The organism is Rudaea sp. 3F27F6 (assembly GCF_005503555.1).
In the GTDB taxonomy this organism is placed as follows: Bacteria; Pseudomonadota; Gammaproteobacteria; order Xanthomonadales; family Rhodanobacteraceae; genus Rudaea.
In genome coordinates this window covers 403,701-519,043 of record NZ_SCNG01000002.1, presented here as the reverse complement: position 1 = coordinate 519,043, position 115,343 = coordinate 403,701, and the positions used below count along the sequence as shown (strand labels likewise).

General features: G+C 63.6%; 83 protein-coding genes, 2 tRNA genes and 1 other RNA gene (1 of these 86 only partly in view). 58 read left to right on the top strand and 28 right to left on the bottom strand.

Features of this window, described 5'->3' with window-relative positions; translation table 11 throughout:
- Positions 1-469: 469 nt before the first annotated feature.
- The 3 genes from FFS30_RS10075 to tpiA all read right to left on the bottom strand — a co-directional run bounded on the left by FFS30_RS10075 (position 470) and on the right by tpiA (position 1,926).
- Positions 470-554: transfer RNA gene (locus FFS30_RS10075), tRNA-Leu, on the bottom strand.
- 93 nt (positions 555-647) lie between these two features.
- Positions 648-1,145: a preprotein translocase subunit SecG gene (gene secG / locus FFS30_RS10070; protein WP_137913007.1), complete on the bottom strand. Its 498-nt coding sequence runs from the start codon at positions 1,143-1,145 to the stop codon at positions 648-650.
- Positions 1,146-1,161: 16 nt separating this feature from the next.
- Positions 1,162-1,926, bottom strand: coding sequence for a triose-phosphate isomerase (gene tpiA / locus FFS30_RS10065; protein WP_137913006.1), 765 nt, complete (start codon positions 1,924-1,926; stop codon positions 1,162-1,164).
- A 305-nt stretch (positions 1,927-2,231) separates the two neighbouring features.
- Here tpiA and FFS30_RS10060 point away from each other — a divergent pair, with 305 nt between their 5' ends.
- The 25 genes from FFS30_RS10060 to FFS30_RS09935 all read left to right on the top strand — a co-directional run bounded on the left by FFS30_RS10060 (position 2,232) and on the right by FFS30_RS09935 (position 31,149).
- The gene (locus tag FFS30_RS10060) at positions 2,232-2,588 is read left to right on the top strand and encodes an NADH-quinone oxidoreductase subunit A (RefSeq protein WP_137913005.1); all 357 of its coding nucleotides are present in this window, start codon (positions 2,232-2,234) and stop codon (positions 2,586-2,588) included.
- 109 nt (positions 2,589-2,697) lie between these two features.
- Positions 2,698-3,324, top strand: coding sequence for an NADH-quinone oxidoreductase subunit B (locus FFS30_RS10055; RefSeq protein ID WP_137913004.1), 627 nt, complete (start codon positions 2,698-2,700; stop codon positions 3,322-3,324).
- A complete protein-coding gene (locus FFS30_RS10050; RefSeq protein ID WP_137913003.1) occupies positions 3,321-4,091 on the top strand; it encodes an NADH-quinone oxidoreductase subunit C in 771 nt (256 codons plus the stop codon). The genes FFS30_RS10055 and FFS30_RS10050 overlap by 4 nt, the downstream gene beginning before the upstream one ends.
- Positions 4,092-4,224: 133 nt before the next feature.
- Positions 4,225-5,478 carry an NADH-quinone oxidoreductase subunit D gene (locus FFS30_RS10045; RefSeq protein ID WP_137913002.1) on the top strand — a complete coding sequence of 418 codons (1,254 nt, stop codon included), beginning with the start codon at positions 4,225-4,227 and terminating at the stop codon, positions 5,476-5,478.
- A 13-nt stretch (positions 5,479-5,491) separates the two neighbouring features.
- Positions 5,492-6,019, top strand: a complete 528-nt coding sequence (gene nuoE, locus FFS30_RS10040) for an NADH-quinone oxidoreductase subunit NuoE (protein ID WP_137913001.1) — start codon at positions 5,492-5,494, stop codon at positions 6,017-6,019.
- A 136-nt stretch (positions 6,020-6,155) separates the two neighbouring features.
- The gene (gene nuoF / locus FFS30_RS10030; protein WP_137913000.1) at positions 6,156-7,466 is read left to right on the top strand and encodes an NADH-quinone oxidoreductase subunit NuoF; all 1,311 of its coding nucleotides are present in this window, start codon (positions 6,156-6,158) and stop codon (positions 7,464-7,466) included.
- Entirely contained in the window at positions 7,463-9,832 is a 2,370-nt protein-coding gene (gene nuoG, locus FFS30_RS10025; protein WP_137912999.1) for an NADH-quinone oxidoreductase subunit NuoG, read from the top strand. The genes nuoF and nuoG overlap by 4 nt, the downstream gene beginning before the upstream one ends.
- A 42-nt stretch (positions 9,833-9,874) precedes the next feature.
- Positions 9,875-10,906 (top strand): NADH-quinone oxidoreductase subunit NuoH, encoded by a 1,032-nt coding sequence (nuoH, locus tag FFS30_RS10020; RefSeq protein ID WP_137913547.1) that lies wholly within the window; start codon positions 9,875-9,877, stop codon positions 10,904-10,906.
- A gap of 5 nt (positions 10,907-10,911) precedes the next feature.
- Entirely contained in the window at positions 10,912-11,400 is a 489-nt protein-coding gene (gene nuoI, locus FFS30_RS10015; RefSeq protein WP_137912998.1) for an NADH-quinone oxidoreductase subunit NuoI, read from the top strand.
- Between the two features lie 23 nt (positions 11,401-11,423).
- On the top strand, positions 11,424-12,032 hold the full coding sequence (locus FFS30_RS10010; protein ID WP_137912997.1) for an NADH-quinone oxidoreductase subunit J: 609 nt from the start codon (positions 11,424-11,426) through the stop codon (positions 12,030-12,032).
- Between the two features lie 14 nt (positions 12,033-12,046).
- Positions 12,047-12,349: an NADH-quinone oxidoreductase subunit NuoK gene (gene nuoK / locus FFS30_RS10005; RefSeq protein ID WP_212742466.1), complete on the top strand. Its 303-nt coding sequence runs from the start codon at positions 12,047-12,049 to the stop codon at positions 12,347-12,349.
- Positions 12,350-12,354: 5 nt separating this feature from the next.
- Positions 12,355-14,385 carry an NADH-quinone oxidoreductase subunit L gene (nuoL, locus tag FFS30_RS10000; RefSeq protein WP_137912996.1) on the top strand — a complete coding sequence of 677 codons (2,031 nt, stop codon included), beginning with the start codon at positions 12,355-12,357 and terminating at the stop codon, positions 14,383-14,385.
- A 128-nt stretch (positions 14,386-14,513) separates the two neighbouring features.
- Complete coding sequence (locus FFS30_RS09995) at positions 14,514-16,022, top strand: NADH-quinone oxidoreductase subunit M (protein ID WP_171014592.1); 1,509 nt, start codon at positions 14,514-14,516, stop codon at positions 16,020-16,022.
- A gap of 5 nt (positions 16,023-16,027) precedes the next feature.
- Positions 16,028-17,473, top strand: a complete 1,446-nt coding sequence (gene nuoN / locus FFS30_RS09990) for an NADH-quinone oxidoreductase subunit NuoN (protein ID WP_137912994.1) — start codon at positions 16,028-16,030, stop codon at positions 17,471-17,473.
- A gap of 74 nt (positions 17,474-17,547) precedes the next feature.
- Positions 17,548-17,624: transfer RNA gene (locus FFS30_RS09985), tRNA-Met, on the top strand.
- Between the two features lie 231 nt (positions 17,625-17,855).
- Positions 17,856-18,362 (top strand): ribosome maturation factor RimP, encoded by a 507-nt coding sequence (rimP, locus tag FFS30_RS09980; protein ID WP_137912993.1) that lies wholly within the window; start codon positions 17,856-17,858, stop codon positions 18,360-18,362.
- 169 nt (positions 18,363-18,531) lie between these two features.
- Positions 18,532-20,025, top strand: a complete 1,494-nt coding sequence (gene nusA, locus FFS30_RS09975) for a transcription termination factor NusA (RefSeq protein WP_137912992.1) — start codon at positions 18,532-18,534, stop codon at positions 20,023-20,025.
- 149 nt (positions 20,026-20,174) lie between these two features.
- The gene (infB, locus tag FFS30_RS09970) at positions 20,175-22,826 is read left to right on the top strand and encodes a translation initiation factor IF-2 (protein WP_137912991.1); all 2,652 of its coding nucleotides are present in this window, start codon (positions 20,175-20,177) and stop codon (positions 22,824-22,826) included.
- A 185-nt stretch (positions 22,827-23,011) separates the two neighbouring features.
- Positions 23,012-24,100 (top strand): alpha/beta hydrolase, encoded by a 1,089-nt coding sequence (locus FFS30_RS09965; protein WP_249352359.1) that lies wholly within the window; start codon positions 23,012-23,014, stop codon positions 24,098-24,100.
- A gap of 1 nt (position 24,101) precedes the next feature.
- The gene (gene rbfA, locus FFS30_RS09960) at positions 24,102-24,446 is read left to right on the top strand and encodes a 30S ribosome-binding factor RbfA (protein WP_137912990.1); all 345 of its coding nucleotides are present in this window, start codon (positions 24,102-24,104) and stop codon (positions 24,444-24,446) included.
- Positions 24,443-25,354: a tRNA pseudouridine(55) synthase TruB gene (gene truB / locus FFS30_RS09955; RefSeq protein ID WP_137912989.1), complete on the top strand. Its 912-nt coding sequence runs from the start codon at positions 24,443-24,445 to the stop codon at positions 25,352-25,354. Before rbfA ends, truB begins: the two co-directional genes overlap by 4 nt.
- Positions 25,355-25,822: 468 nt before the next feature.
- On the top strand, positions 25,823-26,092 hold the full coding sequence (rpsO, locus tag FFS30_RS09950; protein ID WP_137912988.1) for a 30S ribosomal protein S15: 270 nt from the start codon (positions 25,823-25,825) through the stop codon (positions 26,090-26,092).
- 203 nt (positions 26,093-26,295) lie between these two features.
- The gene (gene pnp / locus FFS30_RS09945) at positions 26,296-28,398 is read left to right on the top strand and encodes a polyribonucleotide nucleotidyltransferase (RefSeq protein WP_137912987.1); all 2,103 of its coding nucleotides are present in this window, start codon (positions 26,296-26,298) and stop codon (positions 28,396-28,398) included.
- Positions 28,399-28,571: 173 nt separating this feature from the next.
- A complete protein-coding gene (gene phaE, locus FFS30_RS09940; RefSeq protein ID WP_137912986.1) occupies positions 28,572-30,026 on the top strand; it encodes a class III poly(R)-hydroxyalkanoic acid synthase subunit PhaE in 1,455 nt (484 codons plus the stop codon).
- Positions 30,027-30,078: 52 nt separating this feature from the next.
- Positions 30,079-31,149, top strand: coding sequence for a class III poly(R)-hydroxyalkanoic acid synthase subunit PhaC (locus tag FFS30_RS09935; protein ID WP_137912985.1), 1,071 nt, complete (start codon positions 30,079-30,081; stop codon positions 31,147-31,149).
- A gap of 184 nt (positions 31,150-31,333) precedes the next feature.
- Here FFS30_RS09935 and FFS30_RS09930 read toward each other — a convergent pair whose 3' ends face one another.
- The 5 genes from FFS30_RS09930 to FFS30_RS09910 all read right to left on the bottom strand — a co-directional run bounded on the left by FFS30_RS09930 (position 31,334) and on the right by FFS30_RS09910 (position 37,005).
- Positions 31,334-31,732: a hypothetical protein gene (locus tag FFS30_RS09930; protein ID WP_137912984.1), complete on the bottom strand. Its 399-nt coding sequence runs from the start codon at positions 31,730-31,732 to the stop codon at positions 31,334-31,336.
- 108 nt (positions 31,733-31,840) lie between these two features.
- Positions 31,841-32,023 (bottom strand): zf-HC2 domain-containing protein, encoded by a 183-nt coding sequence (locus tag FFS30_RS09925; RefSeq protein WP_137912983.1) that lies wholly within the window; start codon positions 32,021-32,023, stop codon positions 31,841-31,843.
- Positions 32,024-32,028: 5 nt separating this feature from the next.
- A complete protein-coding gene (locus FFS30_RS09920) occupies positions 32,029-32,529 on the bottom strand; it encodes a sigma-70 family RNA polymerase sigma factor (RefSeq protein WP_249352424.1) in 501 nt (166 codons plus the stop codon).
- Positions 32,484-33,305: a M15 family metallopeptidase gene (locus tag FFS30_RS09915; RefSeq protein ID WP_249352356.1), complete on the bottom strand. Its 822-nt coding sequence runs from the start codon at positions 33,303-33,305 to the stop codon at positions 32,484-32,486. The genes FFS30_RS09920 and FFS30_RS09915 overlap by 46 nt, the downstream gene beginning before the upstream one ends.
- A gap of 130 nt (positions 33,306-33,435) precedes the next feature.
- Positions 33,436-37,005, bottom strand: coding sequence for an Ig-like domain repeat protein (locus FFS30_RS09910; protein WP_137912981.1), 3,570 nt, complete (start codon positions 37,003-37,005; stop codon positions 33,436-33,438).
- A 267-nt stretch (positions 37,006-37,272) separates the two neighbouring features.
- Here FFS30_RS09910 and FFS30_RS09905 point away from each other — a divergent pair, with 267 nt between their 5' ends.
- Complete coding sequence (locus FFS30_RS09905) at positions 37,273-37,602, top strand: lipid-A-disaccharide synthase N-terminal domain-containing protein (protein WP_137912980.1); 330 nt, start codon at positions 37,273-37,275, stop codon at positions 37,600-37,602.
- A gap of 33 nt (positions 37,603-37,635) precedes the next feature.
- Here FFS30_RS09905 and metH read toward each other — a convergent pair whose 3' ends face one another.
- The 3 genes from metH to FFS30_RS09890 all read right to left on the bottom strand — a co-directional run bounded on the left by metH (position 37,636) and on the right by FFS30_RS09890 (position 42,600).
- Entirely contained in the window at positions 37,636-40,335 is a 2,700-nt protein-coding gene (gene metH / locus FFS30_RS09900; protein ID WP_137912979.1) for a methionine synthase, read from the bottom strand.
- A gap of 139 nt (positions 40,336-40,474) precedes the next feature.
- Positions 40,475-41,560 (bottom strand): homocysteine S-methyltransferase family protein, encoded by a 1,086-nt coding sequence (locus FFS30_RS09895; RefSeq protein ID WP_137912978.1) that lies wholly within the window; start codon positions 41,558-41,560, stop codon positions 40,475-40,477.
- 113 nt (positions 41,561-41,673) lie between these two features.
- Complete coding sequence (locus FFS30_RS09890; protein ID WP_137912977.1) at positions 41,674-42,600, bottom strand: metalloregulator ArsR/SmtB family transcription factor; 927 nt, start codon at positions 42,598-42,600, stop codon at positions 41,674-41,676.
- 266 nt (positions 42,601-42,866) lie between these two features.
- Here FFS30_RS09890 and FFS30_RS09885 point away from each other — a divergent pair, with 266 nt between their 5' ends.
- The 5 genes from FFS30_RS09885 to FFS30_RS09865 all read left to right on the top strand — a co-directional run bounded on the left by FFS30_RS09885 (position 42,867) and on the right by FFS30_RS09865 (position 54,449).
- Positions 42,867-43,538 carry a hypothetical protein gene (locus tag FFS30_RS09885; RefSeq protein WP_137912976.1) on the top strand — a complete coding sequence of 224 codons (672 nt, stop codon included), beginning with the start codon at positions 42,867-42,869 and terminating at the stop codon, positions 43,536-43,538.
- 190 nt (positions 43,539-43,728) lie between these two features.
- Positions 43,729-44,889 (top strand): acyl-CoA dehydrogenase family protein, encoded by a 1,161-nt coding sequence (locus FFS30_RS09880; protein WP_137912975.1) that lies wholly within the window; start codon positions 43,729-43,731, stop codon positions 44,887-44,889.
- A gap of 128 nt (positions 44,890-45,017) precedes the next feature.
- A complete protein-coding gene (locus tag FFS30_RS09875; protein WP_137912974.1) occupies positions 45,018-46,325 on the top strand; it encodes a choice-of-anchor Q domain-containing protein in 1,308 nt (435 codons plus the stop codon).
- Positions 46,326-46,462: 137 nt separating this feature from the next.
- On the top strand, positions 46,463-49,237 hold the full coding sequence (locus tag FFS30_RS09870; protein WP_137912973.1) for a pitrilysin family protein: 2,775 nt from the start codon (positions 46,463-46,465) through the stop codon (positions 49,235-49,237).
- Positions 49,238-49,493: 256 nt separating this feature from the next.
- Positions 49,494-54,449: an NAD-glutamate dehydrogenase domain-containing protein gene (locus FFS30_RS09865; RefSeq protein WP_137912972.1), complete on the top strand. Its 4,956-nt coding sequence runs from the start codon at positions 49,494-49,496 to the stop codon at positions 54,447-54,449.
- A 137-nt stretch (positions 54,450-54,586) separates the two neighbouring features.
- Here the strand turns inward: FFS30_RS09865 and FFS30_RS09860 are convergent, their stop codons facing one another.
- The 4 genes from FFS30_RS09860 to FFS30_RS09845 are packed head-to-tail and all read right to left on the bottom strand — an operon-like array spanning position 54,587 to position 58,857.
- Positions 54,587-55,498, bottom strand: a complete 912-nt coding sequence (locus tag FFS30_RS09860; protein WP_137912971.1) for an HlyD family efflux transporter periplasmic adaptor subunit — start codon at positions 55,496-55,498, stop codon at positions 54,587-54,589.
- Positions 55,495-56,226: an ABC transporter ATP-binding protein gene (locus tag FFS30_RS09855; RefSeq protein ID WP_137912970.1), complete on the bottom strand. Its 732-nt coding sequence runs from the start codon at positions 56,224-56,226 to the stop codon at positions 55,495-55,497. Before FFS30_RS09855 ends, FFS30_RS09860 begins: the two co-directional genes overlap by 4 nt.
- Position 56,227: 1 nt before the next feature.
- Positions 56,228-57,367: an ABC transporter permease gene (locus FFS30_RS09850; protein WP_137912969.1), complete on the bottom strand. Its 1,140-nt coding sequence runs from the start codon at positions 57,365-57,367 to the stop codon at positions 56,228-56,230.
- Positions 57,367-58,857 carry a TolC family protein gene (locus FFS30_RS09845; protein WP_171014548.1) on the bottom strand — a complete coding sequence of 497 codons (1,491 nt, stop codon included), beginning with the start codon at positions 58,855-58,857 and terminating at the stop codon, positions 57,367-57,369. Before FFS30_RS09845 ends, FFS30_RS09850 begins: the two co-directional genes overlap by 1 nt.
- A 276-nt stretch (positions 58,858-59,133) precedes the next feature.
- Between FFS30_RS09845 and FFS30_RS09840 the strand changes: the two genes are divergently transcribed.
- The gene (locus FFS30_RS09840) at positions 59,134-59,901 is read left to right on the top strand and encodes an NAD kinase (RefSeq protein ID WP_249352354.1); all 768 of its coding nucleotides are present in this window, start codon (positions 59,134-59,136) and stop codon (positions 59,899-59,901) included.
- Positions 59,902-59,921: 20 nt separating this feature from the next.
- Here the strand turns inward: FFS30_RS09840 and FFS30_RS09835 are convergent, their stop codons facing one another.
- Positions 59,922-60,911, bottom strand: a complete 990-nt coding sequence (locus tag FFS30_RS09835; protein ID WP_171014547.1) for a DUF535 family protein — start codon at positions 60,909-60,911, stop codon at positions 59,922-59,924.
- A 220-nt stretch (positions 60,912-61,131) separates the two neighbouring features.
- Here FFS30_RS09835 and FFS30_RS09830 point away from each other — a divergent pair, with 220 nt between their 5' ends.
- Together FFS30_RS09830 and FFS30_RS09825 are read left to right on the top strand one after the other, a co-directional pair.
- Entirely contained in the window at positions 61,132-62,046 is a 915-nt protein-coding gene (locus FFS30_RS09830; protein WP_137912965.1) for a 5'-nucleotidase, read from the top strand.
- A 369-nt stretch (positions 62,047-62,415) separates the two neighbouring features.
- The gene (locus tag FFS30_RS09825) at positions 62,416-64,563 is read left to right on the top strand and encodes a S53 family peptidase (protein WP_171014546.1); all 2,148 of its coding nucleotides are present in this window, start codon (positions 62,416-62,418) and stop codon (positions 64,561-64,563) included.
- A gap of 434 nt (positions 64,564-64,997) precedes the next feature.
- Here the strand turns inward: FFS30_RS09825 and ssrA are convergent.
- Positions 64,998-65,351: a transfer-messenger RNA gene (gene ssrA, locus FFS30_RS09820) on the bottom strand.
- Between the two features lie 72 nt (positions 65,352-65,423).
- Positions 65,424-65,906, bottom strand: a complete 483-nt coding sequence (smpB, locus tag FFS30_RS09815; protein ID WP_137912963.1) for an SsrA-binding protein SmpB — start codon at positions 65,904-65,906, stop codon at positions 65,424-65,426.
- Between the two features lie 100 nt (positions 65,907-66,006).
- Here smpB and FFS30_RS09810 point away from each other — a divergent pair, with 100 nt between their 5' ends.
- Both FFS30_RS09810 and FFS30_RS09805 read left to right on the top strand, forming a co-directional pair.
- Entirely contained in the window at positions 66,007-66,435 is a 429-nt protein-coding gene (locus FFS30_RS09810; RefSeq protein WP_137912962.1) for a type II toxin-antitoxin system RatA family toxin, read from the top strand.
- Positions 66,428-66,739, top strand: a complete 312-nt coding sequence (locus tag FFS30_RS09805) for an RnfH family protein (protein ID WP_137912961.1) — start codon at positions 66,428-66,430, stop codon at positions 66,737-66,739. The genes FFS30_RS09810 and FFS30_RS09805 overlap by 8 nt, the downstream gene beginning before the upstream one ends.
- Before the next feature lie 124 nt (positions 66,740-66,863).
- Here FFS30_RS09805 and bamE read toward each other — a convergent pair whose 3' ends face one another.
- Positions 66,864-67,319 (bottom strand): outer membrane protein assembly factor BamE, encoded by a 456-nt coding sequence (gene bamE / locus FFS30_RS09800; RefSeq protein WP_137912960.1) that lies wholly within the window; start codon positions 67,317-67,319, stop codon positions 66,864-66,866.
- A 94-nt stretch (positions 67,320-67,413) separates the two neighbouring features.
- Here bamE and fur point away from each other — a divergent pair, with 94 nt between their 5' ends.
- On the top strand, positions 67,414-67,821 hold the full coding sequence (fur, locus tag FFS30_RS09795) for a ferric iron uptake transcriptional regulator (RefSeq protein ID WP_137912959.1): 408 nt from the start codon (positions 67,414-67,416) through the stop codon (positions 67,819-67,821).
- A gap of 83 nt (positions 67,822-67,904) precedes the next feature.
- Here the strand turns inward: fur and recN are convergent, their stop codons facing one another.
- On the bottom strand, positions 67,905-69,596 hold the full coding sequence (recN, locus tag FFS30_RS09790; RefSeq protein WP_137912958.1) for a DNA repair protein RecN: 1,692 nt from the start codon (positions 69,594-69,596) through the stop codon (positions 67,905-67,907).
- A 220-nt stretch (positions 69,597-69,816) separates the two neighbouring features.
- On the opposite strand from recN, the gene hrcA reads away from it, so the two are divergent.
- The 7 genes from hrcA (at position 69,817) to dapB (ending at position 78,322) form a co-directional block, all read left to right on the top strand.
- On the top strand, positions 69,817-70,878 hold the full coding sequence (hrcA, locus tag FFS30_RS09785; RefSeq protein ID WP_137912957.1) for a heat-inducible transcriptional repressor HrcA: 1,062 nt from the start codon (positions 69,817-69,819) through the stop codon (positions 70,876-70,878).
- A 109-nt stretch (positions 70,879-70,987) separates the two neighbouring features.
- Positions 70,988-71,536 (top strand): nucleotide exchange factor GrpE, encoded by a 549-nt coding sequence (grpE, locus tag FFS30_RS09780; RefSeq protein ID WP_137912956.1) that lies wholly within the window; start codon positions 70,988-70,990, stop codon positions 71,534-71,536.
- An 84-nt stretch (positions 71,537-71,620) separates the two neighbouring features.
- A complete protein-coding gene (gene dnaK / locus FFS30_RS09775; RefSeq protein WP_137912955.1) occupies positions 71,621-73,537 on the top strand; it encodes a molecular chaperone DnaK in 1,917 nt (638 codons plus the stop codon).
- A gap of 70 nt (positions 73,538-73,607) precedes the next feature.
- On the top strand, positions 73,608-74,204 hold the full coding sequence (locus FFS30_RS09770) for a TMEM175 family protein (RefSeq protein ID WP_137912954.1): 597 nt from the start codon (positions 73,608-73,610) through the stop codon (positions 74,202-74,204).
- Between the two features lie 66 nt (positions 74,205-74,270).
- Entirely contained in the window at positions 74,271-75,395 is a 1,125-nt protein-coding gene (dnaJ, locus tag FFS30_RS09765; protein WP_137912953.1) for a molecular chaperone DnaJ, read from the top strand.
- A 58-nt stretch (positions 75,396-75,453) separates the two neighbouring features.
- Positions 75,454-77,460 (top strand): enterotoxin, encoded by a 2,007-nt coding sequence (locus FFS30_RS09760; protein WP_137912952.1) that lies wholly within the window; start codon positions 75,454-75,456, stop codon positions 77,458-77,460.
- 40 nt (positions 77,461-77,500) lie between these two features.
- Positions 77,501-78,322, top strand: a complete 822-nt coding sequence (gene dapB, locus FFS30_RS09755) for a 4-hydroxy-tetrahydrodipicolinate reductase (protein ID WP_137912951.1) — start codon at positions 77,501-77,503, stop codon at positions 78,320-78,322.
- A gap of 31 nt (positions 78,323-78,353) precedes the next feature.
- Here dapB and FFS30_RS09750 read toward each other — a convergent pair whose 3' ends face one another.
- Positions 78,354-79,070 (bottom strand): 2OG-Fe(II) oxygenase, encoded by a 717-nt coding sequence (locus FFS30_RS09750; RefSeq protein WP_137912950.1) that lies wholly within the window; start codon positions 79,068-79,070, stop codon positions 78,354-78,356.
- 251 nt (positions 79,071-79,321) lie between these two features.
- Here FFS30_RS09750 and carA point away from each other — a divergent pair, with 251 nt between their 5' ends.
- From carA to recJ, 5 genes are all read left to right on the top strand, one after another.
- The gene (carA, locus tag FFS30_RS09745; RefSeq protein ID WP_137912949.1) at positions 79,322-80,455 is read left to right on the top strand and encodes a glutamine-hydrolyzing carbamoyl-phosphate synthase small subunit; all 1,134 of its coding nucleotides are present in this window, start codon (positions 79,322-79,324) and stop codon (positions 80,453-80,455) included.
- A gap of 183 nt (positions 80,456-80,638) precedes the next feature.
- Positions 80,639-83,875 carry a carbamoyl-phosphate synthase large subunit gene (gene carB / locus FFS30_RS09740; protein WP_137912948.1) on the top strand — a complete coding sequence of 1,079 codons (3,237 nt, stop codon included), beginning with the start codon at positions 80,639-80,641 and terminating at the stop codon, positions 83,873-83,875.
- Positions 83,876-84,010: 135 nt separating this feature from the next.
- A complete protein-coding gene (gene greA / locus FFS30_RS09735; protein ID WP_137912947.1) occupies positions 84,011-84,490 on the top strand; it encodes a transcription elongation factor GreA in 480 nt (159 codons plus the stop codon).
- A gap of 26 nt (positions 84,491-84,516) precedes the next feature.
- A complete protein-coding gene (locus tag FFS30_RS24225; protein ID WP_249352350.1) occupies positions 84,517-85,482 on the top strand; it encodes a phosphoglycerate mutase in 966 nt (321 codons plus the stop codon).
- Positions 85,479-87,293 carry a single-stranded-DNA-specific exonuclease RecJ gene (recJ, locus tag FFS30_RS09725; RefSeq protein WP_249352348.1) on the top strand — a complete coding sequence of 605 codons (1,815 nt, stop codon included), beginning with the start codon at positions 85,479-85,481 and terminating at the stop codon, positions 87,291-87,293. Before FFS30_RS24225 ends, recJ begins: the two co-directional genes overlap by 4 nt.
- A 24-nt stretch (positions 87,294-87,317) precedes the next feature.
- On the opposite strand, the gene FFS30_RS09720 is transcribed toward recJ, so the two are convergent.
- Complete coding sequence (locus FFS30_RS09720; RefSeq protein ID WP_137912944.1) at positions 87,318-88,262, bottom strand: LysR substrate-binding domain-containing protein; 945 nt, start codon at positions 88,260-88,262, stop codon at positions 87,318-87,320.
- 96 nt (positions 88,263-88,358) lie between these two features.
- Between FFS30_RS09720 and FFS30_RS09715 the strand changes: the two genes are divergently transcribed.
- The 4 genes from FFS30_RS09715 to FFS30_RS09700 all read left to right on the top strand — a co-directional run bounded on the left by FFS30_RS09715 (position 88,359) and on the right by FFS30_RS09700 (position 92,971).
- Positions 88,359-89,444 carry a hypothetical protein gene (locus FFS30_RS09715; protein WP_137912943.1) on the top strand — a complete coding sequence of 362 codons (1,086 nt, stop codon included), beginning with the start codon at positions 88,359-88,361 and terminating at the stop codon, positions 89,442-89,444.
- A 135-nt stretch (positions 89,445-89,579) separates the two neighbouring features.
- Positions 89,580-90,705 (top strand): peptide chain release factor 2 gene (prfB, locus tag FFS30_RS09710; protein WP_137912942.1). Its coding sequence is split into 2 segments (ribosomal slippage): positions 89,580-89,654 and positions 89,656-90,705, totalling 1,125 coding nucleotides; the frame shifts between segments, so codons are not numbered across the junction.
- 111 nt (positions 90,706-90,816) lie between these two features.
- Positions 90,817-92,331: a lysine--tRNA ligase gene (gene lysS, locus FFS30_RS09705; RefSeq protein ID WP_137912941.1), complete on the top strand. Its 1,515-nt coding sequence runs from the start codon at positions 90,817-90,819 to the stop codon at positions 92,329-92,331.
- A gap of 34 nt (positions 92,332-92,365) precedes the next feature.
- Positions 92,366-92,971 (top strand): YdeI/OmpD-associated family protein, encoded by a 606-nt coding sequence (locus FFS30_RS09700; RefSeq protein ID WP_137912940.1) that lies wholly within the window; start codon positions 92,366-92,368, stop codon positions 92,969-92,971.
- 15 nt (positions 92,972-92,986) lie between these two features.
- On the opposite strand, the gene FFS30_RS09695 is transcribed toward FFS30_RS09700, so the two are convergent.
- Positions 92,987-93,946, bottom strand: a complete 960-nt coding sequence (locus FFS30_RS09695) for a CorA family divalent cation transporter (protein WP_137912939.1) — start codon at positions 93,944-93,946, stop codon at positions 92,987-92,989.
- A 123-nt stretch (positions 93,947-94,069) separates the two neighbouring features.
- Here FFS30_RS09695 and FFS30_RS09690 point away from each other — a divergent pair, with 123 nt between their 5' ends.
- The 3 genes from FFS30_RS09690 (at position 94,070) to FFS30_RS09680 (ending at position 95,761) form a co-directional block, all read left to right on the top strand.
- On the top strand, positions 94,070-94,675 hold the full coding sequence (locus FFS30_RS09690; protein WP_137912938.1) for a rhomboid family intramembrane serine protease: 606 nt from the start codon (positions 94,070-94,072) through the stop codon (positions 94,673-94,675).
- 31 nt (positions 94,676-94,706) lie between these two features.
- On the top strand, positions 94,707-95,261 hold the full coding sequence (locus FFS30_RS09685) for an NAD(P)H-dependent oxidoreductase (RefSeq protein WP_137912937.1): 555 nt from the start codon (positions 94,707-94,709) through the stop codon (positions 95,259-95,261).
- An 86-nt stretch (positions 95,262-95,347) separates the two neighbouring features.
- Entirely contained in the window at positions 95,348-95,761 is a 414-nt protein-coding gene (locus FFS30_RS09680; RefSeq protein ID WP_137912936.1) for a hypothetical protein, read from the top strand.
- A gap of 96 nt (positions 95,762-95,857) precedes the next feature.
- On the opposite strand, the gene FFS30_RS09675 is transcribed toward FFS30_RS09680, so the two are convergent.
- Positions 95,858-96,169: an EF-hand domain-containing protein gene (locus FFS30_RS09675; RefSeq protein ID WP_137912935.1), complete on the bottom strand. Its 312-nt coding sequence runs from the start codon at positions 96,167-96,169 to the stop codon at positions 95,858-95,860.
- Between the two features lie 86 nt (positions 96,170-96,255).
- Between FFS30_RS09675 and FFS30_RS09670 the strand changes: the two genes are divergently transcribed.
- Positions 96,256-97,557: a crosslink repair DNA glycosylase YcaQ family protein gene (locus tag FFS30_RS09670; RefSeq protein ID WP_137912934.1), complete on the top strand. Its 1,302-nt coding sequence runs from the start codon at positions 96,256-96,258 to the stop codon at positions 97,555-97,557.
- On the opposite strand, the gene FFS30_RS09665 is transcribed toward FFS30_RS09670, so the two are convergent.
- The 4 genes from FFS30_RS09665 to FFS30_RS09650 form a co-directional block, all read right to left on the bottom strand.
- Entirely contained in the window at positions 97,554-98,489 is a 936-nt protein-coding gene (locus tag FFS30_RS09665) for a diguanylate cyclase (protein WP_137912933.1), read from the bottom strand. The genes FFS30_RS09670 and FFS30_RS09665 overlap by 4 nt on opposite strands.
- 40 nt (positions 98,490-98,529) lie before the next feature.
- Positions 98,530-102,387: a PAS domain S-box protein gene (locus tag FFS30_RS09660; protein WP_171014545.1), complete on the bottom strand. Its 3,858-nt coding sequence runs from the start codon at positions 102,385-102,387 to the stop codon at positions 98,530-98,532.
- Positions 102,388-102,613: 226 nt separating this feature from the next.
- Complete coding sequence (locus FFS30_RS09655) at positions 102,614-103,327, bottom strand: response regulator transcription factor (RefSeq protein ID WP_137912931.1); 714 nt, start codon at positions 103,325-103,327, stop codon at positions 102,614-102,616.
- Between the two features lie 84 nt (positions 103,328-103,411).
- Positions 103,412-103,765, bottom strand: a complete 354-nt coding sequence (locus tag FFS30_RS09650; RefSeq protein ID WP_137912930.1) for a hypothetical protein — start codon at positions 103,763-103,765, stop codon at positions 103,412-103,414.
- A 413-nt stretch (positions 103,766-104,178) separates the two neighbouring features.
- Here FFS30_RS09650 and FFS30_RS09645 point away from each other — a divergent pair, with 413 nt between their 5' ends.
- Positions 104,179-115,343: the 5' portion of a DUF11 domain-containing protein gene (locus tag FFS30_RS09645; protein ID WP_171014544.1), read on the top strand. It continues 337 nt past the right edge of the window; 11,165 of the gene's 11,502 nt are visible here — the first part of the coding sequence; it begins with the start codon at positions 104,179-104,181; the stop codon falls past the right edge of the window.

The following is a 115,343-nucleotide window of genomic DNA, read 5'->3' as shown; positions in this document are numbered from 1 at the left end:
AATCGCCTCGCTCGCTCAGTTTGTTCAAGCTGTAGCTTCCGCTGCAGACTGTTGCTGATTAATAGGATGAACAACGATCCAAAAATTGCAATGACCGCGGGGAGGGTCGTCACCCATAGGTCTACTTTCGACGGGCTCGTCGGTGTCGCATCCGCGACCAATATCGAAACATGATTGTCAGCCGCATCTCCGTTCATCGAGGTTTCCCCTTAACCAAGAGACTTCAAATTCTACGTATCCAAGGCGAATCGGCGGTACGCCGCTGAGGTCCAGACGAACTCGCAGCACTTATAAACGCGTAGGTCGTCGCAATGTCGGCATGACTGAACATCGGCCAATAGATTCAAAGAGCTGCTGACGATGCGAGATCCTCATCATCGCGACGAGACGGTAATCCACAAAGCAAAACGGGCGATCTTATTCAGATCGCCCGCCAAAATCTTATAACTTATTGATTTTGCTTTGCATTTGGTGCCCAAGGGGGGACTCGAACCCCCACACCTTACGGCGCTACCACCTCAAGGTAGTGCGTCTACCAATTCCGCCACCTGGGCAACTGTTCTTTCGCTTGGCTTCCTGCCGCGGCGGGAACTTTGCGTTCCGAGCTGCGTATTGTAGCGGCTGTGCGGCCTGCCGGTAAAGATTTCTTACTGCTTCTTCGGCGTTTCTTTCTTCGCGTCGGCCGGTTTGGTTTCGGTCGGCTTCGCTGCCGCGTCGTCCTGCTTCACGGGCGCTGTAGCGGCAGGTGCCGTAGCGGCCGGAACGTCCGAGTTTGCGGCCGGGGCGGGAGCACCGGCGGCCGGAGCCGCGGGAACATCGCCAGCCACGGGCGGGGCGGCGGGGGTTGTGACCTTCGGCGCCGTCGCTACCGTGCCCATGATGCCGAGATCGTCCGACGGCTTGAGCGTGCCGGCGTTCTTCAGGTACCAGGCCATCGCGAGGCTCAGCAGGAAGAAGACCGTGGCGAGGATCGCCGTGCTGCGCGAGAGGAAGTTGCTCGCGCCGCGCGAACCGAACACGGTGCCCGAGGCGCCGCCGCCGAAGCCGGAACCCGCCTGTGCGCCGGCTCCGCGCTGCAGAAGGATCAGGATCGCCATCGCGACTGCGATGAGCACGTAAACGATGTTGAAAAGGGTGAGAAGCATAGTCGAATCCGGCGAATCACGACTGCGCAGCGGCGCAGATCGCGAGGAAATCCGAAGCCACGAGGGAAGCGCCGCCGATCAAGCCGCCGTCGATGTCGCCTTGAGCGAACAGTTCGGCCGCATTGCCCGGTTTGACGCTACCGCCATAAAGAATTCGGAGCGAGCCGGCTATTCTAGCATCCAATTCCGCGACTTTGCTACGGATGAAAGCGTGCATTTCTTGGGCCTGCGCTGGCGTGGCGGTGCGCCCGGTGCCGATCGCCCAGACCGGTTCATAGGCGACGACCGCATTTTCGAGAGAGGACACGCCCGAGGCGGCCATGGTCGCACCGAGTTGCTCGGCGACGACCACGAAAGCCTGGCCGCGGTCGCGCTGTTCGAGCGTTTCGCCGATGCAGAGAATCGGGGTCAGCCCGACTTCCTGCGCGCGTGCGAATTTCTCGGCGACGCAGAACGCGTTCTCATGGTGCAGGGTGCGGCGTTCGGAGTGGCCGACCAAGGTATGCGTGGCGCCGATGTCCTTGACCATCGCCGCAGCGGTCTCGCCGGTATAGGCGCCTTGCTTGTGCTCGCTGACGTCCTGTGCCCCGAAGATCAGGCTCGAATCCGCATGGCGCGCGACGAGTTCGGAAAGATACGGGTGCGGCGGCAGGATCGCGATATCGATCGCGTCGAGCGCATTCGACGCGCGCACCTTGGCGATCGCATCGACCAGCTCATGCGCCGACGTGCGCGAACCGTGCATTTTCCAGTTTCCGGCAACGAGTTTGCGGCGGGCCATGCTGTATCTCGAATGGGCGAAGCGGCAAGAATACACGCAAGCGGTGCGGCGGCGGAGCGGCTGCGATCTGCATCGCGCGGCAAGGATCACAAGTTGTTGCATCGCGCAAGCGTTGGCAAGACTGAATGCGCGGACTATCATATTCAGGCTGAGCCGCTGCGGTTTGCGCGGCTCTGGTTGCAGATTTGTCGTTCGTGATGCCGCTTGCGACGCTGCTTGCACCGTGTGGTCATATCGACAGTTTTCTGGATGGATCGCGTTCTGTACGCGGTCGCTGATGCGTCAGGGAGATGCGGAGGCTTTGCGTGCTGGCTGAATATTTTCCGATCCTACTGTTCCTTCTCGTCGCCGGCGGTATCGGTATCGCCCTGCTTGCGATCGGCGCGCTGCTCGGTCCGCGCAGCACGAACAAAGAGAAATCCGAAGCGTACGAATGCGGCTTCGAAGCGTTCGAAGACGCGCGCATGCAGTTCGACGTGCGCTACTACCTGATCGCGATTCTCTTCATCCTGTTCGATCTCGAAATTGCGTTCCTGTTTCCCTGGGCGGTCGTGTTCAAGCAGATCGGCCTCGTTGCGCTGATCGAGATGGCGATGTTCCTCGCGCTGCTCCTGCTCGGTTTCGTCTACTGCTGGAAAAAGGGCGCCCTCGAATGGGAATGACTGCCTGCCTCGGGGCGCGATTCGTCGAAATCGCGGCTCTTATCGAGAAGTTCGGCCCAAGACGGTCGGTTCTCGATCTCGGCGGGCAGGGACGTGAGCACAAAAGACTATGAGCGCAACCGAAACCACCATCGAAAAAAATCTGTTCACCAATCCGGTTGCGACCGGTCCGGTGGAAGACATCCTGCGTCCGGGTGAGGGCAATCCGCTGCTCGAGCGCGGCTTCGTCACGGCATCGCTCGACGGCCTGATCAACTGGGCGCGCACCGGCTCGATGTGGCCGATGACGTTCGGCCTGGCCTGCTGTGCGGTCGAGATGATGCACGCTGGTGCGGCGCGCCTCGACCTCGACCGCTACGGCGTCGTGTTCCGTCCGAGTCCGCGCCAGTCCGACGTGATGATCGTGGCCGGCACGCTGGTCAACAAGATGGCGCCGGCATTGCGCCGCGTCTACGACCAGATGCCCGATCCGAAGTGGGTCATCTCGATGGGCTCGTGCGCGAACGGCGGCGGCTATTACCACTATTCCTACGCCGTCGTGCGCGGCTGTGACCGCATCGTGCCGGTCGACGTCTACGTGCCGGGCTGTCCGCCGACCGCCGAGGCGCTGATCTACGGCATCCTGCAATTGCAGAAGAAGATTCGCCGCAGCAGCCCGATCGGCGAAAAGCAGATCGCGACGAGCAAGTCGCCGCAGAAGCAGGTCGTCATCAACAACGTCATTGCGCGCACATGAGCGACACGCCCGCCACTTCCGCTTCCGCTGAGGCCCCTGCGGCGCCCGTGACGCTGGCGCAGCGCATCGCTGCGCGGCTCGGTGCCAAGATCATCTCCGCCGACGAATCGCTCGGCGAAACCGTCGTCGAAGTGCTGCCGGAAAACTGGCTCGCCGTGGCGCAGGCGCTGCGCGACGAGGCCGATTTCCACTTCGAGCAGGCGGTCGATGTCTGCGGCGTCGATTACCTCAGCTACGGCCAAGCCGAGTGGGACACGACCGACGTGTCGTGGACCGGCTTCTCGCGCGGCGTCGAAGGCGAGGGCCCGGGCCGTTTCCAATGGTCGAACCGCCCGTTGATCGGCATGGGGCACAAGCGTTTCGCCGCGGTCGCGCATCTGCTTTCGATCAAGAACAACCAGCGTGTACGCATCCGCTGCCATGCGCAGGACGATGCGCTACCGGTGGTGCCGTCGCTGACTGCCATCTGGCCGGGCGTGAACTGGTTCGAGCGCGAGGCGTTCGACCTGTTCGGCATCGTTTTCGAAGGCCATCCGGATCTGCGCCGCATCCTCACCGACTACGGTTTCGTCGGCCATCCGTTCCGCAAGGATTTCCCGCTGATCGGCAACGTCGAGGTGCGCTACGACGAGGAACTCGGCCGCGTGATCTACGAGCCGGTGACCAGCGTCGAGCCGCGCGTCGGCGTGCCGCGCACCGTGCGCAACGATTCGCGTTACGACCAGGCCGCTGCCGAGACGGCTGCGACTTCTGCAGCAAACAAATAAAGAAAATTTTCGCCACGGATTACACGGATAGCACGGATCAAGAACGAGCGAAATGAAGCAAGGTTCCACAGTCCAGCTTTTGCTTTATCCGTGTTCATCCGCGTAATCCGTGGCAAATAGGCTTTGATTCGTTATGCAAGAAATCAAAAATTACACGATCAACTTCGGCCCGCAGCATCCCGCTGCGCACGGCGTGCTGCGCCTCGTGCTCGAACTCGACGGCGAAGTGATCCAGCGTGCCGACCCGCACGTCGGTCTTCTGCATCGCGGCACCGAAAAGCTCGCCGAGTCGAAGCCGTTCAACCAGTCGATCGGTTACATGGACCGTCTCGACTACGTGTCGATGATGTGCAACGAGCACGCCTACGTGCGCGCGATCGAGACCTTGCTCGGCGTCGATGTGCCGGTGCGTGCGCAATACATCCGCACGATGTTCGACGAGATCACGCGCATCCTGAACCACCTGATGTGGATCGGCTCGAACGCGCTCGACCTTGGCGCGATGGCGGTGTTCCTCTATGCGTTCCGCGAGCGTGAAGAGCTGATGGACTGCTACGAGGCAGTGTCGGGCGCGCGCATGCACGCGACCTACTATCGCCCCGGCGGCGTCTATCGCGATCTGCCCGACCGCATGCCGCAGTACAAGGAGTCGCGCTGGCACAAAGGCAACGATCTCAAGCAGCGCAACGAGTGGCGCGAAGGCTCGATGCTCGATTATCTCGAGGCCTTCACCAAGGATTTTCCGACCAAGGTCGACGAATACGAAACCCTGCTGACTGACAACCGCATCTGGAAGCAGCGCACGGTCGGCATCGGCGTGGTGCCGCCCGAGCAGGCTCTGGCCTGGGGCATGACCGGGCCAATGCTGCGCGGCTCGGGCATCGAGTGGGATCTGCGCAAGAAGCAGCCCTACGCGATGTACCACAAGATGGATTTCGACATTCCGGTCGGCGTGAAGGGCGACTGCTACGACCGCTATCTCGTGCGCGTCGAGGAAATGCGCCAGTCCAACCGCATCATCGCGCAGTGTGTGGAATGGCTGAAGAAGAATCCGGGCGACGTGATCGTGCGTAACTTCAAGGTCGCGCCGCCGCACCGTGTCGAGATGAAGGACGACATGGAAGCGCTGATCCATCACTTCAAACTGTTCAGCGAAGGCTACAGCGTGCCCGCGGGTGAAACCTATGCCGCGGTCGAGGCGCCGAAGGGCGAGTTCGGCTGCTATCTGATTTCGGACGGCGCAAACAAGCCGTTCCGCGTCAAGCTGCGCGCGCCGGGCTTCGCGCATCTGTCGTCGATGGACGCGATCGTGCGCGGCCACATGCTGCCCGACGTCGTCGCGATGATCGGCACCTACGATGTCGTGTTCGGCGAGATCGACCGCTAAAGGTATTTAGAAGATGAAAGCCACTGGCCACTACGCCGAAGTCAAGGACGTCGATCCGCTCGTCGTGCTCAACCAGCACACGCGCGAGCATATCGACCATTGGCTGACCAAGTTTCCGCCGGATCGCAAGCGCTCCGCGCTGATTCAGGCGCTGTTCGCCGCGCAGGAACAGAACAACGGTTATCTGACCGACGAACTGATCACGGCGGTGACGAAGTATCTCGGTCTGCCGGCGGTGTGGGGTTACGAAGTCGCGAGCTTCTACTCGATGTTCGAGACCACGCCGGTCGGACGCAACAACGTCGCGGTGTGCACGAATATCTCGTGCTGGCTGAACGGCGGCGAAGGCATCTTGAAGCATTGCGAGAAGAAGCTCGGCATCAAGGTCGGCGAGTCGACGCCCGACGGCCGCGTCTATCTGAAACAGGAAGAGGAATGCCTCGCGGCTTGCTGCGGCGCGCCGATGATGGTGGTCAACGGCCACTATCACGAGAAGCTGACGCCGGAGTCGGTCGACGAGATTCTGGATGGGTTGAAGTAGCAACAAGAGCAGAAAGGAAAAATGCCGTCATTCCCGCGAAAGCGGGAATCCAGCTTTTTCTTTTCATGCTTTTCGAAGCAAGGGCTGGATTCCCGCTTTCGCGGGAATGACGAGCAAAGGCTAAAAGGTAAGAAGCATGGCTGTAGGTCCCGCACCGCAGGAACATCAAGTCGTCTATACGACGCTGCATTTCGATCAGCCCTGGTCGATGGACAGCTATCTGAAAGTCGACGGTTATCAGGCGTGGAAAAAGATTCTCGCCGAGAAACCCGATCCGGCTTCGATCGTCGACGAGCTGAAGAAAAGCTCGCTGCGCGGCCGCGGCGGCGCCGGCTTTCCGACCGGCTTGAAATGGTCGTTCATGCCGAAAGGCGCGATGCAGAAGTACATCCTGTGCAACTCGGACGAGTCCGAGCCGGGAACCTGCAAGGACCGCGACATCCTGCGCTACAACCCGCATTCGGTCGTCGAAGGGCTGGCAATCGCCTGCTACGCGACCGGTTCGACTGTGGCCTACAACTACCTGCGCGGCGAATTCCACCATGAACCGTTCGAGCATTTCGAAGCGGCGCTCAAGGAAGCCTACGCTGCGGGCCTGCTCGGCAAGAACATCGGCGGCAGCGGCATCGATGTCGACATCTATACCGCGCTTGGCGCCGGCGCTTACATCTGCGGCGAAGAAACCGCGCTGATGGAATCGCTCGAAGGCAAGAAGGGGCAGCCGCGCTTCAAGCCGCCGTTCCCGGCCGGTTTCGGCCTGTACGGCAAGCCGACCACGATCAACAACACCGAGACCTACGCGTCGGTGCCGAAGATTCTGACCAAGGGCGCCGAGTGGTTTCTCAACCAAGGTAAGCCGAACAACGGCGGCCCGAAGATCTTTTCCGTGTCGGGCCACGTCAACAAGCCCGGCAATTTCGAGATCAAGCTCGGCACGCCGTTCAAGGATCTGCTTGAAATGGCCGGCGGTGTGCGCAACGGCCACAAGCTCAAGGCGGTGATTCCGGGCGGATCGTCGATGCCGGTGCTGACCGCCGAGACGATGATGGGCCTGACCATGGACTACGACGCGATCCAGAAGGCCGGATCGGGCCTCGGTTCCGGCGCCGTCATCGTCATGGACGAGACGACCTGCATGGTGCGCGCCTGCCACCGCATCAGCCGCTTCTACTACGCCGAATCCTGCGGCCAGTGCACACCATGCCGCGAAGGCACCGGCTGGATGTACCGCATGCTCACGCGCATTGTCGAGGGCAAGGCCCAGCTCGGCGATCTCGACATGCTGAAATCGGCGGCGGGACAAATCGAAGGCCATACGATCTGCGCGTTCGGCGAAGCCGCCGCGTGGCCGGTGCAGGGTTTCCTGCGCCAGTTCTGGTCCGAGTTCGAGTATTACATCAAGAACGGACGCTCGATCGTCGATGCGCCGATGGGAGTCGCAGCATGAGTGCGCAGCCGACCGCGCCCGCCGCGCCGCCCGATTTCGTCAATATCGAAATCGACGGCAAGGCGCTCCAGGTTCCGAAGAATTCGATGATCATTGCCGGTGCCGACAAGGCCGGCATTCCGATCCCGCGCTTCTGCTATCACGAGAAGCTGCCGATCGCCGCGAACTGCCGCATGTGCATGGTCGAGGTCGAGATGGGCGGCAAGCCGATGCCGAAGCCGCAGCCCGCCTGCGCGACCCCGGTCGCCGAGGGCATGAAGATCAAGACGCAGTCGCAGAAGGCGCTGTCTGCGCAGCGCAACGTGATGGAGTTCCTGCTGATCAACCATCCGCTCGACTGCCCGATCTGCGATCAGGGCGGCGAGTGCGAACTGCAGGATCTGTCGATGGGCTACGGCCGATCGGTGTCGCGCTTCGTCGAGCGCAAGCGCGTCGTTCCCGACGAAGATCTCGGTCCGCTGATCGAAACCGAGATGACGCGCTGCATTCAGTGCACGCGCTGTGTGCGCTTCATGACCGACGTGGCCGGCTCGCCGGAACTTGGCGGCATGGGCCGCGGCGAGCATCTGGAGATCGGCACGTATATCGGCAAGACGATCGACAGCGAACTCGGCGGCAACATCATCGACGTCTGTCCGGTCGGCGCGCTGACCAACAAGGTGTTCCGCTTCAAGGCGCGCGCCTGGGAATTGATTGCGCGCGAATCGATCGGCTACCACGACGCGCTCGGCTCGAACCTGTGGCTGCATACGCGCCGCGGCGACGTGCTGCGTGCCGTGCCGCGCGACAACGAAGCGATCAACGAATGCTGGCTCTCGGACCGCGATCGCTATTCGCATCAGGGTCTGTACGCGGACGATCGCGCGACCAAGCCGATGATCCGCAAGAACGGTGAGCTCGTCGAAACGTCGTGGGACGAAGCGATCGCATTCGTCGCCGACGGTTTGAAGAAGCATGGTGCCGATGTCGGCGCGCTCGTTGCGCCGTTCGTCTCGTGTGAGGAAGGCCATCTGCTTGCGCAGATCGTGCGCGGCCTCGGCAGCGACAATATCGACCATCGCTTGCGCGTCGCGGATTTCGCCGACGGCGGCCCGCTCGGCGCGACCTTCGAAATGCCGCTCGCGCAGGTCGAGAAGGCGAATGCCGTGATCCTGGTCGGCAGCAATCCGCGCCACGACGCGCCACTGCTGAGCCACCGCATCCGCAAGGCGTGGAAAAAGGGCGCGAAGGTCTACGCGGTCAATTCGCTCGACCACGATCTCAATTTCGATTTGGTCGCCAAGCACATCGCGTTGCCGTCGCAGCTGGCCGCCGAACTGGCCGCACTGGTTGCGGCCGCGCGCGAAGGCGGCGCTACCGTTCCGGCGCATCTTGCCGGCGCGGTCGACGCAGCGAAACCGACCGATGCGCATCGCGCCACGGTCAAGGTGCTGCGCGATGCCGGCACCTCGGTGCTCGTGTTCGGCAGCGATGCCGTGCATCACGCTCAGGCGTCGCTGCTGCGTGCGCTCGCGAAGTGCCTGGCACAGGCCACGACCAGCGGGTTCAACGAACTCGCCGACGGTGCGAATGCGGTCGGCCTCGCGCGCGTCGGTGCGCTGCCGCGCGCACAAGGGCGCAACGGCGTCGCACTGCTCGCGCAGCCGACCAAGGCTTTTGTCACCTATCACCTCGGCTCGCAGGACACGAGTTCGCCGGCAGCCTACGACGCGGCGCGCAGCAATGCGGCCTTCGGCGTCTACGTCGGCGCTTATGCGTGTGCGGGCGTGAAGCGCACGGCGCATGCCGTGCTGCCGATCGGTCTGCCGCCGGAAGTCGACGGCAGTTACGTGAACATCGACGGCGCCGTGCAGACGGTTTCCTCTGGCGCGAAGCTGCCGGGCGATGCGCGGCCCGGTTGGAAGGTGCTGCGTGCGCTCGGCGCTGCGCTCGGTCTGCCCGGTTTCGGTTTCAACGAATTCGGCGAAGTGCGTGCGCTGGTCGCCGATGCGGCCGCGACGAAATCCACCGCGGCGCCTTCGAACGGATTGGCCGCGTCGGCCACGGCTGCGGTCGCAGCGGGTTCGTTCGAGCGTATCTCGACCGTGCCGATCTACCGCGGCGACGCGGTGCTGCGCCGTTCGCCGGCTTTGCAGGCGCATCCGCTCACGGGCGTGTGTTCGATCGGACTCCATCCCGAGGACGCGCTCGCGCTCGGTCTCGGCAATGGAGCGAAGGCGAAGATCACGGGCGGGGCAGGCGAGGCGACCTTGCCGGTCGTGGTCACGCGCGCGGTGCCGCGCGGCGGCGCCTGGATCGAAAAGACTTGGTCGGAAACGCGCAGCCTGCCGGGCAATGGCGGCGCCGTCACGGTAACGAGGGCCTAAGGCGTGCTTTCCAATTTCTTCCATTCCTGGGTCCACGATCCGTTGGTCAACGGGCTCGGCACATTCGGCCTCGTCGTCTGGCTGGTGCTCTGCATCCTCGCGATCGCCGTGCCGGTGATTCTGTCCGTCGCGCTCTACGTCTGGTGGGAGCGCAAAGTGCTCGGCTGGATGCACGTACGCATGGGACCGAACAGCGTCGGCCCGGCCGGCCTCGCGCAAACGTTCGCCGACGTGTTCAAGCTGCTGCTGAAGGAATACTTCATGCCGCAGGCAGCGAGCAAATTCCTTTTCGTGATCGCGCCGCTGATCGCGCTGGTGCCGGCTTTCGCCGCCTGGGCGGTGGTGCCGTTCGACGACAAGGTCGTGCTTGCCGACATCAACGCCGGCCTGCTGTATCTGCTCGCGATGACCTCGCTCGGCGTCTACGGCATCATCCTCGCCGGCTGGTCGTCGAACTCGAAGTACGCGATGCTCGGCGCGATGCGTTCGGCCGCGCAGGTGGTCTCGTACGAAATCGCGATGGGCATGGCCCTCGTCGGCGTGCTGATCTGCGCGGGCAGTTTGAATTTGTCCGATATCGTGCGCGCACAGTCGGGCCACTGGGGCATTTTCAACGGATTCTGGCTGCCGCTGTTTCCGCTGTTCCTGATCTACTTTATTTCCGGCGTCGCCGAGACCAACCGCGCGCCGTTCGACGTGGCCGAAGGCGAGTCGGAAATCGTCGCCGGCTTCCACGTTGAGTATTCAGGCGCGCCGTTCGCGGTGTTCTTCCTCACCGAATACGCGAACATGATCCTGATCTCGTTCCTCGCCGCGGTGCTGTTCCTCGGCGGCTGGAATTCGATCTTCCCGGTGTCCGTCCCCGTTCTCGGTGCGCCGGGCTGGTGGTGGCTGTTCGCCAAGGCCTTCTTCTTCGCTTTCTTCTACCTCTGGTTCCGCGCCGCGTTCCCGCGCTACCGCTACGACCAGATCATGCGTCTGGGTTGGAAAGTCTTCGTGCCGATCGCGATCGTCTGGGTGCTCGTTGCGGGCTGCCTGGTGTATTTCGATATCGTCGGCCCGGGCAAGGTGTAATCAAGATGACCGCTGTCGTTCGCTATTTCAAAAGCCTCTTTCTGCTTGAGCTGCTCAAGGGCCTCGCGCTGACGGGCAGGTACATGTTCAAGCCGAAGTACACGATGCGTTATCCGATGGAAAAGATTCCGCAGTCGAATCGTTTCCGCGGCCTGCATGCGCTGCGCCGCTATCCGAACGGCGAGGAGCGCTGCATCGCGTGCAAGCTGTGCGAGGCGGTGTGCCCGGCGCTCGCGATCACGATCGACTCGGAGCAGCGTGCCGATGGCACGCGCCGTACGACGCGCTACGACATCGACCTGTTCAAGTGCATCTACTGCGGCTTCTGCGAAGAGAGCTGCCCGGTCGACTCGATCGTCGAGACGAACATCCACGAATACCATTTCGAGAAGCGCGGCGAGAACATCGTGACCAAGCCGCAGCTGCTTGCGATCGGCGACCGCTTCGAATCCCAGATTGCGGCGGCGCGCGCGCAAGATGCGGCCTATCGTTGAACAGATACGTTGGTGAGGCGTAAATGAGTTTTGAACTAATCCTGTTCTACCTGTTCGCCGCGGTACTGACCGTCGCCGCGCTCGGCGTGATCACGGTGAAGAATTCCGTGCACGCAGCGCTGCTGCTCGTGCTGACTTTCTTCACCGCCGCCGCGCTGTGGCTGCTGCTGCAGGCCGAATTCCTCGCCATCGCGCTCGTGCTCGTCTACGTCGGCGCGGTGATGGTGCTGTTCCTGTTCGTGGTGATGATGCTCGACATCAAGATCGAGCCGCTGCGCGAGGGTTTCGTACGCTATCTGCCGGTCGGCGCCATCGTCGCGCTCGTGATGCTGACCGAGATGCTGATGCTGATCGGCCTGAAAGTGATGTCGGCGCAGACGCTGCCGCCGGATCCGGCCGGTGCGTCGAACACAGCCTGGCTCGGCAAGGCGCTGTTCACTCAGTTTCTGCTGCCGTTCGAAGTCGCCGCGGTGATCCTCACTGTGGCGCTGATCGCCGCGGTCATGCTGACTTTGCGCCGCCGCGTCGGCGTGAAGGCGCAGAACCCGGCCAAGCAGGTCGCGGTCAAGGCGAGCGAGCGCATCCGCATCGTCAAGATGGAAAGTGCCAGCAAGGGAGCCTCGACGCCGTGAACGCTTTGTCCCAGATCACCTTGTCGCATTACATCGTGCTCGGCGCGATCCTGTTCTGCATTTCCGTGGCCGGCATCTTCATCAACCGCAAGAACGTCATCGTGCTGCTGATGTCGATCGAGCTGATGCTGCTTGCGGTGAACACCAACTTCGTCGCCTTCTCGCGCTTTCTCGGCAACGTCGACGGGCAGGTGTTCGTGTTCTTCATTCTCACGGTGGCGGCGGCGGAATCGGCGATCGGTCTCGCGATCCTGGTCGTGCTGTTCCGCAACCGCGCGACGATCAACGTCGGCGAAATCGATAGCATGAAAGGCTGATAGGCATGAGTCTCAATCCCACCATCCTGCTTATCATCGCTCTCGCGCCGCTGGTCGGCGCGATCATCGCCGGCATCTTCCGCCATCAGGTTGGCCGCGTCGGCGCGCATACGGTGACGATCGCCGGCGTCGCGCTGTCGTGCGTGCTGTCGTTCTACGTGCTCTATCAGCTCGTCTGGGGCGGCGCGCAGACGTACAACGAGAATCTCTATACCTGGCTGCAGGTCGGCGGCATCGATGCGCACGTCGGCTTCCTCGTCGACCGGCTCACCGCGATGATGATGGTCGTGGTCACCTTCGTCTCGCTGATGGTGCACGTCTACACGATCGGCTATATGGCCGAAGACGACGGTTACCAGCGTTTCTTCAGCTACATCGCGCTGTTCACGTTTTCGATGCTGATGCTCGTGATGAGTAACAACTTCCTGCAGTTGTTCTTCGGCTGGGAAGCGGTCGGTCTCGTCTCGTATCTGCTGATCGGTTTCTGGTTCAAGCGGCCGACCGCGGTCTTCGCCAACATGAAGGCGTTCCTGGTCAACCGCGTCGGCGACTTCGGCTTCCTGCTCGGCATCGCCGGCGTGCTGTATTTTTTCCATTCGCTCGACTACGCAACCGTGTTCGCGCACACCGACGCGCTGAACGGCAAGACCATCGAGATCGTCAGCGGCAGCGCCTGGTCGGCGGCGAGCGTGATCTGCATCTGCCTGTTCATCGGCGCGATGGGCAAATCGGCGCAGGTGCCGCTGCACGTGTGGCTGCCCGATTCGATGGAAGGCCCGACGCCGATCTCGGCGCTGATCCATGCCGCGACGATGGTGACCGCGGGCATCTTCATGGTCGCGCGCATGTCGCCGCTGTTCGAGCTGTCGGAAACGGCGCTGTCCTTCGTTCTCGTGATCGGTGCGACGACCGCGTTCTTCACCGGCCTGATCGGCATCGTGCAGAACGACATCAAGCGCGTCGTCGCCTACTCGACCCTGTCGCAGCTCGGCTATATGACCGCGGCGCTCGGCGTGTCGGCGTATTCGGCTGCGGTATTCCACCTGATGACCCACGCGTTCTTCAAGGCGCTGCTGTTCCTCGGCGCCGGCTCGGTCATCATCGCCATGCACCACGAGCAGGACATGCGCTACATGGGCGGCCTGCGCAAGTACATGCCGATCACCTTCATCACCGCCTGGATCGGTACGCTGGCGTTGACCGGCATGCCGGGCTTTGCCGGGTTCTATTCGAAGGATGCGATTATCGAAGCCGTGAAAGAGGCTTCGGAACACGGCGGTTGGATTCAGCACTATGCGTACTGGTGCGTGCTGCTCGGCGTCTTCGTCACCGCGTTCTACAGTTTCCGTTTGCTCTATTTGACCTTCCACGGCAAAGAGCGTTTTGTCGTCGACCACGGCCACGGTCATGGACACGGCGATCACGACGACCACGGCCATCAGGAGCCGGGCCATCTTGCGCACGAGCCGCACGAGTCGCCGGCCGTCGTGACCTGGCCGCTGATGGCGTTGGCGATTCCGTCGATCGTCATCGGTGCGCTGACCGTCGGCGCGATGCTGTACGGCGACTACTTCGGCAGCGCGATCCACGTCGCGCATGCGGAAGGCGAGGGCGCACATGATTTCCACGGCTGGCTGGCGATGGCGCTGCATGGTTTGACCCAACCGCCGTTCTGGCTGGCCTTCGGCGGCTTCCTGCTCGCGACCTATATCTATCTGTTCAACCCGTCGATCGCCGACAAGGCGAAAAGCGCGCTGCATCCGATCTGGAACATGCTCGACAAGAAGTATTGGTTCGATCCGATCTACCAGGCCGTTTTCGCGCGCGGCAGCATCGCGCTGGGACGCGGGTTGTGGAAGGGCGGCGATGTCGGCGTGATCGACAACGTGCTGATCGACGGTTCGGCGAGTGCGGTTGCGCGCGTCGCAGGCGTCGTGCGCTGGGTGCAGTCGGGATATCTGTACACCTATGCGTTCGCGATGATCCTCGGGCTGGTGTTCCTGCTCGGTGGGTTGTGGTGGGTGGTAGGAAAGTAAATTTTGCTCGTCATTCCCGCGCGCTCTTGGCGGGAATCCAGCGACTTTGCTTTTGAACAGCTAAGGCGCTGGATTCCCGCCTTCGCGGGAATGACGAGCTAAGAAGATCAAACGGGACTGAGTAAATGATGCAATCGCTGTTAAGCATCCTGATCTGGCTGCCGATCGTCGGTGGTTTCGCCGTGCTCGCGCTGGGCACGCATCGGGCCAAGGGGGCGCGCTGGCTCGCGCTTGCCGTCGCCATCGTCACCTTCATCGTCAGCATTCAGCTGCTGACGGGCTATGACGCGGCCGCGGGCACCATGCAGTTCATCGAACAGCATCGCTGGATCGCGGCGATCAACGCCAACTACCATCTCGGCGTCGACGGCATCTCGGTCGCGCTGATTGTGCTGACGACCTTCGTCACCGTGCTCGTCATTCTCGGCGCCTGGGATTCGGTGCACGACAAGGTCAACCAGTACCTTGCCGCCTTCCTCGTGCTCGAAGGTCTGATGGTCGGCGTGTTCTGCGCGCTCGACGCACTGCTGTTCTACGTGTTCTTCGAAGGCATGTTGATTCCGATGTTCATCATCATCGGCATCTGGGGCGGCCCGCGTCGCGTCTACGCGACCCTGAAGTTCTTCCTCTACACGTTCTTCGGCTCGATCTTCATGCTGGTCGGGCTGATCTATCTGTACACGCAGTCGAACAGTTGGGAGCTGTCGCAGCTTGCCGCGCTCAAGCTCACTCTTGAGCAGCAGTCGTGGCTGTTCTTCGCCTTCCTGATCGCGTTCGCGGTCAAGGTGCCGATGTGGCCGGTGCACACTTGGTTGCCCGATGCCCACGTCGAGGCGCCGACCGGCGGTTCGGTGATCCTGGCCGCGATCATGCTGAAGATCGGCGGCTACGGTTTCCTGCGCTTCTCGCTGCCGATCACGCCTGACGCGAGCCAGCATTTCGCCTGGCTGCTGATCGCGCTGTCCCTGGTCGCGGTGATCTACGTCGGCTTCGTCGCTCTGGTGCAGGAGGACATGAAGAAGCTGATCGCGTATTCGTCCGTTTCGCACATGGGCTTCGTCACCCTCGGCATCTTCATTTCGCTCGCGCTGGTGCGCGTCGGCGGCAACAAGGACGCCGCGTATCTCGGCGTCTCCGGCGCGATGGTGCAGATGATCTCGCACGGCTTTGTCTCCGGCGCGATGTTCTCGTGCGTCGGCGTCATCTACGATCGCATGCACACGCGCATGATCAAGGACTACGGCGGCGTGGTGAACACCATGCCGTGGTACGCCGCCTTCGTCGTGCTGTTCGCAATGGCCAATTGCGGCCTGCCCGGAACGAGTGGCTTCGTCGGCGAGTTCATGGTGATCCTTGCCAGCTTCCAGTCGAACTTCTGGATTGCCGCGCTCGCCGCGTTCACCCTGATCATCGGCGCGGCCTACACGCTGTGGCTGGTCAAGCGCGTGATCTGGGGCGATGTGACCAACGATCACGTCGCCAAGCTGAAAGACATCAATGCGCGCGAGGCGCTCGTGCTCGGCACGTTCGCGGCAGCGACCCTGCTGTTCGGCATCTGGCCGGCGCCGCTGACGCATCTGATGGACGCCTCGATCAAACACATTGTCGATCAGCTGCTGATCGTCAAGGTCGGATAATCACCATGCCATTTAGCCTTCACGATCTCTATCTGCTTCTGCCCGAAGCGTTCCTGCTGTTCGCGGTTTGCGGCTTGATCGCGGTCGACCTGCTGGTCAAGCCGTCGCAGCGCGACGTCACCCACTGGCTGGCGATCGGCGTGCTCGTCGCCACGCTGGCGCTCGTCGTCTATTCGGTGGCGCCGGGACGCGGTTTCTCCGGCATGTTCGTTCACGATGCCGTCTCGCGGCTGCTCAAAGTCTTCATCCTGCTTATCGTCATCGCGGTGTTCGTCTACGCGCGCAACTATCTGAAGGATCGCAAGCTCTACGTCGGCGAGTTCTACATACTCTGCCTGTTCGCGACGCTCGGCATGATGCTGCTCGTCTCGGCCGGCAGTCTGGTGATGATCTACGTCGGCCTCGAACTGCTGACGCTGTCGTCGTATGCGCTGGTCGCGCTCAATCGAGATTCGCCGTTGTCGTCCGAAGCGGCGATGAAGTACTTCGTGCTCGGCGCGCTGGCCTCGGGCATCCTGCTCTACGGCATGTCGATGATCTACGGTGCGACCGGTACGCTGGATCTGAAGAGCATCCACGAACTCGTGGCCTCCGGCGTCGGCGACAACAAGGTCCTGCTGACGTTCGGACTGGTCTTCCTCGTCGCCGGCATCGGCTTCAAGTTCGGTGCGGCGCCGTTCCACATGTGGCTGCCCGATGTCTATCAAGGTTCGCCCACGGCGGTGACGACCTTCATCGGCTCGGCGCCGAAGATCGCCGCGTTCGGCATGGCTTGGCGTCTGCTCGAAGGCGCGCTCGGCGGCCTGCACCAGCATTGGGGCGATATGCTCGCCGTACTCGCGGTGCTGTCGCTCGGTATCGGCAACGTCGTCGCGATCGCGCAAAGCAACCTCAAGCGCATGCTCGCGTACTCGACGATTTCGCACGTCGGCTTCCTTCTGCTCGGCCTCGCGAACGGTACGCCGTCCGGCTATGCCGCGGCGATGTTCTACGCGATCGCCTACGCAATCATGTCGGCCGCGGCGTTCGGTTCGATCCTGCTGCTTGCGCGCGCGGGCTTCGAGGCCGAAGAGATCGACGACTTCAAAGGCCTCAACCAGCGCAATCCCTGGTACGCCTTCGTCGTGCTGCTGGTGATGGCCTCGCTCGCCGGCATTCCGCCGCTGTTCGGCTTCTTCGCCAAGCTGCTCGTGCTCAAGGCCGCGCTCGACGCCGGCATGCTCTGGCTGTCGATCGTCGCTATCGTCTTCGCCATCGTCGGCGCGTTCTACTATCTGCGCGTGATCAAGGTGATGTATTTCGATGCGCCGGTGGAGAAGGGCGTGCTCGCCTTGCCGCACGATATCCCGCTGCGCTGGATTCTTTCGGTCAACGGCGCCGCCTTGCTGTTCCTCGGTTTGTTCTTCGGCCCGCTGCTGAGCTGGTGCTACCGCGCGATGGGCGCGGGCTGAGTGAAATAAAACAAACAAGTGATTTAACGTCCTTGCAAAATACTGCGGTTTAGGACTAGAATTGCGTTCCCTGGTGCGGGGTGGAGCAGTCTGGCAGCTCGTCGGGCTCATAACCCGAAGGTCGTAGGTTCAAATCCTGCCCCCGCTACCAATTTTTCTGAGTGCCCGGCCAGTCCGGCACTTTCTTCGCAGGATGCGGATCGCCGGTTTCTGGATAAAAACGGCGGACTAAGGAATGGGCCTATGGCCCATTTTTTGTTTCTGGAATTTGTCGGCTGCAGAGGGGCGAAAGGTCGAACCGGACGTTCGCGCTGCAGATGCAAGTCAAATAAAAGCCGGGCTCGGCCAATCGGGCCCCTACGAGTGAATCCGCTTTATCCGAATGATGAGAAACGAGGAACTGACCAATCTGGTATCGCCCGCGATCGCGGACATGGGCCTGGAATGCCTCGGCGTCGAGTACAGCCCGTCGCATGGCAACTCGCTTGTGCGCGTATACATCGACGCAGCCGATCGCGCGGTGACGGTGGACGATTGCGAGTTGGTCAGTCGTCAAGTGTCGGCGCTGTTCGACGTGAACGATCCGATCGTCGGCCGCTACACGCTCGAAGTGTCTTCACCGGGTCTGGACCGTCCGCTGTACACGCCCGAACAGTTCGCGCGTTTCGTCGGCGAGGAAGCGAAGATCGAACTGAGCCTGCCGCTGAACGGACGGCGTCGTTTCCAAGGCCCGATTCTCGCCGTCGAAGGCGAGACGATCACGGTCGAGCAGGATGGTGCCGCGGTGAACATTGCGCACGGCAACGTACACAAGGCCAAGCTCGTGGCGCAGTTCGACGAACCGAAGAAGCCGGGAAAAAGCGGCAAGGCCGAGAAAAGCAAGAAATAACGTTCTGCCCGCAGCATCTGTCCGCGAAAAATGGGTAGCGGGGGCAGGATTTGAACCTACGAGTTGAACTCGCAGGAAAGATGGAAGAACAGGGCGTTGGATTCCCGTTTCCGCGGGAATGACAAAGAAAAAGACGACGAGCTCGCGGAGCGGGCTCTGGAGAATCGAAATGAGCAAAGAATTGTTGTTGGTGGCTGATGCGGTGGCGAACGAGAAGGGCGTCGAACGCGACGTGATCTTTCACGCGCTCGAGGCGGCGCTCGCGTCTGCGGCGAAGAAGCGCTATCCGAACGAAGACGTTGCCGCGCGAGTTTCGATCGATCGCAACAGCGGCGAATATGTCACCTTCCGCCGTTGGGAAGTCGTTCCCGACGACGTGGTCATGGAGTCCCCGGACCGCCAGCTCCGCCTGATGGACGCGGTCGACGCCAAGGCCGACGCGCAGGTCGGCGACTGGATCGAAGAGAAGATCGACAACCCCGATTTCGGCCGCATCTCCGCGCAGGCCGCCAAGCAGGTCATCGTCCAGCATGTGCGCGAGGCCGAGCGTGCGCTCGTCGTCTCCGCATTCAAGGATCGCGTCGGCGAACTCGTCACCGGCGTGGTCAAGCGCGTCGAGCGCGGCAGCATCTATCTCGATCTCGGCGGCAATGCCGAAGCCTATATTTCGCGCGACAAGGCGGTTCCACGCGAAGCGGTGCGCGCCGGCGACCGCGTGCGCGGCTATCTGTACGAAGTGCGCGCCGAGCAGCGCGGCCCGCAGTTGTTCGTGTCGCGTACCGCCCCCGAATTCATGATCGAGCTGTTCAAGCTCGAAGTGCCCGAAGTCGGCCAGGGTCTCGTCGAGATCAAGGCCGCGGCGCGCGACGCCGGCGATCGCGCCAAGATCGCCGTGATCGCGCACGACCACCGTACCGATCCGATCGGCGCTTGCATCGGCATGCGCGGTTCGCGCGTGCAGGCGGTGTCGAACGAACTCAACGGCGAGCGCATCGACATCGTGCTGTGGAACGATAACGCGGCGCAGTTCGTCATCAACGCGATGGCGCCGGCCGAGGTGCAGTCGATCATCGTCGACGAAGACAAGCACTCGATGGATATCGCTGTCGCCGAGGACAAGCTCTCGCAGGCGATCGGCCGCGGCGGCCAGAACGTGCGCCTCGCGTCCAAGCTCTCGGGCTGGCAGCTCAACGTGATGACGCAGGACCAGGTCGCGGCGAAGTCCGAGGCCGAACAGGCCACGGCGCGCGAACTGTTCCAGGCCAAGCTCGAGGTCGATGCGGAAATCGCCGCGATCCTCGTGCAGGAAGGTTTCTCGACGGTCGAGGAAATCGCCTACGTGCCGACCGCCGAGCTGCTCGGCATCGAAGGCTTCGACGAGGACATCGTCGAGGAGCTGCGCGCACGTGCGCGCGATGCGCTGCTCACCGATGCGCTCGCGGTCGAGGAAGACATCGACGAACATAAGCCGGCCGACGACCTGCTCAGCGTCACGGGCATGGACGAGGCGACCGCGTTTGCGCTCGCGCAGCACAAGATCGTGACGCGCGAGAACCTCGCCGATCTCGCCACCGACGAACTGATTGAGCTTGCCATCGACGGCGTCGACGAGCAGCGCGCGTCGGCGCTGATCATGGCGGCAAGGCAGGCGGTTGCGGCGTAGTCGACAAGATCAGAATGAATCAGGTGTACGTATGAACACTTGAGCCCATAGTGCTCGTCGGTTCCCGCTTCGGCAGGAGCGGCGACAGAAGCGAACAAGGGCAAGGCGCGATCGACACTGCGCCTCGCCGCGAGGAGAAGTCAGGAACCATGTCGGACGTAACGATCAAACAACTCGCCGGTGTGCTCGGCATGAGCGTGGACAAGCTGCTTACCCAGCTTGACGGCGCTGGCATGAAGTTCTCCAGTCCCGATCAGGTCGTCTCGAGCACCGAGAAAGTCAAGCTGCTCGGCTTCCTGCGCCGCACGCACGGCAAGGGCGAAGCCCCGCCCGCGGACGACAACGCGCCGCGCCAGGTGACGCTCAAGCGCCGCACGGTCAGCGAACTCACCGTCAACCAGGGCGCCACACGTGGCAAGACGGTCAACGTCGAAGTGCGGCAGAAGCGCACCTACGTCAAGCGCAGCGAAATCCCGAACGAGCAGCGCCCCGATGCGGAGCGCGAGGATGCGCTGAAGAAGCTCGCGGAATCGCAGCTCAAGCGCGAGACCGAAGAAATCACGCGCCAGGATCAGGAGCGTCGCCGCCTCGAAGAAGAGGCCAAGATGCGCGCGGCCGAAGAAGCGCGCGCGCGCGCCGAAGCCGAAGCCCGCGAGGCGCAGGCCAAAGCCGCCGCGGAACAGGCGGCAAAACAGACCCCCGCCGTTGCGACCGAGGCAAAACCGGCCGAACGCCCGGCGAAGACCGAGGCCGCAACGCCGGCCGCGGCGCGCAAGCCGGCCGAACCGCCGCGTCCGCGTCCTGCCCGCGCTCCGGAGACCGACGCGGCTGCGCAGGCCGCCGGTCGTCATAAAAAGCACGGTTCGCACCAGATGCGCGACAACGATTCGGCCGACGATGCGGCACGCCGTTACTTCGGCGCGGAACTGCACCTTTCCGACGAAGGCCACGCGCGCCGCGGGGCGATCAAGCGCAAGCCGCGCAGACACGTCGAGCAGACGCGCGGGCAGAGCGGCCAGCATGGCTTCTCGCGTCCGACCGCGCCGGTCACGCGCGACGTTCCGATCGGCGATTCGATCCTCGTCTCCGATCTCGCGCAGAAGATGGCGGTCAAAGGCGCCGACGTCGTGCGCGCGCTGTTCAAGATGGGCGTGATGGCGACGATCAACCAGCCGATCGACCACGACACGGCCGTGCTCGTCGTCGAGGAACTCGGCCACAAGGCCACGCGCATGGAAGAGAGCAACGCCGAAACCACGCTGGCTAAGGTCGAAATCGTCGGCGACAGAGAGACGCGTCCGCCGGTCGTCACGATCATGGGCCACGTCGACCACGGCAAGACCTCTCTGCTCGACTATATCCGCCGCACCAAGGTGGCGTCGGGCGAAGCGGGCGGCATCACCCAGCACATCGGCGCGTATCACGTGAAGACCGACAAGGGCGTGATCTCGTTCCTGGATACCCCGGGCCACGCCGCGTTCAGCGCGATGCGCGCGCGCGGCGCGAAGTTGACCGACATCGTCGTTCTCGTGGTCGCCGCCGATGACGGCGTGATGCCGCAGACGATCGAGGCGATCAATCACGCGCGCGCGGCGAAGGTGCCGCTGATCGTCGCGATGAACAAGATGGACAAGCCCGAGGCGAATCCCGACCAGGTCAAGCAGGGCCTCGTCCAGCACGAAGTCGTGCCGGAAGAATGGGGCGGCGACGTGCAGATCGTGCCGGTGTCGGCGAAAACCGGCGACGGCGTCGACAACCTGCTCGATGCGATCCTGCTGCAGGCCGAGGTCATGGAACTCACTGCGGTCAAGGACGGCCTCGCCTCGGGCGTGGTCGTCGAATCGAGCCTCGACAAGGGCCGCGGCCCGGTCGCGACCGTGCTCGTGCAGCAAGGCACGTTGAAGAAGGGCGATTTCATCGTCTGCGGCGTCGAATACGGCCGCGTGCGTGCGTTGTTCAACGAAGGCGGCCAGCAGGTCGACGCCGCGGGTCCGTCGATTCCGGTGCAATTGCTCGGTCTTTCCGGCGTGCCCGATGCGGGCGACGACTTCATCGTCGTGCAGGACGAGCGCCTGGCCAAGGACGTTGCGCTCGAACGCCAGCACAAGCGCCGCGACGCGCGCCTGCTCAAGCAGGCCGGCAACCGCATGGAAGACATCATGGCGCAGATGGGCCAGGGCGAGGGACAGCAGACCCTCAACCTCGTCGTCAAGGCCGACGTGCAGGGTTCGGCCGAAGCGCTGCGCGATGCGCTGACCAAGATCGGCAACGACAAGGTCAAAGTCCACGTCATCGGCTCGGGCGTCGGCGGCATCACCGAATCCGACGCGACGCTCGCGGCGACGTCGAAGGCCACGATCATCGGCTTCAACGTGCGTGCCGACGCGTCGGCACGCAAGATCATCGAAGCGAACGGCCTCGACCTGCGCTACTTCTCGATCATCTATGACGTGATCGACCAGGTGAAGCAGGTCGCTTCGGGTCTGCTCGGCAAGGAAATCCGCGAAGAGATCATCGGTATCGCCCAGGTGCGCGACGTGTTCCGCTCGTCGAAGTTCGGCGCGATCGCCGGCTGTATGGTCATCGAGGGTACGGTCAAGCGCAACAAGCCGATCCGCGTGCTGCGCGACAACACGGTCATTTTCCAGGGCGAGCTCGAATCGCTGCGCCGCTTCAAGGAAAACGTCGAAGAAGTGCGCAACGGCACGGAGTGCGGCATCGGCGTCAAGCAGTACAACGACGTCAAGGCAGGCGATCAGATCGAATGCTTCGAGCGCATCGAGGTGGCGAGGACACTGTAACCTCGCCGGCCTCATGGCTTCCGCGATTCCCGACTTCGATGTACCGCCCGGAGACGTATCGGCAAAGCCGTCTCCGGTGCGGTCGTGCCCAGCGCTCATGTACGATGTGGCAATCGGCGTAGCGCTTAGGGGTGCCGCCCCGCGGCTGCGTTGGCTGTGAGTGAGAACTCGCACGGGGATCGACCATGAATTTTCTTCGCACCACGTTTTTGCTTTGCGCCGGTTTCTTCGCCATCGCGGCACAGGCCCAGGAAAGCGCCCCGAGGATTGATCCGGCCGGAACAGTGACCGCGCCCGCGGCGCGCTTCCCGTTCTCGGTCTTCGCCTCGAAGGAGGCGCTCACGCGCTTCGGTCAGATCTTCGAAGAGGGCAAAGCCTCGCCGCCGCTCGGCCAGGATATCCAGGCCAGCCGCGCCTTCTACGACAAGATCAATTCCGACCGCGCCGAGCGCATGAAGAAGCTCTATCCGGTCGAGATCGCCGCGCAGAAATTCGGCGTCGTCGGTGCCGATGTGGTCACGCCGAAAGGCGGGGTCGACAAACGCAACGCGCAGCGCGTGCTGATCAATCTGCACGGTGGTGCGTTCCTCTGGGGCGCGGGCAGCGGCGGCCTCGTCGAGGCGATTCCGATCGCCAGCGTCGGCAAGATCAAGGTGGTCACGATCGATTACCGCCAGGGCCCCGAGCATGTGTTCCCCGCCGCGAGCGAGGACGTGGAAAAAGTCTACCGCGAGTTACTGAAGACCTATAAGCCGCAGAACATCGGTATCTACGGTTGTTCGGCCGGCGGTGCGCTGACCGCCGAGGCGGCGGCATGGCTGCAGACCAAGAACCTGCCTGCGCCGGGCGCGATCGGCATCTTCTGCGCCGGCGTCGTCGATTTGAACGGCGATTCGGCCTACACGGGCCACCTGCTCATGGGCGAGAAAGTGCCGGAACAGGCGTTTCCGCTGACCGCGCTGCCGTATTTCAAAGGCGCCGATCCGGCCAGTCCGCTCGTGCTGCCGGGTCTCTCGGGTGCCGTACTCGCGAAGTTTCCTCCGACCCTGCTGATCTCGGGTTCGCGCGATTTTTCCATGAGCGCGACCCTGCGCAGCAACGAATTGCTGACCGAAGCGGGCGCCGCGACCGAGCTGCATGTCTGGGAAGGCATGTGGCATTCGTTCTTCTCCGATCCGGAATTGCCCGAATCGAAAGCGATGTATGCGGTCGTCGCGCGCTTCTTCGATCGCGAACTCGGTCGCGTCCGCGCCGCCGCCAACAAGGAACACTGAAATGCCTTCGCATTCCTTCACCCGCTCCGACCGTCTCGCCGCCGAGCTGCGCCGTTTGATCGGCACCATGGTGCACGAGGTCGTGCGCGACAACGCGCTGCCGTCGATGAGCGTGTCCGATGTCGAAGTCACCAAGGATTTCGACGTCGCCACGATCTTCGTCACCGCGCTGCTGCCCGACAAGGCCGTCGAGGGGGTGAAGGCGCTCAACGAGCTGGCCAAGGAATTCCGCCGCGAACTGTCGCGCACGATGAAGATCCGCCGCGTACCGGAATTGCGTTTCCGCTACGACGACTCGCTCGACCGCGGCGAACGCATCGAGGCCCTGCTGCGCGGGAATCCGTGAAGGCGGCGTTTCGCGACGTTTCCGGCATCCTGCTGTTCGACAAGCCTCTGGGGTTGAGTTCGAACCAGGCGCTGCAGAAGGTGCGTCATCTGTTCAAGGCGCAGAAGGGCGGCCATACCGGCAGCCTCGATCCGCTCGCGACGGGTCTGCTGCCGATCTGTTTCGGCGAGGCGACCAAGATCGCCGGCTATCTGCTCGGCTCGCGCAAGGCGTATTCCGCGCAGTGCCGGCTCGGCGCGACGACGACGACCGACGATGCGGAAGGCGAGGTCGTCGAAACGCGGCCCGTGCCGCCGCTCGACGCCGCAACCATCGACGCGGCATTGGCGACGTTGCGCGGACGCATCGTGCAGGTACCGCCGGCGTATTCGGCGATCAAGCAGGGCGGGGTGCCGCTGTACCGGCGTGCGCGTCGCGGCGAGGACGTCGAAGTGCCGTCGCGCGAGGTCGAGGTCCACCGCTTCGATCTGCTCGCGCGCGAAGGCGACCTGCTGCACCTGCACGTCGAATGCGGTTCCGGCACGTATGTGCGCAGTCTTGCGCGCGATCTCGGCGAGAAGCTCGGCTGCGGCGCGCATCTGACCGCGCTGCGACGCGAGTGGGTGGCGCCGTTCCTGCAGCCGGTCATGTGGACTTGGGAGCAGCTCGAACGCCTCCACGCGCAACGCGGATTCGAAGGGCTCGACGAATTGCTGCTGCCGCTGGAGCAGGGCTTGTCCTCGCTACCCGCGCTGACGCTGACGGAAAACGAAGTGATTCAAGTCAAGCAAGGCAAGCGCGTAGTACAGAGCACGCTGTTCGATCAAGCGCTTTGCTGCGCGCTCGATACACAAAGCCGGTTGATTGCCTTGGTGGAAATCGACCCGCGCGGCGAAATGCACGTGCGCCGCGGATTCAATCCTGCTTGATCGGCTCTTGTGGGCATGGCTCCTTTGCGACTGAGCCAGCCTTTATTCGAATCGCGAAATGCCGAGTTTCCGGCGCTTTCCGATGATGCGGGGAAGGTCGTGGCGTGCTGATCTCATGGCGATGGATCGTCACGGCGGCGCTAGGCGGCAAATAGCTGCAGGGCTGTGGGTCAGCCGGCGAAGCCTTACAGATTTCGTGTATCTAGATCGAGATTATTTCGATAACTGGCTGATATATAATGACTTGCAGACATCTTGCGATCGGCGTTTCAGCCGATGCCGCGGCCGCGCCTCTGCGTTCCGGCGATGATTCGCGCTGCGCTGCGGCGCAAAACCGGTTACAATGAGGGGCTTTGTTTTCAAAGCATAATCATTGTTTCATCACTCAATCGTTCCACTAACGCGGATTGGGCTTCGCCTACCTGGTCAAGCTGACCCGCGCCGGACGTTTCATCAAAGGTAAATATCATGTCTCTTTCTGTCGAACAGACCTCGAAGGTCATTGCGGACTACCGCCGCGCGCCGAACGACACCGGCTCCCCCGAAGTGCAGGTCGCGCTGCTGTCCGCGCGCATCGAGCACCTTTCCAAGCATTTCGCCGACCACGACAAGGATCATCATTCGCGTCGCGGCCTGCTCAAGATGGTCAACCAGCGCCGCAGTCTCCTGGCCTACCTGAAGAAGACGGACGCCGAGCGCTACAAAACGCTGATCGAGCGTTTGGGCCTGCGCCGGTAAGCAGTTGAAGAACGTGATCCCCGCTGCGGCGGGGATTCGTTTTGGGGGCGATGGATAGTCCATTCGCCCCTGATCGAGAAGATTGAAACGCGGCCGCACTCGGCCGCACTTTGCGAAGGCTCACGCGCTCGCCGACGAACGCGCAAGTCAAAGAAGCGGCCATGCATGGCTGCACTGTTCAACAAAAGCTAGGCACATACACAATGGCCAAAATCACCAAATCATTTCAGTACGGCAACCAGACGGTCACGTTGGAAACGGGCGAAATCGCCCGCCAGGCGTCCGGCGCGGTCATGGTGTCGATGGGCGGCACGGTCGTACTGGTCACCGCCGTTGCGGCGGCGAAGGCGAAAGAAGGCCAGGACTTCTTCCCGCTCACCGTCGACTACGTCGAGAAGTTCTATTCCGCCGGTCGCATTCCGGGCGGCTTCTTCAAGCGCGAAGGCCGTCCGACCGAGAAGGAGACGCTGACTTCGCGTCTGATCGACCGTCCGGTGCGCCCGCTGTTCCCGGAAGAGTACAAGAACGAAGTGCAGGTCATCGCGCAGGTGGTCTCGCTCAATCCGGAAATCGACGGCGACATCCCGGCGATGATCGGCGCCTCCGCGGCGCTGTCGCTCGCCGGCATTCCGTTCAAGGGACCGATCGGCGCCGCCAAGGTCGGCTACGCGAACGGCCAGTATCTGCTCAATCCGACCGCGAGCGAACTGAAGACCTCGGATCTCGAACTCGTCGTCGCCGGCACCTCGAACGCCGTGCTCATGGTTGAGTCCGAAGCCAAGCTGCTCAGCGAAGACGTGATGCTCGGCGCGGTCGTGTTCGGCCACAAGGCCCTGCAGCACGTGATCAACGCGATCAACGAGTTGACCGTCGAAGCCGGCACCAAGCCGTCGACGTGGACCGCGCCGGCGAAGAACGACGCGCTGATCGGCGCGCTCAAGGACGCCGTCGGTGACCAGCTCGCCAAGGCGTTCCAGATCCGCGACAAGCTGCAGCGCCGCGACGCGATCTCGGCGATCAAGCAGGACACGCTGGCCGCGCTGGCCGGCCGCGCCGAAGCCGAGAAGTGGACCACCGGCGAACTCTCCAAGGAATTCGGCGACCTCGAATACAGCACGATGCGCGACGCCGTGCTCGACACCAAGGTGCGCATCGACGGGCGCAAGCTCGACGATATCCGCCCGATCAGCGTGCGCGTCGGCGTGCTGCCGCGCACCCACGGTTCGGCGCTGTTCACGCGCGGCGAGACGCAGGCGCTGGTTGTCGTCACCCTCGGCACCGCGCGCGACGCGCAGATCATCGACGCGCCGGAAGGCGAGTCCAAGGATCCGTTCCTGTTCCACTACAACTTCCCGCCGTTCTCGGTCGGTGAAGCCGGCCGCTTCGGTGCGCCGAAGCGCCGCGAGATCGGCCACGGCCGCCTCGCCAAGCGCGGCGTGCAGGCAGTCAAGCCGACCATGGAAGCCTTCCCGTACGTGCTGCGCGTCGTCTCGGAAATCACCGAGTCGAACGGCTCCTCGTCGATGGCCTCGGTCTGCGGCTCCTCGCTTGCGATGATGGATGCGGGCGTGCCGCTCAAGGCGCCGGTCGCGGGTATCGCGATGGGTCTGGTCAAGGAAGGCGACAAGTTCGTCGTCCTGTCCGACATTCTCGGCGACGAAGACCACCTCGGTGACATGGACTTCAAGGTGGCCGGTAGCGCCGAAGGCATCAGCGCGCTGCAGATGGACATCAAGATCGACGGCATCACCGAAGAGATCATGAAGGTCGCGCTCGGCCAGGCCAAGCAGGGCCGCCTGCACATCCTCGGCGAGATGAACAAGGTGATCAGCACCTCGCGCACCGAGATGAGCGAGTTCGCGCCGCGCCTGATGACGATGAAGATTCACCCGGACAAGATCCGCGAAGTCATCGGCAAGGGCGGTACCACGATCCGCTCGATCACCGAAGAAACCGGCGCGACGATCGACATCAGCGACGACGGCACCGTCGTCATCGCCTCGGTCAACCGCGAGGCCGCCGACGCGGCGCGCGCGCGCATCGAGCAGATCGTCTCCGACGTCGAGCCGGGCCGCATCTATGAGGGCAAGGTTGCTAAGCTCATGGACTTCGGCGCTTTCGTCACCATCCTGCCGGGCAAGGACGGTCTCGTCCACGTCTCGCAGATTTCCAACGAGCGCGTCGAGAAGGTCTCCGACAAGCTCAAGGAAGGCGACATCGTCAAGGTCAAGGTGCTCGAAGTCGACAAGCAGGGCCGCATCCGCCTGTCGATGAAGGCGGTGAACGAGGAAGCTCCGGCTGCCTGAAGTTCTCTGTAAAACTCCGGGCAGGATGCCCGCTTCGCGGTCGGCAATGACCGCACAAACAACGCGCTTCGGCGCGTTTTTTGTTGCCCGTTATGCGGCCGGCCGCGGTCTGTCGGCGTAATGCGATATGTGCGAACGCGTGCTAGCATCGAAGGCCTTCAGGAGATGCGCGCATGAGTGAAGACAAGAGCATGAACGATTGGCTGAAGGACTGGGACGCGCTGCAGCGGCAGTACTTCAATGCCTGGTCCGATCTCGCGCAGAAGGCGCCGTTCTCGATGCCGCCGCACGCCGCGCCGACGGGCTTTCCGGGCGCTTTCCCGTTCACCGCTCAGCCGCCTTCGGGTTTCCCGGGCTTCGCGCCGTTCGGCGCATTCGCCGGCGCTCCGCCCGCGCAGGGCGCGCCCTGGCAGGAAGGCCTCGAACAGTGGACGCGCCTGTTCGCCAACGCGGACAAGCAGAATGAAACCGCCGAGCGCATGATCGCGAGCGCGAAGACCTATGCCGCGATGATGCAGTCGCTGTTCGCTGCGCCGGGCGCGGGCGACGCCACGGCGAATCCCGCGCAGACCTGGTTCGATGGCTTGCGCGGCGGCTTTGCCGCGGCAGGCGCTCCGAATATTCCGGGTTTCGACCCGGCGACGAATCCGTTCGCCAAGGCCCTGCGCGAAGTCGCCTGCAAAGGCGCGCAAGGTTTCGCCGAACTGCCCGCCGCGTTTGCGCCGTACCTGGAGCAGATGCGCAAGGAAGGCCTGTCGTGGCTGCAGATGCCGGCATTCGGCCTCGCGCGCGAACACCAGGAACATTATCAACGCACCGCGCTCGCTTTCTTTGAGTATCAGCGCGCCCTGCGCGAGTACAACCAGCTGATGTTCAAGGCCAGCCAGCGCGGATTCGAGCTGCTGGAACAGCGGCTCGCCGATCGCGCCGAGCCCGGGCGCGCGATCGAGTCGATGAAAGCCTTGTACGACCTCTGGGTCGATGCGGCCGAGGACGCTTACGCTGAGATCGCGCTGTCGGAAGAATTCAGCAAGGCTTACGGCGAACTCGCCAATGCGCAGATGCGTTTGCGCAAACAGATTCAGACCGAGATCGAGCGTGTCAGCCGTGAACTCGGCATGCCCACGCGCACCGAACTCGACAGCATCAGCAAGCGTCTGCACGAGTTGCGCCGCGAGCTGCGCGAGAACGGCGGAGCGCAAGCGGACACGGAGCTTGAAGCGCAGGTCGCTGCACTGCGCGGCGAAGTCGCGGCGCTGAAAAAATCCTTGGCGCAAACCGGCGCGAAAAACGCCGCCGGTGCCGCGGTGAAATCGACGCCGCCCGCCGCGGCGGGCGCTGCCGCGACGGCCCCAGTTCCGGCTCCGGCGAAGAAGCGCCAAGCGGCGCCGAAGGCGGCGCGTGCACCGCGTCGCGAAGCCAAGCCGCGCGTGCCGGCGGCAGTGGTGAGGCCGCGTCCGGTCGACGACAAGGCCAAGGCGGATTCATTCGCCGACGCCGTCGCTGCGATGCGCCGCCGCGTCGGCGGCAAACCGAGGCTGCGCGCGGTCGCCGCGGAGTTGTCGAAGCCGAGCAAGGGCGACAAGGCGAACGGGAAGCGCGGGAAGAAAGCCGCCAAGCGCAAATAAGTTCTTTCGTGCCGGCTCTCGCTGGCGCGACAAACCTTAGAGAGGTTGCTCCATGCTGAATCCGATTCGCATCTCGCCGCAGAAGGCGTACGAGGAAGCGAAGAAATTCCAGGAAAAAATCGCAGCCGGCATGAAGGTGCTGCGCACGCTCGACGACGTGCATTACGGCGCGACCGAGAAGGAAGAGGTGTACCGCGAGGACAAGCTCGTGCTGTACCGCTTCAAGGGGCCGCACAAGCCGACGGCAAAAGTGCCGATCCTGATCAGCTACGCGCTGGTCAACCGGCCGTACATGGTCGACCTGCAGGACGACCGCTCGCTGGTCAAGAACCTGCTCGCGCTCGGCGAGGACGTTTACCTGATCGACTGGGGTTACCCGGACGCGTCCGATAAGCACCTCGGCCTCGACGACTACATCAATGGCTACATCCGCCGCTGCGTCGACGTCGTCGCAAAACGGCACAAGCTCGACAAGATCAATCTGCTCGGCATCTGCCAGGGCGGTGCGTTCAGTCTGTGCTTCGCTTCGATTTATCCCGAGAAGATCCGCAACCTGATCACGATGGTGACGCCGGTCGATTTCCAGACGCGCGACAACATGCTGTCGAATTGGGTGCGCCATCTGGACGTCGATCTGTTCGTCGATACGCTCGGCAACGTGCCGGCCGATCTGATGAACTACTGCTACCTGATGCTCAAACCGGTGCGCCTGAACCAGCAGAAATATATCGGTCTCGTCGACATCCTCGACGACAAGGCCGAGCTGGAGAACTTCTTGCGTATGGAGAAGTGGATCTTCGACAGCCCGGACCAGGCCGGCGCCGCATTCCGCCAGTTCATCAAAGATTTCTACCAGGGCAACAAGCTGGTCAACGGCGGCCTGAAGATCGGCGGCAAGTCGGTCGATCTCAAGAATCTCGACGTGCCCGTGCTCAATATCTTCGCCGAGCAGGATCATCTCGTCCCGCCCGACGCATCGCGCGCGCTGCGCGGGCGCATCGGTTCGGACGACTATACCGAGCTTGCGTTCAAGGGCGGCCACATCGGCATCTACGTCTCCGGCCGCGCCCAGCGCGAGGTGCCGGCGGCGATCCACGAGTGGCTCGCGGCGAGGGCCGAATAGCCGTTATCGGTTTGTCTCAGACGGTTTTGAGCAAAACAGAGAGAGCGCGTTGGTCACGGATAAAGGCCGATAAACACGGATCGAGCAAAGAGCTTTGTCCAAAAAAGAGCTGTATCCGCGTTGATCCGTGTTCTTTGCTCTTCAATCCGTGTCCATCCGTGGAAAAGCTTTAGCTCTTGCCGACCTATGAACGCTTTTTCTTGGCGGGCGCGGCTTTCGCCACAGCCGGTTTGGCTTTTGCGCCGTCGCCCTGCGTGTTTTGTTCGAAGATATTCGTATAGAACAGTTCCGTCGCCTTGAGCGCCATTTCGATGGTCTGCTTCTGCGAGGCATTGCTCGTGGCGACGCTTTCGCGCATCAGGTCGAACAGTTCGGACCAGAGCTGGCGCAGACTCGCGAGATCTTTGACGTGCGAGGTCTGCGTCATCAGCCGCGTCATCGCATCGACGTGGAACTGCACGGTCTTGATCGTCAGATCGAAGGCTTGATCGCTGCCTTCGAGACCGAGCTTGGCGGCCTGTTGCAGTCGGTCGCTGGCCTCACGGCCGAGGAAGTACAGCTGGCCCGGATTGAATTGCAGCATAAGCCCTCCCGATATTCTTGTCGTCCGCCCGATTTAGGGTCGCCGGAAAAGAATACAACCGCCCGCGTGAATCGGCCTTGTGCGCCGCGGGAAGTGCGCCGCGCAGTCTCAGTCGCGCTCGCGCAAGGTCTGCATCGCCAACCTTATCGCCGCGAACTGGCGCGCGACGCGTGTGCAGGCGTCGCAGACGAACAGATGCAGGCGCAAACGCAGCCGCATCCCCGCGCCGAGCGGCGCTTCCATCCGCTGCGACAACAACCGCGACGCCTGCTGGCATGTGATTCGTAGCATGGTCCTCAACCCGCCGCCGTGCGGCCAAAACCGACTTGTTCGAGGCAGGCCCGCAACATCATGCGTGCGCGATAGAGCTGCACCCAGACGTTGGACGGCGTGATTTGCAAATCCTTACATAGTTCGTCGGTGTCGCTGCCGAACACCTCGCGCAGGACGAAGAGCTGGCCGATGCGCTTCGGCAGCTTTTCCACGCAGCGCTGCACGGCAGTCAGGAACGCCTCCTGCTGGGCGAGTTCGGCCGGATTGCCGGAGTCGAGCGGCGTATCGAGATAATGGCCGTTGGCGCCGAACAGGCGGTCGAAATCCTGCTCATCGCCGTCGTCGCCGACGGGTTCCAGCGGCTGCTCGCGCCATTGCTTGCGCAGCAGATCGACGATGCGGTTTTTCAGGATCGCGGTGAGCCAGGTGCGCAGCGAGGAGCGTCCGGCGAAACTCGCGCGCCGCTCGTAGGCCTGGGTCAGCACGTCGGACACGGCGTCCTCGGCGAGATGTTCGTCGCGCAGTTCGAGTCGGGCGATTCTGAGCAGGTAGGCGCGATGCGTCGCCAGCGTCTCGAAATCGATCGCAGCGGACGAAGCGGAAGAGTCGCCGGTTTGCATGCGCCATACCACGAGGAATGTGGCGGCATTATGCCAGCGGGACCGCGACGCGCGCCTGCGCTAAGCAGTGCCGAGTGTTCGTCACCGTGCCAGCACCAGTGCCAGGGCTCATAGCTCATTGCCTGCGCGTTGCCTGGCGGGTAGCTCAGCGCGAAACCGTAGAAGTGCGCATTCCTCCGCAGCCAGGCGAACGCGGGCGAGCGCTCGAATTCCTCTTCGAGCGCGGCGTAGCCGGGCGTGCCGATGTCGACCGCGCGGCCGCTGTGGTGCTCGCTGTAGCCCGGTGCGGCGCTGACGCGCAGAACGCGTTCGATCGACTCGCCGCGCGTGAGCTTGCCGCGCACGATGGCGAGCTGGACGTCGAAGCTGCGAAAAGTCGAGACCGCGTGCAGTTCCACGCCGTCGCGCGCGGCCGCTTCGCGCATGCGCAGCCAAGCGTCCGCGGCCGGCGGAGTCAGGCGCTGATCGTAGCCGAGCGCATCGACGCCGCCGATGCGCACGAGCTGTTGCGGCTCGCGCACGCCGCTGAGTCCGCGTGCGCTCGCATAGTCGCGCGGCACGCCGAGCGCGAATGCCGTTTCGATGGCACGGCCGGACCGATCGTCGTCCTGAGCGGTCGCGACGGCTGTGCGCGCCGCCGCCAGGGCGAGCATCGCCAATGCGAAAAGGAATCGTGGCATGTCGGTTTTTCCTTCCGTTGCGGAAGCGCGGGCAACAGTCCGCCGATCCGCGCCGATGGTGGCGCGGGTGGCGGGTTCGCTGAGAGGAATCCGGGCCGTAGTTCACGCGGCCCGGAGCGTCGTTACACGGTCATGCTTTCCGCTTTGCCCGGTGCGCGCACGCGGCGAGTGCGCCGGCCAGAGTCAGCACCGCCCACCACGACAGTGCCGGTGCCGGAATCGCGACGGATGGCGTCGGCGTGGCATTGACGGTGAGATTGGCAGTCGCGTTCGATGGCGCGTTTTGCGTATCGCCCGAATAGCTCGCCGTGATCGCGTAGGTGCCGGGAGCGGCGTAGGTCAGCGCGCAGCTTCCCGCGCCGTTGCCATCCAGCGTCGCCATGCACTGCTGTCCGCCGCCGCTGACGACGACCGTGCCGGTCAGTGCGCCGGGCAGCGCCATCGCTGTCGCGGCGTGTGAGCCCGAGCTCGGCCGCGATCCTCCCGACACGCTCAAGATGGCGGTGACGGTTTGATTCACCGTGACCGGATTCGGCGCGAGACTCAATGTAGTCATTGTCGGCGTGCGCGGTATCGCGGTGAAGCTGGCGCCGACCGCGCAGTCGGCGGTGACCGCGGCGGTCGTGTAGGTCGCTCCGGCGAGGGTGCCGCCGCAGCCGGCGACTTGTGCCGAGTAGCCGGATTGCGGCGTCACCGTCAGTGCCGCGGTCTTGCCATGATCGACGGTCTGCGCGGCCGGGGCGATTGCGCCGTTCGCGCCGGCGCTGGCGCTCACCGTCCAGGTCTTGATCGTGGCCGAGCAAGTCGCGCTGCCGCCGCCGTTCGCACCCGCGCAGGTCCATGACCACGGATGCCCGCTGCCCGCTATCGCACTCGCATTGCCCACGCTGCACAGTTGGGTCGGCACGGCGAGCAGCACTTGGCCGTTATCTGCGCCGCAGACGGCGTCGACCGGTGCAGAGTTGACCAGCAGGGAATTCGACACCGTGGTGCTGGCAAGGAAATTGCCGTCGCCGCTGTAACTGGCCGTGATCGACTTGGCGCCCGTGCTGCTCGGCGTGATCGAGCAGTTGTCGTTGGCTGGCGTCGAGTAGCTGCAACTGACCGTGCCGTCGCTGATCGTGACGATGCCGGTGGGCGTGCCGGCGCCCGGTGCTGCCGCGCCGATGCCGACCGTCACCGTGGCCGGCTGGCCGAGCACGATGCTGCCCGGCGCTATGCTGGTCACGGCGATCGTGGTCGCTGCCTTGGCGATGGTCAGTGTCGGCGAGAGATTGACGGCTGCGGAATTGTCGTCCGAGTAGTATCCCGCGATGGAGTGGTCGCCGACGGGTATCGTCGAAGTCGTGCAGGTCGCGACGTATTCTCCGGGAGTCGCGCTCGGCGAAAGCGGCAGGCCGGAGCACGGCAGTACGAAGTGCGGCCAGCAGAAGAATGCCGGGTCGGAATCGCCGTCGAGGCAAACGTCCACCTTGCCCGTCGGCGGGAGACTGGCGCCCACGGTAACCGTGATGACGACGCTTTCGCCATATACCGCGGACGCGGGAATTTCCACGCGCAAGCCGGTGACGTTGGCGGTTTGCGCCGCAGCGACCTTGCGGATGCGGCGGTTGGTCGAGTCGGCGATGTAGAGATTGCCGGCCGCATCGAAGGCGATGCTGTGCGGACTGCGCAGCAGTGCGTCGGTGGCGGCGCCGCCGTCGCCGCCGAATCCGCTGCGGCCGCCGCTGCTGCCGGCAATGCGGCTGATCGTGCCGCCGGCATCGATCTTGCGCACCGAGTTTGCGTACCAGTCGGCGATGTGAAGGTTGCCGGCCCGATCGCGCGCGAGGCCGGTGGGCAGCTCCAGGTTAGCGCTCGCGGCCGACCCGCCGTCGCCGTCGTAGCCGATCGAACCCGTGCCGACGATCGTCGCAATGCTGCCGTCGCCGGCGACTCTGCGCACGCGATGATTGCTCGTGTCGGCGATGTTGAGCTGTCCCGAGCGATCGAACACGATCGCACCGGGGTTGTTCAAATTCGCGTTGATGGCGAGGCCGCCGTCGCCGCCGAAACCCTGCGTGCCGTTGCCCGCGACCGTGCTGATCGTGCCGTCCGTCGCGACCCTGCGGATGCGCTGGTTGCTGGAGTCGGCGATGTAGAGATTGCCCGCGCCGTCGAACGTCACGGCGGCGGGCATGCCCAGCGTTGCCGAGGTCGCTGGGCCGCCGTCGCCTGAATAATCGAAATTGCCGTTGCCGGCGATCGTGCTGATCGTGCCGTTGGTGGCGACCTTGCGGATGCGCTGATTGAACTGGTCGGCGATATAGAGATTGCCGGCGTTGTCGAGAGCGATGCCGTTGGGCGAATCCATCTTTGCGGCAACGGCCGGACCGCCATCGCCGCCGAAGCCTTTGACGCCGTTGCCGGCGACCGTGCTGATCGTGCCGTCCGTGGCGACTTTGCGGATGCGATGGTTGTTCGCGTCGGAGATGTAGAGATTGCCGGCGGCGTCGGCGGCGACGTGCAGATAATCGCCGAGTTGTGCGCTCGTCGCGGCGCCGCCGTCGCCGGCGTAGCCCTGCGTGCCGTTGCCGGCAAGCGTCGAGACCTTGCCGCTCGCCGCATCGATCTTGCGCACGCGGTAGTTGAAGTAGTCGGCGATGTAGATATTGCCCGCGCCGTCGATCGCGAGATTCTGCGGATAGTTCAGTTTCGCCGCCGTTGCCGCGCCGCCGTCTCCGGCGAAGCCGAAGCTGCTGCCGGCGATCGTCGCGATCTTGCCGTCGGCGGCGGTGACTTTGCGGATGCGGTGATTGTAGGTATCCGCGACATAGAGGTTGCCAGCGGCATCGACGACGACGCCGTGCGGCCAGTACAACTGCGCCGCCGTCGCCAGGCCGCCGTCGCCGCTGACGCCGCCCGTACCGCTGCCTGCGATCGTCGTGATGGTGCCGCCTGCGATCTTGCGGATACGCTGGTTGAAGCGATCGGCGACGTAGACCGTGCTGCCGGCGCTGTCGACGGCGACACCCCAGGGACTGGCCAGCTGCGCGCTCGTCGCCGCGCCGCCGTCGCCTGAATAGCCTTGCGTGCCGTTGCCGGCGATCGTGCTGATCGTGCCGCCCGCAATCTTGCGCACGCGCTGGTTGAGCGAGTCGGAGAAGTAGAGAGCACCCGCCGCGTCGAGAGTCAGGCCGGCAGGATAGTTCAGCCGCGCGCTCGTCGCCGCGTCGCCGTCGCCGGAAAAGCCCGGGTTGCCGTCGCCGGCGATCGTCGAAATCGTTCCGGCCGGCGTCACCTTGCGGATGCGGTTGTTGGCGCTGTCGGCGATATATAGGCTGCCGGATGTATCGATGGCGATTGCGCTCGGACTGCCCAAGTCCGCGGCCGTCGCTTGGCCCCCGTCGCCGCCGAAGCCGGCAGTGCCGGTGCCGGCGTAGCGGCTGATCGCGCCACCGGGGGCGATCTTGCAGATCACGCTCGTGGTCGAAATGGCGACATAAACATTGCCCGACGCGTCGACCGCGGTGGCGGCAGGCTCCATCGCGACTGCCTGGGCGCTGGCGTTGTCGCAGGTGGCGCCGCCGGCGAGCGTGCTGATCGTCTGCGCCGGCGCAGTGGCGGCGCAGAGCAGCGCCAGTGGCAGGACGGCGGATCCGACGGCGCGGACGAGAGCAAATCCGCGCAACGGGCGGCGAACGGGGTGGGGCAATGGCATTGAGAGTCTCCCGGCGGTTTCTGATCCGGCGCGGCGCCGGCGCGGGCGCCTTGCGGGCGGCGTTGCCGGCAGCCGTCGCTGCGGCTTGCGTAATGCAAAGCGGAATGGCGGCGAAAACGGCTCATCCGTGGGGACACGGGGCGTCGGATCGGCGGGAACGCGGGGTGGGGCGGGAAAGCGGCGCAGGGGATGCGCGGCTCGCGGGAGGCGGGCTTAACCCGTGCTTGTTAAAATCCGCGCCCTACTCACGCCAGCGCGGATTTCTCAATGAACCAGGTTCTGTTCCATATCCATAATGTCGGCGTGACGCCGTGGAAGCTCATCGGCTACCTGGGAACGTTCCTGTTCACCGCGCGCTGGTTCGTGCAGTTCTACGCAACCAAGAAGATGAAGCAGGTCACCATGCCGCTGTCGTTCTGGTATCTATCCATCGTCGGCAGCGTGATGACCCTGGCGTACTTCATCTGGGGCAAGAACGATTCGGTCGGCATCATCCAGAATGCGTTTCCGATGTTCGTGTCGGTTTACAACGTGGTCGCGCACATGCGCTATCACAAACCCGAAGTGATCACGCCGCGCGGACCGGAAGAAACCTGAGGTTCCCTTCTCCCGCTGGAAGAAGGGAAGACACTACTCCGGATCGTAATCGAGGTTCGGCGCGAGCCAGCGCTCGGCCTCGGCGACGGACCAGCCTTTGCGCTTGGCGTAGTCCTCGATCTGTTCCTTGCTGACGCGCCCGAGCACGAAATACTGGCTGCCGGGATGGCTGAAGTACCAGCCCGATACCGCGGCGGTCGGATACATGGCAAAACTCTCGGTCAGCTCGATGCCGGTATTCCGGGTGGCGTCGAGCAGGGCGAACAGCGTGCCTTTCTCGGTGTGGTCGGGGCAGGCCGGGTAGCCGGGCGCGGGGCGGATGCCGCTGTATTTTTCCGCGACCAGTTCGTCGTTGCTCAGAGTTTCATCGGTCGCGTAGCCCCAGTATTCCTTGCGTACACGCTCATGCAGGCGCTCGGCGAACGCTTCGGCGAGACGATCGGCGAGGGCCTTCAGGAGGATCGACGAATAGTCGTCGAACGACTTGCCGAATTCTTCGAGCTTTTCTTCGATGCCGATACCGGCGGTCACGGCGAAGCCGCCGATCCAATCTTGTTTGCCGGCGTCTTTCGGCGCAACGAAATCGGCGAGACAGAAATCGGGACGGCCGGGCGGCTTGTCGACTTGCTGGCGCAGGAAGTGCAGCATCGTCTTCTTCCCGGATTCCGGCACGACTTCGACGTCGTCGCCGACTCGCGCCGCCGGCCATAAGCCGATTACTGCGCTGGCCTTGAGCCATTTTTCGGCGACGATCTGCTGCAGCATTTTTTGCGCGTCGGCGAAGAGTTCGCGCGCCTGCGCGCCGACGATGTCGTCGTCGAGAATTTGCGGATAGCTGCCGGCGAGTTCCCAGGTGTTGAAAAACGGTGACCAGTCGATGCGCTCGACGAGATCGGCGAGCGGGTAGTCGTCGAACACAGTGATGCCGGGTTTGTTCGGCGTGGGCGGCGCGTGCTTGTCCCAGCCGCCATCGAAGGACTGGCCGCGCGCGTGCGCGAGCGAGACGAGGCGCTTGGCCGGGCCGCGGTCTTTGTGGCGTTCGCGGATTTCCGCGTACTCGGCGCGGATCTTCGCCATGAAGCCGTCGACCAGTTCCTTGGAGATCAGCGACTGTGCGACGCCGACCGCGCGCGAGGCATCCTTAACCCACACGGTTGGCGATTTGTAATGCGGCTCGATCTTCAGCGCCGTGTGCGCGCGCGAGGTGGTCGCGCCGCCGATCAGCAGCGGCACGTGGAAATCCTGGCGCTGCATTTCCTTGGCGACGTGGCTCATTTCTTCGAGCGACGGCGTGATGAGGCCGGAGAGGCCGATCATGTCGGCGTTCTCGGCGCGGGCCGCATCGAGGATTTTCTGCGCGGGCACCATGACGCCGAGATCGACGACGTCGAAGTTGTTGCAGCGGAGCACGACGCCGACGATGTTCTTGCCGATGTCGTGCACGTCGCCCTTGACCGTGGCGATCACGATCTTGCCGTTCGACTTGCCCGCGTCGCCGGTGCGCGCCTTTTCGGCCTCGATAAAGGGCAGAAGATAGGCGACGGCCTTCTTCATCACGCGCGCCGACTTCACCACCTGCGGCAGGAACATCTTACCCGCGCCGAACAGGTCGCCGACGACGTTCATGCCGTCCATGAGCGGCCCTTCGATCACGTCGAGCGGACGCGTCGACAGCAGGCGCGTTTCCTCGGTATCGACCTCGACGAACTCGTCGATGCCGTGCACGAGCGCATGCGAAAGCCGCTCCTTCACCGGCTTCTCGCGCCATGCAAGTTTTTCCTTGTTCCCCGTGGCCTGCTCGCCCTTGCCCTTTTTATACTTTTCCGCGATGTCGAGCAGACGCTCGGTCGCATCGGCGCGGCGGTTGAGCACCACGTCTTCGACCAGCTCGCGCAGTTCGGGATCGAGGTCGTCGTAGATCGGCATCGCGCCCGCATTGACGATGCCCATGTCCATGCCGGCCTTGATCGCGTGGTAGAGGAACACGCTGTGGATCGCGCCGCGCACGGTTTCGTTGCCGCGGAACGAGAACGACACGTTCGACACGCCGCCGGAGACGTGACAGTACGGCAGGGTCGCCTTGATCTCGCGCGTCGCTTCGATGAAGTCGACCGCGTAGTTGTTGTGCTCTTCGATGCCGGTCGCGATCGCGAAGATATTCGGATCGAAGATGATGTCCTCGGGCGGAAAGCCGACCTGTTCGGTCAGGATCTTGTAGGCGCGCGTGCAGATTTCCACTTTGCGCGCCTGGGTGTCGGCCTGGCCGGTTTCGTCGAAGGCCATGACGACCACGGCCGCGCCGTAGGCGAGCACCTTGCGCGCGTGTTCGAGGAAGATTTCCTCGCCTTCCTTGAGCGAGATCGAATTGACCACGCCCTTGCCCTGCAGGCAACGCAGGCCGGCTTCGATCACCGTCCATTTCGAGGAATCGACCATCACCGGCACGCGCGCGATGTCAGGCTCGGCGGCAATCAGATTGAGGAATTTCTCCATCGCCTTTTCGGAATCGATCAGGCCTTCGTCCATGTTGACGTCGATGATCTGGGCGCCGTTCTCGACTTGCTGGCGCGCGACTTCGACCGCCTCGTCGTAGCGCTCTTCCTTGACCAGCTTCTTGAACGCGGCCGAGCCGGTGACATTAGTGCGCTCGCCGACGTTGACGAAGAGCAGGTCCGGCGTGATGACGAAAGGTTCGAGGCCGGAAAGGCGGGTGTAGCGGGGTTGAGTACTCATCGTTGCTGTTTTGCTTTTTCTTTTTTTGCCGTCATTCCCGCATGTTTCTGGCGGGAATCCAGCGACTTTGATTTTGAGATGCGCGGAAGCGGAAGGCACTGGATTCCCGCGAGAAGCACGCGGGAATGACAGACAGCGACTACGCAGCTTGGGATTCGACGATGCGCGGCGCACGCGGCGCCACGCCGCGCACGGCGTCGGCGATCGCGCGGATGTGCGCGGGACTCGTGCCGCAGCAGCCGCCGACGAGGTTGACGAGGCCGCTGGTCGCGAACTCGCCGACCGTCGCCGCCATCTGTTCGGGCGTTTCGTCGTATTCGGCGAACGCGTTCGGCAGACCCGCGTTCGGATGCGTCGAGACGTAGCATTCGGCGATGTTGGCGAGGGCCTCGACGTACTGGCGCAATTCGCTCGCACCGAGCGCGCAGTTGAGGCCGATCGACAGCGGCTGCGCGTGGCGCAGCGAATAGTGGAACGCTTCGGCGGTCTGCCCCGACAAGGTGCGGCCGGACATGTCGGTGATCGTGCCCGAGATCATGATCGGCACGCGCGCGCCGCGGCGTGCGAATTCCTGGCCGACCGCGTAGAGCGCGGCCTTTGCGTTCAAGGTGTCGAAGATCGTTTCGACCATGATCACGTCGGCGCCGCCGTCGAGCAGGCCGCGCGTCGCTTCGCGGTAGGTCGTATCGAGTTCCTCGAAAGTGACGTTGCGGAAGCCGGGGTTGTTGACGTCGGGCGAGATCGACGCGGTGCGGCTCGTCGGCCCGAGCACGCCGATGACGAAGCGCGGTTGATCGGGCGTCTTCGCCTCGACCGCGTCGCAGCACTCGCGCGCGATGCGCGCGCCTTCGCGGTTGAGCTCGTAGGCGAGATGTTCGAGGTGGTAGTCGGCCTGGCTGATCGTGGTCGCGTTGAACGTGTTCGTCTCGATCAGGTCCGCACCGGCGTCGAGATAGGCCGTGTGCACCGCCTTGATGATCTCGGGCTGGGTCAGCGAGAGCAGGTCGTTGTTGCCCTTGAGATCGCAGCCGGCGCCGTGGTGTTCGTGCCCGTGGTGCGCGTCCTTGCCCTCGGCGAAGCGCTGGCCGCGGTAGCCGTCTTCGTCGAGCTTGTACGACTGCAGCATCGTGCCCATCGCGCCGTCGATGACGAGGATGCGCGTCGCCAGCGCATCGAGCAGCAGCTGCGTGCGCGCGGGATTGAGCCAGGGCAGGTTGTTGTTCATGGCGATTCCTTAGAAGATTCTTGGCCACGGATTACACGGATAAACACGGATAAAGAATTTCTAGATTTCGTTCTTGATCCGTGTTTATCCGTGTAATCCGTGGCCGAACAGCTCTATTCTTTCTTAGCCAGCAAAGAAAGCACCTCGAAATGCGGCGGCCGCCGCTCGCGCGTCAGGCGCGTGCAACTCAACACGCTCAGGCCGGCCTTGCGCGCGAATTCGCGCAGCTCGGTGTCCTTGAAGCCGAGGTTGCGGTGATCGAACGGCGTCACCGCGGTGCGGTGCGCGTGCCTGGCGAGCGTCACCACGAGCAGGCGCCCGCCGGGCTTGAGCACGCGCGCGGCCGCGGCGACCGCCTGCGCGGGCGCCTCGCTGTAGGTGAGGGCGTGCATGGACAGGACAAGATCGAAGCGGCGCGTGCCGAGATCGAGCGCGTCCATGTCGCCGAGCGCGACTTCGACATTGTCGAACGCCGTCAGGCGCGAGCGCGCGGCGTTGACCACGCGCTCGCTCGAATCGATGCAGACGATGCTGCGCGCGTGCGGCGCGAGCAGTTCGGCCAGGGCGCCGTCGCCCGAGGCGATGTCGAGCACGTCGCCGCTGTCGATCAGGCCGGCAAGTGCGCGCGCCAGGGCTTCCCAGGTGCGCCCGGGCGAATAGTGCCGCTCCATGTCGCCGGCGACGGTGTCGGCCCAGCCTTCGGCGCGCGCGCGCTCGGCGAGCACGGTCGGCAGGCGCTGGGCGTCGTTCTTGAGCAGAGCGTCGTCGATCGTCTCGCGCAGCGCGTGCAGAAACGCCGACGATTTCGCGTCCAGCTCGGAATTGAAGCGATAATAAGCCGACACGCCCGCGCGGCGGTCGCGCACGAGGTCGGCTTCCTTGAGTTTGGCCAGGTGCGTCGATACGCGCGGCTGAGCGAGGCGCAGGACCTCGGACAGTTCGGCCACGGTCAGCTCCTCGCGTTCGAGCAGCGCGAGCAGCCGCACCCGGGTCGGGTCGGAGAGCAGACGCAGCAAGGCGGAAGTGGAGGCGAGATCCATTTATCCTTTCATCTTGATTGAAAGATATATGGGTAGAATATGGGCGATGCGATGTGGAGTCAATGCGAACGGTGAATGGTGAGCGGTCAGCGGTGAACAGTGAGCGGAGAAGAGCAGGCGCCACGCTGTCTGGATGGCTTCGCCACTTTTTCTGCTCACCGCTGACCGCTCACCGCTTACTCTTCCTGGCCGGCGTCTGCTTCGCTGCAACCTCCGCGTTCGCGGTCGAAGACGCCGCTCTCGCCAAGTACTGGAGCGACGACGCGATGCGCGTGCCTTACCGCGCGATCGTCACGCCGGGGCGCGAGAACAACGAGCTGTTGCCGCTGATCATCTTCCTTCACGGCGACTGGCAGGACGGCACCGACAACCAATCGCAGCTCGCCGGCTACGGCAACGGTTCGATGCAGCTGATCGACCAGGCGATCTCGGCGAGCGTGCCGCTCGTCTACATCGCTCCGCAGACCACCGACGCCTACTGGCCGCCCGCGCGCGTGGCCGCAGTCGTGCGCGACGCGGTCAAGCGCTTTCCGATCGATCCGCGCCGGGTGATCCTCACCGGCATCTCAGACGGTGCGACGGGTGCCTGGGACGCGCTCAAGACCTGGCCGGCCTGCTTCGCTGCCGCGGTGCCGATGTCGGGTATGACCGAGACTTCCGGCCTCGCTCCGATTGTCGACGTGCCGCAATGGATCTTCCACGGCGGCAAAGACAACGACACCGACATCGAGACCGGCTACGGCGGCGCGATGGTCGGCTCGCGCGCGGTCGTGCGCGCGCTGCGCGCAATGGGCGCCACGCCGCGCTACACCGAATATCCCGAGGAAGAACACGTGATCTGGCACCGTGCCTACGCGACGCCTGGCCTGCTCGGCTGGATGCTCGGTCAGCGCCTGCGCGGCAGGGCCTGCGATTTTTCCGACTATACGAGGCGGTAGAATTCGCGGTTCGCGTCGGCATCGATCGGCCCGTGCACCGCGCCGGCGCAAAAAAAGCGCAGCGGTGCAAAAGAAAAAAAGCAAAAATGCAAAACAAGCCGGACCGACTTTGCTTTGCTTGGATTCACTCGCGTTCTTCCCGTCCTTCGCGGTTACACCGTTTCCGTTTTACGCATCGAGGAGTGTCGTTATGGATTTCAATTTCACCGAAGACCAGTTGTCCATCCAGGCCGTCGCGCGCGACTTCGCGCAGAAGCGCATCGCGCCGGTCGCTGCGGAGTTCGACGCGAAGGGCGAATTCCCGCTCGACAACATCCGCGAGATGGGCGCACTCGGCCTCATGGGCATCGAAGTGCCGGTCGAGTACGGCGGCGCGGGCATGGACTCGGTCTCCTACGCGCTCGCGATGATCGAGATCGCTGCGGCCGACTGCGCGCATTCGACGATCATGTCGGTGAACAACACGCTGTACTGCAACGGCCTGCTCAAGTTCGGCACGGAGGAACAGAAGCAGAAGTACGTCAGGCCGATTGCCGCGGGCGAAGCGATCGGCGCGTTCGCGCTGACCGAACCGCAATCGGGTTCTGACGCGACCGCGATGAAGCTGCGCGCGGTCAAGCAGGCCGACGGCAGTTTCGTCATCAACGGCAAGAAGAGCTGGATCACCTCGGGCCCGGTGGCGAAGTACATTCTACTGTTTGCGATGACCGATCCGGCGAAGGGCCCGAAGGGCATCAGTGCGTTCCTGATCGATACGGCGCGCGAGGGTTTTCACCGCGGCAAGACCGAGCCCAAGCTCGGCATCCGCGCCTCGGCGACCTGCGAGATCGAGTTCACCGACTACCGCGTTGGTGCCGAGGACCTGATCGGCACCGAGGGCGAAGGCTTCAAGATCGCGATGGGCGTGCTCGACGCGGGCCGCATCGGCATCGCCTCGCAGGCGGTCGGCCTGTCGCGCGCGGCATACGAGGCTACGATTGCGTATTCGAAGGACCGCAAGGCGTTCGGCCAGTCGATCGGCAGCTTCCAGATGATTCAACAGAAGATCGCCGACATGAAGTGCAAGCTCGACGCCTCGTATTGGCTGGTGCTGCGCGCCGCCTGGGCGAAACAGCAGGCCGACAAGAACGGCGGCAAGTTCTCGACCGAGGCCGCGGTGGCCAAGCTGACCGCGTCGGAAAGCGCGATGTGGATCACCCATCAAGCGGTGCAGATTCACGGCGGCATGGGCTATTCCAAGGAAATGCCGCTCGAACGTTATTTCCGCGATGCGAAAATCACCGAAATCTACGAAGGCACGAGTGAAATCCAGCGCATGGTGATTGCGCGAAACGAGACCGGCTTAAGATAAATTTTATGTAACCTGAACTTTTCTGTAACGGCACTAGTCTCTAGCGCCGAGCCTGAGTGGACGCGCCCGTGCAATGCGGGCCGTCTATAAAACAAAAAGGCCCAATCCACTTACAGAGGAGTGACGTCATGCTGCGATTTATTCTTTTGTTGAGTTTGATTTTTGCTGTTGATCAAGCCGCTACGGCGGCCGTGGTGCGCGTCGCCGATGGCGATTGCACTGCGTTGCAGAATGCTGTGGCGCAGGCTGGGGTCAGCCCCACCACCGTTTTGCTGGCGCGGAACGGAAACTACCTGAGCTTCAGCGGTTGCGGATTTAGTCTGCAGAAAGGAAATCTGACCCTGGAAGGCAACGGGTCCACCATAACTTCCCGGGAACTATGCGCAATCGGCACGGCCATTGATGTCGAGACGGGGGCCTCGTTGACCGTTCGCAATCTGCAGTTGATCGACCAGACCTTAACCTGCATGGGAGGGATTCCCAGCCCTCGCATTCGCAACGCAGGAACCCTGTCGCTGGAGAATGTGACGGTGACTGGCAACGGAAATACCACCTTCGTCAGCACGCTGGATATTCCAACCGTAGGGCCCAATACGTCCATGCGCAATACGACTTGGATGTACGCGGGCTTGAGTGGATCGTTTGAGGCCTACAACTCGACGTTCGTGAGTTCGACGCTGGATTCAGGCGCGAGCTCCATCGGGATGCAAAGTACGGTCTCGTTGTCCAATTCCCTGCTTTTTTCGACGCGGAAGATTTGCCCGTTCGGCGGCAACGTGATCGTGTCGCACGGCGGCAATGTCGCCAGCGATTCGAGCTGCGGATTGTCGTCGAGTGCTGGCGACAAGATCGTCTCCGATCTGAACCTGCCCGCTGCGAGCAGCAACGGTGGTCTGGTGCCTACCATTCAGATCGGCTACGACAGCCCGGCGCGGCACGCGGGCGTTGCGCAGTATTGCGAAGCCACCGACGCACGCGGCGTCACCCGCAATGCAGCGAACTGCGATGCGGGCGCTTATGAAACCGGCGGCGGCCTCGGCCAGCTGACCCAGAACGGCATGAACGGCTTGTACTATGTTCCGGGTATCGCCAACGGCCACTATGTTTCATTGCAGCGCGTGCACGACAACAAGGATGTCATGGTGTTCTGGGACACCTTCGACAACCAGGGCAACCAGGCGTGGATCTTCGGCGTCGGCACGCTGACATCCGACCGCCATATCCATGCGTCGATGTACCGCAATCTCGGCGGCGTGCTGCAGCCCGGCGGCCCGGCGACTGGGGCCAAGGCGAGCGCGTGGGGCACGGTCGATATCGACCTGACCAGTTGTGCTGCTGCGCAGTTCAACTATCAGTCGAGCCTGCCCGACTTCGGCAGCGGCCAGTTCGCGTTGACCCGCCTGGCTTTCGAGTCGGCGATCAACTGTGGCGACTGAATCGATCAGCCTATAGCATTGGCTGCGAAGTGAAACGCGGCGGCTGTCCGGTCGCCGCGTTTTGCTTGTGGAGTTCACTGCCGTTGCAGTCCCGCCGGCATTTCCGTCCTCGTTTCTCGGCATCTAAGGAGTAGATCGTGAGAGTGAAACGCATCTCCGCCGCGTTCGCCGGCCTGCTGTTCTCCGTGCTTGCAGCCGCGCCTGCCTTCGCCGACGGCGCCCTGCCCAAGGGCGTCAGCAAAGTCACCGAAGTCGAAGGCGTCACCGAGTACCGTCTTGCCAACGGCCTGCAAGTGCTGTTGTTTCCCGACAATTCCAAGCCGACCGTGACGGTCAACGTCACCTATCACGTCGGCAGCCGCATGGAAGACTACGGCGAGACTGGCATGGCGCATCTGCTCGAACATCTGCTGTTCAAGAGCAGCAAGTCGTACAAGAACATCGGCCAGGAACTGTCCAAGCGCGGCATGCAGTTCAATGGTTCGACCTGGTTCGACCGCACGAATTATTTCGAGACCTTCCCGACCGATCCGGCCGCAATCGACTGGGCGCTCGGCATGGAAGCCGAACGCATGACCCAGGCGAGCGTCTCCAAGGAAGATCTCGATCCCGAGATGACTGTGGTGCGCAACGAAATGGAGTCGGGCGAGAACAACCCGTTCCGCATTCTCTGGCAGCGCATGGCCGCGGTTGCCTATGAATGGCACAACTACGGCAAGTCGACGATCGGTGCGCGTGCCGACGTCGAGAACGTCAATATTCCGCACCTGCAGGGGTTCTATCGCAAGTACTACCAGCCGGACAACGCTACGCTGATCGTCGCCGGCCACTTCGACGCGGCGCACGTGCTCGAACAGATCGCGGCGAAATTCGGCGCGTTGCCGAAACCGACGCGCGTCATCGAACCGACTTGGACGCTCGATGCGGTACAAGACGGTGAACGCTCGGTCACCCTGCGCCGCGTCGGTGCGGAGCAGATCGTCGCCGTGCTCTATCACACGCCGGCCGGTGCGGCGGCGGACCAGGCGGCGTTCGATGTTATCGACACGGCGCTGGCCGATACGCCGAACGGACGCCTGCACAAGCGCCTCGTGCAGACGGGCAAGGCGAAAAGTCTGCAGAGCTTCGCCTTCGGCCTCGCCGAGCCGGGCTACATGCTCATCGGCGCGACGCTGCGTCCGACCGACAATCTCGCCGACGCGCAGAAAATCCTGCTCGACACGGTCGAGGGCGTGGCCAAGGAGCCGATCACCGAAGAAGAACTGAAGCGCGCCAAGCAGCAGCAGGCCAACCGCTTCGATCAGTTGATGAACAATCCGCAGTACTTCGGCATCGCGATTTCCGAAGCGATCTCGCAAGGCGACTGGCGGCTGCTGTTCTTCAACCGCGACCGCATCAAGAACCTCAAGCTCGAAGACGTCAACCGCGTCGCGGCCGCATGGCTCAAACCCTCGAACCGTACGCTCGGCGAGTTCATCCCGACGGACAAGCCGGACCGCGTGCCCGCACCGGAGCGAGTCGATATCGCTGCGGTGATGAAAGGCTTCACGCCGGGCAAGGCGATCGCCGCGGGCGAGGATTTCAAGGCGACGCCGGAAAACATCGAAGCGCGCACGCAGCGCTCGGCGCTGCCTTCCGGGGCCAAGCTCGCGCTGCTGCCGAAGAAAACACGCGGCGAGACCGTAAGCCTGGAAATGCAGCTGCATTTCGGCAATGAGTCGAACTTGAAAGGCCAGCGTGTCGCCGCCGATCAGGTTGGTGCGATGCTGACGCGCGGCACGGCCAAGCACACGCGCGCGCAGATCGCCGATGCGGCCGACGCGCTGCAGATGGACTGGTCGGTCGGCGGAGGCGTGACGGACGGGTGGGTCAATCTGACCACCAAGCGCGAGCATCTTGCCGATGCGCTCAAGCTGCTCGGCGAAGTGCTGCGCGAGCCGTCGTTCCCGGCCGACGAATTCGCCCAGCTCAAGCATCAGGCGATCGGCCGGGTCGAGGCGGCGTCGAAGGAGCCGCAGCCGATCGCGAACAAGTCGATCAATCGCCATCTGCATCCGTATTCCGCGGACGATCCGCGCTACACGCCGACCTTCGAGGAGCAGGCGAAGGAGCTCGAAGCGGTCAAGCTCGAAGATGTGAAGGCGTTCTACCAGCGCTATTGGGGTGCGAACAATGCCGAGATTGCCGTGGTCGGCGATTTCGATCCGGTTGCAGTGAAGGCGCAGCTCGCGCAGTTGTTCGGCGACTGGAAATCGGGCGCCGAGTACGCGCGCGTGCCGCATCCGGAGAGCAAGGCTGGCGCCACGACCCTGCGCGCCGAGACGCCCGACAAGGCCAATGCCTTCGCCATCGGCGTTCTGCCGCTGGCCCTGCAGGACAATGACGCGGATTACCCGGCCTTGATCGCTGCCGCCGAGGTGCTCGGCGAAAACCAGTTCGACAATCGCCTGATCGCGCGCCTGCGCATCAAGGACGGACTGTCCTACGGTGCCGGTGGGCGTCTGTCTGCGAGCGAGTTCGAACCTTCGGGTCGGGTCACGATGTTCGCGATCTACGCGCCGCAGAATCGGACCAAGGTGGAGACGGGGTTCAAGGAAGAACTGGAACGCTTCGTGCGCGACGGCATCACCGCCGAGGAACTGGCGAGCGCGAAGAAGGCCTACGCTTCCGGACGCACCGACGCGCTCGCGAACGATCGCACCGTGGCCTATGAATTGAGCAACGGTGCGCGCATCGGCCGCACCCTGGCCTATGAGGGCGAGCAGCAGAAGGCAGTGGCTGCGCTGAGCGTCGATCAGGTCAACGCGGCGATCAAGAAGTGGATCAAGCCGGAGAACGTGGTCTGGTCGCTGGCCGGCGACTTCGCCAAGGGCGACAAGGCCGCCGCCGCGCCGGTGGAAAAGAAGCCGTAGTACGGATTGGTTTTCAACCAGAAAAAGACCAGGGCGCCGTTACGGCGCCCTTGTTTTTTTACCGGCAGCCGCGCACGCCGGCAGCATATGCTGCGACGCAGCGGGGACATTCGAGTTCAAGGTGAACGTTCGCTGAGGCGCGACGCGGCGCGAACACGGCAAAGTGGCTCCATCGACCGCAATCAAAGCGGCTTATAATTTGCGTTCGATCCGGCCGCGCGCCGGCGCAACTCACACGCAGGGACTGATATCCGTCATGAACGCGAAACTCGCTCCGGTCGACACCACGATCGATGCCATCCTCACCGAGCTTCAGCCGCATCTGGCCTCCGTCGCGCAGGTTCAGCAGGCGCGCATTTTCGTCAGCCAGTTCTTCAACCGCGTCGCCGAGGATGACATCGCGGTCCGCGATGCGAAGACCTGGGCCGCGCTGTTGCGCGGCCTGCTCGAGTTCGTGCGGGTGCGTGCGGGCAACGCGCCGAGCGTGCGTGTGTTCAACCCGAGCCTGGAAAATGACGGCTGGGAGTCGAATTACACGGTGGTCCAGCTCGCGACCGGCGATATGCCGTTCCTCGTCGATTCGGTCGGCATCGCCGCGCATGAGGAAGGTCTGTCGCTGCACGGCCTGATCCATCCGGTGTATTTCATCTCGCGCGATCCGGGCGGCAACCTGCTCAGCCTCGCCCTCGACGACTCGCAGAAGGGCAAACCCGAGTCGGTCATGCATATCGAAGTCGACCGTCTCAGCGAACCGGCGGAAATGCAGCGCCTGCAGAAGGCGATGCTCGTCGGCTTGCACGACGTCTCCGCCGCCGTGGCCGACTGGCCGGCGATGAAGGCGAAGATGCTCGAAATGGCCGACAACGTCGGCAAGTGGAAGCTGCCGCTCGACGCGGCCGGAGTCGCCGACGCGCAGGAGTTTCTGCGCTGGGCCGCCGCGGATCATTTCACCTTCCTCGGCTACCGCGAATATCACGTGGTCAAGAAGGACGACGACGAGGTGCTCGAAGCCTCGCCGAAGTCGGGCCTCGGCATTCTGCGCGGCAACGAAAAGCAGGTCGCGCCGCGTTCGCTCAAGACTCTGGTCTCGCACGAGCTACGCAAGTCCGGCACCGGCGATGCGGTGATTCTGACCAAGACCAACGCGCGCTCGACCGTGCACCGCGGCGGCTACATGGACTACATCGGTGTGCTCGAATTCGACGGCAAAGGCATGCCGACCGCCGAGCATCGCTTCCTCGGTCTCTACGCTTCGGGCGCGTACGCGCGCCGGCCGTGGGAGATTCCGATGGTGCAGCGCAAGTACGAAGCGGTGATGACGCGCTCGGGCTACAAGCGCGATTCGCATTCGGGCAAGACCCTGCGCAACATCCTCGAAACCCTGCCGCGCGAGGAGCTGTTCCAGTCCAGCGAAAACGAACTGTTCGACACCGCCAGCGGCATCATGCACCTGCAGGGCCGCGCGCGTTCGCGCCTGTTCGTGCGCCGTGACAAATACGGGCGTTTCTTCTCCTGCCTCGTCTTCGTGCCGCGCGAGCGCTTCAACACCGAAGTGCGCGAACGCATCGAGACCCTGCTCAAGCGCGCCTTCCACGGCGAGCGCGTCGATTCCTCGGTGCAGATGGGCGAGTCGCCGCTGGCGCGCGTGCATTTGGTGATCCGGCCGAAGCCCGGCGACAAGCCGAGCTACGACGTCGCCGAACTCGAAACCAAGATCGGCCAGGTCGTGCGCAACTGGCACGACGAACTGCGCGAAATGCTGGTGAAGAAGCACGGCGAGGACAAGGGTTCGCGTCTCGCCAGCCGCTACGGCAAGGCGCTGCCGGCGGGCTATATCGAAGAAGTGTCGTCTGCGGTCGCCGCGGCCGACGTCGAAGCGGCCGCGAGCCTGAAGAACGCCGACGACATCCGCCTGAGTCTTTACCGCTCGCGCGGCGAATCGAACCTGCGCTTCAAGCTGTTCCGCTACGGCGCGCCGATCACGCTGACCGAAGTGCTGCCGATGCTCGAAAACATGGGCATGAAGGTGCTGTCCGAGCATCCCTACGATATGCATGTCGGCGACACGACGATCGTGATCCAGGATTTCGAAGTGCAGCCGGCCGGCCGCCTCGATTTCGATCTCGACACTGTGCGCGAAGCGTTTCAGCAGAGCTTCGAGCGCATCTGGCGCGGCCAGACCGAGAGCGACGGCTTCAACAAGCTGATCCTCGGCGCCAATCTCGACTGGCGCCAGGTCGCGATGCTGCGCGGTCTGTGCAAGTACCTGCTGCAGACCGGCGTGCCGTTCTCGCAGACCTACATGGAAGAAACGCTCAACCGCTATCCGCTGATTGCGGCGTTCTTCATCGTCCTGTTCGAGACCAAGTTCGATCCGGCGCGCGACAAATGGACCAAGGGCGAGATCGAGCAGCAGAAGAAGCGCCTGCAGAAAGAACTCGACACCCTGCTGCCGGAAGCGATGAAGGAGCAGCGCGGCACCGTCGTCGACGCGGTCGTCGCTGCCTGCGCGCAGTCGCGCGACGAGCAGTACAAGGCCGCGGTCGATGCGGTCAAGGCGCTGCTCGACCAAGTCGCGAGCCTCGATGAGGACCGCATCCTGCGCGCTTATCTCGGCGTGATCGGCGCGATGCTGCGCACGAGTTACTTCCAGACGCCCGAAGGCAAGCACCGCGAATACATTTCGTTCAAGTTCGATCCGAGCAAGGTGCCGGACCTGCCGAAGCCGCGCCCGTACCGCGAGATCTTCGTCTACGCGCCGCGCGTCGAAGCCGTGCATCTGCGCTTCGGTCCCGTCGCGCGCGGCGGCCTGCGCTGGTCGGATCGCCGCGAAGACTTCCGCACCGAGGTGCTCGGTCTGGTCAAGGCACAGATGGTCAAGAACACGGTCATCGTGCCGGTCGGCTCGAAGGGCGGCTTCTTCGTCAAGCGCCCGCCGGTCGGCGGCGACCGCGACGCGCAACTCGCCGAAGGCATCGCCTGCTACCGCCTGTTCATGAACGCGATGCTCGACATCACCGACAACCTAGTCGACGGCAAGGTCGTGCACCCGCAGAACTGCGTGCGTCACGAAGCCGACGATCCGTATCTCGTCGTCGCCGCCGACAAGGGCACGGCGACGTTCTCGGACATCGCCAACGCGATTTCGATCGAACACGATTTCTGGCTCGGCGACGCGTTCGCCTCGGGCGGCTCGGTCGGTTACGACCACAAGGCCATGGGCATCACCGCGAAGGGCGCGTGGGAATCGGTCAAGCGCCACTTTCGCGCGCTCGGCCGCGATTGCCAGAACCAGGACTTCACCTGCGTCGGCATCGGCGACATGTCGGGCGACGTATTCGGCAACGGCATGCTGCTGTCGAAGCACATCCGTCTCATCGCCGCATTCGACCACCGCCACATCTTCCTCGATCCGAACCCGGATGCGGTGAAGACCTTCCCCGAGCGCGAGCGCATGTTCAAGCTGCCGCGCTCGTCGTGGGCCGACTACGATACGAAGCTGATCTCGAAGGGCGGCGGCATCTATCCGCTGACGGCGAAGTCGATCGCGATCTCGCCCGAAGTGCGCGCTGCGCTCGGCATCGACGACGGCGTCGATGCGCTGTCGCCGAACGATCTCAAGCGCGCGATTCTCAAGTCGCCGGTCGATCTGCTCTGGAACGGCGGCATCGGCACCTACGTCAAGGCCGAGGCCGAGACCAACGCCGACGCCGGCGACCGCGCGAACAACGCGATCCGCATCAACGGCAAGGATCTGCGCTGCAAGCTCATCGGCGAGGGCGGCAACCTCGGCTTCACTCAGCGTGGACGCATCGAGGCGGCGCTCAACGGCGTGCTGCTCAACACCGACTTCATCGACAACTCGGCCGGCGTCGATACCTCCGACCATGAGGTCAACATCAAGATCCTGCTCGGCGACGCGGTGCAGCGCGGCGAGCTGACGATGGACGGGCGCAACACGCTGCTCGCGGCGATGACCGACGAGGTCGAGCGCCTCGTGCTCGCCGACAACTACCGCCAGAACCAGGCGATCAGCCTGATGGAGCGCATGTCGGTGCAGCGTCTCGGTTCCAAGCTGCATTTCATCCGCACGCTGGAATCGCAGGGTCTGCTCGACCGCCAGATCGAGTTCCTGCCGAGCGATGCCGAGTTCGCCGAGCGCAAATCGCGCGGCCTCGGCCTGACCCGACCGGAGCTGGCGATCCTGCTGTCGTACTCGAAGATCGTGCTGTTCCAGCAGTTGCTCGATTCGGACGTGCCGGAAGACGCCTATCTGTCCAAGGAATTGCGTCGCTATTTCCCGGTGCCGCTGCAGGAGAAATACGCCGAGCACATGGAGCGCCATCGCCTGAAGCGCGAAATCATCGCTACCGCGGTGACCAACTCGATGGTCAATCGCATGGGGGCGACGTTCGTTCTGCGCATGGGCGAGGACACCGGCAAGACGCCGGCGCAAGTCGCACGCGCGTTCAACATCGCGCGTGAAGTGTTCGACGCGCGCGACATGTGGGCGCAGATCGAAGCGCTCGACGGCAAGGTCAACGGCAACGCGCAGATCGACGCGCTGCTCGTGATCTGGCAGTGCCTGCGCGGCACCACACGCTGGCTGCTCAACCATGCCGACGAGTCGCTCGACATCGCCGGCGCCGTGGCCAAATACCACAAAGGCATGCAGGAACTGCGCAAGCAGCTCTACGACGTGGTCACGCCGAGCGAGCGCGCGATCTACGAAAGCGAGCAGCGCCGCTGGAAGGATGCGGGTTTCCCCGATGCGCTCGGCAGCGAACTCGCCGGCCTGCGCACGCCGGGCTCGGGCCTCGACATCATCCACGTCGCGGGCGAGCACAAGCTCAAGATCGGCGAAGCGGCGGAGGTCTATTTCGGCCTCGGCGAATCGCTGAATCTCAATTGGCTCATGCAGAAGGTTGAAGCGCTCGCGGTCGAGTCGCAGTGGCACGCACAGGCGCGCGGCGGCTTGCGCGACGAACTCTACGCACAGCATCGCGCGCTGACCGCGCAGGTGCTCGAAGGCGGCAAGGGCAAAGGCAGCGATCTCGTCGCCACGTGGCTCAACCGCGACGATCCGTCGCTGAAGTTCACCCTGGCGATGTTCGCCGACATGCGCTCGCAGGTGGTGACGGACTATCCGATCGTCTCCGTCGCGGTGCGCCGTCTCGCCCAGCTCGTGCAGGCAGGGGCGCTGGCGCACTGAGGAGATTGCGGGGGCGCGATTCGTCGCGCCCATTGCGCAAAACAGATCGGGCGCGTGCGTGGCGAAACCATCTTCGCCGCGCACGCGCCCGTTTTTTTATGAGCCCTGGCCGGGCTGCCGCAATCCGCAGCAGCGCGTCACTTGCCGTTGGGCAAGAAGCGCACTTGCACGCGCTGACCGACCTTGAGGTCGTTGTTCGGCAGTTCGAGGATGCACTCGACGTCGCGCGTGTCGGTCGCTTCCTGGTTGCTTTCGTTGAGCTTGCTCGGGCCGAACACTTCGCCGATGCGGACGACCTTGGCCGTTTGCGGCTTGCCCGGGTCGGTCTCGCTGGAGATTTCGGCATTCATGCCGACGGAGACTTTGTTGACGAAGCCTTCGTTGAGTTCGGCGCGGACGATGCGCGTGGCATCGGGCAGCAGTTCGACGAGCTCGCCGGACGAGGGCGAGACGACGTCGCCGATATGGGTCGAACGCACGATGATGCGGCCGGCCATCGGCGCGCGCAGGGTGCGCGCGTCGATCTCGTATTCGGCCTGACGCACCTTCTGCTTGGCGGTCTCGATGTTCGCATCGGAGACGGCGATTTCGGCGCTGAGTTCCGAGAGCGCCTGCTTGGCGTCGTCGGCGGACTGGCCCGTCGCCGCACCGGCGACCGCGGCTTCGAGCACGCGCGCGGCACGCTGTTTGAGCGCGGGCTGTTTGGCGCGCAGCAGGGCGCCCTGCGCGGTTGCGGCGTTGAGTTCGGCCTTGGCGGCGTCGAGCGCCATCCTTGCCTGTTTGGTGTCGAGCACGACCAGCGCCTCGCCGGCCTTGACGTCGTCGCCGACCGCTTTCGGCAGCTCGGCGACGATGCCGTCGCGCGCCGCGGCCACGTGCACGAGGCCGCCCTGGACGTCGACGCGGCCGCGCGCGATGGCGACGAACTTCGACACGGGAGCGGCCGTCGAGGCGGGTGCGCTCGGCGCGCTCTTGCCGCAGGCGCCGAGCGCCAGCGCCGCGATGACGGCGGTCGCCAGAACGAGCGGGGAGAGAAGGGCCTTGCTCATGATTTCGCTTCCGTCGGTGAAGGCTTGGATGGGGACGACGCGCTGATCTGCTTCACGTCGGACAGGATACGCCCGTCGGCCATATGGATGATGCGATCTGCGTCGGCGGCGAGGCGCGTGTCGTGGCTGACGCAGACGACGGTGGCGCCGTAGACGCGGGCGACGCGATGCAGGGCGTCGATGACGTTCTTGCCGTTGACCGAATCGAGCGCGCTGGTCGGTTCGTCGGCGAACAGAAACTGCGGTTTCTTCGCCAGCGCGCGCGCGATCGCGATGCGCTGCTTTTCGCCGCCGGACAGTTCGATCGGGCGCAGGTGCGCGCGCGAGGCGAGGCCGACTTCTTCGAGCGAGGCAAGGGCCATGTTGCGCACGGTGTGCTTGGGCAGCCCGAGATAGTCGAGCGGCAGCATGACCTGTTCGAGCGCGGTCAGTGCGGGAAACAGGTTGAAGCCCTGGAATACGAAGCCGGTGTGTTCGAGGCGGAATTTCTCGAGATCGCCGCGGGTTTTCTTCCACAAATCCTCGCCGAGCGCGGAGACGTGGCCGCTGTCGGGCTTGAGCAGGCCGGAAAGAATCGCCAGCAGGGTGCTCTTGCCCGAACCCGAGGGACCGAGCACGAGCGTCAGCTCGCGCTCGTTGAGATCGATCGACATGCCCTGCAACACGTTCGTCTCGACGCGGCCGCTCGTGTAGCTCTTCGTGATGTTGTCGGCAACGAGAGCGGTCATATCAGCGCAGCAGGGTCGCAGGTTCGAGATGGTTGATCGCACCGACGGCGAGGAAGCCGGAGATCAGCGCGATCGCCATGACCAGCACTCCGCAGGCGACCGTGGCGATGTAGTTGAACGAAATCGGCACGTCTTGCCCGTGCGCGAGCAGGGCGAGCGAGACGCTGACCACGCTGCCGACGATGACACCGATCGTGCCGACCCAGAACGCCTGTTCGAGGATCATGCGACGCAGCGCGCCGATGCCCGCGCCGAGCGCATTAAGCATGGCGTACTCGCGTACCGAACTCGCCACGGCGGCGAACAGGGTCTGACTGGTGATGACGACGCCGACGAGGAAGACGACGAAGGAAAGAAAGATGAAACCGAGGCCGGCGCCAGTCTCGAACATCCAGTACGTCGCCGCGTTGTAGGCGAATTCGTCGTGGGTCCACACGGCGAAACGGTGCGCGGCGGCGACCGACGCAAGGCGATCACGCACGGCATCGGGGTCCGCGCCGGGCGCCAAGCGCGCGACGTAGTAAGCGACCTTGTCGCGTTCGGCGGGATCGCCGACCAGAGTGCGCGCGGTGGCGATCGAGGTGACGATGTTAACGCCGCCGAGCGTGCGCAGGCCGTTGGCCGCCGCGACGATCTTGACGCGATGGCCGTTGAGCGAGGCCGAGCCGCCGATGCCGAGGCCGAGGCCGAGTTTGGACAGGTCGGCGGCGTCGACGATGACCGCGCCCGGTTCGAGCAGGCGCGCGCGATCCACCGCGCTCAGCACGTGCGAGAACATCAGGCCGTTCGGGTTCGGATCGATGCCGGAAATAAACACGGACACGCTGCCGCGCTCGACCGGGCCGCGCCAGTCGCCGTCGAGCCACTGGAACGGTTCGACCTGGACTACGGCCGGGTCCATGTGCAGCCACACTTCGGTGTCGCGCGGAATCGGCCTGCCGAGTTCGACGGTCTGCGTGCCCGGATAACCGGCCCAGATGTCGCCGCCCGAGCGGCTCACGTAGACGCCGGCACTCGAGAAGATGCCGAACATCAGCGCGGTCATCATGAGCAGGAGCAGGCCCGAGAACGCGACCGCGAGTGCGGCCGGCAGGAATTTGCGCCATTCGTAGATCAGCGTCTTGCGTGCGAGAGCGACCACTACGGCAGGCCTTCGTGTTTGGTGTCCTTGGCCATCGGCGGAATCGTGCCGCCGAGAGCCTTGTACAGTGCGATGTAGGCGAGCGCGCGGTCGCGCACGGCGAGGTTGCGCGCGAGGCGTGACTGGATGGAGGCGAGATTCGCGCCGGCGGTTTCCATGCCGTCGCCGAGGCCGATGCGCTGCATCGTTTGCGCCGACTGCGCGCTGTGCTCGGTCAACTCCAGAGTTTTCTGCGTACTTTCCGCGGAGGCGCTTTTTGCCTCGAACTGGGCAAGCATGGTCTGCGCTTCGGCAACGCCTTCGATGACCGCCTCGCGGTAGGCGAGCACCGACGCCTGCAAGGCACGTTCGTGCGCATTCGCGATCTTGCGGCGTGCGCCCCAGTCGACCAGCGGGATGCTGATCGTCGGACCGGCGATGAAGACGAAATCCGAGGACACCTCTTCCGCCTTGATCTTGCCGGTGACGTTGTTGCGCTTGTACGTGACGACGCGGTCGTCGCCGCCGGTCAAGGCGGAAGAAGAGACGAAGGTGCCGAAGAGGCCGAACTTCGGCCACATGTCGGCGCGCGCGATGCCGAGTTCGCCGGCGGCGCGCACGACGTTCTGTTCGGCGCGACGGATGTCGGCGCGTGTGCGCACGAGATCGGCCGGCGTCTGGCGAAAATCGATCGCCGGCAGCTTGGGCTGCGCCGCCGCGGTCTGCAGCGCCGGATCGGGCGTGGAAACGCCGAGCAACACGGCGAGCGCCTGCCCGGCCTGCACGACCGTGACCGCCGGTTCGCCGGCGTCGTTCTGGGCTTGCTGCAGCTCGACCTGCGCACGGTCAAGCTCGAGCTGCGTGCCGAGACGCAACTGCAGACGTTTCGCAGCGAGGTCGACCTGCTTCTGCCGCTGCGTGACGACATCGTTCAGTACCAGCGCGCGACTCTGTGCGGCACGCAGTTCGACATAGTTGCGGGCGACCTCGGCGACGACGGTCACGCGCATTCCTGCATCGTCGATGATTGCGAGATTCTCATCGGCGAGGTTGACGCGCTTGTTCGCGAGATCGCGACCGAAAAAGCCGAATTCCCAGCTCGAATCGAAACCGGCGACAAGATAGCCGGTGGTCGAATTTGGCGCGGTCTCGACCTGGGTGCGGAAGTTGAGGTTGGGCCAGAACTGGCTGCGCTTGGCATGACGCACGGCGCGCGCGGCTTGCAGGCGTTCGCCGGCGATCTGGATATTGAGATTGTCCTTGAGCGCACGCTCGATCAGGCCGTTCAAGACCGGGTCGTCGAAACTGCGCCACCAATGGTCGAGATCGGGTGCGAGGCCGCCGGCCGCCTTGTTGCGCGCCTGCCAATCGGCCGGCGTGTCTTTGGGCAGGTCGGGAATCTTCGTGTGCAGCGGCCCGCAGGCGGCCAGCAGGCTGGCGCAGGCGAGCGCGCTCGCACGCAGCCAAGCCGTCGCGTGCCTTCGCGGCGATGAGGTGGCGAAAGTCAACATAGATGGGCGGCACAGGCCGCTTGGATTGCCCCGGCAAACATGGCCTATTGTCGCTTGGATTGCAGGGTATTTGCGAGATGGAACGGAGCACGATCTGTCATATCGTTTAAGGTCTGTTGGCACTTGTCGCGGCATTTTCCGGCGCGGCCGCATCGATTTCGGCGATGCGGGAAAACTTTGCTCCTAGGTAGCATCGGTGCTGCGGTTGCTACGGACAAATGCCGTTGGTTTGTTCGTTCCGGGTAGAATCGGCCACGATCCTTGCACGGAGCTGTCGTGACCCGATCCGCCATCGCTTTCGTCGCCAGCCGCACCGAAGAAGCACAGAGCGCGCTCGCGCGGATACGTGAGCAGTACACCGAAGTGCCGCTCGAACAGGCCGAAGTCATCGTTGCGCTCGGCGGCGACGGCTTCATGCTGCGCACGCTGCATCGGCATATGGCGCTGAGCAAGCCGGTGTACGGCATGAAGCTCGGCACGGTCGGCTTTCTGATGAACCAGTTTCGCATCGACGATTTGATCGAGCGCATTGGGCGTGCGCAGCCGACGCTGCTCAAACCGCTCGTGATGGAGGCGGTCGGCGAGTCGGGCGGTACGACCACCTCGCTCGCCTTCAACGAAGTCTCGCTGCTGCGCCAGACCAAGCAGGCCGCGCATATCCGCGTCTCGCTCAACGGTGCGGTGAAGATCGATGAGCTGATGTGCGATGGCGTCCTCGTCTCGACCACCGCCGGTTCGACCGCGTACAACCTTTCCGCGCACGGGCCGATTCTGCCGCTAGGGGCCGATGTACTCGCCCTGACGCCGATCAGTCCGTTCCGCCCGCGCCGCTGGCGCGGGGCGATTCTGCGCGCCGGTACCGAAGTGAAGCTCGAAGTGCTCGATCCGTACAAACGGCCGGTCAGTGCGACGGCCGATTCGAACGAGGTGCGCGACGTGGTCGAAGTGATCGTACGCGAGTCGCGCGACCGCACCGTCGAACTGCTGTTCGACCCGGAGCACAATCTCGAAGACCGGATTTTGAACGAGCAGTTCGCGTACTGAGACGACATTGCCCGCGGCGCTCAGCCGCAGAGCTTGAGCACGGCGCGGATTTCCGCATCGACCGTATCGGTCAGCGCATAACGGCGCCGGTACTGCGCACGCTTCTGGCTCGGAATGTCGGCAAGGTCTTTCGTGACCGTAACCAAACCGAGGTCGAACACGCCCATGTCAACGGCGGTAGCGCTGTGGTCGAGCCAGATCGTGTCGTAGCTGAGGCGGATTTTGCCTTTGGAACGCTTGTAGCGCAGCGCATGGCGCGCATCGGCCACGGCGAGCACGCGCGTGGCGCCGAGGCTGCGCGCTACGGTGCGCGCGGCATGGATCAGCAGGGAGAATGGGCGCAATCCATGCATGGATTTGGTCGCGCGGCGGAATACGTTTTGGCCGTCGCCGTCGTGCAGACCCTGGATGCCGCCGATGGCCATCGCCGATTCGCCGGGCGGCAGCGAGCGGGAAAAATCATGGGAACCGCCGAGCACGAAAGTCAGCGAGCCGATCAGGTGTGAGTCCTCGAACAGGCCGATCGAAACTTCGCCTTCCTGCCAGCAATGCGGCAGGTGGAGCAGGCGCAGTTCGTAGCAGTTCTCCGCGGTCTCGATCGAAGCGATGCGCAGGCCGGAGCCGACATAGATCGCCGCGGTCAGAATGCGCGGCACGCGGTGCAGGAAGGTATCGAAATGGCCGCTCGCGAGTGTGAGACGTCCGGCCGTGCCGATGCCGGCGATCACATAGTCGTGCTGAATCTTCGCGCAGAACTGCGGAGTACGTGCGATCATGGGGCCCAGTGCCGGCGCTTCGAGTAGCTGCAGCCAGGCGTCGTGCAAGCGGTAATGTCCCAGCGCACGTACGAGGAAGCGCGCGCGCTTCAGCAAGCGCTTGTGTCCGCTTGGATATGCGCGCCGTGCATAGTCGAGTAGGGTCGCACGACGCGGCTTCTCGGGGTCGGTTGCTACAGGGGTGAGCCACGCCTGAAGAGGCGTCAGGGTCTGGGAACGGGGTTCGATGGTCATGGCGGGGCGGGACCTACCCTGCGCGATCGGCATGGACCGGTCGCTGCGGGCACTTGTTTTGATGGATGATGGGCCGACTGCAGCGCAGGTTACGTCAAATTACATAAGAATACACTTGTGCAAAAATAGTGCATTCAGCCTGCGTCTAGACGGCACGGACGGCGATGGCGTCGCAGCGTCGTCAAACCGGGGTAGGGCCGGCCTGGGTTAACATCGAAACATGCAAGACAACGACTCTGCCGACCGCCTTATCGTCGCAATCACTTCGCGTGCCCTGTTCGATATGGCCGAAAGCCATGCCGTGTTCGAAGACGCAGGCCTGGACGCGTTCCACGAATACCAGCGCAAGCGCGAAAACGACGCGCTCGTGCCGGGAATAGCGTTTCCACTGGTACAGAAGCTGCTGAGGCTCAATCCGCCCCGGCCCGAGGCGCCGCGCGTCGAGGTCATCCTGCTCTCGCGCAACTCGGCCGACACGGGTTTGCGCATCTTCAACTCGATCGAACATTACGGCCTCGACATCGCACGCGCGGCTTTCACCTCGGGCGCGCCGGTTGCGCCGTACGTGCATTCGTTCGGCGCCCAGTTGTTCCTTTCGGCGAACCCGGAAAGCGTCAAGCGCTCGCTCGACGCCGGCATCGCCGCGGCGACGATCCTGCCGTCGAAAGCGCCGGCCGCGACATCGAACCAATTGCGCATCGCCTTCGATGGCGACGCGGTGATCTTCGGCGACGAGTCCGAGCGTGTCTCTCAGGAGCAGGGCGTCGAGGCCTTTCACCGGCACGAGGTCGAGCGCGTCGATCAGCCTCTTTCCGGCGGCCCGTTTCGTGGCTTCCTCGCCGCACTGCATCGATTGCAGGACGCCTTTCCCGAGCACAACTCGCCGATCCGCACGGCGCTCGTCACCGCGCGCTCGGCGCCGGCGCACAAGCGCGTGATCCTGACCCTGCGCAATTGGGGCGTGCGCCTCGACGAAGCGCTGTTTCTCGGCGGCCGCGACAAAGGCCCGTTCCTGGAGACCTTCGGTGCCGATATCTTCTTCGACGATTCGGCACACAACGTCGAATCGGCGCGCCGCCACGTCGCCACGGGGCATGTGCCGCACGGCGTATCCAATGAGAAGTTTTTTCGATAGGAATCCGTTTGAGCGGCGATTCAGCCATGGAAAACGTGTTCGACTAGATCATCGAGGCTGGCTGCCCGGCGGGGTAACTCAGGAGGGATCTGTCAAATTGGTTCTGTACTGTAGCCGCAGGAGGTCTTTGTGGGGCGATTACGCGGGAACAGTGGCGAATCTGAGTCAAACTCAACAGATCGACGCGAGGGAAGATAAAACGCATGAGTTTAGCTGTTAGAGCGTGACCTGCTTTAGCATCGAATTGCGTCTCATTTAAAACATGGTGGTAATATAATATGAAAATTTGTGAGTTATGAGATATAGTGCTAAGGTGTCGGGTGATTTGAATTTAGGTAATTTCCCAGGATAAGGCATATGAGAATTAGGGTGAATGTGCATTATATATGGATAGTTTTGATTTCTTCACTTGTTTTTGTTGACTCGGCTTTGTCTGCGGACTTGTCTGCGAGATCGCTGATTAATCAAAAGATTGATGCATCAAAGCAGATTACGTTGCCCGACGGTGTTCAATCGGAAGTATTCGCTGCGAACGATCATGGGCGAATTTCTGATGATTTTTCACTGGATCATATACTGCTGATGCTGAAACGATCACCGGAAAGAGAAGTGGCTTTAGCTAAATTTATCGAAGAGCAACATGACAAAAATTCGTCAAACTATCATCGCTGGCTTACGGCTCAGGAATTTGGTGATCGTTTCGGCTTGGCATCAAGCGATTTGATTGAAATTACAAACTGGCTGACAAAAAATGGGTTTGTAGTCAATAAAGTATACCCAAATTCTGTAATGATCGATTTTTCAGGTAGCGCAGGACAGGTAAGAAAGCATCTGGGTGGCGAAATTCATTTTTTGGAAATGAACGGGGACGAGCACTACGCAAATATAACTAATTTCAAAGTGCCGGCGACGCTTTCTCAGGCAATCATGAGCATTGCACCAATTGGCGACTTTCGTGCAAGCTCCGCAATTCGGCAAAGGTTGGCTCCCGCATTCACTTATCCTAATTCAGATCACGCGGTTTCACCTGCGGATATTGCCGCAATTTATAATTTGAATCCGCTATTCCAATCCGGTTATACGGGGCAGGGGGTCGTGGTTGCTACAGTTAATTATGCTAACCCTAAAGATACAAATGACTGGACACTTTTTCGTTCGACATTTGGCCTAAGCCAATACCCGGGTAGTGTCAGTTTAGTTCATCCGGGTGGGTGTGCCGATCCGGGGCCGGGCATTTACTACAGCGATGAAGTTGAATCAGTCATGGATCCCGAGATGGTCATGATAACGGCCCCTGGTGCGACGATTCTGGCCGCCACTTGCAAGTCGAATTCTACGGATCCACTTTTGGTAACGCTGATGGGCTTAGTTAATCAGAATTCTCCTCCTGGCATAATTAGCTTGAGCTATATTCAGCAAGAAAATCAGACGACATTCCTAAGTGGATTTATTGCTATTTACCAGCAAGCGGTCGCGCAGGGAATTTCCATTTTTGTGGCATCTGGCGATGGCGGAGGACGAGGCACGAGCACTTCTAATACTGTAAATGGGCTCGCTTCTACTCCCTACAGCGTCGCCGTTGGCGGGACACAGTTCTATGGCACGTTCTTCAATGATGGAACGGTCAGTTCACTGTGGAATGGGTCGAACTCAAATGGATATCAGTCAGCCCAATCTTATATTCCTGAATTACCTTGGAATACGAATTGCGCAAATCAGATTGCTGCAAATTATAACGGTTTTGCTACTGTTTATGGTAGCGGAGGGTATTGCAATCGAAGTGGCAATTCAGCTTGGGCCTTCAACTCTGTATCAGGGGGAGGTCCCAGCACTTGCGGGGTGCGAACGGGTAGTGGCAATTGCGCGGGCTGGAATAAGCCGGTATGGCAGGCTAATGTGCCGGGAATACCGAACGATGGAGTGCGAGGCACTCCCGACGTAGCGCTTGTCGCGCGTGGTATTTTTCTATGCGATTCAGGAAATTATTCGCCGCCTTGCGGAAATCTCCCGAACTATCCTCTCCAAGGTGCAGGCGGTACTTCAGCTTCCTCGCCGCTTATGGCAGGCATTCAAGCATTGGTGAATCAAAAAACCTTGGCGAATTGGGGCAATCCTGCATCCATTTACTACCAGATCGCAGGGACTCAGTATCAAAGGCTTGGCGCCAGCGCTTGCAATTCCAATTCTACGAGTAGTCCGTCAAGCGCCTGTGTTTTTTACGACATCACGCAAGGTGATACCGATTTTCCTTGCATCTCGGGCGCGAGTGGTTGTTTTTTTGGTTCTCCGCCATCTGGGACTATTGGGGTAATGTCATTGTCCACGTCTTCTTATTCCCCTGCATGGCCTGCAACAGTGGGATGGGATTTTGCTACGGGATTGGGTTCTGTTAATGCTGGTAATCTGATAGGCGCTTGGCCAAAATCGCCGGTCCGGCCGTCGGTAAGTGCTGCTGCGATTATGTCTGTTTTAGATGATGAGTGCGATTCTTCCAGCGATTCGGCTTGTTCAGAATGATCGGGAATATCGTAGATAAATATATTCATGGGCATTTCCAGGTCCGCATACGCCGAACATCTCGTCATTGATGGGGGATAGAGTCGGTGATACCTCGACAAGACCATTGCCAGAAATATGACTATTCGCAGTAGGGGCGTATGACGATACTCGAGTCCTGAGGAGGCCCGATGCTATGAGGAAATTAAAATTCGCCGAAGGTAGATCGTAATCTGCATCGCAGCGGTCTGAGGCTGCTGTGACGATCAAGAATCACGGCTACAAGGTCGCTGAGAGCTGGAGGAAAGCGGTGGGGAAGGGGCAGTACGACCATCTAGGCCGAAACCGTCCGCCGTACATATGCAAGCCTTTGACTTTATTAACTTGCGGGGCAAGAAAAAACCGCGCCGTAGCGCGGTTTGAGTGATGTTGCGTGATGTTGAAGTAAGTATAAATGGTGGAGGTGGGGGGAATTGAACCCCCGTCCGAAGACGCTACGTCCCTGGCTCTACATGCATAGCTCGCCGTTTGATCTCGTCCTGCGGCAACACGGCGTGCGAAGCGCACCGCAGGACCAGCTAGTTAAGAGTTAGCCGAGGACCGACTGGCGGCGATCATCAGCGATTCCGTGATAGTGACCCTACACCGGCGAGCACAGACACAAGCGGGTTCGGGGCTAGGCCTTAAGCGGCCAGAGCGTAGTTGTCGTCGTTGGCAACTAAAAGTTTGCGGCTGGATTAACGAGGAAAGCTGCCCCCTCGGCATGCACCAAGCGATTTCGATATCCCCGTCGAAGCCATGTCACCCCCGGGAAACAAACGCTGGTTCGTCAATTATATTGGGCTGAAGCGCGTACGTTCAATCAAAGTTGGAAGAATTGTTCAGCCGGCGCGGTTTCTCGCTCGCATTGCCTGCTGCTTTTCGCGCGCGAAATCGCGCTCCTTGGCCGAGGCGCGCTTGTCGTGTTCCTGCTTGCCCTTGGCGAGACCGAGTTCGACTTTGACGCGGTTCGCCTTCCAGTACATCGCCGTCGGCACCAACGTATAGCCTTTGCGTTCCACCGAGCCGATCAGCTTGTCGATCTCGGCGCGATTGAGCAGCAGCTTGCGCGTGCGCCGGTCTTCGGCGACGACGTGGGTCGAGGCCGAGAGCAGCGGCGGGATGGAGGCGCCGAACAGGAAGATCTCGCCGTTGCGCACGATCGCATAGGCATCGACGATGCTGATGCGTCCCGCGCGCAGGCTTTTGACTTCCCAACCTTGCAGGGCGATGCCGGCCTCGTAGCGCTCGTCGATGTGGTATTCGTGCCGCGCGCGCTTGTTGAGCGCGATCGTCGAATCGGTTTTCTTTTTGTCTTTTGCCATTTTTCTTTTTCTCGCGGCGCGATGCGGGATCAAGCCTTACGCATTAGAATCACCGCATGCACGGCCGCACATTGTATACATTTTTCTTCGGGCGGGCCCGATGATCCGCATCCGCCGCAGCGCCATCGTGCGTCACAGCTGTACGCACATGTTCAATCTGGTCAACGAAGTCGAGGCATATCCGCGACGTTTCAACTGGTGTTCGGGCGCGCATGTGCTGGCACGCGAGCCCGATGCATTGACCGCGCGGCTCGACTTGCGCCTCGGCGCGATGACGCAGAGTTTCACCACGCGCAACACGCTCGAAGTGCCGCAGCGCATTACGATGCAGCTCGTCGAAGGCCCATTCCGCGCACTGCACGGCGGATGGACTTTCACTCCGCTCGGCGACGCCGGTTGCAAGATCGCCCTGGCGCTCGATTTCGACTACTCCGGGCTGATGAGCCCCGTGCTGCGCGCCGGATTCCAGAAACTCGCTGACCGCATGGTCGACGAATTCTGCCGCGAGGCCGATCGCGAGCATGTCTGATTCGCCGGCCTCTGCGCCTTTGCCTATCCGCGTCGAAGTCGTGTATGCCGATGCGAGCGGGGCGATCACGCGCGACGCCGCAGTTGCCGGCGACGCCACGGTGACTGAGGCGATCGCCGCCTCCGGTATCCGCGCGTTGCTGCCGGCCGAGTTCGAACCCGCCGCCCTGGGTATTCACGGCCGCCTTGTCGATGCCGATGCGTCGTTGCGCGACGGCGACCGCATCGAGCTTTACCGTCCGCTCAAAATCGATCCGAAACAAGCGCGCCGCCGCCGAGCGGAGACACAGCAACGTCGAAAGTAACCCAGCGCAGAAAAAGTCGCTGGCCAGCGCAGAAAAAGTCGCTGGTCGATTACGAGTAGGTTCCGGGAATTTCGTCTGCAACGAAGAGGTTGAAGAACCCCGTTAGCAGGCCGGCAGCAGCTCGTTACGCGCCGCCGTCGTCGCCGCCGCGCTTCTTTTTGTCTTCGTCCGGACGCTTCTCATCCGGATACTGGCGCTTGTACTTGGTAGCGAGGCGGATCAGCTCGGCGGGTTCTTCAGCGAAGTAGTCGCCATCGATCTTGGTCAGGCTGTCGCCGTCGAAGAACAAGGTCAAATCTTTCGTTTCCATGCGGCCGTTGCCGCGGCGGTACGTGGAGATGTAGTCCCAGCGGCTCTGCTGAAACGGGTTGACCACCGACGGGCTGCCCATCGTCAGCATGACCTGACGTTTGGTCATACCCGGCTTGAGCGATTCGACCTGGGCTTTGCTAAAAAGATTGCCTTGCTGAATGTCGAGCTGGTAGATCGGATTGCAGGCGCCGAGTCCGAACGTGAGCGCGGCCAGTGCAATGGCGCGCGACAGTTTCGGCAACACGGTGTTCGGACTGGACTGCTTCATGGGTTTCGCGATCGTGCGGAAAGCTCAGGATGATACACTAGCCGCCGGCTCCAGCGGGCGCGCGACGAGCGCCCTGCATTCAGGTGGTACTCATATGGAAACTCAAGATCTGCGCAAGGCGGGGCTCAAGGTCACGCATCCGCGCATGAGGATTCTCGAAATCCTCGAAGCCTCCGACGGCAAGCATCTGACCGCGGAAGACATTTATCGGCATCTGCTCGAACACGACGACGAAATCGGTCTTGCAACCGTCTACCGCGTTCTGACTCAGTTCGAGTCGGCCGGGCTCGTCGTCAAACACAATTTCGAGGGCGGCCAGGCCGTCTACGAAATCGACCGCGGCAAGCACCACGACCACATGGTCGACCTCGACAGCGGCAAGGTCATCGAATTCGTGAGCGAAGACATCGAACGCCTTCAGCGAGAGATCGCCGACAAACACGGCTACACGATCGAAGAGCACTCACTCGTGCTTTACGTGCGGGCGAAGAAAAAGAAGTAAGCCGCCTCGCGGTGAGCCCGAAGAGTTTGCAATCGCATCGCAGATAACGATGCTTTTGCCGCTCACCGCTCACCGCTCACCGCTCACCGCTCACCGCTCACCGCTTTCAACATCTGCGAGGCATGCGCCAGTGTTTCGCGCGTGATTTCGACACCGCCGAGCATGCGCGCGATCTCGTCGCGTCGCGCTTTTTCGCTTAGCGCCTCAATCTGCGTCTGCGTGCTTTCGCCGTCGCTGGACTTGGCCACGCGCAGATGACGGTGGCCCTGCGCGGCGACCTGAGGCAGATGGGTGACGCACAGGACCTGACGATGCCGGCCGAGCCGGCGCAGTTTCTGCCCGACGACCTCGGCGACTGCGCCGCCGATGCCGGTATCGACTTCGTCGAATACCATCGTCGCGATCGCGTCGGCGCTGGCGTCGTCCGAGCCGAGCGCCGCGACTTCGATCGCCAGGCTGATGCGCGACAGCTCGCCGCCCGAGGCGACTTTGCGCAGCGCGCGTGCGGGTTGGCCCGGATTGGCGGCGACCAGGAATTCGGTGCGTTCCAGGCCCTGTGCATCGGGTGTGGTTTTCTCCAGCGGCTCGATCTCGACGTCGAGCCGGCCGCCGGCCATGCCGAGTTCACTCATCAGGGCGCTGACATTTTTGCTCAAGGTTTTCGCCGTCGCCGCGCGCGCAGAGGACAACTGCGCGGCCGCAGTGCGATAGTCGCGTTCGACCGCGCTGCGTTCGCGTTCGAGCTTCGCCAGCGTCGCGCCGGCGCCTTGCAGCGCTTCCAGTTCTTCGTGCAGCGTCTGGGCATGCGATTTGAGTTCGGCGACAGGCACGCGGTGCTTGCGACCGAGCTCGTGCAGCTTGGCGATTTGCGTCTCGGCCTCGGCGAGCTTGTCGGGGTCGAGGTCGAGCGCATCGCGATAGCGCGCCAAGGCGCGGTTCGCCTCGTCGAGCTGGACCGCCGCGGCATCAAGCAGTTCGCCGGTGGCGGCGAGTTCGGGATCGGTCTGCGCTAGCCGCACGATTTCGCTTTGCGCGCGGTGCATCAGGCGCAGCAGATTGAATTCGCCGTCGCCGTCGAGCAGGTCAGCCAGCGCACTCGAACCTTGGATCAAATGGCCGGCATTGGCGAGGCGCTTGTGGGTTTCGTTGAGTGTTTCGAGTTCAGCAGGTTCGAGCGCATACCGGTCGAGTTCCTCGACTTGATGCGACAGCAGGGCGATGCGTTCCGAATGGTCCTGGCCGCCCTGCAATGCGCGCATGCGCGTGTCGATGTCGCGCCAGCGCCCGGCCAGCGCGGCAACCGGCTGGAGCAGGGCGGCATGGTCGCCGAATGCGTCGAGCAAGGCGAGCTGGCTCGCCTTGTCGAGCAGGGCCTGGTGTTCGTGCTGACCATGGATTTCGATCAGCCGTTCCGCGAGCGCCTGCATTTGTGCCAGGGTCGCCGGCCGGCCGTTGATCCAAGCGCGCGAGGCGCCTTCGGCGCGGATCACGCGGCGCAACTGGCAAGTGTCGCTGTCGTCGAATTCTTCCTCGCGCAGCCACGCCGCGGCGGCCGGCGCGTCGCCGAGGTCGAAATCCGCGATCAGCTCCGCACGCTCGCTGCCGTGGCGCACCACACCGGCATCCGCGCGCTGGCCCGCCAGCAGCAATAAAGCGTCGACCATCAGCGACTTGCCCGCGCCGGTTTCGCCGGTGACGACGGTCAGCCCCGATTCGAAGGCGATTTCGGCTTCGCCGACGATGGCGAAGTCCTTGACGAACAAGGTTTGCAGCATGGGAGAGATGAGGGTGGATCGGCGCGCGCACGCTATCATGCAGCGCGAATGCAGCCAAGGCAGTTGTGCCGGAAAAGGGCAGGCGCGCTGGCACCTTCCGCGGATCGTTTTTGGCGATCCATGCAGAAAAGCCCGGCGCTTGAACGGCGCGGTGGAAAATCCATATTGACCCTGACAGTTTCCGTTGCTAGCGTCGCCATGCCGCAGCAACCACGAGCCTATGTCCGCTTATATCGGCCAATCTTCATCGAGTCACCATCTTGACCAGCGCGCGCGCCAATTGCTGCGTGCGCTGATCGCGCAGTACATCGCCGACGGTCAGCCGGTGGGCTCGCGCACGCTGGCGAAAAACTCGGGGCTCGACGTCAGTCCGGCGACGATCCGCAATGTGATGGCCGATCTCGAAGAACTCGGGCTTTTGGCCGCCCCGCACACCTCGGCCGGCCGAATTCCCACCGCCCAGGGCTATCGTGTGTTCGTCGACAGTTTGCTTGAACTCAAGCCGCTCGACGAGCCGCAGGTCGACGCGCTGCGCCGCGAATTACCGACCCAGGGCGCGACCCAGGACCTGCTCAGCGGGGTGTCCTCGCTGCTTTCCGAAGTGACCCATTTCGTCGGCGTCGTCACCGTGCCGAAGCGTGAGGAATTTCCATTCCGGCATATCGATTTCGTCGCGATCGGCGGCAATCGCGTGCTCGTGATCCTGGTCTTCGCCGACAACGAAGTGCAAAACCGCGTGATCATCACGCAGCACATGTATTCGCCGAGCGAACTGGAGCAGGTCTCGAATTTCCTCAACGCGCACTATGCGGGCCTGCGCATGAGCGAGATTCGCGAACGCCTGAAGCGGGAGATGCGCGAGACCAGCGTGCGCCTGCATCAGCTTATGGTCGCCGCGGCGGACGTGACGAGTCAGGCGTTCCCGGCCCAGGCAAATGCGGACATGCTCGTCGCCGGCCAGGTCAACCTGATGGGTGCGCAGGTGGCGCCCGACATGGACAGCCTGCGCGAGCTGTTCGAGGCGTTCCAGCGCAAGCGCGATCTGCTCAATCTGCTCGAAAACTGCTCGCGCGCCGAGGGCGTGCGTCTGTTCATCGGCGAGGAATCGGGCTTTAATCCGCTCGGCGCTTATAGTCTGGTCACGGCGCCGTACGGGGTCGAGGGCAGGGTGCTCGGCGTGCTTGGGGTGATCGGACCGACGCGGATGGCGTACCAGCGCGTGATTCCGGTCGTGCAGGCGACGGCGCAGATCCTTTCGGGCGCCTTGGCCGTATCCTCTTGAACGTATCGTCTTGAATCAGGGGCATACGGCCTCATAACCGGGGTGGGGTAAAATATTGCTTACGGCAAGCAGCATCGGCTGCGGGCCGCGTATTGCTTATGGAGTGACCGTGACTACAGAAAACACCCATCCGGACCGGCACGGCAATTCGCCGGCCGAACAGGCGGCCAACGACCTCGGTGCGACGCCGGCCGAAGGCGATGAGCTCGGCAAGCTGATCAACGAGTACGAAACCAAGCTCGGCGAGATGCGCGAACTGCTGCTGCGCGAGCGCGCGGAGATCGAAAACCAGCGCAAGCGCTTGCAGCGCGATCTGGAACAGGCGCGCAAGTTCGCCAACGAGCGCGTGCTCGGCGACCTGCTGCCTGTTTGCGATAGTCTCGAACGCGGTTTGGCCATCGAGACGGCCGATGCGAAGGCGCTGCGCGAGGGCATGGAACTGACCCTGAAGGCGCTGATCAAGGTCGCCGAGAGCAACGGCCTGAAGGCGGTCGACCCTGCCGGCGAACCGTTCAATCCCGAGCAACATCAGGCGGTCAGCATGGTCGATGTCGCCGGCGTGGCGCCGAACACCGTCGTCGCCGTGATCCAGAAAGGCTATGTGCTGAACGAACGTCTGCTGCGGCCCGCGCTGGTGACCGTATCCAAGGCGTCCTGAGCCTTGAATTAAATTTGGTTTAACCACATTTTCGCAATCAGTCGCGGTGTTCACCGCAAACCTTTGAATTAGAGAGCAAACGCCATGGGCAAAATTATCGGTATCGACCTGGGTACGACGAATTCGTGCGTAGCCGTCATGGAGGGCACGACCGCGCGCGTGATCGAGAACTCCGAAGGTGATCGCACTACGCCGTCGATCGTCGCGTTCAAGGACAACGAAGTCCTTGTCGGCGCGACCGCGAAGCGTCAAGCGGTGACCAATCCGAAGAACACGTTCTACGCGGTGAAGCGCCTGATCGGCCGCAAGTTCACCGACGCGGAAGTGAAGAAAGATCTCGATCTCGTGCCGTACAAGATCCTCGCGCACGACAACGGCGATGCGTGGCTGGCGACGGCTGACGGCAAGAGTCTTTCGCCGCAGGAAATCTCGGCGAAGATTCTGATGAAGATGAAGAAGACCGCCGAAGACTATCTCGGCGAGCCGGTGACCGAAGCGGTCATCACCGTGCCCGCGTACTTCAACGATTCGCAGCGCCAGGCAACCAAGGACGCCGGCCGCATCGCGGGTCTCGAAGTCAAGCGCATCATCAACGAGCCGACCGCGGCCGCGCTGGCCTACGGCATCGACAAGAAGGGCGGCGATCGCAAGATCGCGGTCTACGATCTGGGCGGCGGCACGTTCGACGTCTCGATCATCGAAATCGCCGAAGTCGACGGCGAGAAGCAGTTCGAGGTGCTTGCCACGAACGGCGACACCTTCCTTGGCGGCGAAGACTTTGACAAGCGCCTGATCGACTATCTTGTCGAGGAATTCAAGAAGGATACCGGCGTCGACCTCAAGAACGACTCGCTCGCGCTGCAGCGTCTCAAGGACGCGGCCGAGCGCGCAAAGATCGAGCTGTCGAGCGCGCACCAGACCGAAGTGAATCTGCCGTACATCACGGCGGACGCGTCGGGTCCGAAGCATCTCAACATCAAGCTCACGCGCGCCAAGCTCGAAGCCCTGGTCGGCGACCTGATCGAAAAGACCATCGCGCCGTGCCGTACGGCGATCAATGACGCCGGTCTGAAGGTCTCCGACATCCAGGAAGTGATTTTGGTCGGCGGCCAGACGCGCATGCCGAAGGTGCAGGAAGCGGTCAAGGAATTCTTCGGCAAGGAGCCGCGCAAGGACGTCAACCCGGATGAGGCCGTGGCCGTGGGCGCGGCGATCCAGGGTGGCGTGCTCGGCGGTACGGTGAAGGACGTGCTGCTGCTCGACGTCACCCCGCTGTCGCTCGGCATCGAGACACTCGGCGGCGTGATGACCAAGCTGATCGACAAGAACACGACGATCCCGACCAAGGCGTCGCAGACGTTCTCGACCGCCGAGGACAATCAGACCGCGGTCACCGTGCACGTGCTGCAGGGCGAACGCGAGCGCGCGAGCGCGAACAAGTCGCTGGCCAAGTTCGATCTGGCGGGCATTGAAGCTGCCGCGCGTGGCATGCCGCAGGTCGAAGTCTCGTTCGACATCGATGCGAACGGCATCCTGCACGTCTCGGCCAAGGACAAGAAAACCGGCAAGGAGCAGCGCATCGAGATCAAGGCGGGTTCGGGCCTCTCCGAGGACGAGATCCAGCGCATGGTGCGCGACGCCGAGGCGAACAAGGAAGACGACAAGAAGTTCCATGAACTCGTCGGTGCGCGCAACAAGGCCGACCAACTCGTACACGGCACGCGCGCGGCGATCAAGGAACACGGCGGCAAGGTCGACGGCGGCCAGATCGGCGCGATCGAGACGGCGCTCGCTGACCTCGAAAAAGTGATGAAGGGCGAAGACAAGGACGCGATCGAATCGAAGATCGCCGCGCTCGAGTCGGCGGCGCAGTCGCTTGCGGCTGCTGCGGCATCGGCCCAGAGCGGTCCGGCTGGCGACGCGGGTGCGCAGGCCGGTGGTTCGGCGCCGAAGGACGATGTCGTCGACGCCGAATTCACCGAAGTCAAAGACAAGAAGTAAAATTGCACTGTCTTCAAGCAAATCGGGGCTGTCATGGCCCCGATTTGTTTTGCGAAACCGGGGAGGGGCTATGGGAAAAGGCAGGCTCGAAGCGTTCACTGACGGCGTGATCGCCGTGATCATCACGATCATGGTGCTGGAACTGAAACCGCCGCACGAAGCGACATTGTCGTCGTTGCTCGGCAATTGGCCGGTGTTCCTGAGCTATGTGCTCAGCTTCGTCTACGTCGGCATCTATTGGAACAACCATCATCACATGCTGCATGCGGTTGAACGCGTGAACGGCAAGGTGATGTGGGCGAACCTGTTTTTCCTGTTCTGGCTGTCACTGTTCCCGTTCACGACCGCCTGGCTGAACGAGGCGCATGACAACCAGTTCCCGGCGGAGACGCCGACCGCGCTTTACGGCTTCGTGCTGCTGATGGCTGCGTTGTCGTGGATTCCGTTGGCCCGCTGCCTGATTGCCTGCAACGGCGGCAAAGATAGCGCGCTGGCCGTCGCGATCGGCGGTCGCGGCGACTGGAAGACGACCGTCTCGCCGATTCTCTATATCGCGGGCATTGTGTTTGCCTATTTCAAGCCCATCGTTTCGTGTGTGCTGTATGCCGTCGTGGCGGCGTTGTGGCTGATCCCGGATCGAAGGATCGAGAAGCATGTTTCCAACTGAACAGTGCGGTCGGGACGGCCGCCTTTTGACCACCGCGATCAGGGACGAGCGCAGAGATAGATGCGTATGAGCAAGCGTGATTACTACGAAGTCCTCGGTGTCGAGCGCAACGCCTCCGACGAGGAATTGAAAAAGGCGTTCCGTCGCTTGGCGATGAAACACCATCCCGACCGCAATCCGGGCGACAAGGCCTGCGAAGCGCACTTCAAGGAGGCCAAGGAAGCCTACGAAGTGCTCGGCGACGCGCAGAAGCGCGCCATGTACGACCGCCACGGCCACGCCGCGTTCGAGCACGGCATGGGCGGGAGCAGCGGTGGAGGCGGATTCCACTCCGACGTCGGCGACATCTTCGGCGACATTTTCTCGGACATTTTTGGCGGCGGCCGCGGTGGCCGTCAGCGTCGCGGTTCCGACCTGCGCTACATGCTCGACCTCGATCTCGAGGAAGCCGTATTCGGCGTCGAGAAGACCATCGACATACCGACGCTTGCGGCTTGCGACAAGTGCGACGGTTCGGGTTCGTCTGACGGCAAGCTGTCCACCTGTGGCACCTGCCAGGGCCACGGCCGCGTGCGCATGCAGAACGGCATCTTCTCGATCCAGCAGGCCTGCCCGCATTGCGGCGGCAGCGGCAAGTCGATCGCGAATCCGTGCAAGAGCTGCCGCGGCGAAGGTCGCGTGCGGCATGAAAAACGCCTCGAAGTGAAGATTCCGAGCGGCGTCGATACGGGCGACCGCATTCGCCTCTCGGGCGAGGGCGAAGCTGGGCCGGCCGGCACACCGCCGGGCGACCTTTACGTCGAAGTGCAGGTGAAAGAGCATCCGATCTTCCAGCGTCAGCAGGACGATCTGTATTGCGAGGTGCCGATCCGCTTCTCGCAGGCCGCGCTCGGCGCGGAACTCGAAGTGCCGACCCTCGGCGGCGAAGCGACGATCAAGATTCCGGCCGAAACTCAGACCGGCAAGTTGTTCAAGCTGCGCGGCAAGGGCGTGAAGAACGTGCGCAGCGGCCATGTCGGCGATCTGCTCTGCCGCGTCGTCGTCGAGACGCCGGTCAAACTCAGCAGGCACCAGCGCGAGCTGCTGCAGCAGTTCGAAGAGAGCTTCGGCGACGACCATTCCGCGCATACGCCGCGCGCGTCGTCCTGGCTCGACAGCGTCAAGCAGTTCTGGGATCGCGTGACGACCTGACCTTGCTTCCCTTCTTTGCGAAGAAGGGAAGCCGAGTTTCCTGCGCTACCATGCGCGTATGAAGTTTTTCATCGCGCTGGCTCTCTTTTCCGTTGCGTCGGTCGCCGCTGCCGCCGACGATTTCCATCCGATCTGGCTGCCTTCCGATCCAGGCAAAGCGCAGTGCCGTATCGATAAGAGCGGCGGCGAGCTGGCCAATGCAGCGCTGCGTTTCGCGGTTACGAATGAAAGCGGCGCGTTGCGCTTGCTGGCGTTCGACAATCGTTTCGACGGCACTGCTCATAAGCTCGAAGGCGAATTGTTCACGCTGGTTTTGCGCGACAAGACAGTTGTTTCAGCGAGTCGTTTCAAGCTGCAGGGCAAGCTCGCCTGCATTGCACTCAAGGCCGAGCCGAAGTCGTCGCGCGCGGCCAGCCGGTTCGCCGGTGTGGCGCTGAAGGCGGATTTAATCGATGCGGCGACCGGCTTGACCGTGCACTGGCAGGCCGTGTTGCGCGACGGTGGGAATTATTTTCGCCAGGAATTCGCCTTCGATTCGAACAAGGATGTCGATGTCGCGCGAATCACACTGGTCGACCAGCATCTCGGCGACGCCTGGACTGCAGGGACGGTGGCGGGTTCGCCGGTGATTTCCGACACGCGCTTCTTCGGCGTGGAGCATCCGATGTCGGAAGCGCGCATCGAGGCAGGGCATGCGCAGGTCTTCGTCAAGCGCGTGCTGCCGCTACGCGCGAACGTGGCCGTGACTTACTCGACGGTATTCGGAGTGAGCGTGCCGGGCCAGTTGCGGCGGACTTTCCTTGCTTACCTTGAGCGCGAGCGCGCGCATCCGTATCGGACCTTCCTGCACTACAACTCGTGGTACGACATCGGCTACTTCACGCCGTACACGCAGGACGATGCGACACACGCGATCGGCGCTTACGCGGAAAAGCTCGGCAAGCAGCGCGGCGTGAAGCTGGATTCCTTTCTCTTCGACGACGGCTGGGACGATCACAAGAAATTGTGGCAGTTCAATTCGGGTTTTCCCGATGGCTTCACGTCGGTCGCCAAGGCCGCGGAAGCGGCCGGGGCGGAGCCCGGCGTCTGGCTTTCTCCTTGGGGCGGCTACGGACCGCCTCGCGCCGAGCGTCTGGCGACGGCGAGGGCGCAGGGCTACGAAGTCGACGATCAGGGTCTCGCCTTGTCGGGGCCGAAGTATTACAAGCTGTTTCATCAGGCCGCGCTCGATCTGCTGAGCAAGTACCGCATCAACCAGTTCAAGCTCGACGGCACGGGCAGTCCCGACAAGGTCACGAAAGGCAGCGAATTAGACAGCGACTTCGCCGCGGCGATCGCTTTGATCGGCGACCTGCGTGCAGTGAAGCCCGATCTGTTCATCAATCTCACGACGGGAACTTGGCCGTCGCCGTTCTGGCTGCGCACGGCCGATTCGATCTGGCGCGGCGGCGAGGATCACGAATTCGCCGGCCGCGGCGACGACCGCCAGCGCTGGATCACGTATCGCGATGCCGATACTTACGGCGGCATCGTTCGCCAGGGGCCGCTGTTTCCGCTCAATTCCCTGATGCTCCACGGCATCGTCTACGCGCGGCATGCGCGTGGGCTTAACGTGAATCCGAAGCCGTCCGATTTTGCCGACGAGGTGCGCTCGTATTTCGCCAGCGGCACCGGACTGCAGGAAATGTACATTTCTCCCGATCTGCTCAGCGACGCGGATTGGGACGTGCTCGCCGACGCAGCGAAATGGGCGCGCGAACGCGCCGACACCTTGCGCGACAGCCATTGGATCGGCGGCGATCCTGCGCGCGGCGAGGTCTACGGCTGGGCGTCGTGGTCGCCGCAGCGTGCCGTGATTGCCTTGCGTAATCCGCGCGAGACGGCGCAGGACTTCGAGCTGGATCTGAGCGCGGTGCTGGAACTGCCTCCGAAGGCGGCGGCCCGGTTCCGGGCGCAATCGCCCTACGTGCAGGGCGAGGCGCGCGAGCTCGATGCGGCTGCGCCGGCGCGAATCCGCCTCGAACCGTTCCAGGTCCTCGTCTGGGATCTGACGCCGAAGCCCTGAGCGCGCTTTGCCGCGGCCGGAAAGCAGCTAAGATGTGGGCATGACCGACGCCAAAACTTCTCCGATTCGCATCGTCGTTTACGGTGCCGGCGGCCGCATGGGGCAGGCGGTGATCCGCGCCATTCTCGAATCCGATCGCGCGATCCTGACTAGCGCTCTGGTACGCCCGGCTTCCGGGCTGGCCGACCAGCCGCTGTCGCGCGTCTACGGCGACGACGCGCCCGACGTGGATTTCGCCAACGCGTTCGATCCCGACGTGGACGCCGAGGTGCTCGTCGATTTCAGCGGCGTGCACGCGTTCGATGCCGCGCTGGCCCTCGCTGTCGAGCGCAAGCTCGCCTTCGTCAGCGGCACGACCGGCCTCAGCGACGAGCAATTCGACGCGCTCAATCGCGCGGCGAAATCGATCCCCGTGCTCTGGGCATCCAATTTCAGCCTCGGGGTTGCGATGCTGGCGCGGCTCGTGCGGCGCACCGCCGAGGTATTGCCCGAGTGGGATTGCGAGATTCTCGAAATGCACCACGGACTCAAACGCGACGCGCCGTCGGGAACCGCGCTGACGCTAGGTTATGCCGCCGCGGAGGGCCGCGCGGTCGCGCTTGCCGAACATGCGCGCTACGCGCGCCACGGCCAGATCGGCACGCGTCCGTCCGGGGAGATCGGTTTTGCGACGCTGCGCGGCGGCGATGTGGTCGGTGAGCACACGGCGATTTTTGCCGGCCGCGGCGAACGCATCGAACTGATTCATCGCGCGACCGACCGCGACATCTTCGCGCGCGGTGCGCTTGTCGCGGCAGTCTGGCTCGCCCATCGCGAACCGCGGCGATATCGCTTCGACGAAGCGCTGGCGCCGAGCGAATAAACCGTTCCGGCGGCGAAGGGCTGGTGTTGCGCTAATCCTTGTGCGCGGCGTTCTTGTCGCGTCCGGCGCCGAACTTCTTGTCGAGCGAGCCGAACAGTTTTTTGAATAGGCGCGAGAATTTTCCGCGCTGGGTCTTGCGCAGCTTTTCGTCCTCGCTCGTCAGCCAGGCGACCTGGATCACACGGCGCTCGCCCTCGTAGGGAAGATGGCCGTGGAAGGAATTGTCCGCGCGCTTGAACACGACGAAATTCCCATACAGCGGCTTGATCTCAGGCGCGGCGAGATCGTCGACGTCGTCGATGCGGTTGAGAAAGCGGAAACAGCCGTCGCTCGTGTCCGGCCAGGACTCATTGAGATAGAGCAGGGCGGTGGCGACCTTCGAACGGCTGTCGGTATGGATGGTGCCGTGACGCTTGTTGAGCAAGCGGCACAGGGTCACCAAGGTCGGATACTGGCCGAGATGGTCGATGCCGAGGCGCGCGCCGACCGCGCTCGCGACGGCCGGATCGACGAGCTCGCGGATCAGGGCGTTGACGCTCGGACCGCAGTCCTTTTCCTCGTAAGGGAAAAAGCCGGCGCTCGAATATTTGGGGAAATCGCGCTCCAGATCTGCCGCCGTCGCGGCCGGCAACTGGTCGTGGGCGACGAGGAAACGGAACGGCGCTTCGCGCACGACGGTATCGGCGCGATCCAGGTGCGCGGGATCGAAAAGGACGGTCGATGCGGCGGCGGAAGCTACGGCGGACATGGAAACACTCGTTCTCGGTTCACCGGATTCTAACGCCGCCGCCATAAATATTCCGTGGAAATGCCCGCCGCACAATGGACAGGGGGTACCCTGCGCCGGTATCATTCGCACTCGCCCGCAACCCGCACACGGTCCCGAGTCCGCTCAGGCCCGCCAGCAACGCTGCGTGTATTTTTGCGAACATCCTTGCTCGCGAAAATCGAAAGCGGCCATCGATGGCCGCACTCTTCAATTCCCAGGCGACGCAACAGATGACCCCAGCCATTCTCGCCCTCGCAGACGGCACGATCTTCCGCGGCATCTCTATCGGTGCGGAAGGCGAAACCGTCGGCGAAGTCGTGTTCAACACCGCGATCACCGGTTATCAGGAAATCCTGACCGATCCCTCCTACGCGCGCCAGATCGTCACGCTGACCTATCCGCATATCGGCAACACCGGCGTCAACGCGGTCGACGAGGAATCGGAAAAGATCCAGGCCGCGGGACTCGTGATCCGCGACCTGCCGCGCCTCGCGAGCAACTGGCGCTCGACCGAGAGCCTTGACGCCTATCTGCGCCGCCACGGCATCGTTGCGATCGCCGACATCGACACGCGCGCGCTGACGCGCCTGCTGCGCGACAAGGGTGCGCAGAGCGGCTGCATTCTCGCCGGCGCAGACGTGTCGGAAGAAAAAGCGCTCGCCGCGGCACGCGCGTTTCCCGGCCTGGCCGGCATGGACCTCGCCAAGGTGGTCAGCACCGCGGCGCCCTATCGTTTCGACGCGGGCAGCTACGACCTCGACAACACGGCGTTCGCGACCGCCGAGGCCGGGCATCACGTGGTCGCCTACGATTTCGGCGTGAAGAGAAACATCTTGCGCATGCTCGTCGACCGCGGCTGTGCGATCACCGTCGTGCCCGCGCAGACGCCGATCGCCGACGTGCTCGCGCTCAAGCCCGATGGCGTCTTTCTCTCGAACGGCCCCGGCGATCCCGAGCCCTGCGACTACGCGATCGCCGCCGCGCGCGAGACGATCAAGCGCAAGATTCCGCTGTTCGGTATCTGTCTCGGACATCAGATCATGGGCCTCGCCGTCGGCGCGAAGACGCTCAAGATGAAGTTCGGCCACCATGGCGCGAACCATCCGGTCAAAGACCACGATGACGGCCGCGTGCTCGTGACCTCGCAGAACCACGGCTTCGCCGTCGATCCGGCGACCTTGCCGGCGAATACCCGGATCACGCATACCTCGCTGTTCGACGGTTCGCTGCAGGGCTTCGCGCTGACCGACGCGCCGGCGTTCTGTTTCCAGGGACACCCGGAAGCGAGCCCGGGCCCGCACGACATCGGTTATCTGTTCGACCGTTTCGTCAGTTCGATGCAGGCGGCGGCAAAGGCGGCGTAACCGCGGCTTTCGATCTTCGGGCAGCGTTTGTCGCGGTGAGAGCCGGGCGGAGCGGCCTGAAGGGACGAGCGCGAGAGAATCAAAAAGGCGCTGGATGACCGGCCCTGCGGCTGTTAAGAGCCCCGCTAAAAGCAGGCGGGAATGACGAGCAAGAAAGTAATAGCGGAACCAGGTGGATAGAAAATGCCAAAGCGCACCGACATCAAAAGCATCCTCGTCATCGGCGCCGGTCCCATCGTGATCGGCCAGGCCTGTGAGTTCGACTATTCCGGCGCGCAGGCGTGCAAGGCGCTCAAGGCCGAAGGCTTCCGCGTCATCCTGGTCAACTCGAATCCGGCGACGATCATGACCGACCCGGATACGGCCGACGCGGTCTACATCGAACCGATCAACCGCGCGACCGTCGAGCGCATCATCGCCAAGGAAAAGCCCGACGCGCTCCTGCCGACGATGGGCGGCCAGACCGCGCTGAACTGCGCGCTCGATCTCGCTGACGCCGGGATTCTGGAGAAGTACGGAGTCGAGCTTATCGGGGCCTCACGCGAAGCGATCCGCATGGCCGAGGACCGCGAGCTGTTTCGCCTGGCAATGCGCGATATCGGTCTGGAATGTCCGCGCGCCGAAGTGGCGAGGTCGCTCGAGCAGGCGCTCGAGATCCAGAGCCGCGTCGGCTTTCCGACCATCATCCGCCCGAGCTTCACGCTTGGCGGTTCGGGCGGCGGCATCGCCTACAACCGCGAGGAATTCATCGAGATCATCAACCGCGGCCTGGATCTGTCGCCGGTGCATGAAGTGCTGGTCGAGGAATCCGTGCTCGGCTGGAAAGAGTTCGAGATGGAAGTCGTGCGCGACAAGGCCGACAACTGCATCATCGTCTGCTCGATCGAGAACTTCGATCCGATGGGCGTGCACACCGGCGACTCGATCACCGTCGCGCCGGCGCAGACCCTGACCGACAAGGAATACCAGCGCCTACGCGATGCCTCGATCGCCGTGCTGCGCAAGATCGGCGTCGACACGGGCGGGTCGAACGTGCAGTTCGGCATCAACGCCGAGAACGGCCGCGTCGTCGTCATCGAAATGAATCCGCGCGTGTCGCGCTCTTCGGCGCTGGCGTCGAAGGCGACCGGTTTCCCGATCGCCAAGATTGCGGCGAAGCTGGCTGTGGGTTACACGCTCGACGAACTGCGCAACGACATCACCGGCGGCGCAACGCCGGCGTCGTTCGAACCGACGATCGACTACGTCGTCACCAAGATTCCGCGCTTCGCGTTCGAAAAATTCCCGGCCGCTGATGCACGCCTGACCACGCAGATGAAATCGGTCGGCGAGGTGATGGCGATCGGCCGCACCTTCCAGGAATCGCTGCAGAAGGCGCTGCGCGGTCTGGAAACCGGCAAGGACGGCTTGAATCCGACCGGCCTGGATTTCCACAACGACGAAGACCTCGCGACGCTCAAGCGCGAACTGCGCGAACCGAAGCCGGACCGCATTTTCTACGTCGCCGATGCGTTCCGCGCCGGGCTCTCGCTCGAAGACATTTACGCGCTGACCCATATCGACCGCTGGTTCCTCGACCAGATCGGCGAGCTGATCGAAGTCGAAACCGCGGTCAACGCGGCCGGGCTCAAGGGCCTCGACGCCGCGCAGATGCGCGCGCTCAAGCGCAAGGGTTTCTCCGATGCGCGCCTCGCTGCGCTGCTCGACACCGACGAAGCCGCGGTGCGCACTCTGCGTCGCGCGTTCAACGTGCGGCCGGTGTACAAGCGCGTGGACTCCTGCGCGGCCGAGTTCGCGACGACGACGGCCTATCTGTACTCGACCTACGAGGAACAGTGCGAAGCTGCGCCGACGACGCGCGAGAAGATCATGGTTCTCGGCGGCGGCCCGAACCGCATCGGCCAGGGCATCGAGTTCGACTACTGCTGCGTCCACGCCGCGCTCGCGCTGCGCGAGGACGGCTACGAGACGATCATGGTCAACTGCAATCCGGAGACGGTGTCGACCGATTACGATACGTCCGATCGTCTCTACTTCGAGCCGCTGACTCTCGAAGACGTGCTCGAAATCATCGACGTCGAAAAGCCCAAGGGCGTGATCGTGCAGTACGGCGGCCAGACTCCGCTCAAGCTCGCGCGTGCGCTCGAAGCGAACGGCGCGCCGGTAATCGGCACCACGCCCGATTCGATCGATCTCGCCGAAGACCGTGAACGCTTCCAGCAAATGGTGCAGAAGCTCGGCCTGACCCAGCCGCCGAACCGCACCGCGCGCACGCCCGACGAGGCGCTCGCGCATGCGCGCGAGATCGGCTATCCGCTCGTCGTGCGGCCGAGTTATGTGCTCGGCGGCCGCGCGATGGAAGTCGTGCATTCCGATGCGGACCTGAAGCGCTACATCACCGACGCTGTGAAGGTGTCGAACGATTCGCCGGTGCTGCTCGACCGCTTCCTCGATAACGCGGTCGAAGTCGACGTCGACATCGTCGCCGACGCGCAGGGCAATGTCCTGATCGGCGGTATCATGGAACACATCGAGGAAGCCGGCGTGCACTCGGGCGACTCGTCGTGCTCGCTGCCGCCGTACTCGCTCAGCGAAAAAGTGCAGAACGAGCTGCGCGCGCAGGTCACCCAGATGGCCCGTGAACTCAAGGTCGTCGGCCTGATGAACACCCAGTTCGCGATCGCGCAGGAGAACGGCGACTCGACGATCTACATCCTCGAAGTCAATCCGCGCGCTTCGCGCACCGTGCCGTTCGTGTGCAAGGCGACCGGCGTATCGCTGGCCAAGATCGCCGCGCGCTGCATGGCCGGCAAGAGCCTTGCCGAACAGGGCGCGACGCGTGAAATCGTGCCCGACTACTACTCGGTCAAGGAAGCGATCTTCCCATTTGCAAAGTTCCAGAACGTCGACCCGATTCTCGGCCCCGAGATGCGCTCGACCGGCGAAGTGATGGGCGTCGGCCGCAGCTTCGGCGCCGCGTTCGCACGCGCGCACGAGGCGGCGAATATTTCCGCGCCGAAGGTCGGCAAAGTGTTTGTGTCGGTGCGCGACGCCGACAAGCCGCGCCTGCTGCCGGTCGCGCAGGATCTGGCGCGCCGCGGCTACAGCCTGATCGCGACTGCGGGCACGCACAGCTATCTCATCGAGCACGGCGTTGCCTGCGAGCGCATCAACAAGGTGCTCGAAGGCCGCCCGCACATCCTCGATGCGATCAAGAACGGCGAAATCGTCTTCATCGTCAACACCACCGAAGGCCGGCAGGCGATCACCGATTCGTTCTCGATCCGCCGCGAGGCGCTGCAGCAGCGCATCACCTATTCGACCACGGTCGCCGGTGCGCGCGCGCTGGTGCATTCGCTCGACTTCCGCAGCGGCGGCGACGTTTTCAGCCTGCAGGAACTACACAAAGAACTGGCCTGACCGTAGTATTGCGGCCGGAACGACTCTTTCCGCCTGCGGCGACCCAGCGAACCGCAGGCGGCCTCATTCATATTGCCGTCGCCTCTCGATGCCGAGGGTGAACGGCGTTTTGCCCAAAGGAACAAGGAACGCGAAATGAAGCGTGCCCCGATGACCGCCAAAGGCGCCGAGCGCCTACGCAACGAACTCGAGCGCCTGAAATCCGCAGAGCGCCCGCGCATCATCGCTGCGATCGCCGAGGCGCGCGCGCACGGCGACCTGCGCGAGAACGCCGAGTACCATGCCGCGCGCGAACAGCAAGGCTTCATCGAAGGCCGCGTCAACGAACTCGAAGCCGCGCTGAGCTTCGCCGAGGTGATCGACGTGTCCCGCCTCAATCCGAACGGCAAGATCGTGTTCGGCGCGACCGTCGAACTGGTCGAAGAGGCGAGCGGCGCGGAGGTGACCTACCAGATCGTCGGCGACCTCGAGGCCGACATCAAGTTGCGCCTGATCGCGGTCAACTCGCCGCTCGCGCGCGCGCTGATCGGCAAAAGCGAAGGCGACAGCTTCGAGTTCCAGGCGCCGAACGGCATGAAGAGCTACGAGATCGTCGCCGTGCGCTACGAGGCCTGATCGTTTCCGGCGCGGAGCAGGGCACGATGTCCCCGATGCGACTGGAACTGCTGCTGCCCGCGCAAAAACGCCTCGAGCGGTCTTCCGTTTTGAAGTACTGGTCGTCGCGCGGAGACTGCGTCAGCGCAGGTCCAGCCGGTCGTGACGTCGTTTTGCACGAAGCCTTCCAGTTTGACGCAGACACGCTTCCGGCAGCCGCGCTGACGCGCAGCGCCGATGCGACCGACGCGGCCGGCGCATTGTGGCTGCGCGCCGATCCGGCCTTCGTGATGGCCGACGCGGTGACCTTGCGTCTGCTCGCCTGCGGAAACCTTTCCGTCTCGAACGAAGAAGTCGCGGCGTTCGCGCAGGCCTTGCAGCCCTTGTTTGCCGAGCTGGGATTCGAGTTCGACGCGCCGCATGCGCAACGCTGGTATCTGCGCTGCGCGATGGACGCGAAGCTGCCGACATTCTCGCCGCCCGAGGACGCGCTCGGCGACGACCTCGCGCGACACCTGCCCGAGGGCGAGAACGCACGCCAATGGCGCAGCCTGCTCAACGAAGTGCAGATCGTCCTGACCCAGCATCCAGCCAACGCCCGGCGCGCGCAGCGCGGGCTGCCGCCGGTCAACAGCCTATGGTTCTGGGGCGCAGGCACGATGCCCGATTCGGTGCGCTGCGAATTTGCCCAGGTGTACAGCGACGACGAGATCGTTGCGGCGCTGGCGGTTTCGGCGAAAGTCGCGAAATTCGCATCGCTCGCCGACGCGCGCGAGCTTTTTTCTGCCTCTTCTGCGTCGGCAAGTACGCGCGAGAACACGAAGGTTCTGATCGATCTCGCGCATTGCCGAGATTCCGCGCAGTTGGAATCCGACTGGTTCGCGCCGATCGATGCGGCGTTGAAGCAGCGCAGGATCGATCGTCTCGATCTGCGCTTCGAGAGTGGCGAGCTTGTCGTTTTCAAGCCGGCGCACCGCTGGCGTTTCTGGCGCCGCGCGAAACCGCGGGCGTGATCGGCCGTCCGCGCATTCAGCGCCGCCCCGTGCCGCTGGCGGACGCAGACCGGCTGGCTGGACTGCATCCGGTGCTGCGTCGCGTCTATGCCTCGCGCGGGGTGACCGCGAGTGCAGACATCGCGCATCGATTGATCGGCCTGCTGGCGCCGGCGCAGCTCGGCGGCGTCGTGCGCGCCTGTGAGTTGATCGAGAATGCGCTGCGTGAAGACGCGGCAATCGTGATCGTCGGCGACTTTGACGCAGACGGCGCGACCGGCACGGCCATCGCCGTGCGCGGCCTGCGCATGTTTGGAGCGAACCGCGTCGACTATGGCGTGCCGAATCGCTTCACTCATGGCTACGGCTTGAGCCCGGCGCTGGTGGAGGAACTCGCCGCGCGGCATCCGCGGCTGGCCGCCGGCGGTCTGCTGATCACGGTCGACAACGGCGTTTCCGCACATGCGGGTGTCGCTGCGGCGACGGCGCTCGGCATGCGCGTCGTCGTAACCGATCATCATCTGCCGGGCGAAACGCTGCCCGCCGCCGACGCGATCGTCAATCCGAATCTCGACGGCGATGCGTTCCCGAGCAAGGCGCTTTGTGGCGCCGGCGTGATGTTTTACTTGCTGCTCGCGCTGCGCGCGCACCTGCGCGACGGTGGCTGGTTCGCGTCAGTTGAAAAGCGCGGCCAAGGATCGCTGCCTGCCGATTCTCGCGACCCAAACGAACGCAAAAAAATGGCCGAGCCCGATCTGTCGAGCCTGCTCGATCTGGTCGCACTCGGCACCGTCGCCGACCTCGTACCGCTCGACCACAACAACCGCATCCTCGTCGACGCGGGCTTGAAACGCATCCGCGCGGGCCGCGCCTGCGCCGGCGTCGCCGCGCTGCTGGAGAGCGGCAAGCGCGACCCGGCGCGTGCAGTCGCGAGCGACCTCGGCTATGTCGTCGGTCCGCGTATCAACGCAGCGGGGCGCCTCGAAGACATCCGCCTCGGCATCGAATGCCTGCTGACCGACGATCGTGCGCGCGCGCAGCGGCTCGCCGAGCAGTTGTCCGCGATCAACAACGAACGCCGCGATCTCCAGGCCGGCATGGTCGAGCAGGCCGAGCGCGCAGTGGAAGACTGGCTGCGCCGGCACGGCGCGCAGGCGTTGCCGACCGGCATCGTTCTGTTCGAGCCCGGCTGGCACCACGGCGTCGTCGGCCTGGTCGCATCCAAGCTCAAAGAGCGCTTCCACCGCCCGGTGGTGGCCTGCGCAGCGGCGGGTGACGGCAGCGACGAAGCGAAAGGATCGTGCCGCTCGATCGCCGGATTCCATCTGCGCGATGCGCTCGCGGAGGTCGATGCGCGCGCACCGGGTTTGTTGCAGCGTTACGGCGGGCACGCGATGGCGGCCGGCTTGAGCCTGCGCTGCGACGACGTCGCGCGCTTCGCCGAGGTGTTCGACGCGGTCGCGCGCGAACGCATCGCGCCCGAACAGCTCGATGCCGTGTTGCTGACCGACGGCGCGCTCGATGCCGCTGATTTCACGTTGGAACTCGCCGAGCAGTTGCGCTATGCCGGACCGTGGGGACAGGCCTTCCCCGAGCCGCTGTTCGACGGAGAGTTCACTGTTGTCGACTTTCGCGTCGTCGGCGAGACGCATCTGCGCTTGCGCCTCTCGGCCGACGGATTCGTCGCGCCGATCGAGGCGATGCTGTTCGGCGGCTACGACGGCACACCGCCGCCGTCGCACCTGCGTGCCGCGTATTCGCTCGACGTCAACGAATGGAACGGCACGCGCCGACTGCAATTGCTGCTGCGGCACATCGAAAAGATCGACTGATGCGTGCCGCTGCGCGGTGCTGTCTCAGGATTGCGGCTCGACGATCTTGATCTTGCGCAGGAACGGACGCGCGGCCTCGCGGTCGCGTGCGGCCTCGTCTTCGAGCCAGTCGCGGAAGGCGCCGATCTTGCGGCTCTGCGCGCGCGCAGCCGGATAGGTAAACCAGAACGTGCGGCCCGTGCCGACGACCAGCGCGTGCGCCGGCACGAGCCGGCCGGCGTCGATCTCGCTGCGGAACAGGATCGGCGATCCGATCGCGATGCCTTGTCCGGCCACGGCCGCGGCGATATCGAGGTACTCGGCCGAAAGCAGCGGGCCGAAATGACTCGCAGGCGGCAATGGCATGCGGCCGTGGGCGCGGTACCACAGGGCCCACCAGTCGGGGCGGCCGAGCAGGGGTACTTCGAGCGTGCGCTGTGGATCGTCGAGCGCCTTCGCGGTTTCACGCAGCGCAGGCGCACACAACGGCATAAAGACGCTCGGGAACAGCGCATGCGTGCGCAGACCCGGCCAATTCCCGTAGCCGTTGCGAATGGCCGCGTCGAAACGGCCGCCGACAAGATCCTGAGCGTCGGCCGAGAGTTCGATTTCGAGCGCGATACTCGCGTGCTTGGCGCGGAAGCGGCCGAGTTTTGGCGTCAGCCAGCTGGTGCCGAGGCTCGGCAGAGTGGTCAGCGACAGGCGCGTTTCTTCGGCCGCCGCGGCATGCAGGAAGCTCGCACGCAGAGCGTCGAACGCCGCGGTCGCCTCGCGTGCGACCGCAGCGCCGGATTCGGTCAATTCCACGCGCTGCGCAAAGCGCAGGAACAGGCGTACGCCGGTTTCCTGTTCGAGGCAGCGCACGTGATAGCTGACCGACGCGGCGGTCGTGTCGAGCTCGCGCGCGGCCTTGGCGAAGCTGCAGTGGCGTGCCGCCGCCTCGAAAGCGCGGATCGAAGCCAGCGAGGGGAGGTGACGGGTGCTGAGCATAAGTTTGACTTAGCCTGTCGCCGGATTTTCGCGTAGTCAACCGGTGGCGCGAGCGCGCACGCTGTGGCAGTCGTTCCGACCCAGGCGAGGGCTTCCATGGCTGTGCAGACGCGTCGCGAGTTTCTGGCTCTCCTGGCTTCCGCAGGCGCTGCGGCCGCCCTATGGCCGCAGCGTAAGGCGTGGCCGGCCGCCGCGGCCGGGGCAGGGCGCGACCTGGCTGCCCGTGCGCATGATTGGGACTGGCTCGTCGGCACCTGGGACGTCCATCATCGCCGTCTGAAGGAGCGCCTCGCCGGCGACACGCGCTGGGAGGAATTCGCCGGCAGGAGTGCCTTCTGGCAGACGCTCGGCGGTCTCGGCAATATCGACGACGACATCGTCGAGTTGCCCGGAGAGACCTATCGCGGCCTGACCGTGCGCGCCTACGATCCCGAGACGGATCGTTGGGCGATCTGGTGGGTCGACGGGCGCGAGCCGAGGACCATCGACGTGCCGGTGCGCGGCGGTTTCGAGCATGGCGTCGGCACGTTTTTCGGCGATGCGACCTTCAAGGGCCGGCCAATCGTCATGCGCTTCAAGTGGCAGGACTTGAACGGCAAGCGCCCGTGGTGGGAACAGGCGTTCTCCGCCGACGGCGGCAAGACTTGGGAGGTCAACTGGCGCAACTGGTTCACGCGCACCTCGCCCAAGCCGAGCCCGCTGGCCGCGCTCGCGGATGCGCCCAAGGATTTTGGATTTCTGGTCGGCAGCTGGAAGGTGAGCCATCGCAAACTGCGCCATCGCCTCGTCGGCAACAACGACTGGGACGAGTTCGACGGCACTCTGGTGAACTGGCCCGTGCTCGGCGGCCACGGCAATGTCGGCGACAACGTGATGAATGCGCCTAGCGGCACGATACGCGGCATCGGCCTGCGCACCTTCGATGCGAAATCGAAGCAATGGTCGAGCTGGTGGCTCGACGCGCGCTCGCCGACGGAATTCACCACGCCGCAGCGCGGCGCCTTTGCCGACGGCACCGGCACCTTGCTTGCCGACGACGAACTCGACGGACGCCCGATCAAGACGCGGGTGGTCTGGTCGCGCATCACTGCGAACTCGGCGCGCTGGGAGCAGGCCTGCTCGGCCGACGGCGGCAAGACCTGGGAGATGAACTGGGTGAGCGATTTCGTGCGCACGGCGTAAGGCGGCGGCCGGTCCACAACGGCGAAGACGACGCGGCCGGTTCGAGCCGGGACGCCGCCGCGCGCAGGCCCGGTCTACTCGTCCGCCTGCCGCACCTGCTATCCTTCGCGACCGATTTTTCATTCGTGTTGCGCCATGATCGAAACCAACCCCATCCACGCCCGCATTGCGGACCTGCAGGCACGCGTCGCTTCGCTTAGGGGGTATCTTTGACTACGAGACGAAAGCCGAACGTCTCGAAGAAGTAAGCCGCGAACTCGAAAGCCCCAATGTCTGGGACGATCCCGAGCGCGCACAGAATCTCGGCAAAGAGCGCGCTGCGCTCGATCGCATCGTCACCGGTATCCGCGAGCTGACCGAGGGCCTCGGCGGCGCCGACGAACTGCTGCAACTGGCCGAATCCGAGAGCGACGAAGGCACGGCGCTGGCCGTCTCGGCCGACGTCGACAAGCTGACTCTGCGCATCGAGGGACTCGAGTTCCAGCGCATGTTCTCGGGCAAGATGGATTCGCACAACGCCTTCGTTGACGTGCAGGCCGGCGCCGGCGGCACCGAAGCGCAGGACTGGGCGGAAATGCTGCTGCGCATGTATCTGCGCTGGGCCGAGCACAAAGGCTGGAAAACCGAACTGCTCGAAGCCTCCGCGGGCGAAGTCGCCGGCATCAAGAGTGCGACGTTCCGCGTCGAGGGCGAGTACGCCTACGGCTGGCTGAAGACCGAAATCGGCGTGCACCGCCTCGTGCGCAAGTCGCCGTTCGATTCCGACAATCGCCGCCATACGAGTTTCACCTCGGTGTTCGTTTCGCCCGAAGTCGACGACGACATCGACATCGAGATCAATCCGGCCGACCTGAAGACCGACGTCTATCGCTCGTCGGGCGCGGGCGGCCAGCACGTCAACAAGACCGAATCGGCGGTGCGTATTACCCATGTGCCGTCGGGCGTCGTCGTCGCCTGCCAGACCGAGCGCAGCCAGCATGCCAACCGCGACCGCGCGATGAAGATGCTCAAGGCGAAGCTCTACGAAATCGAGATACAGAAGCGCAACGCCGAGAAGGACAAGCTTGAGGCAACGAAGTCGGACATCGGTTGGGGCAGCCAGATCCGCAACTACGTACTCGACCAGTCGCGCATCAAGGATCTGCGCACGGGCATCGAGCGCACCGACACGCAGAAAGTGCTCGACGGCGATCTCGACGAATTCATCGAAGGCAGCCTGAAGTCCGGTCTCGAAGCCGGTGCGAAACGCATCGATGCCTGAGATTCGCGAAGTGTTTCCGTTCGTCCGGCGGCATCCAAGGACGAGCGGCATGTCAAAGTTGGCGCTTGCGGTGCGATACCTCGCCGCGAACGCAGTGGAAGGAATTTCTATATGAGTGAGACCGAAACGGCCAACACCGCCGCGCCGCAGGACGAAAACAAGCTGATCGCCGAGCGCCGCGAGAAGCTGCGCGCGCTGCGCGGCCACGGCATCGCGTTCCCGAACGACTTCGCGCCCGACGCGTTCGCGGGCGACCTGCTCGTCGAGTTCGAAGGCAAGAAGGCCGAAGAAGTCGAAGCCGCCGCGCGCCGCGTGAAGGTCGCCGGGCGCATGATGAGCCGCCGCGACACCGGCAAGCTCGCGTTCGTGCACATTCAGGACATGACGGGCCGCATCCAGTTGTTCATTCAGATCAATGCGGTCGGCGAGGACACGTACAAAGCGTTCAAGGGCTGGGACATTGGCGACATCGTCGCCGCGGAAGGTCCGCTGATGCGCACCAAGACCGGCGAGTTGTCGGTCAAGGTCGACACCCTGCGCCTGCTGACCAAGTCGCTGCGTCCGCTGCCGGACAAGTGGCACGGCATGGCCGACGTGGAGCAGCGCTATCGCCAGCGTTACGTCGATCTGATCGTCACGCCGGAATCGCGGCGCGTGTTCGAGCTGCGTTCGCGCATCGTGCGGCATATCCGCAACCTGCTCGACGGCAAGCGCTTCCTCGAAGTCGAAACGCCGATGATGCACGTGATTCCGGGCGGCGCCACCGCGCGGCCGTTCGTCACCCATCACAACGCGCTCGACATGGACTTGTATCTGCGCGTCGCGCCGGAGTTGTATCTGAAGCGCCTCACCGTTGGCGGCTTCGATCGCGTCTATGAGATCAACCGCAACTTCCGCAACGAGGGCGTGTCGACGCGGCACAACCCCGAGTTCACCATGCTCGAGCTGTACCAGGCCTACGCCACGTACAACGAGATCATGGACATCACCGAAGAAATGATCCGCACCGCAGCGCGCGACGTGGTCGGCAACACCGCGTTGACCTGGGAAGGGCGCGAGATCGACGTCGGCCCCGCGTTCCGCCGCTGGAAGATGGAAGACGCGGTGCTCGAGCACAACCCGCAGATTTCGCGCGAAGACCTGCGCGACCGCACGAAGATCGCCGCGCATGCCGAGAAGCTCGGCGTGCACGTCAAGCCCGGTTATGGCTGGGGCAAGATCGTGTTGGAAATCTTCGAGAAGACGGTCGAACAGGCCCTGATCCAGCCGACTTTCATCACCACGCACCCGACCGAGGTCTCGCCGCTGTCGCGCTCGAACGATCGCGATCCCGAGGTGACAGATCGTTTCGAGCTGTTTATCGGCGGCAAGGAAATCGCGAACGGCTTTTCCGAGCTGAACGATCCCGAAGAACAGGCGGAGCGCTTCCGCGCGCAGGTCGATGCCAAGGATTCCGGTGACGACGAAGCGATGCATTTCGACGCCGACTACATCCGCGCGCTCGAAGTCGGCCTGCCGCCGACCGGCGGCCTCGGCGTCGGCATCGATCGTCTCGTCATGCTGCTCGCCGACGTGCCCTCGATACGCGACGTGCTGTTGTTTCCGTACATGCGCCCCGAGGCCTGATAGCATTTCTCTCCGGCTTCGGCGGGAGAATGTCATGGGGCAGCGTGATCCGAGGGTCGATGCGTATATCGCCAAATCGGCGGAGTTCGCCCGGCCGATCCTCATGCATTTGCGCGATACGATTCATGCGGGCTGTCCCGATGCCGAAGAGGCGATCAAGTGGGGCATGCCGGCGTTCCTCTATAGCGGCCGCATCCTCTGCGGCATCGCCGCGTTCAAGCAGCACTGCGCGTTGGGTTTCTGGGGCGGCCGCGGCTTGATCGGCAACGAAGAGCGACGCGACGATGCGATGGGCCAGTTCGGGCGCATCGCGTCGCTCAAAGATCTGCCGTCGAAGAAGGTGCTGATCGGCTACGTCAAGCAGGCGATGAAGCGCGGCGATGAGCGTGCCGCGGCGGGGCCGAAGCCAAAGAAACCGCCGAAGCCCGCACCGCCCGCGCCCGACGATCTGGTCGCGGCGCTGAAGAAGAACAAGAAAGCACAGGCGATCTTCGACGCCTTCAGCGCGAGCTGCAAGCGTGAGTACATCGAGTGGATCGTCGAGGCCAAGCGCGAAGCGACGCGTGCAAGCCGCATCGATCAAGCGGTCGAGTGGATGGCCGAAGGCAAGCAGCGCAACTGGAAATACCAGAACGGTTGAACGCGCGGCGCTGGGTCAGAACCATTTTTTCCATTTGAAGATCGCCAGCGGCACGATCACGCTGATCGCCATCGCGGTCAGCGCCATCGCGTAGCCGTGCGGCCAGTCGTATTCGGCGATGGATTTGAAGTTCATGCCCCAGATGCCGGCTAGTGTCATCGGTCCGATCGTCACGACCGAAACGATGGTCAGCACCTTCATGATGTCGTTCTGGTTGTTGTTGATGAAGCCGAGTACGGCGTCGAGCAGGAACTGCAGGCGGTCGGACAACTGCTGGTCGAATTCGCTGAGCGAGCCGATGTCGGCCTGGATCGTCTTGAACCGCTGCACGTGTTTGGCATCGATCCAGTCCGGCGACACCTCGCAGAGATAGCCGATCACGCGCGAGACGCCGAGCATCGCGGAGCGCAGTTGCACGATCTGGCGCTGCGCCGCGCCGACCTTGAACAGCGTGCCGCGCAGCAGTCCGCGCTGGCCGCGCTCGTCGGAGAAAACCGCGCGCGACAGTTTCGACAATTCGCCGGCGGTTTCCTCCATGCGATCCGCGGCGACATTGACGATGCTTTCGATCAGGCCGATGAAAATGTCGACGCTGCCTTCGGGTGCATTGGCTGACGTCGCGAGTTCGCTCGTATGCGTGAACGCGAGCGAGTCCGCGTAGCGCAGCGAGACGAGCAGCCTCGGCGTCAGCACGAAGCCGAGCGGCGTCATCGCGCCGCGGCCGGATTCGGCGCGGACGAAGGCGGGAATATTGAGGCGCAGGATCTGCTTGTCCGAGCGGAAGCGGCTCGACAACTCGATCGCGCTGATCTGATCGCGCCGGGGCAAGGTGGCGCCGAGCAGGCTTTCTGCGTGGGCGCGTTCGGCCTCGTCGGGATCGACCAGGTCGAGCCAGACCGGCGTACCGGCCGACACCGGAGCGCCGTTCTTCCATACGCTCATCGCCGGGGGATTCGTCGAGTGAATCGTTAGCACGGTTTTTCCTCTACCATTGCCGAATCTATTACGGAACCGCTCGTTCCATGCCCGGACGGCCGCCGATTTCGGCCAGCATAGTGCAGCGTTCGTCAGGAAATTCCAAACCGTTCAAGGACACCGATGACCACGATCATCCTCATAGCCGTCACCTGCATCGTATCGTTCATGGGTTTCAACAACCCGCAGTTGATCGACAAGCTCATTTTCTGGCCGCCCGCGGTTAAACGCGGCCAGTACTACCGTTTTCTGAGCCATGCGCTGATTCATGCCGACGGCGCGCATCTGCTGTTCAATATGATCACCCTGTACTTTTTCGGCCGTGCTATGGAGGGGCTGTACGAACGCCTGCTCGGGCCGTTCGGCTTCACCTTGTTCTATGCCGGCGCCGTAATCGTGGCGATGCTGCCGAGCTATCTGGCCAATCGCGACAATCCCGGCTATCGCAGCCTCGGCGCTTCGGGCGGCGTTTCGGCGGTGTTGTTCGCCTTCATTCTGATCAATCCCTGGGCGACGATCCTGGTCTGGTTCGTGCCGGTGCCGGCAATTCTCTACGCGGTCGCCTACGTGGTCTATTCGTTCTACATGGACCGTCAGCGCAGCGACAATATCAACCACAGCGCGCATCTCTGGGGCGCCGTCTACGGCGTGCTGTTCACCGTGCTGGCGGCGCCGCGCGTCCTCAGCTATTTCTTCGAGCAGCTCTCGCATCCGCGATTCGGTTTCTGAGTCGTTCCGCACTATCGAAAGGAGTCCGTCCATGAGCACCCGACAAATTGCCGTTCTCGTCGGCAGCCTGCGCAAAGAATCGTTCAGCCGCAAGGTCGCGCATAATTTGATCGAGCTGGCGCCGAAGTCGCTCGAACTCGCCATCGTCGAGATCGGCGATCTGCCGCTGTACAACCAGGATCTCGAAACGGAGACACCGCCGCAGGCATGGCAGGCGTTCCGCGACCGCGTGCGCCCGGCGCAAGGCCTGCTGTTCGTCACACCCGAGTACAACCGCTCGGTGCCGGGAGGGTTGAAGAACGCGCTCGACGTCGGTTCGCGCCCCTACGGCAAGAGCGTGTGGGGCGGCAAACCCGGTGCGATCGTGAGCTGCTCGCCGGGGCATATAGGCGGCTTCGGCGCGAACCATCACCTGCGTCAACCGATGACCTTCCTCAACGTTCCGCTATTACAGCAGGAAGCGTATTTGGGCAGCGTCGACAAGCTCATTCAGGCGGACGGAAAGCTCGTGCCGGCAACGGCCGAATTTCTCGGCAAGTTCATGCAGTCGTTCGCCGCCTGGGTGGACAAGATTGCCGGGGGCTGAGTGAAGTTTTGTGAACGGCCCCGCTCAGACTTGATTTAGCCCGGCAAGCGTATATTTTGTAGGCATTCCACAGGCGGAGCATCGCCATGAACAAGTTCATCAAAACCGGCACGATCGCTTTATTGGCTGTGGCCGGTCTCGGCCTCGGCGGCTGCGTTTACTACCCGGTGCGCACCGGCGTCGCCTACGGCGATCCGGTCGACGGCAACGCGGTGGTCGACTATAACGACGCCACCACCTATTACGCCCCGGCGTATTCGGGTTATTACGCCGATCCGTACTGGTACGGTCCGGGCTACTACGGTTACGGTTACGGCTACGGTTGGCCCGCGGTGAGCCTGGGCTTCTACGGCGGCTATTGGGGCGGTCATCACTATCACGATCGTGGCCCGTGGCGCGGCGGTTGGAACGGCGGCGGCCATTGGAACGGCGGTGGCCGCAGCTCCATATCGGGCGGCGCGCGCAATATCGCCCCGCTGAGCCGCGGCTCGCGTCACTAATCAGCGTCTCCGTCGCTCGACGGAGTACAGGCAAGAAAAACCCCGTGCCTTGGATTCAAGGCACGGGGTTATTTTTTGCGCTACCGCATCGGCGGATCAGTGATAATCCCACTGCGCGTACTGGCGCTTTGAAATACGCTCAGCACCGTGCGCGAGAAAGTCGAAATCGTTGAGCAGCGGTGGGAATGCTTCGGCTTCTTCGCGGCTGATCGCGCCGTCGCCGTTGCGGTCGAGCTGGGCGAAAGCCGGCTTGGGTCCATAGTGTTGCGCGGCGGGCATGCCGGTGCGCACGATGACTTCGCGGCCGTTGGAATCGACAATGCTGCGCGTGGTCTGCTGAGCGAAAGACGGCATCGAAACCGCAAGCAGGACCGATGCGGCGATCGCAACGCGTGAGATGGCATTCATGGAAATTCTCCAGGTGGAATGGCATTGATTGTGACTCGGATGAAGATACCAAGTTCTGTGCAGCATGACTGCGAGATAACCGCCGCATGGCGCCGCTGAGCCTGCAGCAGGCGCGCAACCTGCATCTCGCCGCGCAGGGTCTGCTCGCGCCGCCGCGCGCGCGGGCGAAGCGCAAATCGGTCCTGACGGCGATCGAACGCATGCGTCTGCTGCAGATCGATACGATCCACGTCGTCGCGCGCAGCCCGTATCTCGTGCTGTTTTCCCGGCTCGGCGATTACGAGACCCGCTGGCTCGACGAATTGCTTGCGCGCACCGAAGTGTTCGAATGCTGGGCGCACGAGGCCTGCTTCGCGCCGATGGGCGATTTCGCCCTGCACCGGCATCCTTCCGCGGTCCGCGCCGGCCACTGGGCGCATAGGAACGCGGCGCGCATGCAGCGCGAGCATCGAGCGGAAATCGATGCCCTGGTCGAGCATATCCGCACGAACGGCGCGGTGAAATCGTCCGATTTCGAGCGCAAGACCAAGGGCCTCGGCGGCTGGTGGAATCGCTCCGACGAAAAGCGTTGGCTCGAAGCCGGTTTCGTGCTCGGCCGGCTCATGATCGCGCGGCGTGAAAACTTCCAGCGCGTCTACGACCTTTCCGAACGCGTGCTCGCGACTGCGCAGGCGAGGGTGCTCGCCGACATCCGCAGGAGCAAAGTGGATTCGGTCGAGCGGGCCGAAATCGACGTGCTTGCGAGCGAGGCGGACATCCGTCGCGAATTTCTCGTCGGCGCGGTGCGCGCGCTCGGCATCACCCAGGCGCGCTGGATCGACGACTACTTCCGCCTCAACAAGAAATTCAAGGACAGCGCGCTCGATGCGCATGTCGAGTCGGGCGAGCTGATTCGCGTCGAAGTGCGCGGCTGGGAAAATCCAGGCTACGTGCATCGCGACAATGTACCGCTGCTCGCACGCGCTGCACGTGGAGGCTTGCGTGCGACGCACACGACCTTGCTGTCGCCGTTCGATCCGGTCGTCTGGCATCGCGAGCGCGCCAGCACGATGTTCGGTTTCGACTACACGATCGAGTGTTATGTGCCGGACCACAAACGCCGCTACGGCTACTTCGTGCTGCCGATCCTGCATCGCGGTCGCCTGGTCGGCAGGCTCGATGCGAAGGCGCATCGCGTGAGCGGCGAGTTCGAGGTAAAGGCGATCTATCTTGAACCCGAGGTCGAGCCGGACGAGGCGCTTGCGGCCGACCTGGCCGCTGCGATCCAGCGTGCGGCGGATTGGCATCGCACGCCGAACGTGGTCGTGCGCCGCAGCGATCCGAAAGCATTTGCGGCTGCGTTGCGCGCCGCCCTCAAGACGTCGAGCCGCGCCGCGAAAACACCCTAGGGAATCAGCTCGGACAGTGTATCGAAGCGCCGCACGAGCACACGATTGCGGCCGCGGCGCTTAGCTTCGTAGAGCAGGGTGTCCGCCTGCTTGAGCAGCGCGGCGGGCGATTCCGTCGTGCGCGTGTCCGCGGTCACGCCGCCGCAACTGACGGTGACGACGGCGGTATCCATGCCCGAATCCTCGTGGGTCAGATGCAGGGCCGCGATGTCGCGACGCACGCGGTCGAGCAGGCTTTCGAGATCGACATCGCCGGGCAACAGCAGGATGAACTCCTCACCGCCGTAGCGCGCGGCGACGTCGTAGGCGCGCCGCGTCGCGCCGGCGAGCACCTGGGCGATTTCGCGCAGGACTTCGTCGCCGGCGCCGTGGCCGTAGCGGTCGTTGTAGCGTTTGAAATGATCGACGTCGATCATCGCGATGCTAAGCGTTTCGCCCGTGCGTATCGCGCGCCGCCACGCCAGTTCGAGGGCCTGGTCGAAATGGCGGCGGTTGGCGATGCCGGTGAGGCCGTCGCGGTCGGCAAGGCGTTCGAGTTCCTTGCGCTGGGCGACGAGCTTGAGGTGGTTGCGCACGCGTGCGCGCACGAGCGCCGGGCGGATCGGCTTGTGCAGATAGTCCATCGCGCCGAGCGAGAGGCCGCGCTCTTCCGCATCGGCTTCGGTCGATGCGGTAATGAAGATCACCGCGGTCTCGGCGCTGTGCGGCTCGGCGCGCAGCTTGCGCATCACTTCGTAGCCGTCCATCTGCGGCATCGACACGTCGAGCAGGATCAGGTCGATGTCGGCGCCTTCGCGCATGCGCGCGATCGCCGACGGTCCGTCCTTGGCGAGCAGGATGCGGCATTCCTTCTGCAGCAGTTCGGCGAGCAGGGTGCGGTTGATGCGGTCGTCGTCGACGATCAGGACGGTGGGTAGAGGTGGCTGGTTCATGCCGGCGAAGCTCCTTGTGTAGTCTTTCAGGGTGGTCCTTTCATTCAATGGCTTCGCGCAGGCGTTGCAGTACGCTGCGCGCGTTTTCGAGTTCGAGCAGATCGAAATGCGTGTGCATCGCTGCGGCCAGCACGGCCAGCGGCGTGGGCGCAAGAAGCGCATCGATTTCTGCGAGCAGCGATTGCGCCGCGTAATCGCCCGCGGCGATCAACGGTTCGGCCTGGGCGAGCCGCTTGAGCACGAGAGTCTTGTCGTACGAGCGTGCCTCCGGCGAGTGCATGCGAGTCCGAACAAGAATTTGCCGAAGCTCGCCGAGGACGGCTTCGAGTTCCTCGACGAAACGCGGCAAATGTGCCTGCGCCTCATCGGCGCGGCCGTCGCGTGCCGCTTCTTCGAGCAGGGCCGCTGTCGTACAAAGTGCGTCGGCGCGCAGATAAGCGGCGGCGCCTTTCACCGCGTGCGCTTGTGCGGCGATGGCGTCGTTGCGGCCGCCGCGAGCATCTGCGGCGATCTGGACGGGAGTGTCGGCGAAGTCTTCGGCGAAACTGCGCAACAAGCGCAGCAGCAGTTCACGCTTGCCGCCGAGATGCTTGAGCGCGGCGGGCAGATCGAGATGCGGCGAAGGCACCGGCAAGTCGAACGCGCCGTCGTTGCGCAAGCCGGCAGCCGGCTTGTCGGCATGATCTTGCGATGCTGGCGTCTCGGGCAGTATCTGCAGTAGCGTTTCGTACAAGGTCGCTTCGTCGATCGGCTTGGTCAGGTGCGCGTTCATGCCGGCCGCCGAGCTGCTGTGGCGGTCTTCCGGCCGCGCGCGCGCGGTCAAGGCGACGATCGGCAGAGTCGCCCAGCGCGCCTGCTTGCGGATTTCGCGCGTGGCAGTGAGACCGTCGATGCCGGGCATATGGATGTCCATCAGAACGACGTCGTAATCGGCGTGGTTCAGCTGCGAGAGCGCGTCGAGGCCGTCGACCGCGGTAGCGACGTGCATGCCGGCCGCGGCGAGGAAATCGCCGGCGACTTCGCGGTTGAGCGCATTGTCGTCGACGACCAGCGCGTGCCGGCCGGCGAGGCTGCGCAGGCGCGCTTTAGACGGCATCGCCGCATGCGCGGTATGCGCGTCCAGCGCTCGCTCGCCTTTATGCTCGTCGCCGATCACGTCGGCGATGGTGTCGAACATCGTCGACTCGGTGACGGGCTTGATCAGCACGCCTTGCAGGCCGAGCTGTTCGGCGCGGCGCAGCACTTCCTCGCGGCCGTACGCAGTGACCATGAGCACGGCCGGCATCTGCTGCAGTTCGGGCGTTGCGCGGATCTGCTGTGCCGTCTCCAGCCCGTCCATGCCCGGCATCTGCCAGTCCATCAATACGATCTGGAACGGCCGCTGCCGCGCGGCGGCCTGCTTGAGCAGGCGCAGCGCGGTCGCACCCGATTCGGCGACCTCGACGTCCATGCCGAAGCCGAGCAGCATTTGCGAAAGAATGTCGCGCGCCGCGGCGTTATCGTCGGTGACAAGCACACGCCGGCCGCTGAGCCGCTCGGGCCGTGGCGTGGCGTTGCGTTTCGCATGCGGCTCGCGCATTTCGGCGTTGAAATGAAAGGTGCTGCCTTTGCCGGGCTCGCTCGACACGCCGATGTGGCCGCCCATCAGTTCGACGAGCTGCTTGCAGATCGCCAGTCCGAGCCCGCTGCCGCCGTGCGTGCGCGAGACGTGGCTGTCGGCCTGGGAGAAGGCACGGAACAGGCCGGCTATCTGGCCGGCGTCGAGGCCCACGCCGGTATCGCGCACCGCGAAACGCAGGGTGAGGCGATCGTCGTGCCTGCTCTCCACGCCGATCGAGACGACGACTTCGCCGCGCTCGGTGAACTTGACTGCGTTGTTGACCAGGTTGATCAGCACCTGACCGAGCCGCAGCGAATCGCCGATCAGCCGCGTCGGCACTTCCGGCGCGATCGCGTAGGCGATCTCCAGACCTTTTTCCTCGGCTTTCATCGCGGTGACCGCGGACACCGACTCAAGCACCGATTCGAGCGCGAATTCCGCTTCTTCGAGATCGAGCTTGCCCGCCTCGATCTTGGAGAAGTCGAGAATATTGTTGATGATCGTGATCAAGGTCTGTGCGGAGGCGTTGACCTTGTCGAGGTAGTTGCGCTGCCTCGGCGCGAGTTCGGTCTGCAGCGCCAGGCGGGTCATGCCGAGAACCGTGTTCATCGGCGTGCGGATTTCATGGCTCATCACGGCGAGGAATTCGCTCTTCGCGTGTTCGGCGGCTTCCGCGGCTTCCTTGGCCCGCTGCATCGCTTCCGCGGCGAGCCGCGTCGCGGTGATGTCCCAGTTGACGCCGAGTGCGCGCAGCACGGAGCCGTCGGCCGCGCGGAAGATTTGCGCCTGCGCACGAATGTAGCGCTGCTCGCGTGTTGGCAGCACAATGCGGAATTCGCCGCGGTAGAACGGCGCGGCGGGATCGGCCAGCGCGGCGCTCCAGTCTGCCGCGACGCGATCGGCGTCGGCGGGGTGCAGACGCGCGAGCCACTGTGCGAGACTGCCGTCGAAGTCGCCCGGCTTGATCCCGTAGACGATGTGCATCTGTTCGTCCCAGACGAAGCGGGCGTTGGCCGGATCGTTGAGTTCCCACACGCCGACGCCGCTGACCCGGTTGGCGAGTCGCAGGCGCTGGTTGAGTTCGAGGATCGCCGCTTCGCTTTGCTTGCGCTCGGTGATGTCGGTGTGCGTGCCGACGATGCGCAGCGGCGCGCCGCTCGCGTCGTGTTCGATCAGCTTGCCGCGGTCGTAGATCCAGCGCCAGGTGCCGCCCTTCGTGCGCATGCGATGTTCGAGCGCGAAGTCCGGCGTCTCGCCGCGCAGGTGCGCCTGGATGAGTTCCCAGCAACGTGCAAGGTCGTCCGGGTGCACGCGGTCGGACCATTCGTTCGTGCCCGAGCCGATCTCCTCTTCGGCGTAGCCCAGCATCAGCTTCCACTGGCGCGAATAGAACACGTGCCCGGTGTGCAGGTTCCAGTCCCAGATGCCGTCGCCGGAGCCGTCGAGAGCGAACTGCCAGCGCGCCTCGCTTTGGCGCAGCGCGGCTTCGGCTTTCTTCTCTTCGGTGATGTCGCGCGAGATGCCGATCAGGCCAATGATGCGGCCGTCCGGGTCGCGATAGGGCGCCTTGTTCGACGAGTAGCTGTGCAAGACCCCGCCGAGCATCGCCCATTCTTCGATCGTGCGCGGCTCGCCGCCGACCATGACGCCGTGGTCGTTGACGATCAGTTCGCGCGCAAGCTCGGGCGGAAAAATTTCGCTGTCGTTGCGGCCGAGCAGGTCGGCGCGTGCGCGGCCCATAAGCTTCGACGTGGCGTGATTGACGAACAGGTAGCGGCCTTCGGCGTCCTTGACGTAGATCAGGTCGGGAGCCGCGTCCATGACCGCCTGCAGCAGAGCGGCCGTGCTCCGCCATTGCTCGGTACTTTCGGCGACGCGCTGCTCGAGCTGCTCGTTGAGCAGACGAATCGCACGCTCGGCTTCGACATGGTCGCTGATGTCGCGGGCCAGGCCGAGGAAGGTTTTCCTGCCGTCGACGAAATGGCAGGAGACACGCACATCGACCGGATAAAAGCTGCCGTCCTTGCGCCGATAGCGTAAGAGCGCAGCGAACGTGTCGCCGTGCTGCAAATGATCCCAGATTTTTTCGGCGCGTCCGCGATCGGTGTCGATCGACAGATCGAAGATTTCCATCTGCAGCAACTCTGCGCGCGTATATGCGGTATCGCGGCAGGCGCGCTGGTTGACGTCGACGATGCGCCCTTTGGCATCGATCAGGATAAAGGCGTCGGCTGCGTGATCGATCAGGGAGCGCAGGTAGGTTGAATCGGACCCTGTCGCGTTTTCGTCAGTGCGCACCGGGGCCGCAGGCGAATCGTCGCGATCCGCCGCCCGGCCTGATGGCGCAGGTGCGTTCGCGTCTTCCCGGTCTCCCCCAGCCATGCGGGCGCCTCGATGCTATGTAGGGCGGGCAGGAATCCCCGGCCTCCTGCCTGTGCGGCAAGCATGATCCAGCGAGCGGCGCCTGTCCAATCCGCGTGCAGGCATGTGCGGCGCAGCGGCAGTGATCAACCCGGCGGCGTGTTCATTCCGCGGCTTCGCGGCTTTCCGCGCGTGGGTCCGCAGTCGGCAGCATCGTATAGCCCTTGCCGCGTACGGTGCGCAGCGGCAGGGAAAGATTGAGCACGCTGCTGACTTTGCGGCGCAGGCGGTGGATCAGCATCTCGAGCCGGTGCGGATCGAAATCGTAGGCGCTGTCGGTGAGGGCGACGATGAGATCTTCGCGCGGCACGACTTCGCCCGGCGCCGCGAGCAGTTGTTCCATGATCAGGCGCTCGGACAGGCCGAGTTCGACACTGCGCCCGTCCGGCGCGTAGAGCGCCCAGTCGTATTCGTCGAGCCGCCATTTCTTCACTGTGGAGTCGCCCGAGCTGCCGATGCCGACTCGCCGCCGCGTATTCGCAATCACGGCGGTGAGCACTTCCATGTCGATGGGCTTGGTCAGCCATGCGTCGGCTTGCGCCGCCGATTTGTTCGCCTCGTCGAAGCGCAGCCCGGTCAGGGCGACGATCGCGAGTTTGGAGTGAGCGCGCAGGTAGCGTGCGACCTCGAAGCCGTCTTCGTCGGGCAAGCCGATGTCGAGCACGATGACGTCGAAAGGCATGGCGAGCATGCGGCGATACAAGTCTGCGGCAATGCCGAAGCCCTCGGCATCGAATCCCGAAGCGATCAATCCGGGAATGAGTATGTCGTCGCGCAGGGTGGAGTCATCTTCTAGTACAGCAACTTTCAAAGGCACGACAGTCGATCACTTGCGGCAAGTCACGGCGACTTTGATTTTGCCGTTACTGCGTGGTTTCTGGAGTGATCACAATCACGCTTGTCATAAATGCAACGCGTGAGAACCGTCGATCGCAGCATTTCCTGTGTCGACCGTACGCACGGGTACGCGCGAATCGGAGAGCGCGACTCGATCCGAGGCATCGCAAAATTTCTCGGCGATGCTCGCGATGCACATTCTCACAGATGTCGCTTTGCTGCGAAGGCGGATCACTTGTCGATTGCGAGCGAGCGCCTCGGCAGCGCGTCCGATCGCGGCAAATTGATGCTGCGTAAATTTTTCTTCATCTGCGAATTGCGCATTCCGTGAACTCGAACAACCGCGGTGAGGTTTCGTGAAGTTCGGTGAATGAATCGCTGCATTCGATTGTTTAGGCTCGCTGCGCGGATGTGCCATGCACGATCCGCTTCGCGCACGGACTGCAGTACGCGGGGTGCGTCGACGAAATGCGCATAGATGCGCTACGTCCGACCGCTGCATTCCGATGATCGAGCGAGCACGCATCGCCAGTGCGCGCCGCTGCACGAAGGAATGGGCAAGAGGGGGTAAGCATGCGCAAGAACTTGGCGGACAGCGACGCACATCGGACGAGCGCGACGCGAACGGCGGACGCCGTCGAAACCATACCGCCGTCGATCGGCGCGATCCCAACTCACCCGGAGTCGACGGCCCGATCAATGCGGCCTCCTCCGCGAGATAGATGGCGAGCCTCCGCCATCGCAGCAAGCACTCCGCCGCACACCCGCGATGCGGCTGCGCAAATCCGCCCCGAATCCCGCACCACCAAATTCACGCAGAGAGAGAAGACCATGCGCAAGCCGATGCAGAGTGCTCACGGAATACTTTGCGCGCCGGCTTCTTTCCTGACGGCTTTCGCCGAAGTTCAGCGGCTAAAGAGCGGCTTCACTCGCCTCGTTGCTGCGGCGTGCTTGCTGCTTTCGTTTGCACTGGCGCCGGCGGCGTTGGCGGCCACATCCGCCAAGCACGAGATGACCTCGAACTGGGTCGGCTCGCCGGCATCGGCGCCGTACGGCAGTGCGCTCACCGCCGAGTGGCACATCAATACGAACGACGCGAACAATCCTCAAGCGAACAATCCGGTCAACAACGTGCGTCTTACGTTGACGGCGACCAACGGCGTTTTTGCGAACATGCCGACGATATGCAAGACGACGGGAGTGACCCCGCCGTCGGCGATCAGCGCCAACGGCACGCAACTGCTGTGCAATCTCGGCACGGTTACTGAAGGAACTTCGACCGTCGTGCAGACGCAGATTCTGCCAAACGGTGTCGTTGGATCGACATTGTCGACGACGGGATCCGTCACCTCCGATTCCGCCGCCGCACCGACGGCGCCGACAGCCCCGTCGGGACTGCCGATCACCGGCAGTCACGGCATGGACCTGGCGATCGGCGCACCGAATCAGAATTATCAGCAGAACACCGTAGCCAGCCGTAGCGGCGGCAACCGTCCGTCGATCATGGTCGATTACGGCATTTCGATGACGGCCGGCAGCATTCCGGGGCCGTCGACATATACGTTCACGCTGGACATCGCGGTGTCTGTCGCCGGGCAATTGCCGGGGTTGCAGTGGGAAGGTTGCGCGCCAATCGACGACTCCGCGCAGGCTCCGGGTATCCCGCACTCCGCCACGAGCTTCACCGACCGGACGAACTTTCCGACCTGCACGATCAGCGGCAGCGGCACACACTACACGGTCACGTTGAGCGGCCTGGACTATTCGCTTCAGCACGTCCCCACCGTAGACAGTCTTTATCAAGCGATCCCGTCGGCGACGAACTTCATCGCCGCAGGGCAGCTCATCTTCAGCTACACGACGCCGATTACGGCGACCACGGGCGTGACCTTCAGCGCTACCCCGACTCCGTTCACGTTCATCGACAACGTCACCCAGCCCGAGACCAACACCGCCAACGATGTTTCGAGCACCACTCTGGTCGTTCCGGGGGTCTTCTCGATGATCTGGATGGGCAGTCCTTCGGCCGGCCGCGTGCCCTGGGATGCCAACATGTGGGCCGCACCCGGAGCGGCGCAGAATCGCGTATTTCCCTGGCCGGCTGCCGGATCCTCGACCAATCCCGGCCCTTACTCGCTTAGCGATCAGCCGCTCGGAGCGCAGGCCGACAGCGTCACCTGGTCCACCTACAGCGGGCCAGGCGGTGCGGACATGGCCGGCTCCTGCGTGCTGATACAGAACCCGGCCGCGTTTACTCCGCGCTGGGTGGACTTTCTCGCCGCCGACGGCGCCTCGTACTCGAACATGCCGACCGCGCATCTGTGGTATCGCACGGATACGTTGAACACCAAGACCGCGACCTGCGGCGAGCCTGTCGGCGTGGCGGGAAGTCCTTGGATCTCGGCTCCGCTCCCGGCGGGCTGCGCCACGCAGACCGCGTCGATTTCGCCGGCGTACTCCGACGACCAATGCATCGTCAGCGTTCCGCCGGGAGTCACCGCGGTGAAGATGACCTGGAACCCGGCGGTGGACAAGCAATTCCACCACTTCCTGCGGGTCTGGGGCTACGTTCCGACGACGGCGCCGATCGGCGCCGAGTCCTGGGTGGCCGGGACATTCAACGCACCCTACAACACGGCGACGGTCTTCCCCGGCTATCCGACCCTCAACAACTACATCAACATCAGCACCTCGCCTGCAGTGACCGGGACCATCCCCGGCAGCACCTACGGGCCGAACACCAACGGCATCCGCGACGCGATGCGCATCCAAGGTCCGAATGGCGCGATCACCAAGACGGCGTCGAACCCGTCGGCGCTGCCGGGCGTGCCGGTGACCTTCACCCTCAGCGCGGAAGCGGATCTCGCTACCGTGAATCCGCCGGCGCAGACCTTCACCGTGGTCGACACGCTGCCGACCGGCATGACCTATGTCACCGGCTCGGGCACGCCGGTGCCGGTGCTCTCGGTCAACGGTTCGGGGCAGCAAGTGCTCACGTACACGTTTACGAATGTGCCGGCGAACGTCGCCCAGCCGATCACTTATCAGGCGCAGACCGCCGCGAACAGTTCGATCACACCGGGCACGGTGCTCACCAACACCGCCCAGATCAATGTCGTCGGAGACAATCGCGCCGTCGCCGCCAAGCAAGTGACCGCCAGCCTTACCGTGCCGAACAACGGCGCGACGACGCTGGCGAAATCGGTCGACTCGAACCTGCTCTCGTTCCTCGGCGATTCGTCGGCGTGGAACCTGACGATCAATTCGCAAGACTCCGTGTCGAATTCGTTCACCGACACGATCGACATCCTGCCGTACGCGGGCGACGGACGCGGCACCAATATCAGCGGCACGTACACGATCGGTGCGGTGACCGCGGCCGGCGCGACGGTGTACTACACGAGCGCCAATCCCTCCACGCTGAGCAACGATCCGCGCACGGCCTCGAACGGCACGGCGCCGGGCAGCATCGCCGGAAACACCGTCGGCTGGACGACGACCAAGCCGGCCGCGCCGACCGCGATCCGCGTGATCGGTCCGGCGCTTGCGCCCGGCGCATCGCAGACGATCCGCATAGCCTTCACTACACCGGCGGGAACGAGTTGCGCAGCGCCGGCGCCGACCGACAACAAGCCGGGGCAGTTGCTCGTCAACTCGGCCAACTCCATCGCCGCGCACACCGGCTTGCCGATGTTGTCGTCGTCGACGACGACGATCGGCAGTTGCTACTCACTGGCGTTGACGAAGGCCTTGACGACCAATCGCTTCGCCGCAGGCGATCAGTTCACGGTTGCGATTCGCACGGGCAGTGCGAGCGGCACTGTGGTGAACTCGACGGCCAACTCGACGACGGCCGGTACGGGCTCGACGCTCACGGGCGGTTTCGGTACGACGGGCGCCTACTCGGGCACGGCCGCCAACACTGCCTACTTCCTGACCGAAAGCGGCGCGGGCACACCGGCGGCCGTGCTCGGCAACTACACCTCGACGATCACCTGCACCGACGCGAACGGCGTGCAGACGGGATTGCCGAACAATCAGCCTTACAGCGCCGCGACCGGATTTTCGATCACACCGGTTCTCGGCGCGGTGATTTCCTGCACGATCGCGAATACCGCGGTTCCGTCGATCACCGTGCAAAAACAGGTCACGAGCAGAATTCTGGCCGCGGACCAATTCACCGTCGCACTGAAGAACAGCGGCGGCACGGTGCTCACCTCGGCGACCACCTCGGGCACCGGCAATACGGCGACGACCGTCAACTGGCCGGTCACGCAAGGCGCGACCTATACGATTACCGACGCGATGGCCGCGGGATCGCCGAATACGCTCGGGGCCTATGTGCCGTCGGCTTCCTGCGTCAACACGACGACCGGCAACGCGGTGACGGTCGGCGGCACGGTCGGTGCGTGGACCGTCACCGGCGGCTCGCCGGGCGACGCTTACGTTTGCACGGTCATCAACTCGCCGGGACCGCCGATCACCTGTAACGCCAACCCGAACATTTTCAACACGGGTTACAACGCGGGCACCGGCGGCATCTTGCCGGACAATTCGTTCGATGCGCATTGGCAGGTTGCGGGACCGTTCGCGGTCACCACGCCGGCGAATGCGGTCTCGATGCCTCCTGCAAACGCCGTCTGGGCTGCGGCCAACGTCGGCAACATGGCGCCTACGGCCTGGTCCGCCAGCCCTTACGGCAATGCGCAGTGGATTTCTCAGCAAACGATCGCGAATCCGAACAGCCCCGACGGAGATTGGTACTACCGATATCAATTCACGATGGACCCGGCCGTCGATCCGACGAGTTTCTCGCTGGCGATGAATTTCCTCTCCGACAACAGCGTCATGGAGGTTTACGTCAACGGCGTCGCGCAGAGCCCGCAGACCACCGGTTTGCCGCAGGCAACTTCGGTTCCCGATCCGTATCAAGGCATCGGATATTTGACGGCCAATGCGGCGTCGACGACGCTCAATCACAATTGGCAGACCGGGCTCAACACCATCATCGTCCAGATCAAGAGCGGACGTCCGGTGGAAGGATTCGATGCGCAGGTCCGTCCGAGTTCGCTCTGTCCGGCGCATGTGGCGATCAAGAAGAGCACGCCGGCAACGACGGTGACGCCGAGCGGACAGATCGTCTATACGATCGTCGCTAGCAACACGGGCGCCTCCAGTGCGGCCGGCACGGTCGTCGCCGATCCGATCCCGACCGGCATCGCAAGCCAGACCTGGACCTGCTCGGCGAGCGGTGGCGCAGTGTGTCCGAACGCAAGCGGTACGGGCGCGCTGAGTCAAACCCTGGCGACGTTCCCCGGCGGCAGCACGGTGACCTATACGGTGACCGGGACGGTATCGGCGAATCCGCCCGCACACGTGACGAATACGGCAACCGCATCGCCGCCTCCGGGCAGTCTGTGTACGCCGACGACGATGACGCCGCCGTGCAACAGCACGGTGACGGTCCCGCCGGTGCCGCAGGTGAGCATCCAGAAGAGCACGCTGGCAACGACGCTGACGCCGAACGGCACAGTCGCCTACACGATCGTGGTGGGCAATACCGGCACGGTCGACGCGTCGGGAACGCAAGTGAGCGATCCGATCCCCGCCGGCATAACGAGTCAGACTTGGACCTGTGCGGCCAGCGGCGGCGCGGCTTGTCCGAATGCGAGTGGAACAGGGGCATTGAGTGAAACGCTGGCGACGTTCCCGGCGAACGGCTCGGTGACCTATACGGTCGCGGCGACGATCAGTGCGAACCCGCCGGCCCATGTGGTCAATACGGCGACGGCGACGCCGCCGACCGGCGGCATATGCACGCCGGGCAATACGCAGCCGCCCTGTACGAGCACGGTGACAGTGCCGCCGATACCGCAGGTGAGTATCACCAAGACAGCGAACACGCAGACGTTGATCCCGGGCGGCACGATCGTCTACACGGTCGTGGCGAGCAACGGTGGCTCGGTCGATGCAGGCGGCGCGCAGGTCAGCGATCCGATTCCGGCCGGCATCACGGCCGTGAGCTGGACGTGTGCCGCCGCAAACGGTGCCGTGTGTCCGAATACATCGGGCAGCGGTGCGTTGAACCAGACGATCGCGACATTCCCCGCCGGCAGTTCGCTGACGTACATGCTGACCGCGACGGTCAGTGCGAATCCGCCGGCGCATGTCACCAATACGGCGACCGTCACCACAACCGGTCTGTGCTTGCCGAACAATACGCCGCCGCCGTGCTCGGGCATTGTGGTGACGCCACCGGTACCGCAGGTCAGCATCACCAAGACGGCGAACACGCAGACGCTGACGCCAGGCGGCACAATCGTCTACACGGTTGTGGCGAGCAATGGTGGCTCGGTCGATGCAGGCGGCGCGCAGGTCAGCGATCCGATTCCGGCCGGCATCACCGCCGTAAGCTGGACCTGCGCAGCGAATGGCGGCGCGGTATGTCCGAACGCCTCGGGCAGCGGCGCATTGAACGAAACGATCGCGACGTTCCCGGTCGGTAGCAACGTGACGTACACGCTGACCGCGACGGTCAGCGCGAATCCGCCGGCACATGTCACCAATACGGCGACGGTCACCACGACCGGCTTGTGCCTGCCGAACAACACACCGCCGCCGTGCTCGGGCATCGCGGTAACGCCGCCGCTGCCGCAAGTCAGCATCACCAAGACAGCGAACACGCAGACCCTGACGCCAGGCGGCACGATTGTCTATACGGTCGTAGCGAGCAATGGCGGCTCGGTCGATGCAAACGGAGCGCAAGTGAGCGATCCGATCCCGGCCGGTATCACGGCGGTGAGCTGGACCTGCGCAGCGAATGGCGGCGCGGTGTGCCCGAATGCAAACGGCACGGGCGCGTTGAGCCAGACGATTGCGACATTCCCGGCAGGGAGCAGCGTGACGTACACGCTGACCGCGACGGTCAGTGCGAACCCGCCAGCGCAGGTAACGAACACCGCAACGGTCACGACGACGGGCTTGTGTCTGCCGAACAACACGCCACCGCCATGCTCGGGCATCGTGGTAACGCCGCCGCTGCCGCAAGTCAGCATCACCAAGACAGCGAACACGCAGACGCTGACGCCAGGCGGCACGATCGTCTATACGGTCGTCGCGAGCAATGGCGGTTCGGTCGATGCAAGCGGAGCGCAAGTGAGCGATCCGATCCCGGCCGGCATCACGGCCGTGAGCTGGACCTGCAGCGCCGCGGGCGGCGCTGTGTGCCCGAACGCTACAGGCAGCGGCGCGTTGAACCAAACGATCGCAACATTCCCGGCGGGTAGTTCGCTGACCTACACGCTGACCGCGACGGTCAGCGCGAACCCACCCGCGCACGTAACAAACACGGCGACGATTACCACACCTACGCCGAGTCTGTGCTTGCCGAACAACACACCGCCGCCGTGCGAAGGCATTGTGGTGACGCCGCCGATACCGCAGGTGAGCATTACCAAGACAGCGAACACGCAGACGCTGACCCCGGGCGGCACAATCGTCTACACGGTCGTGGCGAGCAATGGCGGCGCCGTCGATGCAAGCGGGGCGCAGGTCAGCGATCCGATCCCGGCGGGCATTACGGCCGTGAGCTGGACGTGCGTAGCAAATGGCGGCGCAGTGTGTCCGAACGCCTCGGGCAACGGTGCGTTGAACGAAACGATCGCGACGTTCCCCGCCGGCAGCTCGCTGACCTACACGCTGACCGCGACAGTCAGCGCGAACCCACCGGCGCACGTGACGAACACGGCGACGATCACGACGCCAACGCCGAGCCTGTGCCTGCCGAACAACACGCCACCACCGTGCTCCGGCATCGTGGTGACGCCACCGATACCGCAGGTGAGCATCATCAAGACCGCGAACACGCAAACACTGACGCCGGGCGGCACTATCGTCTACACGGTCGTGGCGAGCAACGGCGGCTCGGTTGATGCGGGCGGGGCGCAAGTGAGCGACCCGATTCCGGCGGGCATTACGGCCGTGAGCTGGACGTGTAGCGCTGCGGGCGGTGCGGTGTGTCCGAACGCAAGCGGCAACGGCGCATTGAACGAAACGGTCGCCACGTTCCCAGCGGGCAGTTCGCTGACCTACACGCTGACCGCAACGGTTAGCGCGAATCCTCCCGCACACGTGACGAACACGGCGACACTCACGACGCCGACGCCGAGCCTGTGCTTGCCGAACAACACACCGCCACCGTGCTCGGGCATCGTAGTGACACCACCGCTTCCGCAAGTCAGCATCACCAAGACGGCGAACACGCAGACTCTGACCCCAGGTAGCACGATCGTCTACACGGTCGTGGCGAGCAACGGTGGATCGGTCGATGCGAGCGGCGCACAAGTGTCCGATCCGATCCCTGCCGGCATTACGGCCGTGAGCTGGACGTGCAGCGCTGCGGGCGGTGCGGTGTGTCCGAACGCGAGCGGCACGGGTGCGTTGAACCAGACGATAGCCACGTTCCCGGCGGCCAGCTCGCTGACCTACACGTTGACTGCGACAGTCAGCGCGAACCCACCGGCGCACGTAACTAACACCGCAACGATCACAACGCCGACGCCAAGCCTGTGTCTGCCGAACAACACGCCACCACCGTGCTCCGGCATCGTGGTGACGCCACCAATACCGCAGGTGAGCATCACCAAGACCGCGAACACGCAAACACTGACGCCGGGCGGCACGATCGTCTACACGGTCGTGGCGAGCAACGGCGGCTCGGTCGATGCGGGCGGGGTGCAAGTGAGCGACTCGATTCCGGCCGGTATCACGGCGGTGAGCTGGACGTGTAGCGCTGCAGGCGGTGCGGTATGTCCGAACGCAAGCGGTACGGGTGCGTTGAACCAGACGATCGCCACGTTCCCAGCGGGCGGCTCGCTGACGTACACGCTGACTGCGACGGTCAGTGCGAATCCGCCGGCGCATGTGACGAACACGGCGACGATCACGACTCCAACGCCGAGCCTGTGCCTGCCGAACAATACGCCACCACCCTGCTCGGGCATTGTGGTGACGCCGCCGATACCGCAGGTCAGCATCACGAAGACGGCGAATACGCAGACGCTGACGCCGGGCGGCACGATCGTCTACACGGTTGTGGCGAGCAACGGCGGTTCGGTCGATGCAAGCGGAGCGCAAGTGAGCGATCCGATTCCGGCGGGCATTACGGCCGTGAGCTGGACATGTAGCGCTGCGGGTGGTGCCGTGTGTCCGAATGCGAGCGGCAATGGCGCATTGAATGAAACCATCGCGACGTTCCCCGCTGGCAGCTCGCTGACGTACACGCTGACCGCAACGGTCAGTGCGAATCCGCCAGCGCATGTGACGAACACGGCGACACTCACGACGCCCACGCCGAGCCTGTGCTTGCCGAACAATACGCCGCCGCCGTGTTCGGGCATCGTGGTAACGCCGCCGCTGCCACAGGTCAGCATCACGAAGACCGCGAACACGCAGACGCTGACCCCGGGCGGCACGATCGTCTATACGGTCGTGGCGAGCAATGGCGGCGCCGTCGATGCAAGCGGGGCGCAAGTGTCCGATCCGATTCCCGCCGGCATCACGGCCGTGAGCTGGACCTGCGCTGCGAATGGCGGTGCGGTGTGTCCGAACGCAAGCGGCACGGGTGCGTTGAGCCAGACGATCGCCACGTTCCCAGCGGGCAGTTCGCTGACTTACACGTTGACCGCGACGGTCAGCGCGAACCCACCGGCGCATGTGACGAACACGGCGATACTCACGACGCCGACACCGAGCCTGTGCCTGCCGAACAACACGCCGCCTCCGTGCTCGGGCATTGTGGTCACGCCGCCGATACCGCAGGTGAGCATCACGAAGACAGCGAATACGCAGACGCTGACGCCAGGCGGCACGATCGTCTACACGGTTGTGGCGAGCAACGGTGGCACCGTCGATGCGAGCGGAGCGCAAGTGAGCGATCCGATCCCGGCAGGCATCACGGCCGTGAGCTGGACATGTAGTGCTGCGGGTGGTGCGGTGTGTCCGAACGCGAGCGGCACGGGTGCGTTGAACCAGACGATCGCCACGTTCCCAGCGGGCGGCTCGCTGACGTACACGCTGACCGCGACAGTTAGCGCGAATCCGCCGGCACACGTAACCAACACGGCGACGATCACCACGCCGACGCCAAGTCTGTGTCTACCGAACAACACGCCACCACCGTGCTCCGGCATCGTGGTGACGCCACCGCTGCCGCAAGTCAGCATTACGAAGACGGCGAATACGCAAACGCTGACGCCGGGCGGCACGATCGTCTACACGGTCGTGGCGAGCAATGGTGGCGCCGTCGATGCGAGCGGGGTGCAAGTGAGCGATCCGATTCCGGCCGGCATTACGGCCGTAAGCTGGACGTGTAGCGCCGCAGGCGGTGCGGTATGTCCGAACGCGAGCGGAAATGGCGCATTGAACGAAACGATCGCAACGTTCCCAGCAGGCGGTTCGCTGACCTACACGCTGACAGCGACAGTGAGCGCGACCCCGCCAGCACACGTAACGAACACGGCGACCATCACCACGCCGACGCCGAGCCTGTGCTTGCCGAACAACACGCCGCCGCCGTGTTCCGGCATCGTGGTGACGCCACCGTTGCCGCAGGTCAGCATCACAAAGACGGCGAACACGCAAACGCTGACCCCGGGCGGCACGATCGTCTATACGGTTATCGCGAGCAACGGTGGCGCGGTCGACGCAGGCGGCGCACAAGTGAGCGATCCGATTCCGGCCGGCATCACGGCCGTGAGTTGGATCTGCGCAGCAAATGGTGGTGCCGTGTGCCCGAGTGCGAGCGGCACGGGTGCACTGAACCAAACGATCACCACGTTCCCAGCGGGCAGTTCGCTGACGTACACGTTGACCGCGACGGTCAGCGCGAACCCGCCAGCGCACGTGACCAACACGGCGACGGTCACCACGACCGGCTTGTGTCTGCCGAACAACACGCCGCCGCCATGCTCCGGCATCGTGGTGACGCCGCCGGTACCGCAGGTCAGCATCACCAAGACCGCGAATACGCAGACGCTGACGCCGGGTGGCACGATCGTCTACATGGTCGTGGCAAGTAATGGCGGTTCGGTCGATGCAGGCGGCGCACAAGTGAGCGATCCGATTCCGGCCGGCATCACGGCCGCAAGCTGGACGTGTGCAGCAAATGGTGGTGCCGTGTGCCCAAGTGCGAGCGGCACGGGTGCACTGAACCAGACGATCGCCACGTTCCCAGCGGGCAGTTCGCTCACGTACACGTTGACCGCGACGGTCAGCGCGAACCCGCCAGCGCACGTGACCAACACGGCGATGGTCACCACGACCGGCTTGTGTCTGCCGAACAACACGCCGCCGCCATGCTCCGGCATTGTGGTAACGCCGCCGGTACCGCAGGTCAGCATCACGAAAACGGCGAACACGCAGACGCTGACCCCGGGCGGCACGATCGTCTACACGGTCGTGGCGAGCAACGGCGGCACGGTGTCGGCGAACGGCACGCTGGTGTCCGATCCGATCGCGAGCGGTTTGACTGCGTACTCGACGACGTGTGCGGCATCGGGCGGTGCGGTGTGTCCGAACGGCGCCGGCCCGAACCCCGGCGCGCTCAACGAGACGATCGCGACGTTCCCGGCCGGTAGTAGCGTGGTCTACACGATCACGGCGACGGTGAGCAACGCGCCAGCGGGAGCGGTTACCAACACCGCGAGCCTGACGCCGCCAACCGGCAGCCTGTGCCTGCCGAACAACACGCCGCCGCCTTGCTCGGGTTCGACCACGAGTTCCCCGCCGAATGCGTTCGATCCGCCGTTCATCACCAAGGCGGTGACCGTGGTCGACACGCAGACTCTGCGCTGGACGATCGTGGTCGACAACAATCAGAACCTGGCGGCGCAGAATCTCGAGATCCGCGATCCGATGCCGACGAGCATGACCTTCGCCAGCGGCACGCTGACGTGCACCGCGTTCGGTGCGTCGACGATCAGCAAGTGCACATTCGA

Coding starts and splice junctions, on each gene's coding strand:
- secG (WP_137913007.1), bottom strand. CDS start 1,145: ATGCTTCTCACCCTTTTCAACATCGTTTACGTGCTCATCGCAGTCGCG.
- tpiA (WP_137913006.1), bottom strand. CDS start 1,926: ATGGCCCGCCGCAAACTCGTTGCCGGAAACTGGAAAATGCACGGTTCG.
- FFS30_RS10055 (WP_137913004.1), top strand. CDS start 2,698: ATGAGCGCAACCGAAACCACCATCGAAAAAAATCTGTTCACCAATCCG.
- FFS30_RS10050 (WP_137913003.1), top strand. CDS start 3,321: ATGAGCGACACGCCCGCCACTTCCGCTTCCGCTGAGGCCCCTGCGGCG.
- FFS30_RS10045 (WP_137913002.1), top strand. CDS start 4,225: ATGCAAGAAATCAAAAATTACACGATCAACTTCGGCCCGCAGCATCCC.
- nuoE (WP_137913001.1), top strand. CDS start 5,492: ATGAAAGCCACTGGCCACTACGCCGAAGTCAAGGACGTCGATCCGCTC.
- nuoF (WP_137913000.1), top strand. CDS start 6,156: ATGGCTGTAGGTCCCGCACCGCAGGAACATCAAGTCGTCTATACGACG.
- nuoG (WP_137912999.1), top strand. CDS start 7,463: ATGAGTGCGCAGCCGACCGCGCCCGCCGCGCCGCCCGATTTCGTCAAT.
- nuoI (WP_137912998.1), top strand. CDS start 10,912: ATGACCGCTGTCGTTCGCTATTTCAAAAGCCTCTTTCTGCTTGAGCTG.
- FFS30_RS10010 (WP_137912997.1), top strand. CDS start 11,424: ATGAGTTTTGAACTAATCCTGTTCTACCTGTTCGCCGCGGTACTGACC.
- nuoL (WP_137912996.1), top strand. CDS start 12,355: ATGAGTCTCAATCCCACCATCCTGCTTATCATCGCTCTCGCGCCGCTG.
- FFS30_RS09995 (WP_171014592.1), top strand. CDS start 14,514: ATGCAATCGCTGTTAAGCATCCTGATCTGGCTGCCGATCGTCGGTGGT.
- nuoN (WP_137912994.1), top strand. CDS start 16,028: ATGCCATTTAGCCTTCACGATCTCTATCTGCTTCTGCCCGAAGCGTTC.
- rimP (WP_137912993.1), top strand. CDS start 17,856: ATGATGAGAAACGAGGAACTGACCAATCTGGTATCGCCCGCGATCGCG.
- nusA (WP_137912992.1), top strand. CDS start 18,532: ATGAGCAAAGAATTGTTGTTGGTGGCTGATGCGGTGGCGAACGAGAAG.
- infB (WP_137912991.1), top strand. CDS start 20,175: ATGTCGGACGTAACGATCAAACAACTCGCCGGTGTGCTCGGCATGAGC.
- FFS30_RS09965 (WP_249352359.1), top strand. CDS start 23,012: ATGAATTTTCTTCGCACCACGTTTTTGCTTTGCGCCGGTTTCTTCGCC.
- rbfA (WP_137912990.1), top strand. CDS start 24,102: ATGCCTTCGCATTCCTTCACCCGCTCCGACCGTCTCGCCGCCGAGCTG.
- rpsO (WP_137912988.1), top strand. CDS start 25,823: ATGTCTCTTTCTGTCGAACAGACCTCGAAGGTCATTGCGGACTACCGC.
- pnp (WP_137912987.1), top strand. CDS start 26,296: ATGGCCAAAATCACCAAATCATTTCAGTACGGCAACCAGACGGTCACG.
- phaE (WP_137912986.1), top strand. CDS start 28,572: ATGAGTGAAGACAAGAGCATGAACGATTGGCTGAAGGACTGGGACGCG.
- FFS30_RS09935 (WP_137912985.1), top strand. CDS start 30,079: ATGCTGAATCCGATTCGCATCTCGCCGCAGAAGGCGTACGAGGAAGCG.
- FFS30_RS09930 (WP_137912984.1), bottom strand. CDS start 31,732: ATGCTGCAATTCAATCCGGGCCAGCTGTACTTCCTCGGCCGTGAGGCC.
- FFS30_RS09925 (WP_137912983.1), bottom strand. CDS start 32,023: ATGCTACGAATCACATGCCAGCAGGCGTCGCGGTTGTTGTCGCAGCGG.
- FFS30_RS09915 (WP_249352356.1), bottom strand. CDS start 33,305: ATGCCACGATTCCTTTTCGCATTGGCGATGCTCGCCCTGGCGGCGGCG.
- FFS30_RS09910 (WP_137912981.1), bottom strand. CDS start 37,005: ATGCCATTGCCCCACCCCGTTCGCCGCCCGTTGCGCGGATTTGCTCTC.
- FFS30_RS09905 (WP_137912980.1), top strand. CDS start 37,273: ATGAACCAGGTTCTGTTCCATATCCATAATGTCGGCGTGACGCCGTGG.
- metH (WP_137912979.1), bottom strand. CDS start 40,335: ATGAGTACTCAACCCCGCTACACCCGCCTTTCCGGCCTCGAACCTTTC.
- FFS30_RS09895 (WP_137912978.1), bottom strand. CDS start 41,560: ATGAACAACAACCTGCCCTGGCTCAATCCCGCGCGCACGCAGCTGCTG.
- FFS30_RS09890 (WP_137912977.1), bottom strand. CDS start 42,600: ATGGATCTCGCCTCCACTTCCGCCTTGCTGCGTCTGCTCTCCGACCCG.
- FFS30_RS09885 (WP_137912976.1), top strand. CDS start 42,867: ATGCGCGTGCCTTACCGCGCGATCGTCACGCCGGGGCGCGAGAACAAC.
- FFS30_RS09880 (WP_137912975.1), top strand. CDS start 43,729: ATGGATTTCAATTTCACCGAAGACCAGTTGTCCATCCAGGCCGTCGCG.
- FFS30_RS09875 (WP_137912974.1), top strand. CDS start 45,018: ATGCTGCGATTTATTCTTTTGTTGAGTTTGATTTTTGCTGTTGATCAA.
- FFS30_RS09865 (WP_137912972.1), top strand. CDS start 49,494: ATGAACGCGAAACTCGCTCCGGTCGACACCACGATCGATGCCATCCTC.
- FFS30_RS09860 (WP_137912971.1), bottom strand. CDS start 55,498: ATGAGCAAGGCCCTTCTCTCCCCGCTCGTTCTGGCGACCGCCGTCATC.
- FFS30_RS09855 (WP_137912970.1), bottom strand. CDS start 56,226: ATGACCGCTCTCGTTGCCGACAACATCACGAAGAGCTACACGAGCGGC.
- FFS30_RS09845 (WP_171014548.1), bottom strand. CDS start 58,857: ATGTTGACTTTCGCCACCTCATCGCCGCGAAGGCACGCGACGGCTTGG.
- FFS30_RS09835 (WP_171014547.1), bottom strand. CDS start 60,911: ATGACCATCGAACCCCGTTCCCAGACCCTGACGCCTCTTCAGGCGTGG.
- FFS30_RS09830 (WP_137912965.1), top strand. CDS start 61,132: ATGCAAGACAACGACTCTGCCGACCGCCTTATCGTCGCAATCACTTCG.
- smpB (WP_137912963.1), bottom strand. CDS start 65,906: ATGGCAAAAGACAAAAAGAAAACCGATTCGACGATCGCGCTCAACAAG.
- FFS30_RS09810 (WP_137912962.1), top strand. CDS start 66,007: ATGATCCGCATCCGCCGCAGCGCCATCGTGCGTCACAGCTGTACGCAC.
- FFS30_RS09805 (WP_137912961.1), top strand. CDS start 66,428: ATGTCTGATTCGCCGGCCTCTGCGCCTTTGCCTATCCGCGTCGAAGTC.
- bamE (WP_137912960.1), bottom strand. CDS start 67,319: ATGAAGCAGTCCAGTCCGAACACCGTGTTGCCGAAACTGTCGCGCGCC.
- fur (WP_137912959.1), top strand. CDS start 67,414: ATGGAAACTCAAGATCTGCGCAAGGCGGGGCTCAAGGTCACGCATCCG.
- recN (WP_137912958.1), bottom strand. CDS start 69,596: ATGCTGCAAACCTTGTTCGTCAAGGACTTCGCCATCGTCGGCGAAGCC.
- hrcA (WP_137912957.1), top strand. CDS start 69,817: ATGTCCGCTTATATCGGCCAATCTTCATCGAGTCACCATCTTGACCAG.
- dnaK (WP_137912955.1), top strand. CDS start 71,621: ATGGGCAAAATTATCGGTATCGACCTGGGTACGACGAATTCGTGCGTA.
- FFS30_RS09770 (WP_137912954.1), top strand. CDS start 73,608: ATGGGAAAAGGCAGGCTCGAAGCGTTCACTGACGGCGTGATCGCCGTG.
- dnaJ (WP_137912953.1), top strand. CDS start 74,271: ATGAGCAAGCGTGATTACTACGAAGTCCTCGGTGTCGAGCGCAACGCC.
- FFS30_RS09760 (WP_137912952.1), top strand. CDS start 75,454: ATGAAGTTTTTCATCGCGCTGGCTCTCTTTTCCGTTGCGTCGGTCGCC.
- dapB (WP_137912951.1), top strand. CDS start 77,501: ATGACCGACGCCAAAACTTCTCCGATTCGCATCGTCGTTTACGGTGCC.
- FFS30_RS09750 (WP_137912950.1), bottom strand. CDS start 79,070: ATGTCCGCCGTAGCTTCCGCCGCCGCATCGACCGTCCTTTTCGATCCC.
- carA (WP_137912949.1), top strand. CDS start 79,322: ATGACCCCAGCCATTCTCGCCCTCGCAGACGGCACGATCTTCCGCGGC.
- carB (WP_137912948.1), top strand. CDS start 80,639: ATGCCAAAGCGCACCGACATCAAAAGCATCCTCGTCATCGGCGCCGGT.
- greA (WP_137912947.1), top strand. CDS start 84,011: ATGAAGCGTGCCCCGATGACCGCCAAAGGCGCCGAGCGCCTACGCAAC.
- FFS30_RS24225 (WP_249352350.1), top strand. CDS start 84,517: ATGTCCCCGATGCGACTGGAACTGCTGCTGCCCGCGCAAAAACGCCTC.
- FFS30_RS09720 (WP_137912944.1), bottom strand. CDS start 88,262: ATGCTCAGCACCCGTCACCTCCCCTCGCTGGCTTCGATCCGCGCTTTC.
- FFS30_RS09715 (WP_137912943.1), top strand. CDS start 88,359: ATGGCTGTGCAGACGCGTCGCGAGTTTCTGGCTCTCCTGGCTTCCGCA.
- lysS (WP_137912941.1), top strand. CDS start 90,817: ATGAGTGAGACCGAAACGGCCAACACCGCCGCGCCGCAGGACGAAAAC.
- FFS30_RS09700 (WP_137912940.1), top strand. CDS start 92,366: ATGGGGCAGCGTGATCCGAGGGTCGATGCGTATATCGCCAAATCGGCG.
- FFS30_RS09690 (WP_137912938.1), top strand. CDS start 94,070: ATGACCACGATCATCCTCATAGCCGTCACCTGCATCGTATCGTTCATG.
- FFS30_RS09685 (WP_137912937.1), top strand. CDS start 94,707: ATGAGCACCCGACAAATTGCCGTTCTCGTCGGCAGCCTGCGCAAAGAA.
- FFS30_RS09680 (WP_137912936.1), top strand. CDS start 95,348: ATGAACAAGTTCATCAAAACCGGCACGATCGCTTTATTGGCTGTGGCC.
- FFS30_RS09675 (WP_137912935.1), bottom strand. CDS start 96,169: ATGAATGCCATCTCACGCGTTGCGATCGCCGCATCGGTCCTGCTTGCG.
- FFS30_RS09670 (WP_137912934.1), top strand. CDS start 96,256: ATGGCGCCGCTGAGCCTGCAGCAGGCGCGCAACCTGCATCTCGCCGCG.
- FFS30_RS09665 (WP_137912933.1), bottom strand. CDS start 98,489: ATGAACCAGCCACCTCTACCCACCGTCCTGATCGTCGACGACGACCGC.
- FFS30_RS09650 (WP_137912930.1), bottom strand. CDS start 103,765: ATGGCACATCCGCGCAGCGAGCCTAAACAATCGAATGCAGCGATTCAT.